The sequence below is a fragment of the Candidatus Pelagadaptatus aseana genome (assembly GCF_040362265.1).
GTDB lineage: Bacteria > Pseudomonadota > Gammaproteobacteria > Pseudomonadales > Cellvibrionaceae > Pelagadaptatus > Pelagadaptatus aseana.
Map to the genome: position 1 here is coordinate 433,455 of NZ_BAABNJ010000001.1, position 98,064 is coordinate 531,518.

114 protein-coding genes and 1 pseudogene (1 of these 115 cut by a window edge) are annotated in these 98,064 nt (G+C 53.0%); 31 read left to right on the forward strand and 84 right to left on the reverse strand.

The annotated features are described in order from the left end of the window. On the forward strand, nt 1–372 hold the 3' end of the coding sequence (gene hemW / locus ACPXV9_RS02010; protein ID WP_423894119.1) for a radical SAM family heme chaperone HemW. 828 nt of this gene lie to the left of the window's left edge; 372 of the gene's 1,200 nt are visible here — the last part of the coding sequence; the start codon falls outside the window, past its left edge; the stop codon is at nt 370–372. Between the two features lie 143 nt (nt 373–515). Continuing rightward, the gene (locus ACPXV9_RS02015) at nt 516–2,951 is read left to right on the forward strand and encodes a response regulator (protein ID WP_423894121.1); all 2,436 of its coding nucleotides are present in this window, start codon (nt 516–518) and stop codon (nt 2,949–2,951) included. A 364-nt stretch (nt 2,952–3,315) separates the two neighbouring features. Here the strand turns inward: ACPXV9_RS02015 and rho are convergent, their stop codons facing one another. After that, the gene (gene rho, locus ACPXV9_RS02020) at nt 3,316–4,575 is read right to left on the reverse strand and encodes a transcription termination factor Rho (RefSeq protein WP_423894123.1); all 1,260 of its coding nucleotides are present in this window, start codon (nt 4,573–4,575) and stop codon (nt 3,316–3,318) included. A gap of 354 nt (nt 4,576–4,929) precedes the next feature. Beyond that, nucleotides 4,930–5,256, reverse strand: a complete 327-nt coding sequence (gene trxA, locus ACPXV9_RS02025) for a thioredoxin TrxA (RefSeq protein WP_423894125.1) — start codon at nt 5,254–5,256, stop codon at nt 4,930–4,932. Between the two features lie 197 nt (nt 5,257–5,453). Here trxA and ACPXV9_RS02030 point away from each other — a divergent pair, with 197 nt between their 5' ends. From ACPXV9_RS02030 to argA, 5 genes are all read left to right on the forward strand, one after another. Beyond that, the gene (locus ACPXV9_RS02030) at nt 5,454–7,565 is read left to right on the forward strand and encodes an FAD-dependent oxidoreductase (protein ID WP_423894127.1); all 2,112 of its coding nucleotides are present in this window, start codon (nt 5,454–5,456) and stop codon (nt 7,563–7,565) included. A 60-nt stretch (nt 7,566–7,625) separates the two neighbouring features. Further along, nucleotides 7,626–8,741: a methyltransferase domain-containing protein gene (locus tag ACPXV9_RS02035; RefSeq protein ID WP_423894128.1), complete on the forward strand. Its 1,116-nt coding sequence runs from the start codon at nt 7,626–7,628 to the stop codon at nt 8,739–8,741. A 38-nt stretch (nt 8,742–8,779) separates the two neighbouring features. Beyond that, nucleotides 8,780–9,565, forward strand: a complete 786-nt coding sequence (locus ACPXV9_RS02040) for a substrate-binding periplasmic protein (RefSeq protein ID WP_423894130.1) — start codon at nt 8,780–8,782, stop codon at nt 9,563–9,565. A gap of 44 nt (nt 9,566–9,609) precedes the next feature. Continuing rightward, nucleotides 9,610–10,752, forward strand: a complete 1,143-nt coding sequence (argE, locus tag ACPXV9_RS02045; protein ID WP_423894132.1) for an acetylornithine deacetylase — start codon at nt 9,610–9,612, stop codon at nt 10,750–10,752. Between the two features lie 152 nt (nt 10,753–10,904). Beyond that, the gene (gene argA / locus ACPXV9_RS02050; protein WP_423894134.1) at nt 10,905–12,215 is read left to right on the forward strand and encodes an amino-acid N-acetyltransferase; all 1,311 of its coding nucleotides are present in this window, start codon (nt 10,905–10,907) and stop codon (nt 12,213–12,215) included. 54 nt (nt 12,216–12,269) lie between these two features. Here the strand turns inward: argA and ACPXV9_RS02055 are convergent, their stop codons facing one another. Continuing rightward, on the reverse strand, nt 12,270–14,129 hold the full coding sequence (locus ACPXV9_RS02055) for an autotransporter domain-containing protein (protein WP_423894136.1): 1,860 nt from the start codon (nt 14,127–14,129) through the stop codon (nt 12,270–12,272). A 311-nt stretch (nt 14,130–14,440) separates the two neighbouring features. Here ACPXV9_RS02055 and ACPXV9_RS02060 point away from each other — a divergent pair, with 311 nt between their 5' ends. Next, nucleotides 14,441–14,635, forward strand: a complete 195-nt coding sequence (locus ACPXV9_RS02060) for a hypothetical protein (RefSeq protein WP_423894138.1) — start codon at nt 14,441–14,443, stop codon at nt 14,633–14,635. 243 nt (nt 14,636–14,878) lie between these two features. Beyond that, complete coding sequence (tal, locus tag ACPXV9_RS02065; protein ID WP_423894139.1) at nt 14,879–15,820, forward strand: transaldolase; 942 nt, start codon at nt 14,879–14,881, stop codon at nt 15,818–15,820. Between the two features lie 68 nt (nt 15,821–15,888). Here tal and ACPXV9_RS02070 read toward each other — a convergent pair whose 3' ends face one another. From ACPXV9_RS02070 to ACPXV9_RS02080, 3 genes are all read right to left on the reverse strand, one after another. After that, the gene (locus ACPXV9_RS02070) at nt 15,889–16,746 is read right to left on the reverse strand and encodes a DMT family transporter (RefSeq protein WP_423894141.1); all 858 of its coding nucleotides are present in this window, start codon (nt 16,744–16,746) and stop codon (nt 15,889–15,891) included. 4 nt (nt 16,747–16,750) lie between these two features. Next, nucleotides 16,751–17,596, reverse strand: coding sequence for a sulfurtransferase (locus ACPXV9_RS02075; RefSeq protein ID WP_423894143.1), 846 nt, complete (start codon nt 17,594–17,596; stop codon nt 16,751–16,753). A gap of 79 nt (nt 17,597–17,675) precedes the next feature. Further along, nucleotides 17,676–18,752 (reverse strand): alpha/beta fold hydrolase, encoded by a 1,077-nt coding sequence (locus ACPXV9_RS02080; RefSeq protein WP_423894145.1) that lies wholly within the window; start codon nt 18,750–18,752, stop codon nt 17,676–17,678. A gap of 116 nt (nt 18,753–18,868) precedes the next feature. Between ACPXV9_RS02080 and ACPXV9_RS02085 the strand changes: the two genes are divergently transcribed. Beyond that, a complete protein-coding gene (locus ACPXV9_RS02085; protein ID WP_423894147.1) occupies nt 18,869–19,873 on the forward strand; it encodes an AraC family transcriptional regulator ligand-binding domain-containing protein in 1,005 nt (334 codons plus the stop codon). Nucleotides 19,874–19,970: 97 nt separating this feature from the next. On the opposite strand, the gene ACPXV9_RS02090 is transcribed toward ACPXV9_RS02085, so the two are convergent. Next, nucleotides 19,971–20,243 carry a TMEM165/GDT1 family protein gene (locus ACPXV9_RS02090; protein WP_423894149.1) on the reverse strand — a complete coding sequence of 91 codons (273 nt, stop codon included), beginning with the start codon at nt 20,241–20,243 and terminating at the stop codon, nt 19,971–19,973. Between the two features lie 108 nt (nt 20,244–20,351). Between ACPXV9_RS02090 and ACPXV9_RS02095 the strand changes: the two genes are divergently transcribed. Further along, nucleotides 20,352–22,073 (forward strand): amidohydrolase, encoded by a 1,722-nt coding sequence (locus ACPXV9_RS02095; protein ID WP_423894151.1) that lies wholly within the window; start codon nt 20,352–20,354, stop codon nt 22,071–22,073. Nucleotides 22,074–22,190: 117 nt separating this feature from the next. Here the strand turns inward: ACPXV9_RS02095 and ACPXV9_RS02100 are convergent, their stop codons facing one another. The 5 genes from ACPXV9_RS02100 to ACPXV9_RS02120 form a co-directional block, all read right to left on the reverse strand. Next, nucleotides 22,191–22,634, reverse strand: coding sequence for a YtoQ family protein (locus ACPXV9_RS02100; protein WP_423894152.1), 444 nt, complete (start codon nt 22,632–22,634; stop codon nt 22,191–22,193). Between the two features lie 18 nt (nt 22,635–22,652). Continuing rightward, nucleotides 22,653–23,621, reverse strand: a complete 969-nt coding sequence (locus ACPXV9_RS02105; protein ID WP_423894154.1) for a DUF3179 domain-containing protein — start codon at nt 23,619–23,621, stop codon at nt 22,653–22,655. 70 nt (nt 23,622–23,691) lie between these two features. After that, complete coding sequence (gene dtd, locus ACPXV9_RS02110) at nt 23,692–24,129, reverse strand: D-aminoacyl-tRNA deacylase (protein ID WP_423894156.1); 438 nt, start codon at nt 24,127–24,129, stop codon at nt 23,692–23,694. A gap of 79 nt (nt 24,130–24,208) precedes the next feature. Then, nucleotides 24,209–25,180 (reverse strand): prolyl aminopeptidase, encoded by a 972-nt coding sequence (gene pip / locus ACPXV9_RS02115; RefSeq protein WP_423894157.1) that lies wholly within the window; start codon nt 25,178–25,180, stop codon nt 24,209–24,211. Between the two features lie 41 nt (nt 25,181–25,221). Next, complete coding sequence (locus tag ACPXV9_RS02120) at nt 25,222–25,761, reverse strand: hypothetical protein (RefSeq protein ID WP_423894158.1); 540 nt, start codon at nt 25,759–25,761, stop codon at nt 25,222–25,224. 116 nt (nt 25,762–25,877) lie between these two features. Here ACPXV9_RS02120 and ACPXV9_RS02125 point away from each other — a divergent pair, with 116 nt between their 5' ends. From ACPXV9_RS02125 to ACPXV9_RS02140, 4 genes are all read left to right on the forward strand, one after another. Next, a complete protein-coding gene (locus ACPXV9_RS02125) occupies nt 25,878–26,444 on the forward strand; it encodes a DNA-3-methyladenine glycosylase I (protein WP_423894160.1) in 567 nt (188 codons plus the stop codon). Nucleotides 26,445–26,474: 30 nt separating this feature from the next. Continuing rightward, nucleotides 26,475–27,788 carry an acetyl-CoA hydrolase/transferase family protein gene (locus tag ACPXV9_RS02130; protein WP_423894161.1) on the forward strand — a complete coding sequence of 438 codons (1,314 nt, stop codon included), beginning with the start codon at nt 26,475–26,477 and terminating at the stop codon, nt 27,786–27,788. 129 nt (nt 27,789–27,917) lie between these two features. Then, nucleotides 27,918–29,372: a protein adenylyltransferase SelO gene (locus ACPXV9_RS02135; protein ID WP_423894162.1), complete on the forward strand. Its 1,455-nt coding sequence runs from the start codon at nt 27,918–27,920 to the stop codon at nt 29,370–29,372. 105 nt (nt 29,373–29,477) lie between these two features. After that, nucleotides 29,478–29,969: a hypothetical protein gene (locus ACPXV9_RS02140; RefSeq protein WP_423894164.1), complete on the forward strand. Its 492-nt coding sequence runs from the start codon at nt 29,478–29,480 to the stop codon at nt 29,967–29,969. A gap of 36 nt (nt 29,970–30,005) precedes the next feature. Here ACPXV9_RS02140 and ACPXV9_RS02145 read toward each other — a convergent pair whose 3' ends face one another. After that, nucleotides 30,006–30,242: a TIGR02647 family protein gene (locus tag ACPXV9_RS02145; RefSeq protein ID WP_423894166.1), complete on the reverse strand. Its 237-nt coding sequence runs from the start codon at nt 30,240–30,242 to the stop codon at nt 30,006–30,008. A 418-nt stretch (nt 30,243–30,660) separates the two neighbouring features. Here ACPXV9_RS02145 and ACPXV9_RS02150 point away from each other — a divergent pair, with 418 nt between their 5' ends. Further along, nucleotides 30,661–31,965, forward strand: a complete 1,305-nt coding sequence (locus ACPXV9_RS02150) for an NAD(P)/FAD-dependent oxidoreductase (protein WP_423894168.1) — start codon at nt 30,661–30,663, stop codon at nt 31,963–31,965. A gap of 36 nt (nt 31,966–32,001) precedes the next feature. Here the strand turns inward: ACPXV9_RS02150 and ACPXV9_RS02155 are convergent, their stop codons facing one another. The 5 genes from ACPXV9_RS02155 to glmS are packed head-to-tail and all read right to left on the reverse strand — an operon-like array spanning nt 32,002 to nt 37,016. Then, nucleotides 32,002–32,415 carry a BLUF domain-containing protein gene (locus ACPXV9_RS02155; protein WP_423894169.1) on the reverse strand — a complete coding sequence of 138 codons (414 nt, stop codon included), beginning with the start codon at nt 32,413–32,415 and terminating at the stop codon, nt 32,002–32,004. 26 nt (nt 32,416–32,441) lie between these two features. Next, on the reverse strand, nt 32,442–34,010 hold the full coding sequence (locus ACPXV9_RS02160; RefSeq protein WP_423894171.1) for an AMP-binding protein: 1,569 nt from the start codon (nt 34,008–34,010) through the stop codon (nt 32,442–32,444). Continuing rightward, a complete protein-coding gene (locus ACPXV9_RS02165) occupies nt 34,001–35,200 on the reverse strand; it encodes a glutamate mutase L (protein WP_423894172.1) in 1,200 nt (399 codons plus the stop codon). Before ACPXV9_RS02165 ends, ACPXV9_RS02160 begins: the two co-directional genes overlap by 10 nt. Next, entirely contained in the window at nt 35,200–36,564 is a 1,365-nt protein-coding gene (locus tag ACPXV9_RS02170; RefSeq protein ID WP_423894174.1) for a methylaspartate mutase, read from the reverse strand. The genes ACPXV9_RS02165 and ACPXV9_RS02170 overlap by 1 nt, the downstream gene beginning before the upstream one ends. Continuing rightward, complete coding sequence (gene glmS, locus ACPXV9_RS02175; protein WP_423894176.1) at nt 36,561–37,016, reverse strand: methylaspartate mutase subunit S; 456 nt, start codon at nt 37,014–37,016, stop codon at nt 36,561–36,563. Before glmS ends, ACPXV9_RS02170 begins: the two co-directional genes overlap by 4 nt. Before the next feature lie 142 nt (nt 37,017–37,158). Between glmS and rraA the strand changes: the two genes are divergently transcribed. Then, nucleotides 37,159–37,638, forward strand: coding sequence for a ribonuclease E activity regulator RraA (gene rraA, locus ACPXV9_RS02180; RefSeq protein WP_423894178.1), 480 nt, complete (start codon nt 37,159–37,161; stop codon nt 37,636–37,638). 104 nt (nt 37,639–37,742) lie between these two features. Here rraA and ACPXV9_RS02185 read toward each other — a convergent pair whose 3' ends face one another. From ACPXV9_RS02185 to ACPXV9_RS02225, 9 genes are all read right to left on the reverse strand, one after another. Beyond that, nucleotides 37,743–38,930, reverse strand: coding sequence for an amino acid aminotransferase (locus ACPXV9_RS02185; RefSeq protein WP_423894179.1), 1,188 nt, complete (start codon nt 38,928–38,930; stop codon nt 37,743–37,745). A 202-nt stretch (nt 38,931–39,132) separates the two neighbouring features. Continuing rightward, complete coding sequence (locus tag ACPXV9_RS02190; protein WP_423894180.1) at nt 39,133–39,669, reverse strand: N-acetyltransferase family protein; 537 nt, start codon at nt 39,667–39,669, stop codon at nt 39,133–39,135. A gap of 57 nt (nt 39,670–39,726) precedes the next feature. Further along, entirely contained in the window at nt 39,727–40,401 is a 675-nt protein-coding gene (locus ACPXV9_RS02195; protein ID WP_423894181.1) for a haloacid dehalogenase type II, read from the reverse strand. 29 nt (nt 40,402–40,430) lie between these two features. Further along, nucleotides 40,431–41,012, reverse strand: coding sequence for a DUF4136 domain-containing protein (locus ACPXV9_RS02200; protein ID WP_423894183.1), 582 nt, complete (start codon nt 41,010–41,012; stop codon nt 40,431–40,433). 27 nt (nt 41,013–41,039) lie between these two features. Continuing rightward, a complete protein-coding gene (locus ACPXV9_RS02205; protein ID WP_423894185.1) occupies nt 41,040–41,450 on the reverse strand; it encodes a PaaI family thioesterase in 411 nt (136 codons plus the stop codon). A 21-nt stretch (nt 41,451–41,471) separates the two neighbouring features. Then, nucleotides 41,472–41,882: a hypothetical protein gene (locus ACPXV9_RS02210; RefSeq protein ID WP_423894187.1), complete on the reverse strand. Its 411-nt coding sequence runs from the start codon at nt 41,880–41,882 to the stop codon at nt 41,472–41,474. Between the two features lie 16 nt (nt 41,883–41,898). Continuing rightward, nucleotides 41,899–42,591: a 2-phosphosulfolactate phosphatase gene (locus ACPXV9_RS02215; RefSeq protein ID WP_423894188.1), complete on the reverse strand. Its 693-nt coding sequence runs from the start codon at nt 42,589–42,591 to the stop codon at nt 41,899–41,901. Continuing rightward, a complete protein-coding gene (locus ACPXV9_RS02220; RefSeq protein WP_423894190.1) occupies nt 42,588–44,414 on the reverse strand; it encodes an ABC transporter transmembrane domain-containing protein in 1,827 nt (608 codons plus the stop codon). Before ACPXV9_RS02220 ends, ACPXV9_RS02215 begins: the two co-directional genes overlap by 4 nt. A gap of 90 nt (nt 44,415–44,504) precedes the next feature. Continuing rightward, nucleotides 44,505–45,242, reverse strand: coding sequence for a Crp/Fnr family transcriptional regulator (locus tag ACPXV9_RS02225; protein WP_423894192.1), 738 nt, complete (start codon nt 45,240–45,242; stop codon nt 44,505–44,507). Between the two features lie 111 nt (nt 45,243–45,353). On the opposite strand from ACPXV9_RS02225, the gene ACPXV9_RS02230 reads away from it, so the two are divergent. Then, nucleotides 45,354–45,950, forward strand: coding sequence for an HD domain-containing protein (locus ACPXV9_RS02230; RefSeq protein WP_423894194.1), 597 nt, complete (start codon nt 45,354–45,356; stop codon nt 45,948–45,950). Nucleotides 45,951–45,958: 8 nt separating this feature from the next. Here the strand turns inward: ACPXV9_RS02230 and ACPXV9_RS02235 are convergent, their stop codons facing one another. The 27 genes from ACPXV9_RS02235 to ACPXV9_RS02365 form a co-directional block, all read right to left on the reverse strand. Next, nucleotides 45,959–46,405 carry an N-acetyltransferase family protein gene (locus tag ACPXV9_RS02235; RefSeq protein WP_423894196.1) on the reverse strand — a complete coding sequence of 149 codons (447 nt, stop codon included), beginning with the start codon at nt 46,403–46,405 and terminating at the stop codon, nt 45,959–45,961. A gap of 11 nt (nt 46,406–46,416) precedes the next feature. Beyond that, nucleotides 46,417–46,800, reverse strand: coding sequence for a GFA family protein (locus ACPXV9_RS02240; protein ID WP_423894197.1), 384 nt, complete (start codon nt 46,798–46,800; stop codon nt 46,417–46,419). A 10-nt stretch (nt 46,801–46,810) separates the two neighbouring features. Then, nucleotides 46,811–47,227: a GNAT family N-acetyltransferase gene (locus ACPXV9_RS02245; RefSeq protein ID WP_423894199.1), complete on the reverse strand. Its 417-nt coding sequence runs from the start codon at nt 47,225–47,227 to the stop codon at nt 46,811–46,813. 16 nt (nt 47,228–47,243) lie between these two features. Then, a complete protein-coding gene (locus ACPXV9_RS02250) occupies nt 47,244–47,693 on the reverse strand; it encodes a hypothetical protein (protein WP_423894201.1) in 450 nt (149 codons plus the stop codon). Nucleotides 47,694–47,798: 105 nt separating this feature from the next. Further along, a complete protein-coding gene (locus tag ACPXV9_RS02255; RefSeq protein ID WP_423894202.1) occupies nt 47,799–48,326 on the reverse strand; it encodes a DUF1569 domain-containing protein in 528 nt (175 codons plus the stop codon). Between the two features lie 37 nt (nt 48,327–48,363). Beyond that, nucleotides 48,364–48,831 (reverse strand): DUF1499 domain-containing protein, encoded by a 468-nt coding sequence (locus ACPXV9_RS02260; protein ID WP_423894204.1) that lies wholly within the window; start codon nt 48,829–48,831, stop codon nt 48,364–48,366. Beyond that, complete coding sequence (locus ACPXV9_RS02265) at nt 48,828–49,253, reverse strand: DUF6010 family protein (protein WP_423894206.1); 426 nt, start codon at nt 49,251–49,253, stop codon at nt 48,828–48,830. Before ACPXV9_RS02265 ends, ACPXV9_RS02260 begins: the two co-directional genes overlap by 4 nt. A gap of 36 nt (nt 49,254–49,289) precedes the next feature. Further along, a complete protein-coding gene (locus ACPXV9_RS02270; protein ID WP_423894208.1) occupies nt 49,290–49,850 on the reverse strand; it encodes a hypothetical protein in 561 nt (186 codons plus the stop codon). Nucleotides 49,851–49,882: 32 nt separating this feature from the next. Further along, nucleotides 49,883–50,185 (reverse strand): 4a-hydroxytetrahydrobiopterin dehydratase, encoded by a 303-nt coding sequence (locus ACPXV9_RS02275; RefSeq protein WP_423894209.1) that lies wholly within the window; start codon nt 50,183–50,185, stop codon nt 49,883–49,885. Between the two features lie 59 nt (nt 50,186–50,244). Beyond that, entirely contained in the window at nt 50,245–51,294 is a 1,050-nt protein-coding gene (locus tag ACPXV9_RS02280; protein WP_423894211.1) for an NAD(P)H-dependent flavin oxidoreductase, read from the reverse strand. 22 nt (nt 51,295–51,316) lie between these two features. Further along, complete coding sequence (locus tag ACPXV9_RS02285) at nt 51,317–51,475, reverse strand: YqaE/Pmp3 family membrane protein (protein ID WP_423894213.1); 159 nt, start codon at nt 51,473–51,475, stop codon at nt 51,317–51,319. 15 nt (nt 51,476–51,490) lie between these two features. Next, nucleotides 51,491–51,799, reverse strand: coding sequence for a hypothetical protein (locus tag ACPXV9_RS02290; RefSeq protein ID WP_423894215.1), 309 nt, complete (start codon nt 51,797–51,799; stop codon nt 51,491–51,493). An 81-nt stretch (nt 51,800–51,880) separates the two neighbouring features. Continuing rightward, entirely contained in the window at nt 51,881–52,204 is a 324-nt protein-coding gene (locus ACPXV9_RS02295; RefSeq protein WP_423894216.1) for a DUF1330 domain-containing protein, read from the reverse strand. 22 nt (nt 52,205–52,226) lie between these two features. After that, on the reverse strand, nt 52,227–52,679 hold the full coding sequence (locus ACPXV9_RS02300; protein WP_423894218.1) for an ABA4-like family protein: 453 nt from the start codon (nt 52,677–52,679) through the stop codon (nt 52,227–52,229). Between the two features lie 114 nt (nt 52,680–52,793). Next, nucleotides 52,794–53,606, reverse strand: coding sequence for an MBL fold metallo-hydrolase (locus tag ACPXV9_RS02305; RefSeq protein WP_423894220.1), 813 nt, complete (start codon nt 53,604–53,606; stop codon nt 52,794–52,796). Continuing rightward, nucleotides 53,603–54,007, reverse strand: coding sequence for a hypothetical protein (locus ACPXV9_RS02310; RefSeq protein ID WP_423894221.1), 405 nt, complete (start codon nt 54,005–54,007; stop codon nt 53,603–53,605). The genes ACPXV9_RS02305 and ACPXV9_RS02310 overlap by 4 nt, the downstream gene beginning before the upstream one ends. Further along, nucleotides 53,997–54,380 carry an STAS/SEC14 domain-containing protein gene (locus ACPXV9_RS02315; RefSeq protein WP_423894223.1) on the reverse strand — a complete coding sequence of 128 codons (384 nt, stop codon included), beginning with the start codon at nt 54,378–54,380 and terminating at the stop codon, nt 53,997–53,999. The genes ACPXV9_RS02310 and ACPXV9_RS02315 overlap by 11 nt, the downstream gene beginning before the upstream one ends. 63 nt (nt 54,381–54,443) lie before the next feature. Then, on the reverse strand, nt 54,444–54,728 hold the full coding sequence (locus tag ACPXV9_RS02320; protein ID WP_423894225.1) for a hypothetical protein: 285 nt from the start codon (nt 54,726–54,728) through the stop codon (nt 54,444–54,446). 9 nt (nt 54,729–54,737) lie between these two features. Continuing rightward, nucleotides 54,738–55,106 (reverse strand): GFA family protein, encoded by a 369-nt coding sequence (locus ACPXV9_RS02325; protein WP_423894227.1) that lies wholly within the window; start codon nt 55,104–55,106, stop codon nt 54,738–54,740. A gap of 76 nt (nt 55,107–55,182) precedes the next feature. Then, on the reverse strand, nt 55,183–55,434 hold the full coding sequence (locus ACPXV9_RS02330; protein WP_423894229.1) for a hypothetical protein: 252 nt from the start codon (nt 55,432–55,434) through the stop codon (nt 55,183–55,185). A gap of 21 nt (nt 55,435–55,455) precedes the next feature. Continuing rightward, the gene (locus ACPXV9_RS02335; RefSeq protein ID WP_423894231.1) at nt 55,456–56,016 is read right to left on the reverse strand and encodes an NnrU family protein; all 561 of its coding nucleotides are present in this window, start codon (nt 56,014–56,016) and stop codon (nt 55,456–55,458) included. Between the two features lie 12 nt (nt 56,017–56,028). Further along, nucleotides 56,029–56,379 carry a hypothetical protein gene (locus ACPXV9_RS02340; RefSeq protein WP_423894233.1) on the reverse strand — a complete coding sequence of 117 codons (351 nt, stop codon included), beginning with the start codon at nt 56,377–56,379 and terminating at the stop codon, nt 56,029–56,031. A 35-nt stretch (nt 56,380–56,414) separates the two neighbouring features. Beyond that, on the reverse strand, nt 56,415–56,864 hold the full coding sequence (locus ACPXV9_RS02345) for an N-acetyltransferase family protein (RefSeq protein WP_423894235.1): 450 nt from the start codon (nt 56,862–56,864) through the stop codon (nt 56,415–56,417). A 62-nt stretch (nt 56,865–56,926) separates the two neighbouring features. Then, nucleotides 56,927–57,223 (reverse strand): hypothetical protein, encoded by a 297-nt coding sequence (locus tag ACPXV9_RS02350; RefSeq protein ID WP_423894237.1) that lies wholly within the window; start codon nt 57,221–57,223, stop codon nt 56,927–56,929. A gap of 275 nt (nt 57,224–57,498) precedes the next feature. Further along, nucleotides 57,499–58,503, reverse strand: coding sequence for a 2-dehydropantoate 2-reductase (locus ACPXV9_RS02355; RefSeq protein ID WP_423894239.1), 1,005 nt, complete (start codon nt 58,501–58,503; stop codon nt 57,499–57,501). A 24-nt stretch (nt 58,504–58,527) separates the two neighbouring features. Continuing rightward, entirely contained in the window at nt 58,528–58,827 is a 300-nt protein-coding gene (locus ACPXV9_RS02360) for a putative quinol monooxygenase (protein WP_423894241.1), read from the reverse strand. 51 nt (nt 58,828–58,878) lie between these two features. Continuing rightward, on the reverse strand, nt 58,879–60,054 hold the full coding sequence (locus ACPXV9_RS02365; RefSeq protein ID WP_423894243.1) for a phytanoyl-CoA dioxygenase family protein: 1,176 nt from the start codon (nt 60,052–60,054) through the stop codon (nt 58,879–58,881). A 118-nt stretch (nt 60,055–60,172) separates the two neighbouring features. Here ACPXV9_RS02365 and ACPXV9_RS02370 point away from each other — a divergent pair, with 118 nt between their 5' ends. Continuing rightward, entirely contained in the window at nt 60,173–60,859 is a 687-nt protein-coding gene (locus ACPXV9_RS02370) for a TetR/AcrR family transcriptional regulator (protein WP_423894244.1), read from the forward strand. A 43-nt stretch (nt 60,860–60,902) separates the two neighbouring features. Here the strand turns inward: ACPXV9_RS02370 and ACPXV9_RS02375 are convergent, their stop codons facing one another. From ACPXV9_RS02375 to ACPXV9_RS02465, 19 genes are all read right to left on the reverse strand, one after another. Further along, the gene (locus ACPXV9_RS02375; protein WP_423894246.1) at nt 60,903–61,373 is read right to left on the reverse strand and encodes a hypothetical protein; all 471 of its coding nucleotides are present in this window, start codon (nt 61,371–61,373) and stop codon (nt 60,903–60,905) included. A 110-nt stretch (nt 61,374–61,483) separates the two neighbouring features. Beyond that, the gene (locus ACPXV9_RS02380) at nt 61,484–61,825 is read right to left on the reverse strand and encodes a hypothetical protein (RefSeq protein ID WP_423894248.1); all 342 of its coding nucleotides are present in this window, start codon (nt 61,823–61,825) and stop codon (nt 61,484–61,486) included. A 149-nt stretch (nt 61,826–61,974) separates the two neighbouring features. After that, nucleotides 61,975–62,586, reverse strand: coding sequence for a hypothetical protein (locus tag ACPXV9_RS02385; protein ID WP_423894250.1), 612 nt, complete (start codon nt 62,584–62,586; stop codon nt 61,975–61,977). A 114-nt stretch (nt 62,587–62,700) separates the two neighbouring features. Continuing rightward, nucleotides 62,701–63,150, reverse strand: a complete 450-nt coding sequence (locus ACPXV9_RS02390) for a hypothetical protein (protein ID WP_423894252.1) — start codon at nt 63,148–63,150, stop codon at nt 62,701–62,703. A gap of 112 nt (nt 63,151–63,262) precedes the next feature. Continuing rightward, on the reverse strand, nt 63,263–63,676 hold the full coding sequence (locus ACPXV9_RS02395) for a hypothetical protein (protein WP_423894254.1): 414 nt from the start codon (nt 63,674–63,676) through the stop codon (nt 63,263–63,265). 121 nt (nt 63,677–63,797) lie between these two features. Further along, nucleotides 63,798–64,064: a hypothetical protein gene (locus tag ACPXV9_RS02400; RefSeq protein WP_423894256.1), complete on the reverse strand. Its 267-nt coding sequence runs from the start codon at nt 64,062–64,064 to the stop codon at nt 63,798–63,800. A gap of 300 nt (nt 64,065–64,364) precedes the next feature. Continuing rightward, complete coding sequence (locus ACPXV9_RS02405; RefSeq protein ID WP_423894258.1) at nt 64,365–64,772, reverse strand: PaaI family thioesterase; 408 nt, start codon at nt 64,770–64,772, stop codon at nt 64,365–64,367. Nucleotides 64,773–64,882: 110 nt separating this feature from the next. Next, on the reverse strand, nt 64,883–65,317 hold the full coding sequence (locus ACPXV9_RS02410; protein ID WP_423894260.1) for a DUF6010 family protein: 435 nt from the start codon (nt 65,315–65,317) through the stop codon (nt 64,883–64,885). A gap of 69 nt (nt 65,318–65,386) precedes the next feature. Next, complete coding sequence (locus ACPXV9_RS02415) at nt 65,387–65,770, reverse strand: DUF6713 family protein (protein ID WP_423894261.1); 384 nt, start codon at nt 65,768–65,770, stop codon at nt 65,387–65,389. 23 nt (nt 65,771–65,793) lie between these two features. Continuing rightward, nucleotides 65,794–66,009 carry a TIGR02450 family Trp-rich protein gene (locus tag ACPXV9_RS02420; RefSeq protein WP_423894263.1) on the reverse strand — a complete coding sequence of 72 codons (216 nt, stop codon included), beginning with the start codon at nt 66,007–66,009 and terminating at the stop codon, nt 65,794–65,796. A gap of 93 nt (nt 66,010–66,102) precedes the next feature. After that, nucleotides 66,103–66,741 carry a GyrI-like domain-containing protein gene (locus ACPXV9_RS02425; protein ID WP_423894264.1) on the reverse strand — a complete coding sequence of 213 codons (639 nt, stop codon included), beginning with the start codon at nt 66,739–66,741 and terminating at the stop codon, nt 66,103–66,105. Nucleotides 66,742–66,861: 120 nt separating this feature from the next. Next, nucleotides 66,862–67,242, reverse strand: coding sequence for a tautomerase family protein (locus ACPXV9_RS02430; RefSeq protein ID WP_423894266.1), 381 nt, complete (start codon nt 67,240–67,242; stop codon nt 66,862–66,864). A 1-nt stretch (nt 67,243) separates the two neighbouring features. Beyond that, nucleotides 67,244–67,705 carry a hypothetical protein gene (locus tag ACPXV9_RS02435; RefSeq protein ID WP_423894267.1) on the reverse strand — a complete coding sequence of 154 codons (462 nt, stop codon included), beginning with the start codon at nt 67,703–67,705 and terminating at the stop codon, nt 67,244–67,246. A 136-nt stretch (nt 67,706–67,841) separates the two neighbouring features. After that, nucleotides 67,842–68,285: a hypothetical protein gene (locus tag ACPXV9_RS02440; protein ID WP_423894269.1), complete on the reverse strand. Its 444-nt coding sequence runs from the start codon at nt 68,283–68,285 to the stop codon at nt 67,842–67,844. A 1,080-nt stretch (nt 68,286–69,365) separates the two neighbouring features. Next, complete coding sequence (locus ACPXV9_RS02445) at nt 69,366–69,782, reverse strand: hypothetical protein (RefSeq protein ID WP_423894271.1); 417 nt, start codon at nt 69,780–69,782, stop codon at nt 69,366–69,368. A gap of 114 nt (nt 69,783–69,896) precedes the next feature. Next, nucleotides 69,897–70,247: a hypothetical protein gene (locus tag ACPXV9_RS02450; protein ID WP_423894272.1), complete on the reverse strand. Its 351-nt coding sequence runs from the start codon at nt 70,245–70,247 to the stop codon at nt 69,897–69,899. Nucleotides 70,248–70,743: 496 nt separating this feature from the next. Beyond that, a complete protein-coding gene (locus tag ACPXV9_RS02455; RefSeq protein WP_423894274.1) occupies nt 70,744–71,091 on the reverse strand; it encodes a hypothetical protein in 348 nt (115 codons plus the stop codon). A 99-nt stretch (nt 71,092–71,190) separates the two neighbouring features. Continuing rightward, a complete protein-coding gene (locus ACPXV9_RS02460; protein WP_423894276.1) occupies nt 71,191–71,616 on the reverse strand; it encodes a hypothetical protein in 426 nt (141 codons plus the stop codon). A gap of 499 nt (nt 71,617–72,115) precedes the next feature. Continuing rightward, on the reverse strand, nt 72,116–72,415 hold the full coding sequence (locus ACPXV9_RS02465; RefSeq protein ID WP_423894277.1) for a type II secretion system protein: 300 nt from the start codon (nt 72,413–72,415) through the stop codon (nt 72,116–72,118). Nucleotides 72,416–72,739: 324 nt separating this feature from the next. Here ACPXV9_RS02465 and ACPXV9_RS02470 point away from each other — a divergent pair, with 324 nt between their 5' ends. Together ACPXV9_RS02470 and ilvD are read left to right on the forward strand one after the other, a co-directional pair. Beyond that, the gene (locus tag ACPXV9_RS02470) at nt 72,740–73,726 is read left to right on the forward strand and encodes an integron integrase (RefSeq protein WP_423894278.1); all 987 of its coding nucleotides are present in this window, start codon (nt 72,740–72,742) and stop codon (nt 73,724–73,726) included. A gap of 175 nt (nt 73,727–73,901) precedes the next feature. Beyond that, nucleotides 73,902–75,740: a dihydroxy-acid dehydratase gene (gene ilvD, locus ACPXV9_RS02475; protein WP_423894280.1), complete on the forward strand. Its 1,839-nt coding sequence runs from the start codon at nt 73,902–73,904 to the stop codon at nt 75,738–75,740. 39 nt (nt 75,741–75,779) lie between these two features. Here the strand turns inward: ilvD and ubiD are convergent, their stop codons facing one another. Further along, nucleotides 75,780–77,267, reverse strand: a complete 1,488-nt coding sequence (ubiD, locus tag ACPXV9_RS02480; protein ID WP_423894281.1) for a 4-hydroxy-3-polyprenylbenzoate decarboxylase — start codon at nt 77,265–77,267, stop codon at nt 75,780–75,782. 107 nt (nt 77,268–77,374) lie between these two features. On the opposite strand from ubiD, the gene ACPXV9_RS02485 reads away from it, so the two are divergent. Then, nucleotides 77,375–78,385 carry a mechanosensitive ion channel family protein gene (locus ACPXV9_RS02485; protein WP_423894282.1) on the forward strand — a complete coding sequence of 337 codons (1,011 nt, stop codon included), beginning with the start codon at nt 77,375–77,377 and terminating at the stop codon, nt 78,383–78,385. Between the two features lie 184 nt (nt 78,386–78,569). On the opposite strand, the gene ACPXV9_RS02490 is transcribed toward ACPXV9_RS02485, so the two are convergent. The 7 genes and pseudogenes from ACPXV9_RS02490 to ACPXV9_RS02520 all read right to left on the reverse strand — a co-directional run bounded on the left by ACPXV9_RS02490 (nt 78,570) and on the right by ACPXV9_RS02520 (nt 84,708). Continuing rightward, nucleotides 78,570–79,787, reverse strand: a complete 1,218-nt coding sequence (locus tag ACPXV9_RS02490; RefSeq protein WP_423894283.1) for a heme biosynthesis protein HemY — start codon at nt 79,785–79,787, stop codon at nt 78,570–78,572. A gap of 2 nt (nt 79,788–79,789) precedes the next feature. Further along, a complete protein-coding gene (locus tag ACPXV9_RS02495) occupies nt 79,790–81,058 on the reverse strand; it encodes a uroporphyrinogen-III C-methyltransferase (protein WP_423894284.1) in 1,269 nt (422 codons plus the stop codon). After that, complete coding sequence (locus ACPXV9_RS02500) at nt 81,055–81,870, reverse strand: uroporphyrinogen-III synthase (RefSeq protein WP_423894286.1); 816 nt, start codon at nt 81,868–81,870, stop codon at nt 81,055–81,057. Before ACPXV9_RS02500 ends, ACPXV9_RS02495 begins: the two co-directional genes overlap by 4 nt. After that, nucleotides 81,860–82,789 carry a hydroxymethylbilane synthase gene (gene hemC, locus ACPXV9_RS02505; protein ID WP_423894288.1) on the reverse strand — a complete coding sequence of 310 codons (930 nt, stop codon included), beginning with the start codon at nt 82,787–82,789 and terminating at the stop codon, nt 81,860–81,862. The genes ACPXV9_RS02500 and hemC overlap by 11 nt, the downstream gene beginning before the upstream one ends. A 69-nt stretch (nt 82,790–82,858) precedes the next feature. Next, nucleotides 82,859–83,287 carry a LytR/AlgR family response regulator transcription factor gene (locus ACPXV9_RS02510; protein ID WP_423894320.1) on the reverse strand — a complete coding sequence of 143 codons (429 nt, stop codon included), beginning with the start codon at nt 83,285–83,287 and terminating at the stop codon, nt 82,859–82,861. Further along, nucleotides 83,270–83,488 (reverse strand): annotated as a pseudogene (locus tag ACPXV9_RS02515) (LytR/AlgR family response regulator transcription factor); the annotation flags it as partial. The gene ACPXV9_RS02510 and the pseudogene ACPXV9_RS02515, both read right to left, overlap by 18 nt. 107 nt (nt 83,489–83,595) lie before the next feature. Continuing rightward, on the reverse strand, nt 83,596–84,708 hold the full coding sequence (locus tag ACPXV9_RS02520) for a sensor histidine kinase (protein WP_423894290.1): 1,113 nt from the start codon (nt 84,706–84,708) through the stop codon (nt 83,596–83,598). A 101-nt stretch (nt 84,709–84,809) separates the two neighbouring features. Between ACPXV9_RS02520 and argH the strand changes: the two genes are divergently transcribed. From argH to xerC, 8 genes are all read left to right on the forward strand, one after another. Continuing rightward, on the forward strand, nt 84,810–86,207 hold the full coding sequence (gene argH, locus ACPXV9_RS02525; RefSeq protein ID WP_423894291.1) for an argininosuccinate lyase: 1,398 nt from the start codon (nt 84,810–84,812) through the stop codon (nt 86,205–86,207). 190 nt (nt 86,208–86,397) lie between these two features. After that, the gene (locus ACPXV9_RS02530) at nt 86,398–88,107 is read left to right on the forward strand and encodes a response regulator (protein WP_423894292.1); all 1,710 of its coding nucleotides are present in this window, start codon (nt 86,398–86,400) and stop codon (nt 88,105–88,107) included. Nucleotides 88,108–88,175: 68 nt separating this feature from the next. Further along, the gene (locus tag ACPXV9_RS02535; RefSeq protein WP_423894294.1) at nt 88,176–90,992 is read left to right on the forward strand and encodes a class I adenylate cyclase; all 2,817 of its coding nucleotides are present in this window, start codon (nt 88,176–88,178) and stop codon (nt 90,990–90,992) included. An 84-nt stretch (nt 90,993–91,076) separates the two neighbouring features. Then, a complete protein-coding gene (gene lptM, locus ACPXV9_RS02540) occupies nt 91,077–91,199 on the forward strand; it encodes an LPS translocon maturation chaperone LptM (protein ID WP_423894296.1) in 123 nt (40 codons plus the stop codon). A 68-nt stretch (nt 91,200–91,267) separates the two neighbouring features. Continuing rightward, the gene (gene lysA / locus ACPXV9_RS02545) at nt 91,268–92,518 is read left to right on the forward strand and encodes a diaminopimelate decarboxylase (RefSeq protein WP_423894298.1); all 1,251 of its coding nucleotides are present in this window, start codon (nt 91,268–91,270) and stop codon (nt 92,516–92,518) included. A 15-nt stretch (nt 92,519–92,533) separates the two neighbouring features. Continuing rightward, nucleotides 92,534–93,364, forward strand: a complete 831-nt coding sequence (dapF, locus tag ACPXV9_RS02550) for a diaminopimelate epimerase (protein WP_423894300.1) — start codon at nt 92,534–92,536, stop codon at nt 93,362–93,364. A gap of 58 nt (nt 93,365–93,422) precedes the next feature. After that, nucleotides 93,423–94,115, forward strand: a complete 693-nt coding sequence (locus ACPXV9_RS02555; protein WP_423894301.1) for a DUF484 family protein — start codon at nt 93,423–93,425, stop codon at nt 94,113–94,115. Between the two features lie 13 nt (nt 94,116–94,128). Next, entirely contained in the window at nt 94,129–95,037 is a 909-nt protein-coding gene (gene xerC / locus ACPXV9_RS02560; protein WP_423894302.1) for a tyrosine recombinase XerC, read from the forward strand. A gap of 19 nt (nt 95,038–95,056) precedes the next feature. Here the strand turns inward: xerC and ACPXV9_RS02565 are convergent, their stop codons facing one another. Further along, nucleotides 95,057–95,257 carry a hypothetical protein gene (locus ACPXV9_RS02565; RefSeq protein ID WP_423894303.1) on the reverse strand — a complete coding sequence of 67 codons (201 nt, stop codon included), beginning with the start codon at nt 95,255–95,257 and terminating at the stop codon, nt 95,057–95,059. Between the two features lie 193 nt (nt 95,258–95,450). Between ACPXV9_RS02565 and ACPXV9_RS02570 the strand changes: the two genes are divergently transcribed. Further along, a complete protein-coding gene (locus ACPXV9_RS02570) occupies nt 95,451–96,104 on the forward strand; it encodes a DUF523 domain-containing protein (RefSeq protein ID WP_423894305.1) in 654 nt (217 codons plus the stop codon). A gap of 74 nt (nt 96,105–96,178) precedes the next feature. Here the strand turns inward: ACPXV9_RS02570 and ACPXV9_RS02575 are convergent, their stop codons facing one another. Together ACPXV9_RS02575 and ACPXV9_RS02580 are read right to left on the reverse strand one after the other, a co-directional pair. After that, entirely contained in the window at nt 96,179–96,517 is a 339-nt protein-coding gene (locus tag ACPXV9_RS02575; RefSeq protein WP_423894307.1) for a P-II family nitrogen regulator, read from the reverse strand. 267 nt (nt 96,518–96,784) lie between these two features. Beyond that, nucleotides 96,785–98,053 (reverse strand): ammonium transporter, encoded by a 1,269-nt coding sequence (locus tag ACPXV9_RS02580; protein WP_423894322.1) that lies wholly within the window; start codon nt 98,051–98,053, stop codon nt 96,785–96,787. Between the last annotated feature and the right edge of the window lie 11 nt (nt 98,054–98,064).

Genomic DNA, 98,064 nt, shown 5'->3' on the forward strand with positions numbered 1-98,064 from the left:
CTCGGGCTTGGCGCCGGTGCCCACGGCAAGATCACTGACGCCAATCACCATCGAATTGAACGCCGCTGGAAGACCCGCCAACCCAATTACTACCTCGATCCTGAGCGGGACTTTTGTGCCGGCGTTCGCGTTATCGATAGTGATGACCTTCCTTTGGAATTTATGATGAACGCACTGAGACTGGTCAAAGGGGTAGAGACCAGTCTGTTTCGCCAACGCACCGGCTTGTCACCGGAGGTGCTGCAACCGGCCCTGCAAAAGCTGCAGCAGCAAGAATTGCTCAGTTCCTCAGGTGAGAGGTTGCAAACCACCAGTTTGGGAATGCGTTACCTGAATGCGGCCGTCGGCGAATTTATGCGGGAAAATCAGTAGATAAAGTTAACCAAAATAGCCTGTGAGGATCACGCAAACCCTCAAAACCACTGCTACACTAGAGTAAAATTCCAAGCTGCGCCTGCTGTATTGAAACAACATCAGCAAGGGGCACCGTTAAAAACTCTCCATATTGGATATTCATGCAGAGCTTCAACTACTACGGTCGCAAAAACCCAATCGCTACCAAACTGATGGTACTGATCCTTTTCTCCAGTACCATGTTTGCCATTCTGGCTATTGTCTGGCAGCTCTATAATAGTTATCAGTACGACATCTCCCAACTGGAAAAACGTCTCGACCAGGTCCGCATCAGTACCCTGCCCAGTATCACCAAAAGCCTCTGGGGTTTCGATGAAGAACAACTCAACATCCAGATTCAGAGTGTGCTGGAGGTGGACGACGTAATTCAGGTGACCGTGGACTGGAAAGACTGGAACAATCAGGAACAGGCCATGATGGCCAGTGCTCTTGATCGCGATCAGGAGGCCATGGAAAACAGCTTCTGGTTCAAAATCCTGCCATTAAAAGAAACCCTGATTCGCGAATACCCACTGATCTATGCCACCGAGAGCGAAGCCAATCAGAATCTGGGCAAGCTCGTCGTCACAGCCAGCCTCGACAGCCTGTATCAGCGCCCGACCGAAAACGCGCGCTTTTTTGGTGGCATGCAATCGACCATCATTCTGACCATCGCCGTGTTTATTCTGTTGCTGGTGCGTAACCTGCTGACCCGCCACATGGAAACCATCGCCACCTATGCCCGGGAATTGAATCTGGACAAGATGGGCATGGAATTGAGCCTCAAACGCAACAAGTCACCGGACAGCGCCCCGGACGAACTGGACAACGTGGTTAACGCCATCAACCAGATGCGCGAATCGCTGCTGTCGGATATTGAACAGCGCCACCAGATGGAACTGGCCCTGCTGGCCGAGCAGGAAGAAAAACTCAAATCCCAACGCCAGCAAACCGAAGCCGAAGAAGCCAGCCGCGCCAAGAGCCAGTTCCTGGCCACCATGAGTCATGAGATTCGAACGCCCATGAACGGCGTGATTGGCATGGTTGAACTGTTGCGCGATACACCCCTGAGTGACAATCAGAAGCACTACCTGGATGTGATCCATCGCTCCGGTGAAACCCTGATCACCATCATTAATGACATTCTCGACTACTCGAAAATTGAAGCCGGCAAGATGGAGCTGGAAGAGGCCGAGTTTAACCTCGAAGAGCTGATCGAAGACTGTACCCAATTGTTTGGCGCCACCGCCAACAAACGTCATATCGAGCTGGTCGGCAGCGTCAGTCCCACCACACCGCTGCACGTCAAAGGCGATCCGACCCGGTTGCGTCAGATCCTGATCAATCTACTGGGCAATGCCTTCAAGTTCACCGAGGCCGGCTGCATTTCCTTGCAGGCACGACGCGAACCGGATTCCGACATCGAAAATCCACTGATCCGTTTCTCAGTCACTGATACCGGCATTGGCATTTCCGAAGACGCCCAGGGCAAACTGTTCCAATCTTTCAGTCAGGCCGACAGCTCCACCACACGCAAATACGGCGGCACCGGTCTGGGGCTGGCCATCTGTAAGCGTCTGGCTGAAGTCATGGGCGGCACCATTGGTGTCGACAGCATCGAAGGTGAGGGATCAACCTTCTGGTTTACTACACAACTGCAGATCGCCGCGACACCTGAGAGCGAGCCAAGCCGCACCATTGCCGATCTGGCTGGTAAAAATATCCTGATTGTCGAAGACAATGAAACCCTCACCGAGATTCTGACCTATCACTGCATCAGCTGGGGTATGAAACCGGCGGTTGCCCGCTCCACCAAGGAGACTCTGGAACTGCTCGCCGCCCGCCATAAGGACAATCAGCCCGCCTTTGATTTTATCTCGCTGGATTACTTCCTGCCCGACGGCAACGGTCTGGCCCTGGCCCGCAAAGTTATTGAGCTCTACCCCAATGACAAGGGCCGCTACTTTATGCTGACCGCCTCCAACGAACAGTTTGATCTGGAAGAGCTGAAACAGAGCCACATCAGAACCGTGCTGCACAAGCCGGTCTCACCGAAAAAGATCAAACACGAGCTTGCCGTTATGCTCGGCGCCATCGAAGACGATCACAGCGAAGTCGACTATATTCCCAAGCCCGCCCAGACCGACTTCAGCCACCTCAATGTACTGGTAGCCGAAGACAACTCGGTTAACCGTATGGTTATCAAAGGCCTACTGGGCAAACTCAATATCACCCCGACACTGGCCGAGGATGGTCGCGAAGCCCTGAATGCAGTAACCGGTGCCGAGAAATCCTTTGATCTGATTCTGATGGATTGCGAAATGCCGGAAATGGATGGCTTTGAGGCCACTCGCTGCATCCGCAAGCACGAACGCATCAACGATCTGACGGCAACTCCCATTGTCGCCCTGACCGCTCACGCCATGGAAGAGCATCGCGAGGCCGTGTTCGCCTGCGGCATGAACCACTTCCTGTGCAAACCCATCACCCTCAATGAGCTGCGTGATGCGTTTGATAAGCTGGGGCTGTACAAGTCACCCGAGAGGGCCATGCAGTAAAAACTCTGCCATTCTGACAAAGTCGCTCACGGCATCCATGTAAATCGCCGCTATCGGCGTCCTGCCTGTCGCGGCATACGACCGCCATGGATGGCGGAAGTGCAGATTTGGCAGGAGCACATATCTGCCATTACATCCATGTAAATCGCCGCTATCGGCGTCCTGCCTGTCGCGGCATACATTACATCCATGTAAATAAACAAAGGGGAAAGACTTTTGGTCTTTCCCCTTTTTGGTTACCACATTGTGTGTGGAATTTTGAAACTGACAGCGCTAACGCTGTCATCCTGAGCATTAGCGAAGGATCTCTAGAAACCCGGGAGATCCCTCACATCCGTTCGGGATGACATTGACTGTGCCAATATTATTTGCGCTTCATCGACAGGAAGAACTCATCGTTGGTCTTATGATCCTTGAGCTTGTCGATCAGGAACTCGGTACCAGCCACGTCTTCCATATCATTGAGCAGCTTGCGCAGAATCCAGACACGCTGCAACTCGTCTTCGCGCATCAACAGGTCTTCACGACGTGTGCCTGAGTGGCGAACATTGATGGCAGGGTAAACACGCTTCTCGGAAATCTTGCGATCCAGTCGCAATTCCTGGTTACCCGTACCCTTAAACTCTTCAAAGATCACTTCGTCCATCTTCGAACCGGTATCCACCAGTGCGGTGGCAACAATAGACAAGCTGCCACCTTCCTCAATATTTCGGGCAGCACCGAAGAAACGCTTGGGGCGCTCCAGAGCGTGCGCATCCACACCACCGGTCAGCACCTTACCGGAAGACGGCACGATGGTGTTGTAAGCACGGGCCAAACGGGTAATGGAGTCCAACAGAATCACCACGTCTTTTTTGTGCTCAACCAGACGCTTGGCCTTCTCGATCACCATCTCGGCAACCTGAACGTGGCGGGTAGGGGGCTCGTCAAAAGTAGAAGCCACCACTTCGCCGCGCACGGAACGCTGCATTTCGGTTACTTCCTCAGGACGCTCATCGATCAGCAGTACGATCAGGTGGCACTCGGGATTATTGCGGGTGATGGCCTGGGCGATATTCTGCATCATGATGGTTTTACCGGCTTTGGGCGGCGCCACAATCAGGCCACGCTGACCCTTGCCGATGGGGGCAATCAGGTCGATGATACGACCGGTCAAATCTTCAGTGGAACCGTTTCCGGCCTCCAGCACCAGACGCTGATTGGGAAACAGTGGCGTCAGGTTTTCAAACAGAATCTTGTTCTTGGCATTTTCCGGCTTATCGAAGTTGATATTGCCAACTTTCAGCAGGGCAAAGTAACGCTCGCCTTCTTTGGGGGGGCGGATCTTACCGGAGATGGTGTCACCGGTACGCAGGTTAAAGCGACGAATTTGACTGGGGGACACGTAGATGTCATCCGGTCCCGCCAGATAAGAGCCCTCGGCAGAGCGCAGAAACCCGAAACCGTCCTGCAAAATCTCCAGAACACCATCACCGTAGATGTCCTCACCACTTTTGGCGTGGCGCTTGAGGATATTAAAGATAATGTCCTGTTTGCGGTTACGGGCCAGATTATCCAGTCCCATTTCTTTGGCAATGGTAATCAGTTCTTCAATGGGTTTCTTTTTAAGGTCGGTGAGATTCATAAGCGCTTGGCGGTTTGGTTGACAAGAAAAGAACTTGTTTTGGGTTGATTAAGGTCGAATGACAAACGATCAAACAGTATTGAGTGGTTGATTATTGTTCAACATTACACATCTTTTTGCTGGACCACTGAAAACATCGGGCAATCAGGCCAAATATTTGGAAAAGGAAACGCAGGGAGCAACAAATAGATAATGAAAAAATTATTGAGGATCTTCGGCGGGCGCGCCCTAAACAGATTGGCTTGCGTATGAAAAGTTGCGGAAGAACCAGAGATGCAGAAAGTATAGCGACAAATTACCTTGCTGCAAAGAATTTGGCCGCTTTCGTCGAAACCAAAGCGGCCAGCATTCGTCTTACAGTGCGCCGTCGATAAACTCGACCAGCTGTGCCTTGGACAGGGCACCCACTTTCGTGGCTTCGGCATTACCGCCTTTGAAAATAATCAAAGTCGGGATACCGCGAATATTGAACTTACCTGGAGTTTGCTGATTGGCGTCAACGTCCATTTTGCAAATCTTGATTTTGTCGCCGTACTCGCCGGACAGCTCGTCCAGTACAGGGGCAATCATTTTGCAAGGGCCACACCACTCAGCCCAAAAGTCAACCAGGACAGGTCCTTCTGCGCTCAATACCTCAGCATCAAAGCTGGCATCGGTTACGTGAACGATGCTGTCACTCATAATATTTCTCCAAGTTTTCAGGGAATGGGGGGAAACTTTCACCCCGAATGCGGGCCATATAAGAGCAAGCAGAAACTCGCTGGCCACAAAACCATGGGATGATAAAGACTGTGTGCCAAACACTCAAGGTTTTAGATTGCATATAATCCGATATTCGGGCGTATAAAGACTATAAATAGAACTTATAAAGGACAATCATGAAAAAAATCCTTATTTTGCTGCTGATCGCCGCTGTTGTAGCCGCTTACTACTGGCTGGGAGGCGATATCACCCAACTGGGTCACTGGTTCCGCGAGCAGATTGATGAGCAACCGGTTGTCGCCGGCCTGCTGTATTTCTTTATCTACGTCATAGTCACCGCCTTTTCCCTGCCCATCGCCGCACTCATGACCCTGCTCGGTGGCGCCCTGTTTGGTCTCGGATGGGGATTGTTGATCATCTCTTTTGCCAGCACCATTGGCGCCACACTGGCCTTCCTGCTGGCGCGGACACTGTTGCGAGACTGGGTTCAGGAGCGCTTCTCCCGGGAATTAAAAACCATCAATGACGGCGTAGCAAAGCAGGGGGCCTATTACCTGTTCACGCTGCGCCTGATCCCGGCGGTACCATTCTTTGTCATCAATCTGGCGTTTGCCCTGACCCCGATGAAGACCTGGACATTCTACTGGGTCAGTCAATTGGGCATGTTGGCCGGCACCGCAGTTTATGTGAATGCCGGCGCCGAACTGGGCGCCATCGAATCTCTGAGCGCCAGTGGCATACTGACACCGGGGCTGGTCGGCGCATTTATCCTATTGGCGCTGCTGCCCTATGTGTTGCGCTCAGTGGTCAGCCGCTATGAGGCCTATAAAATATACCGGCCCTTCACCAAGCCTAAGCAGTTTGATACCAATCTGGTGGTCATCGGGGCAGGCGCAGCCGGTCTGGTAAGCGCTTATATCGCCGCAGCGGTCAAAGCCAAAGTCACTCTGATAGAGCGTGAGCAGATGGGCGGTGACTGCCTCAACACCGGCTGCGTGCCCAGCAAAGCACTGATCAGTGCGGCGAAACTGTCAAAAGGCCTGCAACAGGCCAGTGATCTTGGTGCGCCCAAACCCATCGCGGGCCTCGACTTTGGCCAGGTGATGGGCAAGGTACACCGGGCAATCGACGCCATTGAGCCCCATGATTCGGTCGAGCGCTACACCGACCTCGGGGTTGATTGCGTGCAGGGCGATGCCCGCATTGTCTCCCCCTGGGAAGTGGAGGTTAATGGCAAGACCATCGCCACCCGCAATATCATTCTCGCAGCCGGAGCAGCTCCCAGAGTGCCGGACATTGATGGTATCCGTGATGTGGATTATGTCACCAGCGAAGATCTGTGGCAGATCAAACAGCAACCCAAGCGCCTGCTGGTTATGGGCGGCGGTCCAATCGGTTGTGAGCTGGCACAGGCCTTTGCCCGCCTTGGCAGTGACGTCACCCTGATTGGTCGAGCCAGACAATTACTGCCCCGGGAAGAACCCGCAGCGGGCCAACTGATTAACGAACAGCTCACGGCAGACGGCGTCACCGTCATTACCGGCGCAACCATTGAACGTTTCAGCCAAAGCGATTCCGATGGCACCGCGCATTGGCAGCTGGCTGATGGCAGCACCGGTGAAACCGGTTTTGACAAGCTGCTGGTTGCCGTGGGACGAGAGGCCCGCAGTCAGCAATTTTGCGATTTCAAACTGCCACTGACGGATGCCGGCACCCTGCAGGTCAATGAATATCTGCAAACGCCTTACCCCAATATCTACGCCTGCGGCGATATTGTCGGCCCTTACCAATTTACTCACGTAGCAGCTCATCAGGCCTGGTATGCCGCGGTAAACAGCCTGTTCGGGCGGTTTAAGAAATTCAAAGTTGACTATCGGGTGATCCCGAGAGTGACCTTTACCAGCCCGGAGGTTGCCAGTGTTGGCATCACCGAGCAGCAGGCGCAGGATCAGGAAATCAAATACAGTGTCACCCAATACGATCTCAGCGATCTGGATCGAGCCATCACCGACGGTTGCGCTCAAGGCTTTGTCAAAGTCATCACACCTGAAGGCTCAGATAAAATCCTCGGAGTGACTGTGGTTGCCGAACACGCCGGGGAAATGTTGCCCGAGTGGGTGCTGGCCATGAAACACGGCTTGGGCCTGAACAAAATTCTCGGTACCATCCATGCTTACCCCACCTTTAACGAGGCCAACAAGTTTTTGGCTGGCGAGTGGAAAAAAGCCCACAAACCCGAGGGACTGCTGCGCTGGGTAGAACGCTACCATCAGTGGCAAAGAGGCTGAATTTTTCCAGAAACAGGCATCCTGCCTGTTTCCCGGGAAACGCTAGAAATAAGGAATGATATGACCGTTGAAAACCTGGTAAGTGAACGTTACGCCGAAGGCGCCAAAGCCAAACAGGAAGCACTCTGCTGTCCGGTGGATTACGACACCTCTCTGTTAAAATTACTGCCTCAGGAAATCATCGACCGCGACTATGGTTGCGGTGATCCATCGCGCTATGTACGTGAAGGCGATACCGTACTCGATCTCGGTAGCGGCGGGGGCAAGATCTGCTATATGGCGGCACAGCTGGTCGGCAAGGATGGCTTTGTCATCGGCGTCGACATGACCGACGATATGCTCGAGCTGGCGCGTTCACACCAACCGGAAATGGCCGCAAAACTCGGCGGCGATCGCGTCAGTTTTCGCAAAGGTTTTATCCAGGATCTGGCGCTCGATGTGGACGCCATGAATCAGTTTCTGGCGGACAACCCGGTTACCGACGTGGATTCCATGCTGGCATTGGAAAACTGGAAAACCCAGCAGCGTATCAACCAGCCTCTGGTTGCTGACAACAGCGTCGATCTGGTGGTCTCCAACTGCGTGCTCAATCTGGTGGCGCAACAAGATCGCGTGCAGATGCTGTCTGAAATTTTCCGCACTCTCAAGCCCGGTGGTCGCGTCGCCATTTCCGATATTGTCTGCGACGAGCTGGTACCGGCACATCTGCAAGCCGATGCCGAACTCTGGAGCGGCTGCATCTCCGGCGCCTTCCACGAACAGGAATTTATGCAGGCCTTTATCGACGCCGGCTTTGTCGGCGTGCGCTACGACAAATGGGAAGCCGAACCCTGGCAGGTAGTAGAGGGCATCGAGTTTCGCTCTGTGACTCTGACCGCCATCAAGCCCAGCCGCGACAATCTCTACGATGCCGGTCAGGCTCTGCTTTATCGCGGACCGTTCCAGCAAGTGGAAGACGATCTGGGCAACACTTTTGTCCGGGGCCAGCGCACCGCCGTATCCAAACGCACCTATGACCTGCTCACCAGCGAAGATTATCAGTCCGAGTTTGTGGGTATGTCGCCGGCCGAAGAACAGAACCTGGGTTGCTTCTGCAAACCCGCCGGCACCCTGAGACCGGCCACGGAAACCAAGGGTGGCAGCCACACCGGCGAAAGCGGCTCTGGTTGTTGTTAGCATCCATTGACGACAATCATTTTCCAGACACCGCTACTATGAAATTATTAACCACACAGCTGCTCAGATTGGTAACGGGCTTGCTAACACTGTCGATCTGTCTACCTCTGACGGCCGATCCGATTGCCACGCCTACCATCACGCCCGTCAAATTTGCCACTACCACGGTGAAGCCATGGGGGATCCGCAGTGCCGGTGTCAATCAGGGCCTGCTGATCTCGGTACTGGGAGAACTGGAAAAGGTCACCGGTATCCCGGTTGCCAATCAAATGCAACCTTACCCCAGAGTGGTACATTCACTTCACAGCGGTCAGGTGGACATGGCCTTCCTGTTTGACAGTGACGAGTCAAAACAAGTGGCTATTCACATTGGTCATCTGGTGGACACCCGGATGATCGCCATCGGCAGAAGCGATGGCACCCAGCTCAATTCACTGGAAGATTTTACCGATAAAACCGTCGCCCTTATCCGGGGCGGCAAGTACAGCCCCTCCTTTAACAAAGCCACCCATTTCAAGCGAACTTACGTATCCAATATGGAGCAGGGCATTGCCATGCTGCTGAGCGCGCGAATTGATGTCATGGTGGGCAGCGATCAGGCCATTTTCTGGAGCATGCAAAAAATGAATGTGGGCCCCAGACGACTGAAAAAACTGTTTGTCATGAATGGCACATCCGGCAGCCTGTACATGTCCAAAAATTCCAATCGTCAGGATCTGATTCCAGTGTACAAACAAGCCCTTGCGACACTCCACGCCAACGGCACCATCGACCGCATCTTTGATGCCAAATATGAATGGGCCAACGCGGATGATTTGCCCTGACGATCCATCTGGTTGCCAATCCACAAACTGCTATAGTTAGCCCCATGCACATTCCCGATCTTCAAACCCAACTGCAACAGCTGGTTGCCGCCCCCTCGGTCAGCAGTCACAGTGCCCGCTGGGACATGAGCAACAAACCCGTCATTGAGCTGTTGGAACAGTGGCTCAGTGAACTTGGCTTTACCACCGAGGTGCTGCAGGTTGGCGACAGCGAAAAATACAATTTGGTGGCGACGCTGGGCAGTGGCCCCGGCGGACTGGTGCTGGCCGGGCACACCGACACCGTGCCCTTCGATGACCAACTGTGGCAATCGGATCCATTCAAGCTGACCGAGCGCGACAACCGCTGGTACGGCTTGGGCAGCACCGACATGAAAGGCTTTTTTCCAGTGGCCATTGAAGCCGCCAAAAGCTTTGTTGGCACCCCACTGCAACAACCGCTGATTATTCTCGCCACCGCCGACGAAGAGAGCTCCATGAGTGGCGCCCGCGCTCTGGCAGAATCCGGTTACCCCAAGGCCCGCTACGCGGTGATCGGCGAGCCGACAGGACTGAAACCAATCCGGATGCACAAGGGCATGATGATGGAAGCGGTTGAAATCGAGGGCCACTCCGGTCACTCATCCAACCCGGCTCTGGGCAATAACGCCATGGAATCCATGCATCAGGTCATTCAGGGATTGATGGATTTTCGTCAACAACTGGGAAAACAGTATCAAAATCCGCTGTTTACCGTACCGACGCCCACGCTCAACCTCGGCTGCATTCATGGCGGTGACAACCCCAATCGCATCTGCGGCCACTGTGAATTGCAGTTTGATCTTCGCGCCCTGCCCGGTATGGATAACGATGAACTGCGCGCGCGTATCGACCGCCAATTGCAGCAGATTGCCGAGCAGAATCAGGTTCAGATCAAACGCAAAACCCTGTTCGGTGGCGTACCCGCGTTTGAACAGGAAGGGCAGTCGGAACTGGTGAAAACCGCAGAGCGATTGACCGGCCACGACGCCGAGTGCGTCGCCTTTGCTACCGAAGCGCCGTTCCTGCAACAACTGGGCATGGAAACCATTGTCATGGGCCCCGGCTCCATTGATCAGGCCCATCAACCGGATGAATTTATTCCGCTGGACCAGATCAGACCGGCGGTGGAAATTCTTAAACAGTTGATCCAAAAATTTTGCTTATAATAGGCATGTGTCATTCTGGCGATCAGGGGGAGGAAGAATCTCCAAGAGATCCTTCAGATTCATTTATTACGATGGACGGCATGTATGTCTTAAATGCAGGAGCAATTTAAGACCAGATGACATCAATATCATACAAACCTTTGGGGAATACTTTGAGCGCCACCAGCCAGGACTACGTCAAGTGGTTCCGTCATTCGTCGCCCTACATCAACGCCCACCGCGGTAAAACCTTTGTGGTGATGCTGCCCGGCGCCGCCATGCTGGACGATAATTTTGCCAACATCATTCACGATCTGGCGCTGCTCCACACGCTCGGCATCAAACTGGTGCTGGTCCATGGCGCCCGTCCGCAAATCGACGCCCAACTGGCCAGTCAGGGCAGCGAATCCGTATTTGAAAACCACCTGCGGGTGACAGACCAGCAGGATATTCAGGCCATCATTCAAGCCATTGCCAGCGCTCGTTGCCAAATTGAATCGGCACTGTCCACCGGGCTGCCGAATTCACCGATGCACGGCGTGGCGATACGCACAGTGTCCGGCAATTACGTCACCGCCAGACCCTGGGGTGTGGTCAATGGTGTTGATCTGCAACACACCGGCAAGGTTCGCAAAGTCGATGTCGAGGCCTTGAACATCGCACTGAACAATAACGCCATCACGCTGCTGTCACCTCAGGGTTATTCTCCCACCGGTGAAATTTTCAATCTGTCGTTTGCCGACGTCGCCACAGCCGTGGTCACTCAATTGCAGGCCGACAAACTGATTGCCTACACCTCGGAAGATGGCTATCGCAATCAGGACGGCGAACTGCTGCGGCAGATGACGCTGGCCGAGTGCGCCTGCGAACTGGAAAAACTGGAGGCGGGCAATGACCACTCCCAATCCCTGCTGGCCTGTTATAACGCCTGTCAGCAGGGCGTCCCGCGCGCGCAGATGATCAGCTACAAACAAGATGGCGCACTACTGCGGGAACTGTTTACCCGCGAGGGATCTGGCACTCTGGTGCACAGCGACACATACGAGACCGTGCGCAAAGCCAGCATTGATGATGTCGGTGGAATTCTTGAACTGATTACGCCTCTGGAGCAGCAGGGCGCACTGGTGCGTCGCTCGCGCGAGTTACTCGAGAGCGAAATCGACCGGTTTAACATCATGGAAATGGACGGCACCATTGTCGCCTGCATGGCGCTTTACCCACACGGTGAGATCGCCGAACTGGCCTGTGTCGCTACCCACCCCGACTACCAGAAGGGCGGCCGTGCCGCCGCGCTGCTGAGCGCAACCGAACAACAGGCTCGCGAACAACATATTGATGAAATTTTTGTGCTGACTACTCAGACCGCTCACTGGTTTATTGAACAGGGATTTGTCGCAGCACAACTGGAACGCTTGCCTGAAAGCAAAAAATCTCTTTATAACTTTCAGCGCAACTCCAAGATTTTTATCAAAAAGCTGACCTAAAAAAACGCCCCTTGATCATAACAACCAAGGGGCGCTGTTCTCGCTCTAAAGTATTTAGAACGCTGCCGAATAGGTCACGCTAAAACGACCTGACTCATCCGCCTGACCACTGTAGTGATAATTCATTCTCACCTCACCGGCACTGAGCTTATAGCTGCCACTGATATTGGCTGTAACAAAGTCACTACCATCAACATAAGCACCCGGTAACTCATAGGAACGGAACCCAAGATTGGTGTTGGTAACTTCCACATCACGGAACCCCTCTTCCTCCTCTTCGGTGGAGTGAAACACTTCCGCATTCAGAGTCAGTCGCTCAGACATACGGGCATTAGCCATCAGACCAATTCGGAACTGGTTGCTGTTGGCTGTCTGATCCGCCCATTCGTAGTTGGAAATTTCACCACCCGTCTCACGGTAACTGCTCACCTTGGAGTGAATGGTTTGCACACCCACAATCGGACCAAAATTGTACTTGGCGGAATCACCCAGAAGATCGTAACCGGCCAGCACATCAAGACTCATCGCCAGACCGGTGGTATCACCTTCGGCGGTGTAGGTTTGAGTACCGAACACAAAATCACGCTGCAAATCAGAATAATCCATGGTCGTGATACCGATGGTTCCATCAACAAACCAGGAACCGGCGCGGTAACCATAGAGCACATTCAAACCGTAACTGTTGGCTTCAAAATCGGCGCCGGATACGTCCAGCTCGTTATAACCTGTGGTCAGAGCCACGCCAAACAATTCCTTGTCGCTAAAGCGATGAATCAAACCCACGGTAGCAGAATAATTATCCAGCTCAGGAGATACATTGCCTTCCTGTTCGCTGTTAGCCACAGCTCCGGAAACAAACCAGCCGTTTTGCACACCACCCCAACGGGACTGGCGCATCTCACTCTGTACCGTCTGGATTTGACCCCGCGCAGCATCCAATCCCATTTGCGGTAACAGACCCACTTTCTGCGGCGCCAGAATAATATCCAGCAAATAATCTGAGGCCAGCGCGTGGGTTTTGCCGGTGGGGTGAAGCGCGTCATTAAAAATCAATCGGTCTGGATCCGGAGCCGAGCCATCAATACCGTAAATTTCATGCTCATAGCAGGTTGCAGAGGCACCAGTACCCGCCTGACCATTGTCGTAACAGGTGTATGCCTGATCAAATGTACCGCCCGCTACCGCCGCATCAAAACCACTGGCAAAACCCAGACTGTCGGCTTCGCGAACAATCAGATTGACCAGACCGGCAAAATCCACCGGAATCACATTGGCACCGCTACTCGGCATAAATAACGCCAAAGCATCGTTGTACCCCAACGAAGCCTGACTGGCCGCGGCCACTGTGCCGGGCGCACCCAACTCGGCCAATTGTATCTGCGGTATAAAACCCAGATCGGGCACCGTCGCAACCATGATGTATTTGGCTCCGGCCGCATTCAATGCCGTAACCGCCGCGACAGTATTTTGAGCCGACGCCTGAACCGCGGCTGCACCACCACCCAGCCAGCTGCCAGCCAGATCGTTACCACCACCATCAATCAGATAAAGTGCATTGGGATTGGCCCGAGGATTATCAAACAGGTAGGGATTAAAATTACCACCACCTGTGGTTACCGTATTGGCGGCGTCCTGATCGGCTACACCACCGGCAATTGAGTCGAGAATATCGGTAGTCTGATAGCCGCCTACCGCATAGTTGCTGCCGCCGTTGGCCAGCGTTTCCAGATCAAAACCCAGCGATTCGGCAAACAGTTCAGAAGCAATAACACCACCGGCGTTGGTTGCGTAGGAGAGGTTTCCGTTGTCCAGCAAACTGTCACCAAATACGATCAGGTCATTGAACGGCTGTTCGGATTGAACACTCATGGAGGTAGCCAGCGCCATCGCGGCCACCAGAGCTTTACGTCTCATCTTATTATCCTTATAGTTTTTGTTGTTATGACTAAATTTAAAAAAGCAGTCATTTTTATCATCATGACCAAGGCATAACAACCAGTCATAAAATAAAACAAAAAAATTGTCCGCCTGACCAAAAAGCGCAACACCGCCGCAAATCGCTTACAAAATAGTCACCAAAAAAACCATGAACGATTGTTCATCGACAGACGTATCTCCAAAGACAATCAATGCCGCTGAGCGATACCCGCCGATGAACGATGGCATTACAATGAGCGCGCCAAAAGTCGCAGCGCCACAGCACAAAAATAAGAAAGGGGATTAAGGTGGAAAAACACAGACAACGGCTGACAGAGTTGCGCCATCTGATCATTTTGCAGGGCTATCAGGGCTGCGGTTACCCGAGTGAGGAATGGTTTGAAATGGCCGAAGCCCGGCTGTTCATACCCATCGACCAGTTGGATCAGGCCGCCTGTGAAACTGAAATCAACCAACTGCAGCAACGGCTGGCCGGTACATAACAGAGGCCAACAGCAGGTCCACTCGGCATCCTGCATCACCTTTGGGAAACCACCTTCCACTAACACGTAGGTGGACTCTGTTACCCGGCCTGTAAAAATTTATCCCGTGTCTCTGTCGTCACTGAACTGGCCTTTCGACCGGAATAGGATGTCCGATCCAGAGCCAGAACCATGCAGTGTCTCTGGAAACACGGCCATTTAACGTGTTGAATAGAGGCATCCCTTACTATCAGAGATGCTCCCATGAACCAGACACCCACCAAACTGGAACAATTGCGCCAGATGACCGACGTGGTTGCCGATACCGGCGACATCGAAGCCATCGCCCGCTATCAGCCACTAGACGCCACCACCAACCCGTCGCTGCTGCTGAAAGCCGCACAGATGCCACAGTACCAACCACTGCTGCAACAGGCGATGGAGAAATCCTCTGGTGACGTTCAATTGGCGGGTGATTACCTGGCCGTGGCCATCGGTTGTGAAATCATCAAACTGGTACCCGGACGGGTTTCCACCGAAGTGGATGCGCGCCTGTCCTTCGACACTCAGGCCACCATCAACAAAGCCAAACAACTGATTGATCTCTATGAACAGGCTGGCGTCGACCGGTCGCGCATTCTGATCAAGATTGCTTCTACCTGGGAAGGCATTCGCGCGGCACAGGTGCTGGAACAAGAGGGGATCAACTGCAACCTGACGCTGCTGTTCAGCTTTGCTCAGGCAGCCGCCTGCGCTGAGGCCAGGGTTACCCTGATCTCACCCTTTGTGGGTCGAATCCTCGACTGGTACAAAGCCAGCACCGGGCAACAGAACTATGCACCATTGGAAGATCCCGGCGTGATGTCGGTGACGCGCATCTACAACTACTACAAACAACATGGCTACAATACCATTGTTATGGGCGCCAGCTTCCGCAACACCGGCGAGATTGAGGGGCTGGCCGGTTGCGACCGACTGACCATCAGCCCGCAATTGTTGCAAGCGCTGTCCGAGGATCGCGGCCAACTGCAACAGCAACTCTCTGTCACAACAGCAACCAGTGAGGAGCCGAAGATTGTGTTTGATGAGGCCCGTTTTCGCTTTGCCATGAACGACGACGCCATGGCCACGGAAAAGCTGGCAGAGGGCATTCGCAATTTTGTCAAAGATCAGATTAAGCTCGAAGAATTGTTGGCCACCCTCTAAGTTCTGGAGATGTCATCCCGAACCAATGTGAGGGATCTCTAAACTGCGTATCGAGATGACACGATGCCTTAACGTCGCCCAAACACATTAATCAGCGCACCGACAATAATCAGCCCGCCACCCGCCAGGGTGGTCAGGGCCGGTACATCATCAAAAAACACCCAGCCCAACAATACTGCAAACACCACCTGCGCATAGGAATAGGCCGTGGCCTTGCCCGCGGTTTCAGTTTGCATGGCCTTGGTCAATCCCACCTGACCGATCTGAGTAAACACCCCCACCAGTATCAACAACATCAGGGCTTGCCCATTGGGCATGACAAAATCGTCACCCAGCAACAACAGTGAAAGGGGCAGGGCAACCAGCGGAAAATAGAAAATAATCACCGAGCTGTCTTCACTCTGGCTCAACTTGCGCACAATCACATAGGCCACCGCGCTGCCAAAGGCGCCCAGTAAACCTGCCATAACACTGGGCCATGGCAATGGTGAAAGCGAAGACGCGCCAAACACCACCTCCGGTTGCACCATCAGCACCAACCCCGCCAGTGACAAGGCCACACACAGCGCCGTCGACAAATGCACTTGTTCCTTTAACAGCACCAACGCCAGCAGCGCCGTAAACACCGGATGCAGGTATTGCAGAACCGTGGACTCCGCCAACGGCAGAGTGGTAACCGAGTAGTACACGGCCATTAATGCCAGGGTGCCAACCAACCCGCGGGCAAACAACAGCAACTTGTTATGCCCCCAGAGGGACAATCCTTTGCGGCGAATATCCACGTAACTGATCAGCAGCGACACCAGCGCGCGCGCCGCAACAATTTCAAATACCGGAATGCCGTAGCGACTGACCAGTTTGACGCACAGAGCCATCAGCGCAAACCCCAGCGCCGACAACAGCATATAGCGGGCGCTCAGAGGCAACCTATTATTCGATGGGAAGCTCAGCACGGCTGCCCCATTCCGCCCAGGAGCCATCGTAAAGACGCAGATCCTGATAACCGGCAACCACCGAGGCCAGCAAAATAATGCAAGCGGTCATACCCGAACCACAACTGAAGATCATGGCCGACGACCGGTTACCCAGTAATTGCTGAAAAAGTGTTTGCAGTTCAGCAGTCGGCTTGTAACAAAACCCGTCCAGCACAAGGGCAAAAGGCAAATTCAATGACTCGGGAATATGACCACTGCGCAACCCGGGGCGGGGCTCCGGAGCTGTCCCCTGAAATCGCGGAGCGCCCCGGGCATCAATCACGGTAAAAGTTTGCCCGGCAATATTGTCGAGTACCTGAGCCGCATCGCAAATGGTCATAGAGCGCCGATCCGTAACGGCCACCGCAGCAGAAGTATCCGACTGTGCATAGTCAGCAACCGTTTCACGATGTTCGCTCAACCATTTAGGCAAACCGCCATCAAGCACCCGAACCCGCTCAAACCCCATGGTTTGTAACAGCCACCAGGCACGCGGTGCGGAATAAATGCCCTGATTGTCATAGATGATGATCTGGCTATTCTGGGACAAGCCCAGAGATTGGGCGGCATCGGAAAATTGCTGTGGCGTCGGCAGCGCATGCACCTGATCAGAATCCAGATCGACAAACTCATTTTCCAGATCAAAGCGGCGAGCACCGGGAATCACCTGCAGCGTGTCATACAACAACGGTTCTTTGCCAATAACCTTTGCAACACTGGCATCGAGCACTATCAGATCGTCACGGGAGAGGTTATCCGCCAACCAGGCTGTGGTAACCAAGGGGGAATCGGTCTGCAACATAAAAAGTCTGGGCCCTGAACGGAATGAGTGTTCTAGTGTAATCCACCCACTCCTTGCAGGGCACCAGCAAGAGAAATTTTTACAGCCCGGCGGCGGACACAATACCCGAGGCAATGGCTTGCGGCTCGTGCTCCTCAACAAAATGACCACGATTTTCAAAGCAGGTGATATACCCCTGCAACTGCGGCAGGGCGTCGAGCCACTGCTGTTGGACCTGGGTCTTGGCACAGGGATCGAACAACCCAAAGAAGCCCCGCACCGGAATGTTCTGCCCCTTAGGCCCCCAGCAAGCCCCTATCTTCGCCTGCATATTGCGATAGAACTCGCGATTGTCCTGCCAGCCTTCACGATCATCGAAGTAGCGATAACCGTGACCCCATACCCGAGTCTGTTTGACGTTGCGCATCGAACTGCGGGCATTGGCTTCGGTGCGAAACATCCGGCGATACATTTTTTCCTCTTCATTGAGCTGGCCAGTCAGTGATCGCAGCGCAAATTTCAATCCATGCAGGGCAAACCCTGGTTTGCTTGCCGGTGAAAACATCACCATCGGCGGCACATGCTTCCACACTCGCCAGGGCAGATAGGTACCCAGACGATTCCAGGCCAAGGGGCCGGGGAAGGGGAAATTGGTGTAGGTATCGCCCTCGGCGGGCATGGGAAAAATGGTGGTATTCATCAACACCAGACTGCTGACCCGCTGCGGTGAATCAATAAAGGCACCGACGCCGATGGCGCCACCCCAGTCGTGGATCACCAGCGTCACGTCCGTGACATTGAGGTGTGCAATCAACTGCTTGAGGTTGTTGGTGTGATGATAATCCACCATTTCAAAACTGGCCTGATCCGACAGACCAAAACCTATATGATCCATGGCGATGATGCGCAGGGTTTTATCGGTTTGCGCGATCACCTGCTCCATGGTCTGACGATAGGTGTATGAACACTCGGGGTTACCGTGCACAAAAAACAACGTGGCCTCGGGCTCACCATCTCCTACAGTAACGTCGTAAAAAAACAGTTTCTTACCGGCATCAACCCCCTCGCGCAATACCAACCACTGCCCCGTGGCACCGGCCGGTAAATAATCTTCCGGCACGTAATTGAGAGGGGTATTGCCCTTGCTGTAGACGACCTTTGACTGGGATTTGGACATAGGGGACTCCGGTGGTAATGAATCAATGGGTCTATTGTCACCTTCTAGCCAACCGGCTCACAGTGCTATGCTAGCCAACAGGGTGTCATTAACTGCCAAGAGCCTCATTTTTTATCATGCCCAATATCTCCAATTTCTTCGCCCGCACCATTGCCAGAGAGTTGCAGCTCAGTCCTGAGCAATGGTCTGAATACACCGGCGATACCCGCCAGAACAGGGAGACTGTGCTGACCCAGCAGCGCATGCCGCTGCAGGACTTTGTCACCCTGTTGAGCAACGCCCTCGCGATCAGTCGGGATCCGGGATTGGGGCTGCGCTTCGGCCGCCACTCCAATCTGCTGGCACTGGGGGAGAGTGGACTGGCTGGGCTGGCCGCCCCCAATCTGCTCGAGGCGCTGCGCGCCCTGTGTGATTTCAGCCGGTTGCAGGCCGACTATATGACTATGGACATCAAAGTGGGTTTAAAACAACTGAGCTTCAGGGTGCGCGAGCACGAAGCCATTGGCATTACCCGCCGCACCCAGCACGAGGTCATGATGCTGACGCTGCAGAACATCCTGGAGATGGTACTGGGCCGCCCCTTTACCGAAGGCACGTTTTATTTTTCTTACCCGCAACCGCCATACTGCGATCGCTACCGTGAGGCCTACCACAGCCCCTGCGTGTTTGACGCCGATGAAACCGGCGTTGATCTGGACAGAAGCCTGATTGATTTCCCGTCACCCTTCTACGATCCGGTACTCTGGGAGCAAGGGCGCAGCCGCTGTATCGCCCTGATGCAGGAGCTCAACAACAGCCAAAGCCAACTGCACAGCCATCATATTCTGATGACCCTGCGATCCCAGACCCCGCCACTACCCAGCCTCAAGACCATCGCCCACAAGATGCATTTGTCAGAGCGCACCCTGATTCGCCGCCTCAGTGAAGAGGGACACACCTACCGGCAACTGCAAACCAAAGTACTGCAGGAATGGGCCCACCACTACTTGCGTGAAACCGACCTCAGTGTCGACGCCATCGCACTGCAACTGGGTTATCAGGACAGCGCCAATTTTCGTCGGGCCTTCAGGAACTGGCAGGGATGCTCACCCAGTGAATATCGGGCTGCCGATCAGAGTTAATCCCTGATCTCAAGGGCCTGACCATGCAAAGCAGCAGGTAACTCTACTTTCAGAATACAAACACATTGCTCAACCATGCCCTGATTTTACAAGCGCGTCAGGCGTTGTAGAGGGTAAAGACGCCAATGCCGATAAAGCCAACGCCGGCGATGTAGTGCAGGTACTTTTCATTGATGTACTCCGACAGCAAACTGCCCGCCAGCACACCGATCGCAGAAGCCACGATCAGCGCGGCCGAAGCGGCCACAAAGACCGTCCACTTGCTCACTTCCTTGTCGGCCGCAAACAGCATGGTCGCCAACTGAGTTTTATCCCCCAGCTCGGCAATAAACACTGCGGCAAAAATTGTCAGAAATATTTTCCAGTCCATATACTTTCACTCTATAACAACGGCAATGGCAGAAGGGGCCATTGCATAGCATTGCCACGCCGGAAACAATACCCAACAGGGCTTAGCTACAACAATAAAGAAGCTGATATGAAAAAAACTTTGATAGTGCTGTCTACCCTTGTCGTCATGGCCGGTTTGCTGATTCATCAATACCTGCGACCGGCCAGCGCCCCTGCGAGCCAAATCTTTATCAACGCGACGGTGTTGACCATGGATTCGGACAACACCACCGCCGAGGCCGTTGCCCTGGAAGGCAATAAAATTGTCGCCATCGGCAGCAATCAGGAAATTTCCCAACGGATCCGCAGCGACAGTCTGGTTTACGACCTGCAGGGCAAAACCCTGATGCCCGGCTTTATCGATGCCCACGGTCACTTTCCTGCCTCCGGGTTGTTTGCAGTGCACGCCGACCTGCGCAGTCCGCCCATGGGCCAGATCACCAGCCTCAATCAATTGCAGCAAATCCTGAGCAACAAACTCACCACCAAAGCCCCCGGCGAATGGGTTGTGGGTACCGGCTACGACGACACCCTGCTGGCCGAGCGACGCCACCCGACACGGCAGGATCTGGATGCCGTCTCCAGTGAGCACCCCATTTTTATTGTGCACACCTCACTGCATATGGGCGTTGCCAATACCCTGGCCCTGGAAACCCTTGGCATAACCCGCGACACGCCCAACCCGGTTGGCGGGGTCATTGCCAAAGACCCTGACACCGGCGAGCTCACCGGATTGCTGGAAGAAACCGCCATCAACGCCACGATGCAACAGGCCATGGATTTTTCCCTGAGCGAGCTGCGGTTGCTGCTGACCACCGCCATCGATGAATACGCCGCAGCCGGTGTCACTCTGGCCCAGAACGGTGGCGCGCCATCCACCATGCTCAAGGGCGTCAGCCTTGTCTCAAAGCTCAACCTGATTCCCTTCCGGCTGGAACTGTGGCCTATGCTCAACAAACAAGATCCGGACCAGTTTCAGGCGCTGATGCAGGGAGACTTCAGCGGCGGCGATTATGAAAGTGATCTGAGCCGCGTTAACCGGGTCAAGGTCATCGCCGATGGCAGCATTCAGGGCTACACCGGTTATCTGTCAAAGCCCTACCACACCCACTTTCGCAACAATCCCTACTATCGGGGCTATCCGACCCAACCCCGCGATGAACTGGTGAAACAGGTCAGCGCGCTGCATCAACAGGGCTACCGCATTGCGATTCACGGCAATGGCGACGCCGCCATCGACGACATCATTTACGCATTTGCCAAGGCACTGGAACAGCGTCCCGATCCGGACCCCCGCTTTATTGTGATTCACTCACAGATGGCGCGCGAAGATCAGCTGTTAAAGATGAAACAACTGGGCATTACCCCCAGCTTTTTCTCGGCCCATACCTACTACTGGGGTGACCGACATCGGGATTTCTTTATGGGTCCCATCCGGGCTGCCCGTATGAGCCCGACCAAATCCGCCGAGAATCTGGGATTGCCGTATTCGGTGCACATGGATACCCCGGTAGCGCCAATGGAACCTCTGACGCTGGTCTGGAGCACCGTCAATCGGGTATCCACCAGCGGCCGAGTCATCGGCAAGGAACAGCGCGTGTCAGCGCAGCAGGCATTGCGCGCCGTCACCATCGATGCCGCCTATCAGATTTTTCGCGACCACGAACTCGGCTCCATTGAGGTGGGCAAACTGGCGGATCTGGTGGTGCTGAGTCAAAACCCCATGGCCGTGGATCCCATGGCAATAAAAGATATTGAAGTGACCCAAACCATCGTCAACGGCGTGACAATTTTTTCCAACGAGTCTTAACAGCGGATCTTCACGAACGGGGCTTTTGGTTCGGGTATTTAGGGTCGGGCATTTAGGAGCAGGTGTTTAGGGACGGGCTGATCGCCCGGCCAGAGGGAGGCCGGGCAGGGCACAGGGTTATTTGGATTCAACGGTATAGCGCAACAGCTCAATCACCTGATCGGTGTTTTGCGCCCAGGCCATGGCAGAGCCGTCCACTTCCTTGAGCGGGTGGATGATGCTGTCATCGTGCAGGGTAATGTAGGGCTTGTTCAACGCCGCACAAAAGCCGGCATCAAACGCCGCATTCCACTGCTTGTACTTATCACCAAATCGGATCACTGCCATATCGCACTTCTCGATCAGGTTTTTAATGCGCATGGCATTCACCTTGGCTGACTTGTGGTCGCGCCAGAAGTTGTTGCTCTCATCCCCCAGCACGTCACCGGCGGCATCGCTGGAATCGTGATCGGTATTGGCGGAAACAAAGGTGATGGGTAAGCCCAACTTGTCTGCGCCGGCCATGATTTCATCACGCCAGTTGGTGTGGATTTCACCGGAGAGGTATACGGTCCAGTTCATAGTGATTCCTTACTGCAATTATTTTGTACTGACAAAGACGTCGGTTTGCGGGTTAAAGCTGTACCAGGCAAACCAGTAACTGTAGGTTTCGGCCAGAGTATTGCCGTCACTGTCGGTGGCGTAGGCACTGGCCGCTTCCTGATTCCAGTGGATCGTCACGGCTTCGCCACCGATGTTATCGGCAAAACTTTTCTCACCCTGCTTGCTCAGTTCCTGATAGGGGTAGGCCTTGCTGACACCGTTCAGTGTCAGGCCCAGTATCGGCTCATGAGCCTTGTAGGTGTTGGGAGAAATATGACGGCGCGGGAAATGGATCATCCCCACCTGCTGGTAAAAGTCGTAGGGGTCTGAGCCGTAATCACGCAGGTGGCCGGTGTCGGTACTCAGTACCTCCGACTGCGGATGGCGCGCCAGCCAGTCGGCCCAGGTAGTATGAATTACGGGCATCAGGGTTAAACGCTCTCCCTGCAATTCCCCTGAAATCGCCTCGCCCATAATTTGCGACCAGAGCGATTCGGTGTTGCGATCGTACAGCAGCACGTTGTTGTCGTAGATCAGGCCGGATACGCCGAAGGTGAGGGCCAAGCCCTTAGTTTCAGCGGCGAACACCATACCGGAGCCGCACAGCGGGCAGTAGGTTACCGAGAAGGCCGTGTCATCAATCTTGTCATTGACCACTTCGTGCCAATTCAGAATCCGCACGGGGTAGGCGCGCGCTGTATCGCCAATCACCACCCCCAGAATTTTATCCTCGGGGGACAGAAACGCGGCATCAGCGGGTGCCACAAATTTCGGCGCATCCAGGGCTGGGATGCCATCACGGGGCGGACCGCCTTCAAAAATATCAACCTGCTCGACGCTGATGTTGCGCAAATCAAAGCCGTTCAGGCTTTCCATCTCGCTCAACCCCGGCTCACTGGCCTGCAGGGGCGCACTGGCAACGATCAACATCAGGGAGGCAATTGCAAAACGTATAACTTGGTTCATGTAACACTCACAAAGAATTATTTGTTATTGGAATGATTTGTGTGAATAACTTCTGACAAGCAACTGGGCTTCAGGTTTCCAGCAGAAACGTTACCGGGCCGTCATTGAGCAGTTGCACTTTCATATCGGCCCCAAAACGGCCGGTGGCCACATCGGGGTGTTGCTCTCTGGCCTGAGCCACAAATTGCTCATAGAGCGCCTCGGCCTGATCGGGAGCGGCGGCGGTGGAAAAACCCGGGCGCAGGCCCTTTTTGGTTTCCGCGGCCAGAGTAAACTGGGAAACCACCAGCAAACCACCATTGATGTCAGCGACACTGAGATTCATCTTGCCGTCATCGTCAGAAAAAATCCGGTAGTTGAGGACCTTGTGTAACATCTTGTTCAAGGCGTCCTGACCGTCCCCCTTTTCGACGCCCAGCAGCAATAAAATGCCCTGACCAATCTCACCTGTGACTTCGCCATCCACTGTGACGCTGGCACCACTCACGCGCTGAATCAAACCCCGCACAACAACTCCCAATTACAATTGATACGGTCTCAGACCTGCCCCGGATTAAGCCAGCTCTCAGATTAAGCCAAGCTCAGGATCAAGCTAAGCCAGAACCACCGGCGGCAAAGCGACGCGCCATAGCGCGGGTAGCGCGAACCAGAGCGTCAACCGTACCCGGCTCGCGGGAAGCGTGACCGGCATCGCGAATAATATGCAGCTCTGAATCGTGCCAGACGTGGTGCAGGGCCTGAGCATTTTCAAGGGTGCACACCATATCATAACGGCCGTGAACAATAATCCCCGGGATACCATCCAAACGGGCGGCCTGCTCAATAATCTGGTTTTCCTCGATAAAGGAATCGTGCTGAAAAAAGTGCGCCTCTATCCGTGCCATCGCCAGCGCGTGATGAGGGTCGGCAAAAGCTTCAATCACATCCGGATTGGGTCGCAGGGTGGCGCAGCGCGCCTCCCAGACCGACCAGGCCTTGGCGCACGACATCCGTTCCAACTCGTTATCCCCGGTTAATCGCCGGTAGTAGGCATCGACAAAATTGTCCCGCTCGGCTTCGGGAATGGGCTTGATATAGTCCTCCCAGTAATCGGGAAAGACCTGACTGGCACCGTACTGGTAAAACCACTCGATATCCCGCTGCCGGCACAGAAAAATACCGCGCAGGATCAACCCCAACACCTTGTCCGGACAGGCCTGAGCATAGAGCAGACTGAGCGTGGAACCCCAGGAACCGCCAAACAGCAACCAGCTATCAATCCCCAGATGCTCGCGGATGGTTTCGATATCGGCAATCAGGGCCTGAGTGTGGTTTTGCTCCAGACTGGCGTGTGGCTGAGAGCGACCCGAGCCTCGCTGATCAAATAAAATGATGCGGTACACTTCCGGATCAAAAAAGCGTCGATCCTCCTTACTGCAGCCACCACCCGGACCGCCATGAACAAACAGCACCGGCAAGCCATCGGGTTTGCCACACTCCTCAAGGTACAACTGATGATCGCCACCCACTGGCAGCATTTGGGTGCGATAGGGTTTGATGGCGGGGTAGAGCATATGCACAACACTGTCCTCTCTCGGGCATGGCGCAGTGATGGCGGGATCTAGTAGAAAACACCACCGCGCATTATCTGGACACTGGCCTTGGATTGCGGATCGTAGACACTGTGCAGCCAGGTGGACTCACTGGTGATATGCCAGAGGATCGGCCGGGACTCCTGACGCAACTGATTGTAGTCTTCCACGGTAATCAACAGGTAGTCGTTGTTGGCTTCGTAGTAGGCGTCGATCCCGGTGTATTCCGGCAAACTATCGGTGGTGCGTGTCACCGCACTGCCGATGACCTTATCCACAAAAAACTGCACCAGATGATTCAACTCCGGTTCGCGGATCAGGTAGAGCATGTGCTTGATAAATTCACCCTGGTAGGCGTAGATCTCTGCCCCCTGCTCGGAGGTCACCTTAATGGAAACCAGCGCCTGACTGCAGGGCGCACCGGACACCTGCACACTCAAGGTATCGCGACTGTCCTTCGAAACATAGGCCACGGTCTTTGAGGCGGCCACATCACAGGGTTCTGGCTCGGCCACACTGTGAGCAGCAAACACAAACCCGATGATAACCAGTGCAACTTTCAACGCCATAGTCTGCCTTTCAACCCTGTCCTTATCCGCCTGCTTCCGGAACCTGTAGCCAAGCCCTCTCTACCGTTTTTGATCCATTTTCGGCATCATCTGAGTGTAGACCAAAGGAGCCTGCCATGACAGACCAACGCTGCCCCTGGTGCCTCGGTGATCCGCTCTATGAGGATTACCACGACAACGAATGGGGCACCCCCTGTTTTGACGATGCCAAACTGTTTGAATTCTTACTACTGGAAGGCGCCCAGGCCGGTCTGGCCTGGATCACCGTATTGCGCAAGCGCGAACATTATCGCGAGGCCTATGACGGCTTTGATCCAAACCGGATCGCCCGTTACGACGACAGTAAAATTGCCGAGCTGCTGCAGAACCCCGGCATCATTCGCAACAAGCTGAAGGTCAACAGTGCAGTACAGAACGCCCGGGCCTATCTGAACGTGCTGGACCGACACGACAGTTTTTCCGACTACCTCTGGCAATTTGTCGATGGCCAACCGATCCAGAATCATTTCACCACAATGAAACAAGTGCCTGCGACCACTCCGATTTCCGATACCATGAGCAAAACACTGAAAAAAGCCGGCTTTAATTTTGTCGGCTCCACCATCTGTTACGCCTATATGCAGGCGACCGGCATGGTCAACGACCATCTGACGAGCTGCCTCCGTCATCAACAGCTATGCTGAAGATTCAGGCCATCAAACTAAGAGAACATCATGGAACCCAGCGCCCTTTACCAACAAAAACTGATGTCGAGCGACACGGCCGCCGACTGCCTTGACGATGGCAGCAACCTGATTCTCGGTATGGGCGTCGCCATGCCCCCGGGCCTGATGCAGGGCGTCAGCAAGGCACTGCATGACGACCGCCTCAAACAACTCAACCTCTATTACATGCACGGCACCGAGGCACTGAAGGAATCGCTGCTGCGACCGGAACTGGCAGAGAAAGTAAAAGCCCGGCCATTGTTTATGAGCCGTCACGACCGCGAAGCCATGAAGCTCTATGAAAAGAGCAACAGCCTGGAATTTATTCCCTGCGCCCTGCATCAGGCCGGACGCTTGCTGACGGAACAGATCGAACCCCACTGTTTTATGGTGACGGTATCGCCCATGGACCGGCACGGCTATTTCAGTCTCGGTACCAACGGCGATTACGGCGCCAGTGTTATTCGCAAAGCGCAAAAGGTGATTGTCGAGGTCAATCACAACATGCCGCGTACCTTCGGTGAATTGTCGGTACACATTTCCGAAGTTGACGGCATTATTGAAAACGACCAACCGCTGATCGAAGTCCCGGTGCGGGAACCTTCGGAAAACGACAAGCGCATTGCCAGAACCATTGTCGAGTTCATCAACGATGGCGACACCCTGCAAATGGGCGTCGGCGGCGTGCCCAATGCGGTACTGGGGTTTCTGCAAAATCACCAGAATCTGGGCTTGCACTCGGAACTGTTCAGTCCCGCGATGGTGGATCTGATCAAATCCGGAGCCCTCAATGGCCGTCTGAAAAGCTGGATGCAACATCGCCACGTGTTTACTCTGGCGCTCGGCGACCAGGCCATGTACGACTTTATGGACGACAACCCCTCCATCGTTGGCTACCCGGCCTCATGGGTAAACAACCCCAGCATCATCCGCAAAAACAACCAGATGGTCTCCGTGAACGGCGCCATCCAGATTGACCTCACCGGCCAGATCAACGCCGAACACCTCGGCGGCCAACCCTTTTCCGGCACCGGCGGTCAGCTGGACTTTGTCCGCGGCGCCTACGCCTCACCCGGCGGCCGATCGTTTATTGCGCTGCACTCAACCGCCAAGAAGGGGACAGTCAGCCGCATTGTGCCGCAACTCAGTGGCGGCACCGTTACCGACACCCGCATGGACACCCACTATGTTGTGACCGAGTACGGTTGTGTTAACCTCAAAGGCCTGTCGATACCGCAACGGGCTCGCGCCCTGATCAGCATTGCCGACCCGAAGTTCCAGCAAGAATTGGAGCATATCGCTGGCGCGGCGGGATTAATCTGAACCCGTCACACTGACACCCTGAAAACAAATGTCATCCCGAGAGAAGCTGTCAACCCGAGCAAAAAAACTGTCATCCCGAACGCAGGCGAGGGATCTCTCGCTAACGCTCAAGATGACATGGACCACGTAATGAAATTTTCCAACTCCTATATCGAACTGGGTGAAGCCTTTTATCAACAGTGTTCGCCCACCCCTGTGGCCAACCCCGAACTGTTTTTATGGAACGCGGCCCTGGCCGAGCAGATGGCCATACCGCAAGAGCTGCAAAAGGATCACGCGGCACTGGCCCAATATTTTTCCGGCAATCAACTGTTGGCCGGTTCACAACCCATTGCCACGGCCTATGCCGGTCATCAGTTTGGCAACTTTAATCCGCAGCTGGGTGATGGCCGTGCCCACCTGCTGGGTGAGCTGCTTGATCAACAGGGAAAACGCTGGGACCTGCAATTAAAAGGGTCCGGCACCAGCCGCTTCTCCCGGGGTGGTGACGGTCGCTGTGCCATCGGCCCGGCGGTGCGCGAATTCATTATGAGCGAGGCCATGCAGGCCCTTGGTGTGCCAACCACCCGGTGTCTCGCGGTAACAACCACCGGCGAAGCGGTGTATCGGGAGCAAGCCAAACCCGGCGCCGTGGTGACCCGGATGGCATCCAGCCATTTACGGGTTGGCACCTTTCAATTTTTTGCCTCACGGGGCGATATCGAATCGCTGCAGGCCCTGTGTGAATTTGCCATTGTGCGCCATTTTGACGACATCGATGGCCACGCCAGCGAGCGCTATATCCAGCTGCTGGATCGTGTCATCGACAAGCAGATCCAATTGGTGGTCGAATGGATGCGCGTGGGTTTTATTCACGGCGTGATGAACACCGACAACACCTCTATCTGTGGTGAGACCATCGACTTTGGTCCCTGCGCCATGATGGGCATCTACAACCCGGCCACCGCCTACAGCTCCATCGACACTCAGGGCCGCTACGCCTTTGGCAACCAACCCGCTATTGCCCAGTGGAATATGGCGCGCTTTGCCGAAAGCCTGCTGCCACTGATCGACGAACAGGATCAGGCCAGCATCGACCAGTTAGTGGCACTGATTCAAAATTTTCCCGAGCGCTATCAAACCGCTTACTGGCACAGAATGGCCGATAAGTTCGGGTTACTGACAGCTGAAACAGATGACCGGGAACTGATGACGGCTATCCTGGAAAAAATGGCGTCGCTGCAATTGGATTACACCATCAGTTTCAACCTGTTGAGCCAATCTCTTACAGACGAACAGAGCCGAGCTAACATAGCGACAGCACTGGGCCCAGACTATGACCGCTGGCGTCAACGCCTCGATAATCAAGCAGGTACCACTGAGGCGGCCGAGCAAACCATGCGTGCAAGTAACCCGCTGGTTATTCCTCGCAACCATTATATTGAAGCGGTATTAGCCAGCTGCGAGCAAAGCGGCGACGCCGCCGCGGCACTGGAGATACTCGACGTCGTGCGCCACCCCTACAGCGCAGTGGCGGCCACGGCAAAATACCAGCAACCGCCCGAAGATAATGACCGCGGCTACCAAACCTTTTGCGGAACCTGACGGACCCGCATCACTGCAAACTACTGAATGAGGCCCATAATGGGATCCGTAATTTTATTAATTGCCGGCTTACTCTTTATTGCTGTATCCGTTATCGGGAAAAAAATGGACGAGAATTTCTTGCGGGATTCTTTTACCACTGACGGCACAGTAGTAGACATCATGGAGCAGCTGCAAAAAACTTCAAACTCTGCCCATCTAGTGCTACGCCCGGTGATTGATTACAAGCTCGATAAAATCTACAGATTCACGGCAGAAGTTGATGCGCGCCGCTACCGGATTAAAACCGGTGACAGCTTGCAAATTCTGGTCAGCCGGGACAACCACAAAGTCGCCAAACTGAAACAGGGGCGAAAAGAATCCACGTTGCTGCTCAACATTTTTTTGCTTCTCGGCATCATTGCCTGCCTGCTTTCCGCCCATTTATTCCAGCCCAGCGAACTCAGTATTAAGTGGCTGCAAGACCCATTCAGCCTGGCACTGGTGGGCGGCGCTCTGATCTTTGCTTACATTAAAGTCTACCCGGCATTACAAATATTGCTGAGTCATGGGTTGAAACACTCAGAGAATGCCCGCGAAGTTGAGGAGAGCCTTTAAGGTCCCGCCTCCAGAAGCCGACGTCGAGGAATCACATCAGGTTTGCAAAATCCGCTGGGCCATTTGTAAATGCTCAACCGCTTCCCGCCCCAGACTGGTGAGATACCCACCATCGACCTGATCCACCAGTTTCTTATCGTATAAACGCTTGGCAGCCGCCACTATCGCAGGTGAAGCACTGTGGCTGTGAACCTTGATGCCTCCCTGAGAAGAACCTGAATCGTAATTTAACAACAGCTCGATTTCCTGAATCGTTTCTTCATTTAACTTCATCAATAGTGCCCTCGGTGAACCTTTAAAAAGCCGGGTTTATTACCTAGCCTTTAGACGATAGTTCAAATCTCGCCAGATGCCACGCCCCGGTGAAAGCCTTTGATGTTGTAAGTGCCTCACTGTTGATTGCCCTAACTGAATAGCATCAGGGATTGGCAAGACCATAAGAATTGGTTAGCCTTGTTTTCATCAATGTTCACAACACCTACTTCCTCTATGGACCAACCCGCCACCCTGTTTATCGCCTGGAGTCATTGGGCATGCACATCCGCTGCATGGCAGGATTACTTTCGTGGCGAGGACGAAGATCATCGGCACACCTCAAGCTGAATATTTCATTACTTTTTATAATTCCTTTTTAAGGCTCTTATTTTTAAGGCTTCTAGCTGCCTGCCTGTACACAACCTTGAGGTGATCCATGTTCGGATTAAAACAACCCACAGAAACCCGTGAGCACACGGGTTCTTACTATGCTGCCAGTGCCAACTGGCAAACCAATTACCCAACCCTGCAGGGTATCCACAACACCGATGTGGCCATTGTCGGCGGCGGCTTTACCGGCGTAAATACCGCTCTGGAGCTGGCCGAGCGAGGCTTTCAGGTAACCCTGATTGAAGCCAATAAAATCAGCTGGGGTGCCACCGGTCGCAACGGCGGACAAATCATTGGCGGCATCGGCCACAGTCTCAATCGCTTTGAAAAATACGTCGGGCAGCAGGGTTTGCGGGCCATCTATGATATGGGCGTGGAGTGCACCAACATCATTCGTGAACGCGTCGCCCGCTATGACATCGATTGCGATCTGACCTGGGGCTACTGTGATGTGGCACTCAAACCCAGACACTTGCGTGAGTTCGAAGCCGAAAAATCCTATCAGGAGCGCATGGGGTATCCCCACCCACTTGAACTGCTCGACCGCGACCAAATTCAACAAGAGGTCAACTCCCCCATCTATCTGGGTGGTCTGCTCAATCGTCAGGGTAACGGCCACTGCCATGTGCTGAATCTGTGTCTTGGCGAAGCCCGGGCAGCAGAAACTTTGGGCGCTAAAATTTTTGAAAACAGCCGGGTCACCCGATTGGTTGAGGGCACGCACCCCGAAGTCCATACCGACAGCGGCATCGTCAAAGCCAAGCATGTAGTGCTGTGTGGTAATGCCTATCTGGGCGATCTGGTGCCAACCATGTCCGCCCGCATCATGCCTTCCAACAGCTCGGTGATCACCACTGAACCACTGAGTGCCGCCCAGGCCAAATCCATCATGCCCGGTAACCGAGCTGTGTGCGATCCACGCACAGCGCTGGACTATTTTCGCTTAACCGCCGATAACCGTCTGTTGTTTGGCGGACTGTCTAACTACACAGGCCGGGAACCCAGCGATTTATTCGGTGTTATGCGCGGCAAACTGGAGAAGGTTTTTCCGCAATTGGCCGGAGTTAAGCTCGAGCACGGCTGGAGCGGACAGATGGGCATTGGCATCAATCGCATGCCACAACTGGGAAGGCTTAACGGCAATGTTTACTACATCCAAGCTTATTCGGGTCATGGCGTGGCACCCACCCATATGATGGCGCGCATCACCGCTGAAATGATTGCCGGACAAGCCGAACGCTTTGATGTCTTTGCCAAGATTCCACACTGGCCCTTCCCGGGTGGCAAGTGGCTGCGGACACCGAGCTTTGCCCTGGCGATGCTGTATTACAAAATACGTGACGAGTTGTAGCGATTAGAAATGTATTGGTTGATCTGGTCGGACTTGTCAAAAATCGTTTTTAAGTTTTGAAAAGTCCATCAGTAAATTCAGGCACTGTTCCGGCTCAAGAGTGTATGGGTTAAAGCTCTGGCCAACAGTGTATCGATCAATAATTTTCTGGTGCCGATCCATATAGAGGACAACACCCATATCCCAATTGCTGAACATCCGTGAATCGCAAGGCCCTTGATGCAGCACTTGAACATTGTGATGACGGCCATCATGTTTGATCATATCAAACAGATTTTCGATATCCGTCTGCTCGCCTTCAATGCACTGAATGAAAAATCTGGAGCTTCCACACAGAAATCCCGTCACTTTACAATCGTGATTTTTCACCCGGGACCTGGCGACAATATCCTCCACCTCCGTGATGGTGAGGTTCGGGGCTGGTGTGCTGACGTACAGGATCCGATGCATCAAGGGTCTACTTTGCTCAGTGCGGCTTATGACTCAGCCAGCTCTCGCTTGAGCGCTTCTTTATCGATTCGGTTTTTGTCACTTTGCACCAAAGGCAAAGACTTCTTATAAACCACCCGGGCAGGAATCATATAAGACGCCAGATGCTCTTTGAGCTCAAACAGAATTTCTTTTTCAGACAACTCACTCGCCGCGGAATAGACCATCACAATCTCTTCCTCGATTTTTTCATTCTCCATACCGAAGACCGCGCATTGATCAATCTGCGGTAAATTCTTCGCCACCACTGATTCCACTTCGTAAGGCGAAACGCGGAAGCCGCGGGTCTTGATCATATCGTCGTGACGAGAGACGAAATAATAGTAACCCTCTTCGTCTTTATAAACATAGTCACCAGTGGCTACCACAATTTCATCGGTCAACTGGCCTTCCAGGTCGATCACGTCTTTAAGAATCTGTACCGACTTAAAACGCTGAGCATTTTCTTCCGGACCATTCCAGAAGCCGCGATAAATATAACCACCGCGATGAATCAGCTCGCCCACCTCACGCACGCCACACTCTTTGCCATCCTCGTTAATGACATAGAGCTCGACATCCGGAATCGGCTTGCCAATGGAATCCGGGCGAATCTGTACCTGTGACGGATCGAGATAGGTCGAGCGGAACGCCTCGGTCAAACCGTGCATGGAATAGAAATCGGCGTTGCGGAAATTGTTTTTGCAATCGCTGATCATTTTTTCTGTAACGTTACCGCCGGAGGACGTAATGGTTTTAACCCCGTCGAGCAATTCGGCACTGGGCAGATGGGTGACACCGTCAAACATCTGGGAAATATTGACCGGCATCAGCGGCAGCACTGTGACCTTGTCATTGATGACATGATTGAAGAAATCGTCCGGCAAAATAAAACGGTGCAATGCCAGAGTCGCTTTCTTGTAGAGTGTGCAGAAGATCTGATTGAGACCATAGTCCAGATTAAAAATCAGCAACCCGGAAATCACATCGTCTTCCTGCAAATCCAGATACTGGGAAACCACTCGCGCCGAATCGATCAGGTTGCGGTGAGAAATCACAATGCCCTTGGGCGTACCCGTCAAACCAAAGGAGTAGGTAATGGCCGCGTTATTGTGACCATTGACATCACACTGATATGGGCGGTTGTAGTATTTGTGAATCTCGGTAAACGATGGCACATCGTTGCCAACGGTTTCGTAGGAAATAATCTGCCCGGAGAAATCAATTTCTTCGATACTCTCCAGCTTCACCCGATCGGTGATGATGCACTGAATGCCACAGTCGTTAATGATGTACTGTACCTGCTCGGGTCGCAGCAGCCGAGTCATGGGCACCAACACATAATCGGTGGAGAGGATGGCCAGAATCGCCACCACCTGCTCAATGCTCTTGTGGGAATAGATACCTATGCGGGCACCCTTGGGCAAATCCAGCTCGGAGAGATACAGCGCCACCTGATTGACCTGAGTAAACAGCTCCCCATAGGTGACACTCTGCTCGTTAAAGATCAGCGCGGTTTTGTCCGGGTGGGTCTCAACTGCACTTTCAAGAAGGGTTCGAATACAGTTTATTGACATAGTTCTTTTTCCTTAGCACCAAGGGTCCAGATATCGTAGTTGACGTCGAGAATGGCCGCCGGTCGATGATCCGAGGTCAGAATCTTTTTATAGAAGAAAGCGATGATGTCTTCCACTTCTTCCTGAGTTAATACCTTGGTCACACCACCGGTCAGGACAATCGAATTAACACCCAGCAGACGCAAATTGATGTAGGCCTTGCGATAGTGGGACATCTTGCACAACACCAGGAAAATCGCCAATTGCATCAGAATGCGGGTGGCCTTATCACTCTGCTCTTCAAAAATGTTCTCGGTGACTTTCAGGTGCATCAGCAGCTCGTAGACAAACTCGTTATTTTTCGCGGAAAAAATTAACGACTGCTTGGATTTGTACACGCCGAGCTTTTTAAATACCAGTCTATCGTATTCATTCTCGGTCACCAGATTTTCATCCACCAGATCCTTGGAGTAGTGAATATCGGTAGTGGCACCACCAATATCCAACAGGATAAACGGATTGGCCACGGAGAACTTGGCATCGATCAAAGGCAAGGCCTTGTTGACGATATAGGGCGTTGAAAAAATCTGATTGCTGGTAATGCCATAGAGATTCTTGATGTCCTCTTTGCCCATGATGTCCTGCTGATACAGATTGGTGAGATACTCTTTCAGGTGCTCCTCGACAATGTGCAGGCGGTCATCAATGATGTTTGGCAACACCACCAGATCTTTAATATTGTCATTAAGCGCCGGCACTTCTTTTTCACTGCCAACATAAACAATGTTGTTGTAGCTCAACTGCTCCAGATAGCGAAACAGGGGCTCACCAAACACACCTGCATGGCTATCAATGCCACCGACAACGATCACCACATCGATCAAATCGCTGGGGACCGAATAGCTTTCAATATCCTGATACAAAACGGTATCAATGATGTTAATGCCAGAGTTAAAGGCAATATTGGTGGCGTACTTCAACGAGAAAGAATTGGTCACGCCGATAATCAGCGTACTCAAACCGCCATTGGCAGAAGAACAGATATGCACATCGTCTTTGCCAAAGCGCTCAATGGTGGAACCGCACTTGGTCATCAGATCGTCGAGAATGTCTTTATTGAAATCCCGCGAATGCTGCTCAATATGATTCGGCGTACTGACTTTGAAATAGGTACTGCCGACATCCACAAATAACTTTTCTGGCTGACTCATTACTGCATGATTCCTATATCGTGGATGATGTCGTTAACAATACTGGTCTGATCTTTGGAGAGATCACACTGCGCTCGTTCATAGTCATAACAACGATCGGGAATTGGCACATTGCCGCGCTTGATAATACGAATATTTTTCTGATCATCGCGGATGGTAATCATCTCATTGTGATTGATGATGTGCGGCGAGAAGGGCACATCAATCACACCATTTTTGATGGAGTTGAACACCTTGCGCCAAAGGGTGTCGGCCGAGTCGTTAAACACCGCTTCCATAATGGCTTTGACTTCCAGCGTCAGAATTTCTTCTTCCTCTTCGTCCACCACATTGGGCAAGCCATTCAAAATACGCAGGGTGTATTGGGTATCGGCAACAGTTTTAGCATTGGCTTCCTTGGTCGGAATACCGGAGGCTTCCTCGCGGGTCTTGGTAATGATCTTATCGGCACCCACCATGGAGGCAATCACGGTGGCCATATTGATCAGCTGCTCGGCAAAATTCTGATTGGTGGGGAAGGCACCCATCCACTGGTGATACACCAAATGAATATCGGCATCGGCGCAGTCGATTTGCTCGGCGTAGTAGCGCGCCAGTTTTTTCAGTACCGCACCGGTCACAATATCCTGGGACATGGAACCCTGCTGGGCAAAAGACACCGAGAAAGATTTTACGCCTTCCTCCAGCGCCAGCAGCATTTCCAGCAACTGAATCACAATGGTGATCGACGGCGGCACCAGCGTGGCCGTCAACGGACCGAAAGATTCGCGATTGATGGGCTCGTTCAGGGCCGAGTAGTTGGCACAGACACGCTCCACATACTTCCAATACAGAAACGCCTTATCCAGCGGAAAGTTTTTGGAGTAGGGCAACAGGTAAGTAATCGGCCCGCCTTCAATTTCAAAAATGCCCGAGGCAATCGCGGTTTCGATCAGCAGTCGCGCATCCGGGGTGCCATGTCGCAGGCTGACCGGGCGATCAAAGTGGGTGATCATCTTGCGCGTGGTGCGATAGCCGTGGTTCACCAGCGGGTAACCGTTAAGCATATCCACATCATTTTCTTCACTCAGGCGCAGCATCTTCTGCGCGGTACCGTAATCGTTAAGACGGGTATTGGAATCGATGGTCAGCGGCAAAATATCGACGTTGGCGTCGGTAAAAAATTCATACAGGGCAAATTGTTTTTTGTAGGTCGGAAAACCACCACGGGGTTGCACCAGCATCTTGTCTTTATTTCTAAAGCGATGAGAAATAAACAGATTCTTGCTGGCGTTTTTGACGAAGTCTTCCACCTCGGCAAAGTCAAAAGTGTCTACGAATTCATTACTGAGAATGATTTCCCGCTCTTCCTGTAACAAACTCATGATGCACTGCTCTCTTCGGTCTTGGTCAACTTGCTCGGCGCAATTCCGCCGCGCTCTTCAATAAAATCTTCAAGCATATCCAGGCCAGTATTGAGATCAATCTGATGACACACCAGATCAAAACCGTAATTCTTATAGCGTGGCACAATATCCTCGGCCTTGCCGCTGCCCACCACCAGATTGCCGCCGATCATCATGATCAGATCGTCCAATCCTTTATAGCGGGATTTCAATGCTTTGACTTCGCGCCCCCAGCCCTCGGCCTCACCGTTCAGTGACGAGATCATCAACACCTCGGCACCGGTTTCCACCGCCGCATCAAAGAATTCCTCAAGGTAGGTATTCACCCCAAGGTTGAACACTTCGAAGCCTCTCGCCTTCAGCGACAGATCGATCAGTCGATTGGCCACCACGTGGATATCATTACCCACGACGCCCGTTACTACTTTCATAAATGCTATGCCCTATTGCGCCTTTAACTGCGCGCTTATAACTGTGCTAAGATGCTTCGCATCCAGCGCAGGTGACGCCAACTTTTCTGGCGCCTGTTTTTTTACTGCTCGCCGATTACATTCAGACCAACAGAGATTTTTCATGACCGTTTATACCGCCGACATCTGTGACGAACACTACGACAAAGTTTCCCTGCTGCAACCGCACTACCAGAATTACGGTGGCGCCGAAAACTGTCAGGGTGAAGTGGTCACCATCAAGCTCGACAAGAACAACTCCGACCTGATCAGTTTGCTCCGTGACGAAGACGGCACCGGCAAGGTCGTCGTGGTTGATGTCGATCAGGCTTACTACGCCGTAGTCGGTGAAAACCTGATGAAGTTTGCCCGCGACAATCACTACGCTGGCATTGTCATCAACGGCTACGTTCGCGACACCGCTCAGATCAAAGACATCCCGGTGGCGCTCTACGCTCTGGGTACCTGCTCGCGCAAATCCATCCCGGTCACTCAGGGTGAACGCGACATCCCCCTGTCGTTCGGCGGCGTCGACTTCAAGCCCGGCGACTACCTCTATGCCGATACCGACGGCATTATTGTGACCGCCGAGAAAATCGTTTAAACAAGATCCTTAAGATCTCGCTCAACAAAAAGCCCGTAGCAGTCATCTTCTACGGGCTTTTTCTTTGCTGTCATCGCTACGCGACTCGCAATGACGTTATTGTTTTAAAGCACCGACGCAATCGACTTGGCCAGATAATCCACATTGTCCGGTGAGATGCCCGCCACGCTGATGCGGCTGGAGCCTACGATGTAGATGCTGTGCTCATCCTGCAGACGCTGAACCTGCTCTGGATTAATACCCAGAAACGAGAACATGCCATTCTGACGGGTGATAAAACTGAAGTCCTGGGTCACGCCGTTTTCGGCCAGTTTGTTCACCAGCAACTGACGCATGCCATTGATGCGATCGCGCATTTCTTGCAACTCGCCATACCACTGCTGGGTCAGCTCGTCGGAGTTCAGTACGGTTTCAACAATCGCCGCACCGTGTGCCGGCGGCATGGAGTAGTTGACGCGCACGACGGCGGGCACAATGGAGCCGATAATGTCTGCCTGCTCGGCGCTTTTACCGATCACAGAGACGGCACCGATGCGCTCGCGATAGAGACCGAAATTCTTGGAGCAGGAGCTGCAGATAATCAGCTCATCGAGCGTGTCGGCCATCAGACGCAAACCATAGGCGTCTTCTTCCAGACCTTCACCAAACCCCTGATAGGCCATATCGATGACGGGCAGGAAGCCAATCTCTTTGGCCAGCTCCGCCACCTGCTGCCATTGTTCGCGGCTCAGGTCCATGCCACTGGGGTTGTGACAACAGGCGTGCAGCAACACCGCTTCGTCGGCCGGCACCTGCTTGAGAGCCTCGATCATGGCGTCGAAGTCCAGACACTTGTTCTCGTAGTCGTAATAGGGGTAGCTCTTAACCTGCAATCCCGCAGCGGTAAATACACCCTGATGATTGGCCCAGGTGGGGTTGCTCACCCAGATGGTAGCGCCCGGCTTGCAGGTCTTGATGAATTCACCCGCGATGCGCAGAGCACCGGTACCACCCGGGGTGGACAGCGTGCGAATGCGGTTCTCGGCAATCACCTTGTGATCGCCCAGCATCAGAGTGTTCATGGCGGTGTTGAAAGCCGCGGAGCCAGCAGAACCGAGGTAGGCCTTGCTTTCTTCATTGTCGACGCGAAACTGTTCGGCGGCTTTTACACAGGCCAGAACCGGGGTTTTGCCGTGCTCATCCTTGTAAATACCGGCACCCAGATCAATTTTATTGGGGTTGCTGTCGGCGGCAAATTTGACCGACAAACCCAGAATCGGGTCGGCAGGTCGCGGCTGTAACTCTGAAAACATAATGACTGGCTACCTTCTTTTTGTGGCCGGCCGTCTCGATAATCACGGCCAGCCTGTAGAAAAAGACTGATTGTACGGGCCTCACAGACCCGCAGGGGTCGCGATTATACCCTAAATTAAGGGGCGTCAAGTAGTTTTTTTGCGGCCAAAAGCAGGGTAAACAATCAAAAGTAAACGGGCCTGCGGGTAATGGCCAGATGCATCAATCCCGCAGCGACAGACGCAGTTCAACCACACCCCGGTCTCGGCTCTGGGTATAGGGCAAACCAAAGCCTGTCAGCACCCGCAGCATCTTGCGGTTTTCGGCCAGCACCGACACTTCAAATTCATCTATATCGGCCTGACGGGCTATGGCCACCAGATGCTTGAGCATGAGCTTGCCAATGCCCAGCCCCTGATGAGGATCATCAACGGCAAAGGCCAGCTCGGCAATCACCTTGGGCTCGCGCTGACAGACCACATAGCGCGAGGCAGCCACCACCTCGCCCTGATCTTCGCCTTCACAAATCACCCCGGTAAGCCCCACATGGTCGACGAAGTCTACCTCGGTAAAAAATTTCAGTTCCTGCGGGGTAAGATCGTGTTTGACGCGAAAAAAACGCAAATAAGAGGAGCGATCGCTCAGGTGGTGTGCCGCCTCCTGCATGCCGGCTTTATCTTCAGGCAGGACAGCGCGGATCAGCAGCTTACTGCCGTCTTTCAGGGTTTCACAGGCTTGGTAGTGAGCGATATCGTCCATGTCGACTCCAGTATCAGTATCATAGAGACTTACGCAAGCGCACCTGAACGGGATGAATCATTCCGTTACGGCAATCACCTGATCAACAATAGCACCCATGCTCGCAGCTGCAATGTCGGGCCGTTTGAACAGCGGATTGTAGGGGGCGCCCGAGCGATCCAGATACGCGGCCTGCATGCCGGCATTGATGGCGCCATGGGTATCCCAGTCATGACAGGCCACTAACCGCAGCTGCGCCTCTGGCTCTTGCAGTTCACGGGCAGCGAACTGGTAGGCTCGTGGATCGGGCTTAAAGGTTGCGGCACCTTCCACCGAAATCACCCGATCAAAATAATCCGCCAACCCGGCATTGCCAATTTGCGCCGCAATCAGTGCCTCCGATGAATTGGAAAAAGCCACGGTGCGAAAACCGGCATCGCGCAATCTCGCCAGCGCCGGCTTGATGTCCGGATGCGCTGGCAAACTGGCAAAGCCCCCGAGAATGTCTTCAAGATGTGCTGCCGCCAGATTGATTCCAAGACGTGCCGCCAGGGATTGCAGTGCAACGCGTGACAGTTCGCGAAAATTGGTTTGCACACCGGTGATGGCACAAACCGTTGAGCTGTGCAGCAGCATGGCAAACCACTGGCCGGTAACCTGCTCGGAGCCGAACGCATCCCGAAATTTGGGTTTTAACACACTCAGATCCAGCACCGTCTCATTGATATCAAACAGTAGGGTCTTGCCGTTCACATCGCCTCCCTCAGAAGATGTCGCGGTTGTTAAGGTTGAGCCCCGGGAGGATAGTCCGCCAGAATTTCTGCGACAATTTTGTCGAAAGCCTCCTGCTGCTTGCTCTGATCTTTGTAGCTCTTCACAGGTTTGACTCCAACGCCTCGCCACACCAGCTCTTTCTTCGCCGGCGCAACCAGGTCGATCACCAGAGTACCTTCATCGTAATAACTGACGTGAGTGGTGGTGTCATGAATGCCCCACCAGGGATCGTACCAGCCCGGATAGTAACCCCGACGTGGATAGAGGTGAGGTTGCGGATTGGGCACCTCGTGCACCTGCATTTTCTCTTTGACACCGGCGTGCATCACGATCACCAGATCGGCATCAGCGTCAGCGGTTTTTACCAGCCCTTTGGCGGCCATGGCTTTGTCCACAGATGCCATCAAGCGCTTTTTCACCAGCGTGTTGGATTTCAACACATCGTTTGGGTGCAGCTCAGACTCGCTGGCCCAGCGGTAACTGCTGGCAGCGGAAAAATCATAATGTGGATCAAAATCCGTTTTGACATCGAGGCTGGAACAGCCCGCCAAAAACGCAACCAGCAACAGAGAAAACAAATACCGTTTCATGTGTTAACCACTCCCATCGTTAGACCATTATTTCGGATACAGAATCATCTGGGTGCAGCGAAACAGCGCCAGTACTTTGTCCGTTTGCTGGCACGACACCGTGGCATCCCACACCTGAGTCGTGCGGCCTTTATGCACCGGTTTGGCCACACACTGGATCGTGCCCTCGCGCACCGTGCCCAAATGATTCGACTTCAGCTCCACCGTGGTAAACCCGGCGGCACCTTCTGGCAAGAGGGCAATGCAGCCGTTGCCACAGGCAGTATCAGCCAGAGACACCACACTGCCGGCGTGAAGAAAGCCATTGGGCGCCAGATGGTGGGGTGACACCGCCATCTCCGCCACCACGCCACTGTCACCGACTTCCGTGGTGGTAATGCCCAGAAAACCCGGAAATTTATCGGCACAGGCATCATTCAAATATTGAGCGTCTGTCATATTATTCGTTCCCGTTATTTTTCAATTCTTTTCGCTGACATCTTGAATACCAAAGCGGTAAAGCCCCAGCGTAATCAACAAGGTGGCAAGCACCGATGACCAACCCACAAATTGAATCGTCATCCCCCAGTTTTGCCATTCACCGGTCAGACCGTAATAAAGCAAATAGGCACAGCCGCCGCCGTTGCTGACCAGACCCACATAAATAGGCCCCATAATTTTTTCACCCTGAAGGGCCGCCCTCAGACCTGTGTAATAACCCACGCACAATGCCAGATAGGCCCACCCCAGCATCCGCACAAACATGTAACTCGGATATTCCGGAAAACCCGCCGATAACAGCAGTTGCTGAGGAAACAAAATCAATGGCACACACCAGAATAAAACCGTTGCCGCAATTTTAAATTGATAGACTCTGGCCAAATTTTTCATATGGATACCACCCAATTCACAGCGTCGGAATTTTTTCCAGATAGGGAAAAGCCCCATTGCGGTTTAACCGCAACGCAAAATCAAATTGATCGGCCTGACAGCACAACTCAAAATCGGCCATCGGGCTCCAGGGTTGCTCGGGATCTTTAAAACGATCGGCACAGGGGTCGTTGTAGAGGGTGTCGCGCAGGCTGTCTGTATCAAAGGGTTTGTCCAATAACAGCGCCTCAAGGTATTCAGCGCAGAGATCGTCCTCACCGGTCCGGGTCGTGGCGGTCCAGCCCATGCGCACCAGACTCACCTCCGCTGGCTGGCAGCGACGGATATAGTCTGCCGTGGCTTTGGCATTCACCAGTGCACCGGTCAGGATTTCGTCGGCATCTTTGGCATTGACCATACCCTGAGTACCGGAGTGGGTGGTCTGCACTAGAGTTTTGCCGCGCACATCGGCCGCAACTATTTCTGTTGGTGAATTACCGAAATCAAATCCCGGCAACTTCTGACCATGACGCTCCCCGACCCGCAACACCTCCGGGTTGTCCGGTTGATAACCCAGTGCCGATTCCAGTGAACCCGCCGGAATGATTTTTTCGGCACCGCCCTCAAAGGCGTAACAGGCAGTGGTAAACGCGCGAAACACATCAATGATCACCGTGATGCCACGCGCCGATTTGGCACCTTCAACAAAATCCAATTTGGTTATTTTCATATCACGTCATCCACCTTGACCATGGCTTCCGCGGCGCCATCCTGAAACTGTAAATCCGCCAGCCGACGATACAACGGCGAAGACTGCAGCAATTCAACATGGCGGCCCTGGGCCACCAGCTTGCCGTGATCCATCACCGCAATATTATCGGCATGCAGAATGGTGGCCAGACGATGGGCAATGATGATGGTGGTGCGATTTTCCATCAACGTCTCCAGCGCCTGTTGCACGTGGTACTCACTCTCGGCGTCCAGCGCGCTGGTGGCTTCATCCAGCAGCAGAATTTTCGGATCTTTGAGAATCGCCCGGGCAATGGCCAGACGCTGCTTCTGGCCACCGGACAAGCGCGTGCCCTGCTCCCCCAGATGGCTGTTGTAACCGTCCGGCAGTTTGGCAATAACATCGTGGGCGTGGGCAGCCTTGGCCGCAGCAATCACTTCGGCATCGGTGGCATCAGGCTTGCCGTAGCGGATGTTGTACCAGACATCGGCGGTAAACAGCGCTGGCTGTTGTGGCACCACCGCCAACTGCTGGCGCAAAGACTGGGTATTGAGGTCGCGGATGTCGGTGCCGCCAATGGTAATGTGGCCGGCATCCGGATCGTAAAACCGCTGCAGCAATTCAAACACCGTGGATTTGCCGGCGCCGCTGGGGCCCACCAACGCCAGACTCTGTCCGGCTGGCACTTCCAGATTGAGCTGCGTCAGCGCCTTCAGTTCAGGCCGTGACGGGTAAGCAAACTCGATGCCGTCAAACCGCAACAGCGGGCCTTTGAAACTCCTGGCTTCAGAATAAGCCTGCCCCTGCTCCACCGGGATCAGGGATTCGACATTGAGCAGATCCATTAACCGCTCAGTGGCACCGGTGGCTCGCTGCAACTCGCCGTAGACTTCTGAAATGGTCGCCACCGAGCCGGCCATGATCACGGCGTAAAACACAAAGGCGGCCAGATCACCGCCGCTCATGCGGCCGGCCAGCATGTCGTTACCGCCCACCCAGATCAGCCCGGTGATGGCGCTGAAGATCAGCAAGATAACCGTGGCGATCAACATGGCGCGCTGTTTCACCCGGCGCTTGGCAACGTTAAAAGCCACTTCAACTTCGGCATCAAAAGCCTGCTTTTCATGGGCTTCGCGGGTATAGCTCTGCACGGTTTTGATGTTTTGAATAATCTCGCCGGCGTAGCTGCCAACGTCGGCAATGGAATCCTGACTGGCCCGCGACAGTTTGCGCACCCGGCGACCATAGAGCACTATCGGCAACAGCACCAGTGGCACCCCGATCAGCACCATCAGGCTCAATTTCAGATTGGTCACCACCAGCAGGATAAGGGCCCCGATAAAGGTCAGCGCACTGCGCAGCGCCATGGAAAACGACGAGCCAATGATGTTCTGCAGCAAAGTGGTATCGGTGGTCAGCCGCGACATGATCTCGCCACTGCGATTGGTTTCAAAGTAACTGGGGTGCAGGGTCACCAGATGACCAAACACCGCTGAGCGCAGATCCGCCGTGACCCGCTCCCCCAGCCAGGACACCAGATAAAAGCGCACATAGGTACCCAGCGCCATCAGAAACGACAGGCCAATCACCACCAGCACCGCCTGGGTCAGCGCCTCGGTGGATTGGGCGACAAAGCCCTCATCAATCAGCAATCGCACCCCCTGACCAATCGACAGGGTAATCCCCGCGGTCAAGACCAGAGCAATACCCGCCGCCACCAGCGTGCCGCGATAGGGTTTCATAAACTGCCAAAGCTGCAGCAATACCGTGAGACTTTTGGGGGAGGGTGAATCCGGGGAATCCGATGGATCTGACTGGGGCATGCCGTGTCCGCGCGTTGGTTATCAGTGGGATTAAAGCCTCATGATGAACCATTTCCCGGCAACCCGCCCGGGATTTTGTGTAAAGCTATGCTAATGGCCATCGCCCGGAGTCAGGCCCTGAGGCGCTCCCTCAATCACCCCATTGGAAAGACGCTGCAAAGCCGCCACATCGGTTAACCGAATGTGGCTGCGGGACAACTCGATACAGCCTTCGGCCTGCCAGCTTTTCAGGATCCGGTTGATGCGCTGACGCGACACCCCCACCATACAGGCCAGATCCTCCTGGGAACAACTTAGCCCCGGACAACTGACTTCGGGATTGGCCAAGCGCACATTGTCGTATTGGATCTGCAGCACCTTGGCCAGTCGTTGAGCGGCATCCAGCGCCAGCGCATCGCTACCGTACTCATAGGAGACCCGGGTGCGATGGCACAGCTCGCTGATAAAAAACCGGGCTCGCCCCAGATCGTTGCCCAACAAGGCTTCAAACGCCGGCTGTGGAATGTGGAAATATTCAAGATCGGTACTGGCGCGCATGGTAAAGCTGCGGGGATTGAGATCCAGCGCCGACACCTCACCAAACCAGCCACTGCGCACCCGATAGACAATCAGCTGCTCGCGACCATCCGCCAGATTCTTGACCGCGTGCACCTGCCCCTGCAGCAGGCAGTAAACGCCATCCACCGCTTCATCCTGGCGAAACACACAGCCACCGGCAGGCAGCTGACGAACCCTACCCACCTGCACAATCTCACGGCGATAGTCGATATCCAGCGCCGCAAAACCGGGGTTGCGCGACAGGGCTTGCAAAAGAGTGTCGTTGTCCATTGTCCGCCATTGAACCAGCAGTAATCGGGCCGCTCTGTCACCAAGTTGACAGAACACCCCGAATTTCTAATCTACAGTTACAGTCCACTATAACAACAAACCGAGGTTGTCATGACACAGAAACAACGCGCGACCTTTCGTTCAATGACGGAAGGCACTCAGGAAGACTACGCCGCCATTGCAACATCCATGATGGGGCATATCACCGATCTGCCGGATCGCATCATGGACCATATGCGCCTGCTGAGTGGCGATTACGGTGGCTTCAATATCGACCGTCTGGAACATTGCCTGCAATCGGCCACCCGTGCCTACCGTGACGGCAAAGACGAAGAGTATGTGGTTTGCGCGCTGCTGCACGACATCGGTGACACACTGGGACCCGCCAACCACGCCGATGTTGCAGCGGTATTGCTGGAGCCCTTCGTATCGGAAAAGAACCACTGGATTATCAAACACCACGGCATTTTTCAGGGCTATTATTTTTTCCATCATCTGGGCATGGATCGCAACATGCGCGACCAATACAAGGATCACCCCTACTATCAGGCCTGCGCGGAATTCTGTCACCGTTACGATCAGAATTGCTTTGATGAAAATTATGAGAGTGAGCCGCTGGAATTTTTTGAACCGATGATTCGCAACGTCTTTGCCAGCGTCAAAAAATCCCTCTACGCCGAAGCGACCGAACAGCAGGCCGCTTCCTGATCAACCGCTTACAGTGTCAATGAATAGCTGTGAAAATCCTGATTGGTTTTTTCATAGCCAAGCTTTTCATACAGACGCTGACCCGGCTTATTGTCAAACGCCGTCAGCAAATCGATGCGCTTGGCACCCTGTGATCGGGCATAATCCGATGCCCGATTCATCAGCTTCTCACCCACACCGGCCTGCCTTCCGCCCGCGTCCACATAGAGATCGTAGAGAATAAAAATCTTGATCGCATCCACCGAACAGAACGACGGATAGAGCTGGGTAAAGCCAATCAGCTCATCGCCTTGCTCGGCCACAAAAATAGTGGATTCCTGATTACCAATACGCTCACCAATAAATCGTTTTGCCAAATCAAGATCCGCCTCGCAATCATAAAATTGCCGGTAGAGATCAAACAGTCGGGCCACATCATCAATGTGCGCCGCGCCGGCTTGAACAATGTTGATCATCGCTGACTCCTTTATTCCGCGCTACTTTTGTGCGCCAGAGTGTGGGCGTGTTGCTCCCAGTTCTGGCCATCAAACTCCACAACCCGGATGTCCTTGGGCCGGGTGTCGAGACAATTGACATTGATGTCCATCCCGTCGGGATTGGAGCGGGGCACATAAAAGGGTTTGATGCCGCAGGTATTACAAAAGTAGTGTTTGGCCACCCCGGTATTAAAGGTGTAGGTGCTCAAGGCATCCTGCCCTGTTAATAATTTGAAACGCTGCAATGGCACGATCAAATGCAGAAAGCCGGATTTTTTGCAGATGGAACAATTGCAATTTTCCACTTCCACAGTTTCCGGCGCTTCCACTTCAAAGGTCACCGCCTTGCAGTGACAACTGCCTTGATAAATCATCAGGCCTCCATTAATCGGCTATGGTGGCATCGGGCTGCAGCATCCAGCAACGGGGATTATGATCGTAACCGATTCGCTCATAGTATTGATTGGCCGCCGGCGCCGCCAGTAGGATCAATTTACACTGCGAACCCAGCTGTTGCTGTGTTAAGCGCTGCAGTTGTTTGCCAATACCGCGGCTCTGATAACTCTGATCCACCGCCAGATCCGATAGATAACAGGCGTAGTGAAAATCCGTGACACTGCGGGCAATCCCCACCAGCTGCTCACCGTCCCAGGCCGTTATCATCAGATTGCTGTTGGCCACCATCCCGGCCATGCACTCGCGGTCATCAATCGGACGCCGCTCTGCCAGAGTGGATCGCTGCAACAAATCAATAAAGGCATCGGCGGTGACAGCTTGATTGATTTTGTATTCGATAGTCACAGAATAATCTCCATGATTACAGGGAAAAATGCATGCCGCCCAGTACGATGGCCGTCGTGATCGACGCCACACAACCGATGCCCACACGTTCATGCAAACGATGAAAGTACAGATAGCGGGACTCATCCTGAACAGCGAACGCCTGATAGCGTCGGTAAACGGTATAGGCCGCCACACTGTTGAGCACAATCGCCGCGGCGCCCGCGTAGATTTTGTATTGCAACAAGGGCGTCGCGGCAACGTTTTGATACAGCAGAATACCGGTCGCCAGAGTGACAATGATCGCGGGAATCTCAACAAAGCGATCGATATTCCAGTGCAGTGTGGCAATGTAATTTTCAGCAACGCCGGCGTGTTTCTGGCCAAGTTCACACACCACTTCAATGGCAATGCAACCGGCCCAGATGCCCACTGCCAGCAGATGAAAAAATAAAATCGCTCCGTGGTATTCGCTCAAGTCATTCATAGTTGCCTGCTCAGGGCCTTTAAAGTTGTCCGCTCAAGACCTTGTATAGTTGTCCGCTCAAGGCTGTTTTTATTAATCGCTCAAGGCTGTCATCCTTAATGGGCGTCAGCCAAAGTTAATTTCCTGCAAGTGATTGTAAAAATGCATGGCATGGGCTTTTTCGTATTCGGCTTTGGTCAGCGGACCATAGGCAAAATGTGGCGCCAGTTCACCCTCGTATTGTTTGAAGCGAACCATGGATTGGCGAAAGCGCTGGTAGGCCGCCATCACATCCGTGTCTTGCGACAAGACGGGCGCCCCGGGAATGGCCTCGCTCAGGCCATGGGTCATTTCCCCCTTCTTGGCAAACGCAGAAAAAGCCAGCTTGCCCAGTGAGTTTTTGAACAAATCCGATTTGTGCAGAGGATAACCCGTCATTGAATACTCGACGCTCTGTGCACAGTGCATCAGGATCTGGTTCAGACGCCACTCACCGTGCGTGGTTACCGTGCCGGTCATCATCCGATCGAGCAAGACGATGGCGCGATCCATGGTCAATGACTCGGGATCACTGCCATCAAGCAGCCACAGATAGCCTCCGGTAGCGACAAGACCGGCAGAAGCCATTCCCGTTAACAACGTCCTGCGCTTCATCCCATCTCCCCATCTGTCATCGTTATCCGATACCACATTACTCTTTGCGCTTCAGTTTTTCACGGATGGCTTCAACCCGCTCGCGGTTAACACCAAAATCCGAGTGACCCAGTCTTGAGGCCGAGCGCACATGCGCAATGATCAACGCCGATTGCTCACTGGGTGACAGGTAAAATTCAACATCATCAACAAACCCGAAAAACAGCGAGGTAAATTCGGCGCGGATATAGCTGTCTTCGGACTCGATGATCTCTGCACGCTCCATGCTGTTGATTGCCACCACCAGCTGATCTCTGGCATCCGCCAGCTCGCCACTGAAAACAACCGGCTCGATAAAGTGGTCGCTGCCCTGTGCCTGACTGTTGACGCAATTGGGCTTGTCCGGACAGGGCTTTAACAGACCGCCATCCACACCGAGCATGGGTCTGGTTCCCGCGCAGCCGGCCAAAACCAGCACCGCGGCAACGGTCATCGCTTTTAACAGTAAGGTGTTTGTATTTTTCATGCGCTCTCCAGTTTAGTCAGACGTTTTTCCAATTCAATGCGATAGACAATATACAGGGCCGCCGCCAAATCAAACGACACACAGGCAATGGCATACCAATCGGGCACCACATGGGCACCCGGCCCCAGCATGTGCAACATCACATCCCACAGCGGATGCAGCAACCAGCCAAGCGACAGCCACAGTGCCGAGTGGCGCAGCGCCAGCCAGTAGAACAGACCGTACAGCGCCACCCCCATCACCTCAATCACAAGCCATTCGGTATTGCCCCACAGCAGCGCAAAGCCGATATAAATAAGCGCCGCAATAATCAGGCTGCGGCCCATCAACTTAACCATGGTTTTGAAACGCAGCCGCTGCGCAAACAGCAGCAAAGGCGCCACAAACAGCAACCCCAGTACAAACCATAAGGTGAAATACATGCTCTCTCCTGACTGTTTATTATGGTTGTATCACAGCTACCACTTGACGATGCCTCTGGTCACTTGAATTCCCCCGACCAGAGTCGAACCACCGTAGTCTTTGGCCAAACGCAGCAGGGTCTTGTGAAAGCCCTCATTGGCAAATGCCGCCTCGACCTGCTTGATGGCGGCCCGACTCAAACCTTTGCGGATGATGCCCATCGACGCGTCAATCCAATCCGCTTTGCGACAGGCTTCAATCACTGCCTGATGCGGTCCTTTATAGGGCCTGATCTTATGATGCCAGTGAATCGCCCCCCGCAGAGCATCCGGGTCCAACCCCCAACCGTATTTTTCGTTATCGGCCAGAGCCACTGCCTCTGAGGGTTCCAGATAGGCCAGCTCGTGATCGGTCCATAAACCCAGATCATGATAGACAAAGGCGGTTTCCACCAACGGCTCATACCGACTGTGATTGCCAAGAAAATGCATGGCATAGGTCACGGTTCGGTAGACGTGATTGCGGTAACCGGGGAAGTCATTACCAATCTGTTGCCGATAAGGCGCAAGCAGTTCATCTATACGGGGACGATCAAGCTTAATTTCAATCTCTGCCATGACGTCTGACTCCTCAGCAATCTATAACCTTTTTACTGGGCGGCGAACCGATCCATCACATTGGCCAGATCGGCGTCCTTGTATGAAATGCCCGAGACTTCATGGGTGGTCAGCTGCACTCGGACCTTGCTGTAGACATTAAACCATTCAGGATGATGGTCCACCTTCTCAATGTACAGCGCACACCGGGTCATAAAACCGAACGCCTGATTGAAATCAGCGAACTTGTAATCGGTGGTGAGTTTGCCGTCCTGCAAATCCCAGTTGCCACCGCGGTGATTCAACTCTGAAATAAGACTGGCAATTTGAGTCTGATCGTACGCTTCAAGCTGCATGGTGATTCTCCGCTGTGTGTTGAGCCCGGAGCCCTGTGCACTGGCGCAGCAGGGTCTCTCTATGACTCAGGCCAAAGTTGATGGGTCAGCTGCCCGGCCGATATCGGTTGGCAACCGGAGGTATTGGTGCCACTCCACAGTGGTGAAAAATCCCCCCGCCCCTGTGACTCCGCCCGGGCCCGCAATGGACCAATGGCGACCGCCGCGTAGGGGAAGGCCGGCGCCTTGTCGGAAACGCAGTCGAGATCGCGCATCAAGCGATTGCTGATGCCGCGCGCCAGCCGACCGGAAAACAGATTGGTCAATGCGGTGGTTGCAGTGCCTGCCTTTAGTGCCTGGTGAAGAGCCTCCCGGTGAACCGCACTGGTTTTGGCCTCATCGCACAACAGATAGGCCGTGCCCACCTGAACCGCTGCAACCCCGAGGGCCAGCATGGCCTCAACGTCATCAGCCGCCGCGATGCCGCCCGCCGCTACCACCGGTACCTGCAGTGTACGTTTGAGCGCCCGGACCAGTTCAATGGTACCGAGCTGGGAGCCGGGATCGTCGGTCAGGAACATGGCGCGATGACCGCCGGCTTCGACGCCCTGAGCAATCACCACATCGGCACCGTGGCGCTCCAGCCACAGACCTTCCTCCACTGTGGTGGCCGACGATAGAATCAGCGAGCCCCATGACTTGATTCTAGCAACCTGCTGCGCCGACGGCAGACCGAAGTGAAAACTGATGACCGGTGGCTTATAGGCCTCCAGGCGATCCGCCACGGCATCGTCGTAGGGCAAGCGCAAACCGCTGACCGTTTCCGGCGGCTGTACGTCCAGCTCATCATAATACCCCTCAAGACACTGCTGCCATTGGCTCAGGACCTGTGGCGTCATAGCGGGCATGGTGTGACAGAAGAAATTGAGGTTGTAGGGTTTATCGCTGTGACGGGTAAACTGCTGAATCTCGGCGACAACCTGATCGGCATTGAGCATGCCGCAGGGGATCGAACCCAGGCCGCCGGCTTCCGATACCGCCACCGCCAACTGCCAATTCTGGGAGCCCGCCATGGGGGCCTGAATAATGGGCCTGACGATACCCAGCCGTTGACACAGTTGCGTCGCCATCATCTCATCCTTGAGTCGATCATTACTTCATGGTCACCCACAGGGCGTGCACCACACCGGGCAGGAAAAACACCAGACACAACACAATATTGATGATCAGATGCTTGCCCGCGCCTTCTTTCAGAAACACGGCAATGGGGGGTAAAAACAGGGCCAGCAGGATCATTACGATCTTATTCATGGTCATTCCTTTTTATTATTGTTGAAACACAAGACTATCAATGTAGTCACACCACTGGCTGGAAGCCAGATCCGGCAGCGATGGATTGCCCCGGATGCCCAGTTTGAACTCAATCACAGAACGCCATTCCAGCGAACCGGGGTCGGGGCCATGACCGTGACCATCACCAGTGGCAACGCGAGCCTCAACCAGGTCATACCATAATGGCGAGCAGGCTTGCGGTCGTCCAGCCTTGCCATCACCCACTGCACACGCCGCGACCATGACGGTGATGCCAATCAACGTCACAGCAGCAAGTCCGGTGGTGCGAAACAGGTGATTCATTCAAGCGGTTTGAACAGTTTGCGGCAAGGACTCAAACCCTAACACAAGACCCGGGGAATTGTATTAACGGCCAATGACAACTCAGCGACTGGCATTCCAGTCATAGGGCTTGCAGCGAATCAGCAGGCTGTTATCGATGGCCTCCTCGCGCAGATGCAGAATTTTCTGATATTCCGGACTGCCGATCATGGTTTTAAAGGCGTCCATGCTGGGGTAGCGCACCATAAAGAAAACGTCCGGATCAAAGTCACCGATCAGGCTTTGCTCCGGGGCGTAATTTTCCTGCACCTCGGCACCGGCCTTTGCCAGTAATGGCCGTGCCGCGGCGCCGTATTCCAGATATTTTTCTGCACCGCCGTCTTTTTTCAGCCAGAGGGCATTGAGCATATAGATGGGTTCATCCATGGTGAGAGTTCCAGTTCATTCATTAAAAGTTGAGGGTGAACAGCGCCTCGCCGGTCATCAAAAATTTCAAAATAAAATAACTCAACAACCCCGCCGGCCCGAACATCAGCGTCAGAAACAGGGTTGGAATCAGGTGCCAATGGTTGATGTCGACGCGCGCGGCATCCACCGCAATAAACAAACCAATCATCAAATCAAATGCCAGATAGTGAACCCAACCGGCCAGCACCACCCGGGGAGATTTGAACAGAGACATCACGCCTTTCAACGACCAGAAGCTGCCTCTCACCGGCTCGCCCTGATCGAGCTTGCGGGCAAAGAAAATTAGGTAGGTATAGACCACACACAGCAGCAGGACGATGGTCATAATCACCATCTCAACGCCATAGGGCCACAGCGGCAGCGATGCCAGCACAACCCAGCCCAGCAGGGCGGTGTAGTTTGAAACTTTGAACAGGTTAGCAAGGGTCTTCATCGACGGTTTCTCCTTTTTGCAAAATTATTATGGATACCGGAGAAAACCATAAGTACTTTTTATCTCAGCCTTTATGACCTATGGCATGAGCAAACCCGGAGCGCATCAACCCGACTAATCCAGCCTCAACGCCTCGCCGGGTTGCAGAATCTCGCAGCGGATTCCCAGCGATTCCACATCGCGCTTAAATTGAAGATCGTCGGCCGGATTGAGGCGCCGGGAAAACAGCCCCGGGCAATTGTAGTGACAGGGAATCACCACTTCAGGCTGCAGCACCTTCACCGCCTGCAGCGCCTCATCCTCGCTCATGGTGTTGTGCGCCAGTCGCCCGCCAATGGGGATCATCAGCACATCGGCGCCCGCGTATGGCTGCCACTCGGATTCAAGCAACTCGGGCTCAAGCAACAAGGTGTCGCCCAGATTGACCAGCCTTTTATGATTCACCGCAATATCAAACCCCATGGCGCCCCAACCGATGCGCTCGCCCGGACCGGTTTTAACGGTATGGGTAAATGGGCCCAGCTGCAGTTGCAAATCCCCGTGCACGGCCGCCAGCCCTGTGAGCTGCAGACCCTCCACCGCAACGGTTTGATTAACCGACAGGCCATGAACCCGATCCAATGCCGTATTAAAAACCACCCCTTTGGATCGTGGCCCCAGAGCCAACTGCCGGCCACCCACATCACGCAACATGCTGTTATGAAAAATCACCGGCGCAGCGGCCGCCCCCGCAACCCGATCGACGTGCCAGTAGTGATCGGGATCGCCGTGAGTCACCAGAATGTGGCTGATGCCGGGCCAAAGATGCTTGGGAATCAATGGAGAAAATCGAAACCAGTAAAAAAACAGGGCACCGGGGTCTATGGCTATGCGGTACTCACCTGTCTCGATCAGAAAAGCGTTGTAACCAAAATAACGGAGCTTCATTCCGGCTCGGCCACCACCAGAGTTTCACGCTCCATCTGCCGGGCCACATAGGGGAACTGAATCCAGAACGAAAAATAAAAAAACGTCAGGTACCAGTAGGGGATCACAAAGTAGATGCCGATGCCTTTGTAAACAGCCAGCAGCAAATAATCGTACACAAACAGCGGCACCGTCAGATACAGAGCCAGCCAGCGGGCGTTAACCCGATGGTTACCGTCATCCCAATAGTGATTCAGGCTGAAGCGAGCCACCGGAAAGTACAAAGCGGTCACCACCGGTACCACCACCAACTTGGCCCACAGTGGCCACTGCTGGTAGTACTCGGGCAGGCCGATCAGATAAAAGGTCAGCCAGGTGATAAAACTGTACGCCAGCAATTGCAGATGTTTTTTAACGGTCACGCAACCAATCCAGAGCCTCATCGAGACTGTCAAAATATTTTATCTCGCCGCTGATAAACCAGGAGCCCAATTTGGCCGAGAGCTTCTGCCAGTTCTTATTGCCATAGAAGGCAATCTTTTCAAACTCGCTGCCGTGCTTTAGCCCCAACTTGAAATCGTCCCAGGCCGCTCTGGCCTCCCAGCCTTCGAGCTCCGTGCCATCAAACAGGGCTTTGACTTTGGGCTGTTTGACCTGTCCCAGCGCCGAATCGATCATGGGCGTGATGGTTTCATAATCTGCGTGGGTCAGTTTTCCCTGAGCCTTGAAGGTCAGAAAAAAGTGATCATCGATCCGGTCGATACCGATGGCCAGCCCGTGGCGCTGATAACTCATAGTGGCACCTCTGCGTCTGTTGTCCGTCTCAAAATATAGCAGAGGCTCTCCGACCCGGGGTGATCAACGCGCCTTATCAGAGCGGGCTTTTTTGCGAAAATACAACACACTGGCCAATAGCGACACCAGCAACAACAGCGGGTACAGCAACAGCAAATCAACCCGAATATTGCACTCACCGGTGCACAGCACCCGCGCCTGCATCAAACTCTCATAGGCGGCGTAACCAACCCATAACACACCGGCGAGCAACGACGGCGGCGACTTCATTCGGGCGTACATACGCAGGTACAACGCCGCCACTAAAAGAGCGCCAAGCGGAAAGGTAATCAACAGGCTCAACAACACCGTAACCGCTTATAAAGACGCGCCATCGAACACCTCAAAGGGCAGATGGGTGGTGTCGATGCCATCTACGCAGCCGAGATTGACCCGGTAGTGGCCGGGTTTGCGCAACGTTTGATGAAAGGGGTAAATGCCACAGACTTTACAGAAATGATGCTTGGCGACTTGCCCACCAAATTCATAAGTGGCCAATGCGTTATTCTTAACCTCGATGTTCAGCTCCTCGGGAGCCAGCACAAAGGCGGTCATAACCGCACCCTTGCGCCGGCACAACGAACAGTTGCAACGCAAACCCGATGCAATCGGCTCGGATGCAAATTCAAAACGCACGGCACCACAGTGACAGCCACCTCGATATTGCACTTCAACCTCCTTTTTCATCGTTCTGGCCCAACTATCTGGCAGCAACTATCTGGCACCATGCAGCTGAGTCTAATCTGCATCTAAGGCGGGTTGGTTAACCGCCGCCGTCTCCTCCGCCGCAACCACCATCACCATTACCACCGTCGCCCCAAAAGCCACCGCCTGAACCGCCACCGGGACCACCGCCTTTGCCACCGATGACAGCCGCCAGTTTGACGATGGTCGTGATCAGAAAAACTACAGTCAGCAGAGGCCAGACCATATTGTGCAAGGCAGACTCTGACGCTAGATCCGTAAAGTGCCAACTGACACCCAGACCACCCAATGCAATCACCCAGGATTTCATAACCCGACTCACTCCGGCAGTTTATCTGACCGGCACACCGGCAATGTATGGGTGTGCCCAGACCACAGCGGCCAGAATGATCAGGCTGATCACTACGCCGATAATCTCTTTCGACCAACTTGGGGCCTCGGGTTTCAGCCACTGACCATCACGACGATTGATAAAGATCATCTCGACAATGGCCCAACTGCCAAGACCGCCAAACAGAATCAGTGAACGGGAATCGCCATTCAACAACAGGTGCGCCAGCGCCCAGAGTGTCAGCCCGGTTAACTGCGGATGACGAACAACGCGCTTGATGCGCGTCGGGTAATTGGCCGCCCCCATCAAGATGAAAGCCACTACCACCAACGCCAGCGCCAACGACTGCAGCAATGGCGGCAGGGTATAGAGGTAGGTGGGCGCAGTGGCTCGCCAACCCAGCACCATCAACACCACCGATCCCAGAATCAGCAACGCAAACAGGCCCTTATAGGCATTGAGCCCCAGTCGCCCGATCAGGGCGGCGCGCAAAGGTGCCCCGGCAGCAGGGAGCAGATGAACCATCGACCAGATTAACAGCCCACAAATTAACAGCGCCATAATGACTCCCCGCTAGGTTAGGTTGATCAAGAGCATGACAAACATGACCGCCACAACACCGTTGGTCAAGCCAAATTCGAGAAACAGTTTGCGATCTATGCGCCCGGTCAGTTTCAGATACAGGCAGGTAATAAATGCCCAGGCTTTCAGTGCCGCGCCAAACCAGAGAAACGGATCAATAAACTGCGGATGTGCGAACAAATACAGATAGAGTGCACCGAACACCGTCGCTACGCCCATCACAAACAACTTGAGCTGCCGATGTTCTGCGGCGGCCTGTTCACCCAACCTGAAAAACTCAAACGCCAGCTTGGCCGCACCTGAAAAATTCAGTGCCGCGCCAATCAATAAGATGTACAGCATCACGCCCCCTCCAATGGTTGCAACTCTGTCCTGATTTATTCAACGGCCATCTGGTAGGTAACCCATTGGGTCTTGTTGGCCACCTTGTCGTAAACACCACGGCCGCGATAATTGTCATCCGCCGTGATCCAGCGAACAAATGGCCAACCCCTGTCATCGGCCTGCTGCTGCAGCGCCGCAAACAGGGCATCGACAACACCGCTGCCCCGATGCTCAGGACTAACGTACAGGTCATCCAGAAAACCCACCGTGGCACCACGCAGCGGTGACGGCATTGCGCGAAAATGCATCAAACCCAGTAGCAACCCGGAATCAGTTTTTGCCACCTGACAATAAAAGGCGTTGCCCTGATCAAAAATCCAGCCCCACACCCTGTCAAGAATCTGCTGATCCATCGGCATCTCGTAAAAGTCAGCGTATGCCCGGTAAAGCTGCTGCCACTGCGACCGATCATCCTCTGTCAGTGGCTCAACGGTAATATCCATATGTCTCCCAATGCCTGAACAGGCGCTGTAATTTAGAAGCGGCAGAATCTGTTGCCGGATGATCAGATATCCAGATCAAAACCACCGTCTTTGTCTTTTGCCACTCTGGCCAAAAATCGGAACAGACGGAGCACCAACTCAATGGGAAGCTCAATCACGACCTCAAGTACATCCAGATACCAGTGGTCGTCGTTTCTCTGACCTTTTTTCTTGCTCGGCCAAACGAGATAGGCCAGCACAAAAAACACAACGCTGCCGCCAGCAAACACCCAACTGAAACCTGCGGTGAAGATTTCAAATAGCAACAGCAGGGCGATCATAAACAGTACGCAACTGGATAGCTCGCGGAATGTATTCATATAATTTTCCCGATCCCGGCTGGGTGATACACGTCATGTGCAAACAAATCATCCTGAATATTGCGATGACAAAAAGGACATGAAAAAACAACTTTATGACCCTGATTAAAATCATCTACTGTAGCAGCTACCGCAAATATTCAATGTCTTTATTATCGCTTGAGCTTACAGGATGTATCTGCGGTTGCAACGGCCAGCGCCAACCGGCCGATGGGAGAGAGAAGGGCAAGCGAGGAACAAGCCCATACAGCTATTATCAGCGATACCCGATCGCGTTACCCCTCGGATATTCTGGATAACAATTCATCGGCCGACATGCCACCGGCAATCTCTTTGGCCTCCAACCCGTGAATCATTCGCGTAATCGTGGCATTGGCCGGCGCCTCCATGCCCACGCTTTCAGCCAGCCGCACAACCGCACCGTTTAAAAACTCGATCTCGGTTTTTCGGCCGAACTGAATATCCTCCCACATGGAAGACCTGGCCTGAGGATCAATGGTTAACATTTTCTTGGCCAGAATCCTGAACACAAAATCAGGCAACTTTAAAAGTTTTGGCAACTGCGCCGGTTTTATCCCCGTCAACTGAGCGAGGCGAATGCCCTTGCTGGAACAGGCCATTAACAGCTCCTCCTGACAGGCCGCCAGAACCCGTCGATAACCCCGCTGAGACAGCTCGGTTTTCAATGGCTGATCCGACAAGGCATTAATGGCGTTGTTCAAATTCAGCAGCAACTTACCCCAGATAACCGCCTCCATATCCGGCGCACGCTCACAGGGCACGCCATAATCCTGAAACGCCTGTTGCACCGGCTGCAAGACATCCACATCCGGCAGGTACAGAGTGCCTTCGGTGGCGCGATGGAAATTGGCCTTGCTGTCCTGAATCACATTGAAGGGTACGATTCCCAGCGCAATCAATGAGCCGGACAATTTACCGAGCAACGGCGCCTCGGCGTTAACGCCATTTTGCAAACAGACGACCAGTGAATTGTCCTTGCAGTATGTCTGCAGCTCGTCTGCCGCAGCCGGCATGGCGGTGCATTTTAAGGTCACCAAAACAACATCCGCCTGCCGTAACACCTCAGCGTCGGTAGAAAATTCAACATCACGGATTCGCTCCGACCGGCCTTGATAATCACTGATGCCAATACCGCCATGGTCATCAATGGCTTTGGCTATTCGCTCGCGCCCGAGAAGAACCACATCAAGCCCTTGCCGGGAGAGTATCGCCCCGATATAACAACCAATCGAACCCGCACCGTAAACCACAATTTTCATACTGACACTCGCATTAAAAAATGTTCAACAAAGTTTTGTCAGATTAGTGCGCTCTGGCAGACCTGCCAACTTGTCCGACAAATATTCAATAATCGATTGATGCCAGGGTGAGGTATCGTGGACTTTGTAATCGTCCTCACTTCTGAATTCTGACACAAACACGACATTGGCATCGCTGTCGCTGTCCTGATAAAAATTCATATAGACGCAACCCGGTTCATTCTGGGTTTGCTGCACAAACTCTTTGATCACCGGGATGGCATCTTGCAGCCAGTGCGCCTGTAGATTGAGTCGCGTGATACTGTGAACGGCTTGCTGGGCCATGGTTAACTCTCCTTGGCAGATGTCAGAACATCTGCGAAATATGAATGTCGATCAGATGCTTAAATCCATCAGGTTATAATCCTTAAAGGCGCTTTGGATTTCCGGGGACCAGTTTGTTTGAATGCCTTTATCCGACAGCGGCTTATAGTCATAGGGGGTTTCGTCAGGGTAGCGCTGGCTTCGCGCATCAATGGCATAGCCAATCATCTTGGCTCGCTCTTCAATAAACTTGTCATCGTAGACCACCGCCTCAGAGTGAATCCCGGCACCTTTAACATTTAAGACAGATGAGCGGGGATGAAAACCAAAGTTAACGGTAATGCGACGCTCGAACCCGGTGTTGGCGAATGAACCATGAACCAACTGGCGATTGCAGATCACCACATCACCGGGGTTGCAGACGATGGGCACCGCCTCGGGCAACCGTTCACTGCCGGCCTCGGCAACCATCTTTTTAATGTCGATATGGCCCTGCTTGTGGGTGCCGGGTACAACCCACACGCCATTGACGGCGGTGCTGCCAAAAGCCTGCGCCATAAAATTGAAGCCGTGAATGTTTTCGTTAAAGTCCGGACTGTGCCAGTGCGTATCACCGTCCTGATGCCAGGACACCGCAGCGCCCAAACCCGGCTCTTTGATAAACAGCGATTCATTGAACGGAGCAAAGTCATCGCCGTTAACCGATGCCGCCACCTTCAATAACTCGGGATGGCCGTAAGCGCGCAAACAGGCCTCGGAAAATTGCAGCGATCCCAAGAGCACAAAGGGCGCTTCCTTCGGCGCATCGGCCGCCGCTTTGGGTTCGTAGAGTTTGATCTGATGCCGGCCATTGGCCAAATCGGTACCGCCCAACGGGTCCCCCAGGGGCTTGGCCCACAACAGATTAAGACCCTTACAGTCTGCGCCCAACGCCGGCTCGCCATTGGCGTTGACCTTGGAGCCGTTCTCGATGGGGAACGTCTCCTTCATACGGTTCAAGTCGTTAGATATATCCTCAATTTCATCTGCGTGCATCACCCCCTCGAAAATATAAAACCCATATTTTGAATAGGCTTCGAGAATGTCCGGCGTAAGGCGATCGTTTGCATCCAACGTTAACGGCCCGCGATTATCCAGCGCCAGTGCCTTGCGGTTACCTTCTATCAAGTAGGTCCTCATGGCCTCGGCATCTTCACCATAATGTGCTGCACACGCTTCTATTGATTTATTGATATCTGTAGCATTCATTGATCACCTCCGCAGTTGATCCAGTAGATTTAATGCATGATTAAATCTTATGCTCAGACACTCGGACAATCAATAGATTTAATGTATAGTAAAATCTACTAAGTGTTAAGGTTTGTAAATGACGGACAAGAAACCACAACGGGGAGTAGAGGCCCGCACTCAGAATAAAATCAAACGCCGCGAGAACATTCTGAAGCAGGCCCGCACCATGATTGCAGAGGAGGGCTACAACGCCTTCACCCTGGCAAAACTGGCCAAGCAATCCAAGGTGTCCCTGCCGACCATCCACAATTTGATCGGCAATAAAACCGAGGTCTTACGGGAGTTGGTTCAGGATCTGGTTAACCGCTCAGACTTTGATGCGCAAATGCATTGGTCGAGCGATCCCGTCCAGACCATAGACGCCATCGAAGCCTATATGGACTCACTGATCGCCCTGTACGCCGATGATGAGGCGTTTTACAAAACCGCCTTTGTCTTGAGCGAGCGGGAGAAAGTGTTTGAGCAGCAACTGTCAGAAGGGGTGTTCAGCCAGTTTGATCGCTCTCTGGGGTTCGTTCATCAATTTGTTCTGGATGGCCAAACCCGGGGGGATTTGAACGGTAACATTGACGCCCGTCTGGTATCCGACCGGCTGTTTGCCAATCAGCGTCTGGCCAGACACGACTGGGTGAATGACTTTATCGATCTGGCGCAATACCGGGTGCAAGTCCTCACCGGTATGTACATGACTCTGGCGGCCGATGCCTCTGAGGCTTTTCACCCATTGTTAATCGCCAAAATCAATCAGCTGCTGCACGAGTAACCCCCATGCAGCAGCGCGGAATCGGGTAAACCGGCTCGCGGTATTACTTACCCGCTTTGCCTGCCTCCAGAATCGGCAGCCCCGCTTCCGTAGGAATGTAAATGCGCTCGCCCTTGCCATCCTGCAGACCCTTGATCCACACATAGCGCAGGTATTGCTCGTTATCCTTTAAGGATTCACCAATAATCCGGTTGGCCTCAGCGGCCGCTTTGGCCCGCTCAATATCAGCTGCACCTTCCGCTTTAGCCTTCACCAGCTTGGCCTTACCCTCGGCTTCCGCCAGAGTAACTTTGGCTTTGGCCTGCATCAGTGAAGCCTGCTCCCGGGCTTTGGCCTCCTCAATCAGGATTTGCTTGCTCCATTCGGCTTCCTTCAGCGCCGCAATGCCATCCAGCTCCAGTTTGTACACTTTGTATTTAGGCCAGGCCCAAAACGCCAGAAGGATCAGCAGAATAAAAACGGCCCCCAAAACGGCCAAGGTTCCAAGCGCCAGCGCATCCCGGTTTTGATACATGCATTTCTCCCGTTTTATTGTTCTATTTTGGATTTATTGATAAACAATTATTTTGAAACAATTGGTAAATGATTAGCCCGCGTTTTAACAAACGATTGTTAATGCTCCGATCACGAGCTGAGATGCTGCAGCTCCAATATAACAAACCCGGCGGCGGCTGAAACACCAACGCCACAACCGAGCCCCAGCGATATCAAGTGCATGTGCCACCGCTGAAACACCGAAGCGCCATAGAAGGACGGAACCAGACAAGCCGACGACAACGCCATCATGGCCGTAAACAGCGCAACGATAAATTGCAGCTGGGTGCCATCGCCATAAAGGTGCAATACCACCAACACCAGAATCGCCGACAAGGAGATAAAAACAAGTTCTGCGCAGTGCCAGACACGCTTCCACTGTCTGTCTTCGGTTTGTTTGTACCAATTAATTTTTTCAGACAGTGATGTCATTGTGCCTCCAGATTTAACGAGCCCAAATCAACTATGACACACAATAACATGTCAGCATAAAGTCAGCCGTAATAGACCATAAAACCACAGGCTTTATGGTCCGTCTCAGAATACTTCCTTCCGAAATTACTTAAGCCTCTTTACAGGCATTACCTTGCAAGGGACAAAGTGCTCTCTTTATAGGAGAAAAACCCATCGTTTTTCATATCCGACAAAACTTTTTTATACATATTTTTTCTGACTTCCGGCACAACTGAGAAGTTATTAGCCGGGAAAGCAAATATCATGGGCAACCACTGCACCAATGTCGCTGAATCTGTCAGTTCATAAGTCTTTTTAAGACCATCTTTTCGTTCAACATTGGCAACCAGATTAAAGTTGTCTTTGGCCCATGATGGAATTGTGTAAAGGCTTAAACCCGTGATGAATGCCGGTATTAATGCGGCTGGGTTTCCGCTATTGGTTACTGTGACATCTATAGTGATATCCGCTGATTCATCATTTCTTGAAATTCTTCCAAAGTAATCAGAGGATTGTAGAACTGAAAGCAGCTCCCCTTCAATGATGCTTTGCCCGGCTTCTGACAACCGTTTAGAGGTAGATAAGCCGCCCTTTGCCACGGATGAATAAGACAGATTAGGTTTTGCTTCACCGTTATTTTCATAGGGGGATAAGGTGGTTTTCTGTACATTTCCGCCATCGAATACAGCACAACCAGAAACCGTAAAAATAATAAACATTGCAGTCAGGATTTTATTCATAATTCTCTCCATATTTTTGTGTGACTGAAATTTGTCACGTTGAGGTTACGGAAAACAAACCATAAGTTTGCTTCCCCGTTAAAAGTGCGTAGCGCCCATAGGCATAACACCAATTTATTGGGCATATTTGCGGTAGACAAGCCCACCTGAAACAAGCACGGGAATGAATGCGGCAACCAAACCAATCACAAGTGAACTTTGATGCCCCATAAAACCAATTGCGACCACCAGGGTGAAAGGGAAGATGCCAATAACACTGATGATTTTTAAGTTCATGGATTGGGTATCCTCACTGGTTCTAGCAGACACCCAGCCCGCAATAAATGCCGACAACACTGCTACCGCAGACCCGATGCAGGCATACATGGGAATATCCCCAAAGAACCACCCTTGAAAAATATTCAAGGCATACAGTGAAATCGCCAGAATAAATGTAGGGGCTGCAAAAGCCTTCCCCAGTGCTGCCGGGCTCTGCGGCACCTTATCCTTGAACGCAAAAAAATAATATTTTTCTAAAATTATTATGATTCCAGCTAGGATAACCAGCTTAACAATTACATCCATTGATCAATCTTGTCCTCCATATTCAATGCTGCCAAATAAGCGGCTGAAGCATTGCGCAGGCCTACAGAGCCATACGCGTAATCGCATCATACGACTGCACTTGTTAAAGATTTCACTTGAAGATAACGTCGTTGGGTACTATCTGCCAAAGCTCAGTATGGAAGTTGAAATTAGTCACCACTTCCTCATTATTTCGTTTGTAATAGGTAGCAACACCGAAAAGAGGTGAATGCTCATAATTCATTACGTAATACACCAATCGAACTTTATTTGTGAGTGGCTTTTCATACATAACCTCGAAGCCCTGATAAGCTCCATAATAGGCTTCAATCTGACGAATGGTATTGGATTGGGTAAGAACACTTTTTTCACCCTCTAAAGGGGAGCCTTTTAAAAGCGCGGGTATAAATGCCTCCGCTCCGCCGGCGAGGTAAGCTTTGGAAGCTCTCTCTAGAGGCTGCCCGGCGTCGTCAGCAAAAGATATTTGTGAGAGGATCAATAGAGTTATGCCGATTATTTTATTCATTTCATCTCCTTTGGTTAAATTATCGTGGTTTGTTCAGACTGAATCCAGCGAGTTGTAGTTGCGAAACTGCGGAAGAGCTGCTCCAGCCATTTTCAATTTTTATAGCCATTACAGTCGCTCGTTATAAATTGTCCTTTCCGATTTGCCGAAAGAAAGTCACAAACTCTTTTATTGAATAACCCAAACAGAATACATAACCTACGATCCAAGCCATCATGTTGTACCAGTAATTTGTGAGCTCATTATCCCTATGATGACTATCATGATTTCTGCGACCAAACTCTTGCACCTCACCAGCGATATACCCCTCCAGAATAAAGAATAGAGGTACAAAAGAGAGAAAAAAGATGATGGCCGCACTGGCTAGTGTTTTTATATTTTTATCCACTGTTTAGTCCTGTAACGCTTAATTGGTAACGTTTTTTTGAGGTCAAGCAAATACCCACCTGAACTTGACTTGACGATTTCTCATAACAAATCAATGCGAATAGCGGATACATAGCTTACTGAGATTTTGCGCGGTGCTCGTAGAACGAGCGAGAAGGGCTGGATACTGATTCGGAACCTTCCAATGGTTACCACGTTGTCTCTGTCCTTGAAAGGTAAACTCTACTATTCAATGGCAGGAATGGCCATGCCTAAATTTTTTATTTACTACGTCCGTATTTCTTTCAAACTCCGGAAACGGTTATGCACTGACAACATTAAAAACCGCACTCGCTCTGGCAATGCGCTTTGAATCCACAAAGAAATAGCTATTTGCAAAGGCCATATTTCTACCCACCTTTTGTACATCCACCGTTATTTCGATCCAGTCACCCAACTTTGCCGCGCCTGCGTAATCGATATTGAGACTGGCCGTAACCATCGGTACAGGCTCTTTGCCTTGAAAGGCTGCGTTATAACCCAGTGCGATATCCGCAAGACTGCTGAACACACCACCATGGACCAGATCCCGGGCATTGCAGTGTTTCTTCTCTGCCCGAAGCCCGATGATCAGACCCGTGTCCGTTTTCTTATTGTAGATTGGCCCAAGCAGATCAAGAAAAGGGCTGCTTCTAAATATCGGCTCAAAGCCATCAGGGATTGCGCTCATAGTGTTTAATCCTTGGTTACCCATCGCCGCCAGAAGACAAAAAACCTAACGAAGCGAAGCTGTAATGTAAGACGTTCAGCGTCGAAAGCAAAATTTGAATGATTGATTGATCAGCTACTGGATTCTGAATCATGCCCTGCCTTGATCGGTGCATTCGTCAGCCCTTTACCACTCAGAGCCAGATAGATAACCCACCCCCCCAAAATGATGTCAACGCTGGCACAAAATGCTAGCCACCATATCGGCACACCAGAGTTATGGATCAGTAGATGGTGCACCACATCAAATAATCCATGCGCCAAAATACCGATACCCAAAAGCAAAGGGAAGCGAAGAGCACCCAGGAAAGCCAAGAATGAAAAAATGGACGCAGCCACAATTTCTTCCATGATTGCTTCCCCTGCCATAACCGCAAACAGTACGTAATAGGTGGCTATAACAATCAAAATGACTGCGTGATAGCTTCTGTCTTGATCAAAACGAGTAACTCTTCCTGTGACACATAGAGCTACTGCTAATAAAGCACCAATCATAATGGGCAGCATTTTATTGTCCTTGTTGTAATTGCTTGACGTTTTCGCATCAACCCCGTAGGGCCATTACCGAGCGCCTTGTTATGGAACAGTTTTTTGCTGTTTCCAATTGAGCATCAGAAAAATCAAACCGAAAACAGCAGCACTAAAAATATATAAATTTGATAGCAGGCCACTGAAGAAATAATGACTATGGCCGGATAGTGCCAGATGTAGAACACTGTGAACAACCAGAAATATACAAACGCCAACTCTGAATCGAGTTTGAATCATCGATTTTTTATGATGCCCCAGATAAAAGAAAAGAAAGAACAAAGGGAAATGCAGTGCGACAAATAAAACATCACCCACGTCTTGGGATAGCTCAAAGAAATGAAACAGTAACTTCCACTCCTGATTTAAAACCGCATCCAGCTCATGGGTAAAAAGAGCAGAAACACCTAAGTAATAAAATAATGTCTTCATATCTTATAACGAACGCACAACCATTATTTCCAACCTTGGAGCCAGACGGCATCATTTTTAAGAATCTTCCAATCAATTTCTTGGGATCGTTTCGAAAATATCGCTTCTATTAAACAACGGACAACTTCGCCTTCTTCATCGAATTCAACTTCGGTGACCACAAAGTGCTTTTCTTTATTAAGCGGTTGAACAGCTGACCATTTACTATTGAGAAGTTTTTTCGGATTGATTCTATTCAAAACGGCTCCACTCACTTATTTTGTAACTAACGGCTGGCTAAATTGCGCGGCTTTTGGCACAAAAGACATGACACTTTTGACAGTCCGTTGCTGCTACTTGTTATGCGTGTTTTCCACTTGAAATCTTAATGTTGTTTTAAGCTTTCCGGTTTCTGTTTTTCTAAAATCTGACAAGTATATTTCTCTATGTTTTTTACACTTTCTTGCTAAGCCATTTTCTGCACAATAGTGTTCCATTTCCTCAAATGATTTAGGCTCATCATCAAAACTCCCCTTATGCAACATTTGTACACACAGGCCATCATTTATGGACTTGAACTTAACTTGGCGAATAAGTTCATTCTTCTTTTTGGCTAAAGCTCTTTCCAAGGATTGATTGGCGAAATCTTCAGTTACAAACTCTGGTTGCCTAATCATTAGGGAGTATACAAGCGAATCTTTGTCTAGCTTACCGTTATAGTTTTGTTTCGCTTCTTCAGATATGTCCCATACACCTTCAAGAGGATAAACCGTATACTCAAAATAGTTTGAAGGTGAAAATCCCGATTTGTGAGACATTCTTACTGTGTATGCTACGGAATATAGGGCCTCTATATATTGACTAAACGAGTCATCATTTGGGTTGCCTTGACCGTCAATAGCAAAGTAATTAAATGAAGGAACATCTACAATCTCGGGTGTTGCTTTAGGGATGTATATAGATTTTTCCTTTTTTCTCCATTCATATTTCATGAACCATCCTCGATTACGCATAACGCCCGTAGCATGGGCAAAGTTGAAGCGCAGCGAAACTTTATCCTGCTTGCCTGCGCTTGTTATGTAGCACTTGAATCGAAAAACTGCACGAACCAATTATTTATTTTGTAGCCAATCATTTTCAGACCCAGGTTCAGGCAAAATCTTGCCGCCCTCCATAACCCAACTCGCTCTCACACCCACTAACTCAATACCAATTTTATCAATAGGCAGTTTCGAAGCTGAGGCGATATTTGTGTGCAAAGATTTTTGTAGTTTCTCTACTAATTCAGCGCTCCTATTGCCACCAGATCGAACACCACCAATGACCGCCAAATTCCAACTATTTTTTAAAGAATAGCCATCCATAAAAACAACATTTACAAATTCGGGGGGAGCGTCGGTAACCTCACAATGAGTGTCAGTAATTGTAGTAGATACAGCCTCTCTGATTTCCTGGGATAGAGGTTTACGGCATGAAACAGTATATAAAGGCACTTCAGCTCCCTACATTTGGACTAAAAATCAACAGCCCGCGGGTCATTTTCGAACGAAGTAGACTAACAAGCATATGGCGGGAAAATTGAATACGGCCCATCAATGACAAGCGACGCTGATTAGCAGCCATATATTCAGAGAACACAGTTTCATCAAAAACTGAAATCATCAATCTTTCTAATGTAATGCCTGTAATTTCTGACCAGTCTGCTGCGCACTCAGATAGCATGTTTTCTCGTACATCTTGGTCGAGATCATCTTGAGCCTCAATAACAACAAGTGAAACACATGGTTGTTCGTAACTGGTAAAACCTTGAGCTGTAGGAAGTTCGCACCAAACTATTGTAAGGCTTTCAGATTCTGAAAGATGCTTTGCATAATTTGACCGCAATGCCGACTCTAAAGATTTCTTGTGCACGTCGCTAACCTGTTCAGGGTTAACGGTACATAAAATCTTTCTCATTAATGTCTCCTTACTATTTTTTGCTAGTGATTCTCAACGCTACTAACGCCGAGGTTTGCGGCAGCCAAAGCGTAGCTTTGGCTGTCCGGTGGAGGTGCGCAGCGCCGGAACGCACAACACCGATTTGTTAAGAGCACTACCACACATATAGATCACCATCTCTAAGCGAATATTTCATCTTCACCATCGGGAGTGCGCTTTTATGACTACCTGGAAGGATATTTCCATCTTTGTCGTAAGTAACTGTATGACAGTTCTCATGAAAGACTGCTTTAGGTTGTCTGGATTCAGGCTCTTGGAGTCGTTGAATTACACAACCCGGCAATCCGTTAGAGAACTTTGCCCATATATCCCAGACTTCGAATTCTAGCTCCGATTTCCTTGTAATCAGAACTACCGTTCCAGCTGCTTCCACCGTAATTTCGTTACCAATTTCTAATCCGTCAATTAGCACTCTATTCGAAGAGTCTGCTTTGGCCTTTTCACTAGGATTGAGTGATGAAATAAATGGAGTGATCACCGCTATGACGCCAAGGATGCATAAGGAAATAACTATTTTCGAGAGTACTGACTTTCTCATAGCTCTTAACGCTCCGCTAAACGGCGAGCGAAGCAACGCGTAGCGAGTCCAGTGGAGGCCGCGTTTTTCTGCGGCCGGAACGTGTTTAAGCGGCTTGTTATAGGGCTACCGAACATAGTCTAGAGGTGCCGCCGTTTTTATATATGCCCTAGCTATGACACCCGCCAACAGAACAACGAAAGCAGGCCAAACCACCCCAAACTGGTTAATAAACCAGAAGACCAAAATTACCATGGCCGCGTATAAAGCCAACTCCATTGCCAACATATGAATAAAGCTATTTGACTGGTGCAACATCACAACCGCCTGACAATTAGAGCAAGTTGCAATCACGGCAGGGATACACAGATATTGCGCAACCAACTTATGCCTAGATACGCACTTCTCTTTGCAGTGTGGGCACTCTCTCATTTCTGACCTGACCTATAACGCTTGGCACAGAGGCGCGGCGTTCTATGCCGCGTCCTTCTGCTGCCATTTGTTATGGGCAGCACCGGACTTCCTTTGTGCACTTTACTTAACGGTGGCACACCCAAATGAATGCGGACACCGGATTAATTGTTTTCTGAGAACTGGCGCGGTGCTCGAAGAGCGAACGGTAAGGGATAGAAACTGACTCGGCACCTTCCGTTGGTCACCACGTTGTCTCGGTATTGGTTGGTTAACTTTACTTTCAGTTGGCACGAATGACCATGCCCAAATTTACTGCCTGACTCGCTAGTGATTATTTAAAACACCATGAGCCGATAACGCCTTGCTAAGGGGCAAATTGCCGGAGCGAAGCGCAGGTAATTTGTCCCGCTTGAGCAACTTGTTAAATGCTGACTCACGCTCATAGCTGATTCAAGTAATACTTGCCCCGTTTAAAGCCCTTTATGCGGAAGAACAACCAGCCCATACCGGTGACAACCGCAAAAGGTACAAAGATATACATGCTAATTGGACGCTCGATGAGCCCAGTTAAACTGATACCCAATAAGATCACTCCTGACCAGAAAGTAGATACCAGCAGTACCTCGGCACTGAATGAAATCCAAAATTGTAATCCGATCTGATTTCTCATGGGCATTTAACGCCAAGCTAAGCGGCGCCGTTTACGGCGTCCTTGCTTGAGCGCCTTGTTAAATGTGAGCTTACTACCAGTGCAAGTATAAGCGGCAGGGCTGTTGAGTAGATCATTGTGAACCAAGCTGATGCATCGGAAAGGATATTTTTAATATCGTGGACTTCTGGGCGCACTACATACCAATAGAAGATGCTAGAGAATGAGCATGCTAAGCCCCAGAGTTTTAGCTTTTGCTTGACAATGAGGAAGCCAAACACGGTGCACGCTATGGCTGAGACTGCAAAAACAAAAATATTCATAACCGTGCGATCCACGATATGGCTGGAATAGCCCACCTCGGTAATGAATAGATACAAAGCCAAGTACGAAACAGCTGGATATAAAGGGCTAGCTAAAATGGCTAGCGAAGATGATGAAAGTTCTTTTCGCACGTTCTATCTCGTTGTGTACATTTAACGCCCGGCTTAGGGGCGGATTTGTAGCAGCGAAGCTGCGGAAAAGCCGTCCCAGCCATGCGCCCTTTGCATGGCGACTACAGCCACTTGTTATGTGTTGTTGAACAGTACTAATAAAAGTGGGGCAGCCAATAACCCAGACAAGATTGGTAAAAGGATTATTATAGCCACGTTAATTTTCCACTGAATATTAAGCACACTGCGAACATAAAAGTACGAAACGAATATCACCGCTAAGGAGCCAAAACTAGAATTAGTAAGCGTTGAAGCAACTAGCTGAACAAAAATTTGAATAGATGCTAGCGATAGCCCGAACTTACTGGCTCTCCAAGCCAAGTGTTCTTTAACACCTAACTTTTTTAAAAGAAAGTAAGAAAGCGTACAGAATGATCCCAAAAATATGATCATTCCTAAAACGCCAACCAAAATTCCAGAGGTCACTCAAATCTCCCTTTACACATAACGCCGAGCACAGCGGCGGACAAACCAACGGTTTGGCCGTCCAGCGCAACTTGTTGCGCGATGCTGATGCGACTTGTTAGGGCCAGCACCAAACTGCCGATGTGCGATGTATTTTGTGGTGGCACGCACCAATGAATGCGGGACACCGGATTATTGTTTTACTGAGATTTTGAGTGGTGCTCGAAGAGCGAACGGGAAGGATTTGAAACTGACTCGGAACCTTCCGTTGGTTACCACGTTGTCTCGGTGTTGGTAGCTTAACCTTACTACCCGATGGCACTGATTACCAATGCCCAATTTTACTGCTAACTCGCTAGTGAAACTATAAAACTACAAGAGGCCATAACGCCGCCATTTGCGGCAGGCTTGAGTGGAGGACTTTTGTGCGACACTGGCGAAGCCACGCACAAAAGGCCGTAGCGAAAGACTGTCCAGCCCCAGCGTCTTTTTGCTGGGGCGATGCAAGATGGCCTTGTTATGTTTTAAGTTTTGCACCGCAACCGCCGCAGTTTTTCCCAATGAAGCTTTTAACCATAATAGGGTATTTATTGATTTCGATTACCGAATATAGCCCCTGACCACAATTTGGACAGCGAGGTGAAAACCACCTCAAGACCATGAACATAAGCAAGCTTAGGCTAGCTATAAATATATAGAACTCTAGGCTGCCCCACTTAATTAGCTCTTCTGTTGCTTCAAATGCGAAAACTACAAAAACAAGATAGCCGATCTCTACAAGCCAAAACAGAGCTATCTTATTGCTTAACTTCTTAAATTCTTCGGTACAGTCTTTAGTCATATGAGAACATAACGTTGCGCTCATGGGCAAAAAACACTTGGCGACTTTGTTGGGAGCGAAGCGATACAAGAAAGGTGCCAAGTGTTTTTTGTCCTATGCAGCGCCTTGTTATACGACTATTATTCATGGTGCAATCTCAGGCAACATTAATGTAATAAGCTTGATTTTATTAGAATTAAATTCATATTCAATATGGAGGCTATAGCTGTCTAAATCATAACGAAGCCATTTCCCAGTATTGCCAAAAATTTCACTCTCGTCGGGCCCACCGGTTGTAGTTGGATTACCCAAAATAGATACTATTTGCTCTTGCGTAGAATTGATACCAAAGCCAAACAACTTTGAAAAATTAACGACATCATATAGAAAAACTGTTTCAACTATATCATTTTTTCCTAATGATATTTCCCATGCCCCAGACTCACTTGATACACAGTATTCTTGATCTTCACCTTCTTCAAGATGTTCATAAACAGCTTCGATTCCCGAGTGCGAAATCGAATCTGCTATTTCAGAAAAGCATTTTCCTAATATTAATCTAGGGTCCATAAAAGTTCTCTTTCACGTATAACGCCCCGGTAAGGGGCAACCGAAACGCAGTGTAGGTTGTCCCGCGCAGGCCGCGCCATTTGCGGCCGGAGTGAACTTGACCGGTTTGTTAGGTGACTTGCAGGACCTGCTACTTTTTATAGGCATAATAGGTTTTAACTGAAGCTCTATCGCCATTCTTTACTCTCACCCTTAGCATGCCATCATCGACATATATGTTGCCGCACTCACAACTGTGACACCCACATTTTTCGATAAGAATATTACATATCGGGCATTCAAGGTAATGACCAGACCAACCTTTTTCAGTAGGGCCAAATGAGCAAAACTCTACTTTGAAATTCTTACCTAGATCTTCAAGTGTCGTGCTTGCTGGGAATTTCATTTGCTCACCTAACGCCTTGCTAAGGGGCGGCCGAAACAACGTGTAGGCCGTCCCGCGGAGGCCGCGTATTTCGCGGCCGGAGTGAACTTGAGCAACTTGTTATGCATTATTGCACTAACTAAAAACATAACCCAACCCCATAACTAGGAGTACAGCCCACAATGCGGCCTGAAAATATAGGAAGACCGTTGAAATAGAATTTGACTCAGAGTCACCGAACAAAGCTTTTTTGATGTTGCTATATATCCCAACAGGAAAAATAAACAAAGCAGCATAGAACAAGTAAGGCTGATCTTTGCTTAAAAGATGAATATACCAATCAGGCTCTGTGAACCGTGCGTAAATTAAAATCAGCATGCCAACTATGCATAGAGAGATAGCAAGCTCGATTATTGTAAATCCGTTCTTTCTCATGATGCATAACGCTTATTAGCCCTCCATGGAGTGCTATTTCCTGGAGGCCTATTTTTTATTGGAAGGGAAAAAGAACAGAAAGACCGCGGGCGAGAAACACTCCGCATATAAATAAGACAACCCTGTCCTGATATCCCTGATTTAGCCAAACCTTAACCCCTTTACCAAAGCCCTGACAAGCCCTTGTCGCAAAGCTTGCAAGCACTCACATTTTTGATTTCCCAAAATAACCCGTCCAGAGACAGACTTCATACCTACAGCGGGTACCGCTACCAACCCATCAAATCTACTGTTTGTACTTTCCGCTTTGTATGGCACTACTTCATGAAAGACATCCCCATACCCGTTCGCTCAGAAAAGAGTCCCTTTCTGCAGGGAGTTCGTACCCATATACGTGCCAAAGGGATGGCGTATAAAACCGAGCAAACCTACATCCACTGGATCAAGCGCTTTATCTTTTTTAATGGCAAGCGTCACCCGGCTGAAATGGGCAATGAAGAAGCCACCGCATTTTTAACCCATCTTGCCGTTAAAGAGAACGTGGCCATCAACACCCAAAAAACAGCGCTGAATGCCATAGCCTTTCTCTACCGGGATATCATCAAACAACCACTGGAAAATATTAATCACACGCACGCCAGTGTGCCCCGCCAGATCCCGGTTATTTTTACGCACAGGGAAGCGATGCAAATCATCGATGGCATGCCCGGCGACAGTCAATTAATTTGCGCACTTCTGTACGGCAGCGGCTTGCGAATTTCTGAGGCCATTCGGCTGCGAGTAAAAGATGTGGATTTTGATATGAACGTGCTGAATATTCTGCGCAGCAAGAACAATAAAAACCGGGTCACGGTTTTGCCACAGCAGTTGATTCCCCGTCTGCAACGGCAGATTACCTGGGTGGCAGCCATCCATAAAAAAGATCTGGCCGATGGCTTTGGTGAAGTGTTTATGCCCGATGCTTTGTTAAAAAAATACCCCACCGATGCCCGCCGGCTTGGCTGGCAGTATTTGTTCCCGTCACAAAAACTGTCGGTGGATCCACGCAGCGGCGTGATGCGCCGCCATCACATTCTCGACAGCAGCGTGCAGAAGCAGATGCGCAAGGTGGTGCGCGAACTGAACATCCTGAAAAAGTGCGGCCCCCATACCTTTCGCCACAGTTTTGCCACGCGCCTGCTGGAGCGAGGTCATGATCTGCGAACCATTCAGGAGCTGCTGGGGCACTCGGATGTGAAGACCACCGAAATTTATACCCATGTGGTGAAGCAGGGCGGCAAGGGGGTATTAAGCCCGCTGGATCAGCATTAATACCCCTTGTCGGTCGGCGTCTGAGCATTATCGGACGCGCGGGTTAGTTCGTTTTTTATTGATGAATGCTCCCGAATAATCGTTGTATGGCACAAGCCCCGGCCCTTGATTTCTGCTAAACTCACCCGCCTGAATTTTAACCACCCTGATTTCGCTTTTGGCAACGAGGTTTACCATGCCTGTTTATCGCTCCAAGACTTCCACCGCTGGCCGCAATATGGCCGGCGCCCGCGCCCTGTGGCGCGCCACGGGAATGAAAGACGACGACTTTCACAAGCCCATTATCGCTGTGGCCAACTCCTTTACCCAGTTTGTACCGGGGCATGTGCACCTGAAGGACATGGGTCAGTTGGTGGCGCGCGAGATCGAGAAAGCCGGTGGCGTAGCCAAAGAATTCAACACCATTGCCGTGGATGACGGCATTGCCATGGGGCATGACGGCATGCTGTATTCGCTGCCTTCGCGCGACATCATCGCCGACTCAGTGGAGTACATGGTCAACGCCCACTGCGCCGACGCCATTGTCTGTATTTCCAACTGCGACAAGATCACTCCGGGGATGCTGATGGCCTCCATGCGCCTGAATATTCCGGTGATCTTTGTCACCGGCGGCCCCATGGAAGCCGGCAAGACCAAGCTGGCCGAACACAAGCTGGATCTGGTGGACGCCATGGTCATCGCCGCAGACGACAAGGCCAGCGACGAAGAAGTCGAGCAGATCGAGCGCAGCGCCTGCCCCACCTGTGGCTCCTGCTCCGGCATGTTTACCGCCAACTCCATGAACTGTCTGGCCGAGGCACTGGGTCTGGCGCTGCCGGGTAACGGCACCGTGGTGGCCACCCACGCCGACCGCGAAGACCTGTTCCTGCGCGCCGGCCGCACCATTGTTGATCTGGCCAAGCGCTACTACGAGCAGGACGACGAGTCAGTGCTGCCGCGCTCCATCGGTTCCTATAAAGCTTTTGAAAACATTGTGGCACTGGATATCGCTATGGGCGGTTCCACCAACACCATTCTGCACTTGCTGGCCATTGCCCAGGAAGCCGAGCTGGACTTCACCATGAAGGACATCGATCGCCTGTCCAAGGAGATCCCGCAGCTGTGTAAAGTGGCTCCCAACACTCCGGAATACCACATCGAAGACGTGCACCGCGCCGGTGGCATCATGGCCATTCTGGGTGAACTGGATCGCGCCGGCCGCCTCAACACCGACGTTCCGACCGTCCACAGCGCCACCATGAAAGACGCTCTGGACGAGTGGGACATCATGCGCAGCCCGTCTCCGGAAGTAATGAAGTTCTACAAGGCTGGCCCCGCTGGCATTCCGACCCAGACCGCCTTCAGCCAAAGCACCCGCTGGCCGACGCTGGATGCCGATCGCAAGAACGGCTGCATTCGCTCGCTGGAGCATGCCTTCAGTCTGGAAGGCGGCCTGGCGGTGCTGTACGGCAACATCGCGCTGGACGGCTGTGTGGTGAAAACCGCCGGCGTGGATGAATCCATTCTGGTGTTTGAAGGCACCGCCCACGTCACTGAATCCCAGGACGAAGCGGTACAGAATATCCTCGATGACAAGGTCAAAGAGGGCGACGTGGTGATTGTTCGCTACGAGGGTCCGCGCGGTGGTCCGGGTATGCAGGAGATGTTGTACCCGACCTCTTACATCAAGTCCAAGGGTTTGGGCAAAGCCTGTGCCCTGCTGACCGATGGCCGTTTCTCCGGCGGTACTTCCGGCCTGTCCATTGGCCACGTATCACCAGAGGCCGCCGCAGGTGGCGCCATTGGTCTGGTGCGCGATGGCGATCGCATCAAGATCGACATCCCCAACCGCACCATCAATGTGCTGGTGGGTGATGAAGAGCTGGCCGAGCGTCGCGTCGAGCAGGACAAGCTGGGCTGGAAGCCAGCCAAAGAGCGTCCGCGTAAAGTGAGTGCGGCGTTGAAGGCCTATGCGTTGCTGGCCACCAGTGCCGATAAGGGTGCGGTCCGGGATTTGGCCAAGCTGGAAGACTAAAACCCGAGCCACTCTGGTGTAAAAAGAAAAAGGAGCTGATTACAGCTCCTTTTTTTGTGGCAACTCAATCCCAAGACTGGCCCACTTTTCATCCACCTTTTTGATCACCTCGGGGTCCTGCACAATTGGCTCACCCCACTCGCGATCGGTTTCACCGGGCCACTTGTTGGTTGCGTCCATGCCCATCTTGGAGCCCAGACCGGAGACCGGCGAGGCAAAATCCAGATAGTCGATCGGGGTGTTCTCCACCATCACGGTATCGCGCACCGGATCCATGCGCGTGGTGATGGCCCAGATCACATCGTTCCAGTCGCGGGCGTTGATGTCGTCGTCGCAGACGATCACAAACTTGGTGTACATAAACTGGCGCAGGAACGACCAGACACCCATCATCACCCGCTTGGCGTGACCGGGGTACTGCTTCTTCATGGTCACCACCGCCATGCGGTAGGAGCAGCCCTCAGGTGGCAGATAGAAGTCCACCACTTCCGGAAACTGCTTTTGCAGAATCGGCACAAACACTTCGTTGAGCGCCACACCCAGTACCGCCGGCTCATCCGGTGGGCGGCCGGTGTAGGTGCTGTGATAAATCGGGTCGCGGCGGTGGGTGATTTTTTCCACGGTAAACACCGGGAACTGATCCACCTCGTTGTAGTAGCCGGTGTGGTCGCCGTAGGGGCCTTCGTCGGCCATCTCGTCGGGGTAAATAAAGCCTTCCAGGACAATCTCGGCGGAGGCAGGCACCTGCAAATCGTTGCTCAGGCTTTTCGCCACTTCGGTTTTTTCACCGCGCAGCAAACCGGCAAAGGCGTATTCGCTTAAGGTATCGGGCACCGGCGTCACCGCGCCGAGAATGGTGGCGGGATCGGCACCCAGCGCCACCGAAACCGGGTAGGGTTTACCGGGGTGCTGTTGTTGCCACTCGCGAAAATCCAGCGCGCCACCACGGTGGGACAACCAGCGCATGATCAGCTTGTTCTTGGCGATCTTCTGCATGCGGTAGATGCCGAGATTCTGCCGCTCTTTGTTCGGCCCGCGGGTAATCACCAGCGGCCAGGTAACCAGAGGTGCGGCATCGCCAGGCCAGCAGGTCTGGATCGGCAATTTATCAAGGTCAATCCGATCTTGTTCCAGCACCACCTGCTGACAGGCCGGGCGCGAAATAAGTTTCGGCCCCATGTTCAATACCTGCTTGAAGATCGGCAGTTTTTGCAGGGCATCGCGAAAACCGCGCGGGGGATCAGGCTCTTTCAGAAAGGCCATCAGTTGGCCGATCTCGCGAAACTTTTCTTTGGATTCTTCGCCCATGCCCAGCGCCACGCGCTGGGTACTGCCAAACAGGTTGGCCAGCACCGGCATGTCGTGGCCGATGACATTTTCAAACAGCAGGGCGGGGCCGCCGGCTCGCAGGGTGCGGTCACAGATTTCCGTCATTTCCAGATTGGCATCGACGGGTACGGTCACGCGCTTGAGTTCACCGCGTTCTTCCAGCAGCTTGATAAAGTCGCGCAGGTCTTTATATTTCATGAGAGTCTTATTCGTTAACAAATATGGGCGCGACTACCGAAGCGTGCGCTATAAAAAGAAGGCTATTGTAGCCCAGCTAAAAACCACAAGGGGAGATTTATACGGCCATGGAAGACATCTGGAGCACTTTGCAGTCCTGGTTGATTCCGCTGCTGCCGGCACTGGGGATTGTGGCCGCCACGGTGGTGGTATTCAGTTTGTTGTCGCGCAAGCCGGCGGTACAGACTCAGGGGCACCGTTTCCGCGGCCAGTTGTGGGGACTGTTTGTGGTATTGGCCTCGTTGATCGGCATCATCCTGACTCTGCCTCTGGAAAGTGATACCCGCGGCCAGTTATTAACCCTGTTGGGTTTGCTGCTCACCGCCATTATTACCCTGTCATCCCCCACCATTGCCGCCAACGCCATGGCCGGGTTTATGCTGCGCTCGCAGAAAAGTTTTACCCCCGGTGATTTTATTCAGGTGGGCGATCACTTTGGCCGCGTCACCGAGCAGGATTTGTTTCACACCGAAATCCAAACCATTGATCGCGACTTGCTGACACTGCCCAATCTGTATCTGTCGTCCAACCCGTTCAAGGTGGTGCACGCCAGTGGCACCATCATTTCCGCGGAAGTGTCGCTGGGTTACGACGTCGACAATCATCTGGTGGAGGGCTTGTTGATACAGGCGGCGGCCGAAACCGAACTGGCCGATCCCTTTGTGCAGATTGTCGAGCTGGGAGATTTTTCCGTGGTGTATCGCGTCAGCGGCTTTCTCGAAAACGTCAAACAGATGCTGTCGGTGCGCTCGCAATTGCGCCGCAATATGATGGATTGTTTGCACAATCAGAACATTGAAATTGCGTCACCATCGATCATGAATCAGCGGCCGTTGACGGCGCCGATCATCCCAGAGCGCTCGTTTGTATTGGCGGGCGATTCGGACAACAACCCCGAAGCCCGGGTGTTCGACAAAGCCGAACAGGCGCAGCAGATTATCGAATTGGAAAACCACTACAACGAATTAAAAGCCGAGCTGGAGTCGCCCGATATGGCGGACGACATCCGCGAGAAAAAAGTGCGGCGTCTGAAAGCGATCAAACGCGCACTAAAAAGTCTGGAACAGAAAAGCGATTAATAACTTTTTAAAAAGTTATTAATCGTCCTGATGAGCAACGCGAAGAAGGACCTCAGGAATATCACAACAAGCCCCAGAAGATCCTTCGTCATTGCCACTCCTCAGGATGACACTGTTTAGAATCACTGCCACTTCTGACAAACTGTCATCCTGATGAGCAACGCGAAGAAGGATCTCTGATTAATTAAGCTTCCGGCAACGGCAAATCCGGCAGCATACCGGTAAAGTGCAACAGTCCCTGCTGGTAGTACTCGGTACTCTGTTCGTGCTCACCCAGATGAGCCAGCAATCTGGCCAGCTCGGCGTAGGCCGCCGCGGAGCCGTGAATTTTTAAACTGCTGGAAAAGTAATCCCGCGCCTTGCCCCACAATTGATTGCGCATGGCCAAACGTCCCAGCGTCAGCAACAGGCTGGCGTTGCCCGGACGTTCTTTCAGCCAGCTTTCCGCCTGCAGTAACTGTCGGCTCGGGTCCGCGCCCGCCACCAAACCATAGTGTTCCACCAAACGGTTATCCCAGTTTTTCTGCAAATTTTTGCGCAGCAAAACTTCCGCTTCGTTGCTTTCACCCAGGCTCAGCAAGTTGTTGGTGTACTCGAGAATGATGTCGACATTCAGCTGCGCCATGTAAGGCAGACGCTGCCAGCGGCCGTGCAGATTTTCCAGCGGTTTGTCGCTGGCCGCTGCGGCTTTTAACTGGGCCACATGGAGTGTTTTTTTCATATGACGCAGTTCGTCACCCTGAACAATTTTGTAGCGCTCCAGCAGCGGAATAATTTTTTCGAGGGCATCCCAGTCATGCAATTCGGTGTAGACCTGACGCTGTAAATCCAGCACCACCGGATGGCGTGGCGCCAACTTGCGGGCGCGCTCGAGACTGGCCGCACACTGCTCGAATTTTCTTGCCGCCAGTTGGTGGCGCGCCTGCGTCAGGGTCACCGCCAGCTCGGCACCGGTCTGGGTTTTATCCGCCTTGGCCAACAGATCATTGGCCTTCTTTTCATCGCCCAATTCAAAGGCACAGGTAGAGGCGGCAATGTAATTGAGCAGTGGCTCGTCAACTTTGCTGGCGCTGCGAGTCAGTTGCTTAAGGGCCACCTTCCAGTTGCCTTCGATGTAGTTGATCATGCCCTCGGACACTTGCCGGCGGGCGCGACTTTCGGAGCCAAACAGGGCCAGATTGACGGAGCGTTTGAGCAAACTCCAGCTGCCGCCGGTGAGACGATACAACAGCCACAACAGCGCCAGTCCGGCCAGCAATAATCCCAGTGCCAGCCACAGCGACATTTCCACCGAGGTATTGCCCACCACCAGCATCAGATAGCTGGGCTGGGTCATCAACCAGTGGAAACCCAGAGCACCACCGAACAGAACAACGACAAACAGAAACAGATAGCGCTTCATGATTACACCTCTTCCGCGGTCAGCGCGTCGGTTCCGAGCGAATCCAATTTGTGTTGCCTTGAAATAAACTCGCGCAGTGCCGTCAGGGAAGCGCTGATGCTTGGCAGCTGCACTTTAACGTCCATCTGTGCCAGCGAGTGCACTTCATCGGCCAGCAACAGCCCCTTGTCCTGAGTGGCAAAATACTTGCGCAGCAGCGCTTCGGTTTCCGCCAGACTGTGCTGATACACCTGTGTGTTCTCACGCAGCATGGCGAGTTGTGCCTGCTCCAGTGTGAGGCGAATGTTCTGGCGCAGATAGGCCGAGCTTTCCGGCGGCAGGACCGGCACGATGGTCTGATCGTGATGGCGCACGCGAATGTACTTGCCCACCACGGCCATGGCTTCCCAGAAGTTGGTTTTGATTCGGGTCCAGACTCCCTGATCCAGTTGCTGTTCGCTTTCTGCCACCATGGCTTCGGCGACAGGCACCGGCTGTTCTTTAACACTCAGATCACCGGGCAGATCCGACAGAGCTTCAATCTGTTCCGAGAGTGCCGCCAATTGCAGGTAGAGACCACTGCGATCGACACCGGGGGCCAGTTTCAACGCCGCCATATCGCGCGCCAGTTGTTGCCGCACGGGGAACAATTCGTCGTTGTCCAGATCTTTAAGAATCTGATCCGCCGCCTGCAGCAGCGCCAGCGCACCCTCGGTGCCGCGCTCCATCAACATGCGCTGATTGGCCAGACGCAACAGGTACTCAGCTTCGGCCAGCAGCCAGTCATCGCGGTTGGTGCTTTCCAAACTGCGCAGGCGCTTGCTGTTGTGTTCCAGGCGTTTGTCGATGCCGGCAATCGCCGCTCGCCAGCTGGACTGATCGCGGGCTTCCTCCAGCAACTGCTGCATCTCAATCATGCGTGCCTGCTGACCCTCAAGATTTTTTTGCAGGCTGGTCTGGGTTGCCACCAGTGTGCGCTGTTGCATCCAGCCCCAGTAGCCCATACCCGCCACAGTAATCAGCACCAGCAGCATCAATATCAGCAGCAGCGGGGAACTCTTGCGCGGTGCCGTCGCTACCGGCGGGGCAAGCTTGGCCGGCTGGCTGGCTGATTCGGCCGCGGCCGGCTTATCCTCGGTAGGCTGATCTGCTGCAACGGGTTTATCCTCCGCCACACTGGCCTCGGTTGCATTCGCCCCGGTCTCTTCGGTCTTGATCTCTTCAGGCTTGGTCTCTTCGACCTTGGAGGAAGGGGGATTAGAGGAAGGAGGATTGGAAGACTCAGTGCTCATAGCGTTTCCTGATGTTGATGCCATTCAATCAATGCCCGGGCCATTTCGGCATCCGTGGCATTGATCGCACAAATGATGTTGGTGAATTGTAATGATTGGGCTAACTTTAGCACGCGCTCACCGGGAACCAATACGGGCAACTGGCGCCACCCTGTGCGCTGGGTCTGCTGGATCACCCGATCCCAGTTCTGCAGGCTTTCGCCACTGTGAAGAGCGACTATGTCGGTGGCCTGACCCCAGTCGCTGCTGGCCAACTCAGTGGCGGTCTCAACCGGCAACTGGCGCTGATAGAGCTCACAGTAATCCACCTCGGCGCCCCGCTGGCGCAACGCGTCGGCCAGCAGCGGCCGACCGCCCTGACCACGGAAAATCAAAACCCGCTGACCTTGCAACTGTTGCAAACCGGGCAGCGCCAGCAGCGCTTCCGAGTTCATGGCCACGCCGGCCTCACTGGCATTGATACCATGGGCCGCCAAACGCTGGGCCGTGGCCGAGCCCACCGCGTAACTGTGGCACGACTCCGGCAGTTGCGGCCAGTCTTGTTGCAACCAGTGGCAGCCGTAATCCACGGCATTCTGACTGACAAAAATAAGATGATGGTAGTGATTCAGCTGGCCAAGGCGCTGCTCAATGGCCGCAACCGCCGTGCGGTGTTCTGGGAGGGTTTCGGTGAAGGGCACCACCTCCATCAGGGTCGCCCGATGGGTGGCGGCCCCCAGCTCGGTAAGCTGCTGTCGCCATTTTTGAGCCTGTCGTTGCGGGCGCGTAATCAGCACCCTCAGGCCGGACAGAGGCGCGTCGTTACTGACCATAGACGTCTTTGAGGATGGCGTCGGCACCGGCATCCAGCAGACGCTCGGCCAATGCCACCCCCAGCTGTTCGGCATCTGCCGCCGGGCCGGTGATCTGGTCTTCCAGCATGTGCTGACCATCGGGGCTGCCCACCAGACCGCGCAACCACAACTGATCGTTGTCCTGACGCAGGGCAAAACAGCCAATCGGTACCTGACAGCCGCCTTCAAGACGGCGGTTCATGGCCCGCTCGGCCAGCACTCTGGGGGCGGTATCGTCACAGTGCAGCGGCTTCAATAAAGCCATGATGTCGGTATCGGCCAGACGAGTCTCGATACCCACGGCCCCCTGACCACCGGCCGGCAGACTCACTTCCGGCTCAATAAACTGACGAATGCGCTGTTCGAAGCCGAGACGAATCAGACCCGCGGCAGCGAGAATAATGGCGTCGTATTCGCCATCGTCGAGTTTTTGCAAACGGGTGTTGACGTTGCCGCGCAGAAACTTGATCTGCAAATGCGGGTAACGGGCCAGCAGCTGACACTGACGGCGCAGACTGGAGGTACCCACTACCGCGCCCTCGGGCAGGGCGTCGAGCGATTCGAAGGTGTTGGAGACAAACGCATCGCGCGGATCTTCCCGCGGGCAGATTACCGCCAGCCCCAGCCCTTCGGGAAATTCCATGGGCACATCCTTCATCGAGTGCACGGCAATATCCGCGTCACCTTCAAGCATGGCGTGCTCCAGTTCTTTGACAAACAACCCCTTGCCGCCCACCTTGGCCAGCGGCACGTCGAGAATCTTGTCTCCGCGACTGGTCATGGGCACCAGCTCGACCGTGAGATCCGGGTGATGGGCTTCCAGTTCCGCTTTAACGTATTCGGCCTGCCACAGGGCGAGGGCACTTTTGCGGGTGGCGATACGGAGGGTTTTGCTCATGGGGTGTCGACTTCCAATCGTTGAATACTTGGGCGGCGCATCATAGCAGTTGCCCGGCTTAATTGCTCCCTAGAGACTGGTCAGCAGATCCTTCAAACCACCGACGTGACGGCGACTGACAACGGGGCGCAGCTCGGTACCAGTCAGCTTCACTTCAAACTGCCCTTCGATGTTTTTCTCCATCGCCTCGATTCGGCTGACCGCCACCAGAGCGTTGCGATGAATCCGCACAAAGCGATTGCCAAATTCGGTTTCCAGATCCTTCAGAGTATCGTCGACCAGGGTCTCACCGTCCTCGTGGTAGACGGTGACGTACTTGTGGTCGGCGGCAAAGTAAAAAATCTTGTCGAGATCAATCAACTCCACGCCACGCCGGGTCTTGGCGCTGATGTGGCCACGGCCCTCGAGCTTCTGATCGCTCTCGGCCAGCAGTGCACGCTGAGCCTTGTTGAGGCTGCTGACTTTATCCAGTGAGGCAAACAGGTCGTCCTTGCGCACCGGCTTGAGCAGGTAGTCTTTGGCGTTGACGGAGAAGGCTTCAAGGGCGTGCTGGTCATAAGCGGTACAGAAGATAATGGCCGGGGGATCATCCAGATTGGCCAGCTGCTGTGCCAACTCGATACCACTCTCGCCGGGCATGCTGATATCCAGCAGGATGATGTCCGGGTCGTGTTGCATTACGGCATCCATGGCCTGTGACGCATTGGCCGCCTAAGCCACCAGCCGATAGGCATCGTTGCTGTCGAGCATGCGAGCCAGTCGGTCACGGGCGAGTGTTTCGTCGTCCACTATCAGAACATCCATTGTCAGTTCCTCGATTCACTTCCGTTCAAGACGGGAAAAGGATAACAAATCTCCACCCGATATTGATCACCCTGCTCCCGCGTGATGAAGCTGGCAGCGCTGCCAAAGTGTGCCTGCAACCGATGCTGAATATTTTCCAGAGCCATGCGGTTACCCTGGCGGTGGGGAAGCCGGGTATTGTCCTCAGCGGGGACGGGGTTGCTGACGTCGATGCACAGCTGACTGCCTTTGCGGGTCAGCCTGAGATTGATTTCACCGCCGTCAGGTAGCGGTTGAATGCCGTGATGCACAGCGTTTTCAAGCAGTGGCTGCAACATCAGGCTGGGTATTTTGATCTCACTGAGGTGCGCTTGCACCTGGTCGTCGATCTGCCAGTGAACTTGCAGCCGCTGTCCCAACCGGCGCTGCTCAATGCCCACGTACTGGCGACACAGGGACAACTCCTGCTGCAGGGAAATCAATCCCGGCTCGGACAGGCTGGCACGGAACAGGCTGGCGAGATCCTCCACCATGGACTCCGCCACCTCCGGATCCGTTTCGATCAGACTGGCAATGCTGTTGAGGCTGTTAAACAGAAAGTGAGGCTGGATGCGCGATTGCAGCGCCTGAATGCGGGCCTGCAGCTCCGCCTTTTGCTGGTTGTGCAATTGTTGCTGCAGATAGAGAAAACGCAACACCACCCCGGCAAAAATGGCGGCCAGCACCAGATGATCGAGCAACACCATGGCCGCCGGCCACTCGCGCATCATGGCAAAGTGTCCCACCGCCGAGCACAGGCCAGTGACCAGCATCACCACGCCAAAACTGCTCAGACCCGCGACCCAGGGCTGCACCTGCGCCAGCCAGGGGCGCAGCGGACACAGCAGCGCGGCACTGAGCAATACCACCCACTGAATCATAAAAGAACGCAACCCGAATCCGGACCAGTCCATAGTCGACAATCCAGAGGCCACCAGCGACATGGATAACGCCAGCAGCTCGCCCAACAGCACCAGCAAAAACAGGGCCTGCAGGGTGCAAAGATTGGGAATAAACGGGCGCTGTGCCGTCTGCTGTTCGCCGCTGTTAATGATGGTGGCCTCCGCCATGGGCTTGTCGGGTTGGGGTATTGTCATTATTAGGCCATGACCGTCGGCGCACCGCAATGACGCGACCGGGCCGGGCAGGTATAATGTCGCCCCTTTGTTTATCACCATCACGCGACAGGCGAGCATTTATGAGTCAAGACGACAAAACCAATCAACAGTGGGGCGGCCGTTTCAGCGAGGCCACCGATGCCTTTGTTCAACGTTTTACCGCATCCATCCAGTTTGACCAGCGTCTGTATCGCCATGATATTGCCGGCTCCATCGCCCACGCCACCATGCTGGAAACCGCGGGCGTATTGACCGCTGAAGAACGCGACAAGATCATCAACGGCCTGAAGGAAGTTCAGAGCGACATCGAATCCGGCAAAATAGAGTGGTCCATTCCGCTGGAAGACGTGCACATGAACGTCGAGTCGGCGCTGACTGATAAGATCGGCATCACCGGCAAGAAGCTGCACACCGGTCGCTCGCGCAACGATCAGGTGGCCACCGATATCCGCCTGTGGCTGCGCGACGAGATCGACAGCATCAGCGCCGAAATGACCCGCCTGCAAGAGGGCCTGATCCAGCTGGCCGCAGGCGAAGCCGATACCATCATGCCGGGCTTTACTCATCTGCAAACCGCCCAGCCAGTAACCTTCGGCCACCATCTGCTGGCCTGGAATGAAATGCTGGAGCGGGATTTCAGCCGTCTGCAGGGCTGCCGTAAGCGCATGAACCAGTCACCACTGGGCGCCGCCGCTCTGGCCGGCACCACCTACCCGATCAACCGCGATATGACCGCCGAGCTGCTGGGCTTTAACCGCCCCACCGCCAACAGCCTGGATTCGGTTTCCGATCGCGATTTCGCCATCGAATTCTGCGCCTTCGCCAGCATCTTGCTGACCCACATGTCGCGCATGAGCGAAGAGCTGGTGCTGTGGACCTCCGCCCAGTTCGACTTTATCAACCTGCCCGATCGCTTCTGCACCGGCTCCAGCATCATGCCCCAGAAGAAAAACCCCGACGTACCCGAGCTGGTGCGCGGCAAGACCGGTCGTGTTAATGGCCACCTGATCAGCCTGCTGACCCTGATGAAATCCCAGCCGCTGGCCTATAACAAGGACAATCAGGAAGACAAAGAACCGCTGTTCGACGCCGTCGACACCGTCAAAGACTGTCTGCGTGCCTTTGCCGATATGATTCCGGCCATTGAGTCGAAAAAAGACAGCATGCTGGAAGCGGCCCGCCGCGGTTTCTCTACCGCCACCGATCTGGCCGACTACTTGGTGCGCAAAGGTATCCCGTTCCGCGATTCCCACGAGATTGTGGGCAAATCCGTGGCCTATGGTCTGGAAACCGGCAAGGATCTGTCTGAGATGACACTGGCAGAGCTGCAGCAATTCAGTGATGAAATCACTGACGACGTCTTTGCCGTACTAACCTTGGAAGGCTCCGTCGCTGCCCGCAACCACATCGGCGGCACGGCGCCAGAGCAGGTGCGCCAGGCCGCACAGAAAGCCCTGACGCTGGTCCAATCTCGCTAGGATCAGCCATGCGGCGTCGGTCCAGCGACAGGCGCCGCACACTTTTCAACCAGTCTGTTAGTTTTCTCCTCACCCGAATGGGTGATTTTTTCCACTTTTGGGTTAAAAACCGCGCCACATTAATGAAAGTGCAGTAACTCTCTACTAGGCTTAGTGGATTACTCACACTCTTGAGCGCGCACTGGTGCCCATGGAAAACAACAACGACAATCAATCATCAGTTGAAGAGCTTCAGGCCCGTCTGGACAAGCTTCAGCAGCTGTATGAAGCCAATTTGCTGGAGCTGCGCGAAGCTCGCCAGCAGACGATTGCCGCCAACCAGACCCGCGCCGAATTCCTGACTCGGATGAGCCACGAAATCCGCACCCCCATGAACGCCATCATCGGCATGGGCCATCTGCTCAAGGACACCTCGCTCAACCGCAAGCAAAAAGACTACCTCAATAACATCAATATTTCGGCCGAGAACCTGCTGCAAATCATTGATGAGGTGCTGGACTTCTCCAAACTGGAATCCGGCAAGTACCTGCTGGAAAACAACCACTTCGATCTCGACTGCGTGTTCGAACAGCTTTCGAGCGATTTCGAGGAACGCGCCAACGACAAAAACATCGAGCTGATTTTCGACGTTTCCCGCCGCGTACCCCGCTTTATCAAGGGCGACTCCCGCCGCCTGCACCAAATCCTGCACAATCTGGTGGACAATGCCGTGAAGTTTACCCACGGCGGCGAAGTCACCATTGAAACCCGCAAGGTGAAGCAAACCGGTCAGAACATTGAGCTGGAGTTTGCCGTCCATGACACCGGTATCGGCATCCCCGCAGATCAACAGGCCAACCTGTTCGAACCCTTTGTTCAGGCCGACTGCTCTACCTCGCGCAGTGCCGGAGGCACCGGTCTGGGCCTGACCATCTGCAAATATCTGGTGGGGCAGATGGGTGGCCGGATTGAAATGGAGAGCGAAGCCGGCAAGGGCAGCCATTTCTGTTTTACCGCGGTCTTTAATGCCAGCCAGCTGGGTGAGCGAACCCTGCACCCGGAGCCCCAGCGCTACAACAATTTACGCACCCTGATTGTCGACGATCACCCGGCGTCCCTGACGGTTCTGAAAAATACCGCCGAGGCCTTGCAACTGAACGTCGATACAGCCAGCAACGCCGAGGAAGCCCTGCAGAAAATTCGGACCAGAGCCCAGGACCCTGACAGCGCTTACAGTTTGGTTTTGATGGACTACAAGATGCCTGGCACCAATGGTCTGGAGGCCTGCCTACAGATCAAAACCGATGACGGTATCATCACCAAGCCCAAGTGCATTCTGATCTCCAGCTACTCCCACGATGAGATAACCGAAGAATACCCACTGGTGCGCACCGACGGCTTTATTCGCAAACCCGTAACCCCCTCACGCATCTTTGATGTCATCGCGCTGGCCTTTGGCGAGAGCCTATTTAACGAAGCCCCGGAGCAAATCCCCGAGGAAGAACAGAACCGTATTCTGGCCGATGCTCATGTGCTGCTGGCCGAAGACAACATCGTTAATCAGAAAGTGGCCATCGCATTTTTGAAGAAAAAGAATATTCAGGTTACTCTCGCCAATAATGGTGTGGAAGCCTTCGACCTGCTGAACCAGCACAACGAGCGCCACTTCGACGCCATTCTTATGGATATGGAAATGCCTCGAATGGACGGCTATCAGGCCACGCGCCTGATTCGAGAGGGTAATCACGATCGGGAAATCCCCATCATCGCCATGACGGCCCATGCACTGCAGGGCGATCGTGAACTGTGTTTGCAGGCGGGTATGGACGACTACCTGACCAAGCCGGTTAACCCCAAGCTGCTGTATCAGACCATTGCCAAGCACATCGTGCACCGGACCACGATTCAAACCAGAAAGTGACTCTACTCGAAGCACTCTGTGAGGATTGACCGGGCACGCGGCAACCGAGCCCGAAGATTCGACGCAGAATGACCGAGACCAAACCCTACAGCATTGATCGCTCGCTGCTGGCGACCATCAAAAAGCGCTTCCTGCGATTCAACCAGCAACGGCTGGAGCGCACCCTGAGCAATCTGGCGCCACGCCAACAATTGTTTCTGGAAGTGATACCACTGCTGTTTCACACCAACCATCCGGTATTGCCCGGCTACGTCAGCAATGATGCCTGCTGCGGAGTAACCAATTTCACCCCCGACAGGGCGCTGTTAAAAACCGCCAAGCAGGTCTCCAAGAGTTTCCGCTATAAAAAACTGGTTAACCGCAACAGCGCCATCGATGCCATTTTCCTGATGGGCAGTATCGGCACCATTGGTCAGAGTCGCAGCAGCGATCTGGACTTCTGGATCTGTCACGACCCGGATCTGAACCCGACACAACTGCAGCAATTGCAGCAACGCTGTGAGGGGATTGAAGCCTGGGGCAAAACCCTCGGATTGAGCGTCTGCTTTTTTCCGATGAATGCCCGGGATTTCGCCGCGGGCAAGGTCGCCGCCCTGTCCGATGACGCCAGTGGCAGCACTCAACACAAGTTGTTGCTCGACGAATTCTATCGCACCGCCATACACATTGCCGGACAGTACCCGCTGTGGTGGTTTGTGCACCCCGATCATGAAATCCACTACGCGGAGTACAGTCGGGAACTGGTCACCAAGCGGTTTCTGCGGGAGACCGACGTCATTGATCTGGGTGGACTGGATCAGATTCCTCCGGAAGAATTCATCAGCGCCGCCATCTGGCAACTCTATAAAGCGATTCAGTCACCTTATAAATCACTGTTGAAACTGCTGCTACTGGGCTCTTATGTGCGCCGCCAGAGCGACGATGAAATCCTCTCCATCGCCCTGAAAAAATCCATTTACAACAATCAGGTGGCCGCCGATAAGCTGGACCCATACCTACTGTTGTTTGCCTCCCTCAGTAACCATCTGCAGCGTGAAGGCCTGGGCCAGAGGCTGGAGTTGATGCGCCGCAGCTTCTATTTCAAAGTCAATAAACCCCTGTCAAAAACACCCCGGATATCTCCGGCATCCTGGCAGCGAGAGCTGTTGAGCGATCTGGTCAGTGACTGGGGCTGGGATCGCAACAAAATCGCCTATCTGGATGCCCACCACAACTGGAATGCCGCCCAGGTAATGGCGGAAAAACAACTGCTGATTGCCGAACTGCTCAATGGCTATCAACTGCTGACGGAATACGCCCGGAGTCACCCGGCGCGTGAGGGCAACCAACTGAATCACGATGTAGCGATTCTGGGCCGCAAACTCTACGCCGCGTTTGAGCGCAAAAGCGGTAAAATTGAACGAATCAATCCCGGCATCTCTCGCGACATAGCCGAAGAATACCTGACGTTTTACCAACACCAGCGACAGTCTTCGGAGTGGCATGTTGCCACCAGTCGCAAGCACGAAGCGTTGTACCCGGCTGAGCGCCTGCACAGTTGCCCATCTCTGATCGAGCTGATCACCTGGTGTTACTGCAATCGCATTCTGACATCCCACACCAGTGCCATCGTCAAAGTCGGGGAAAACAATGATCAGGAGCGTCCCATTCAGCCGCTGTTTCAGGCACTGGCCAAGTGGCTCCCCGAGACGCCGTCCGAGCCCTTCACACCGGATTTTAGTCAGCGGCCGCGGCCAGTCAGCTTGCTGGTGGTGATCAATGAAATGGTGATCGACGACGATGCGCCTCTGCGCTCGGAATACCCGGCCGCCAACCCGCTGTCTGCGGGAGACGAGCACATCAATCTGGTGCAGGACATTCACCTGTTGTGCCACAACAGCTGGGGGGAAATTATTGTCAGCAGCCACGAGCAGCGGCCACTCGAAGGCTTTATCCGCCACCTGCTCAGTCTGTTTGCACACGCCGATGGCCTCAATGGCTGCGCCATAGAATTTCACTGCCAGCGGGGCAACCACACCACGTCCCTGAAACTGCGCCTGGAGCAGATTCTGCGTCAACTCGAAGGGGCATTGATGCAGCAGCCAAACCATCAGGCTGGACTATTTGTGGTAGCTCTGAGGAACGAGCTGCTGTGTATTGAAAAACGGGGCGCCCAGATCCAGACGGAACTGCTCTATGACGAAGAGGCCCTGCTGGATAAACTGTCATTGCCCCGACAATATCCCATGGCCATTCATATTGATCCGCTGTCATTGAAATCCGCCGCTGTTGCGGCCATCTTCCGCGAGCAGATCAATCAGGCGATTCAGGTGTTCTACCTGGTCCAGGATGCCCATGCCGAGGTTTTTATTCTGGATGAACGCAATACCCTGACCCGCTACCAGACCCCGTTCAAGGACGAGCAGTCGCTGTTGCGACCGTTGCACCGATTTATCCGCTCAACCATCAACCGGCTGCAATTAAGCTGTGACGATATCGACAGCTTTGGCATCTATCCGGTTGAGTTCTTTGAACTGCAGCCCCAACCCGGTGGTCACTGTAATGCCCAACGCACTCATGTCACCACCGAGCTGCAGAACCTGAAATTTTTCAACATGCAGGCCATTGCCGAATCCGGTACCTGCACTCTGGATAATTTTTCCATTTACTGTGATCAACAGCACTTTCATCCCGCCCGCTGTGACGGGCAGCTGTACCGCCAGGTGGCCCGTCAGGTGCTGTCACTAAGACACAACAGCGAGCGCTACCCCTGCTATCTGACAGACCTCGATCTGGGCGACAGCCCGCAATCACTGGTGGGAGACAAGCCATTGCAGACTGCACATTTTGTTATGGTCAAAAACAGGCTGGAACATCGCCTGAACCAGGCTCTGCAGGAAATCTGAGGCTGACCGGATCAAGTGACAGCGGATGGCGGTAACCGGTATACTGCGGGACTTTTATCACTACTATTTCAAGCTGGAGTTGCCATGCGTCGCCTGTCCGCCATTTCCCTGTCTCTGCTGTTGCTAATGGGCCTCAGCGCCTGTGGTCAAAAAGGGCCGCTGACTCTGCCTCCGGAACCCAAAGCCGAGCAGCTTCAGGCACAGTAACCCTCTGCACCCTGAACAATCGCACCCGGAACAACCGCACCCAGCAACCCGCTTAATTGAGCAACACCATGTCAGATTTTTTCCAACGCGACGGCCAACTCTTTGTTGAAGAGCTGCCCCTGCAACCCTTGGCCGAGCAGTTCGGCACCCCACTGTATGCCTACAGCCGTGAGGCTTTCAGTCGTCATTATCTGGACTACGCCAATGCTCTGGGTGACCACCCGGGCATGATCTGCTATGCCGTCAAAGCCAACTCCAACATCGCCATTCTCAATGTCCTGGCCCAACTGGGCGCGGGCTTTGATATCGTCTCCGAAGGCGAATTGGAACGCGTCCTGCTTGCTGGCGGTGATCCGTCTCGCGTGGTGTTTTCCGGCGTGGGCAAAACGCCCGCTGAAATGCGTCGCGCGCTGGAAGTGGGGGTTCACTGCTTTAACGTCGAATCCGAAGCGGAACTGGAAGTGCTGGCCGCAGTGGCCGCCGAACAGGGTACCGCGGCCAATATTTCGCTGCGGGTTAACCCGGATGTGGATGCCAATACCCACCCCTATATCTCTACCGGGCTGAAAGAGAACAAGTTCGGCATTGATATTTTGGAAGCTCCCCGTGTCTATGCCCGCGCGGCAGAACTGGCCGCCCTCAACGTGGTGGGCATTGATTGCCATATCGGCTCCCAGCTCACGGAGCTGGCGCCGTTTCTCGACGCGCTTGATCGGGTACTGGCTCTGGTGGATCAACTGGCAGAGCAGGACATCCACATTCACCATCTGGATCTGGGCGGCGGACTGGGTGTGACCTATCGCGACGAACAACCTCCGGCCGTGGCGGAATTTATGGACGCCATCAAAACCCGCCTGGGCGATCGCCAGCTGCAATTGATTTTTGAGCCGGGCCGCTCGATTGCCGCCAATGCCGGCGTGCTGGTGACCAAAGTGGAATACCTGAAGCCAACCGAACACAAAAACTTTGCCATCATCGATGCCGCCATGAATGACAACATTCGCCCATCGCTGTATCAGGCCTGGCAAAATGTGATTCCTGTCAACGCCCGTGAAGGCGAAGCAAAGAGCTGGGATCTGGTGGGCCCGGTGTGTGAAACCGGTGACTTCCTGGCCAAGGATCGTCAACTCAATCTGGAAGCAGGTGACCTGCTGGCATTGATGTCTTCCGGTGCCTATGGTTTTACCATGAGCTCCAATTACAACAGTCGTCCTCGCGCGGCCGAAATCATGGTCGATGGCGATCAGGTATATTTGATTCGCGCTCGCGAGAGCCTGGCCGACTTAACCCGGGGCGAAGCCCTGATACCCAACTCCTGAACAAGGCGGAATACGGTGCGCTTTCGATTCACCAAAATGCACGGCCTGGGTAACGATTTTATTGTTATCGATGCCATCAGCCAGAAGGTCAACCTGTCGGAAAGTCAGGTGAGAAAGTTGTCTGACCGCCGCTTTGGCATTGGTTGTGATCAAATCCTGCTGGTGGAAGTCCCCTCCAGTCCCGAGGTGGACTTTCGCTATCGGATTTTCAATGCCGACGGCTCTGAAGTGGAAAACTGTGGCAATGGTGCTCGCTGTTTTGCCAAGTTTGTTACCGATCGCAAATTGACCGGCAAGCGCAATATCGTGGTGGAAACCGCCGCCGGTATCATGACCCTCAAGCTGCAGGATAACGATCAGGTTACCGTGGACATGGGTGAGCCAGTGCTCGAACCTGCCGCCATTCCATTTCTAGCCGAAACCCGTGCAGTCACCTATCCGCTGCAACTGAACGAGCAGACAATCGAGATTGGGGCAGTATCCATGGGTAACCCTCATGCGGTAACGCTGGTGGATGACACCCAAACCGCTCCGGTGGAAACCTGGGGGCCACAGGTGGAAAGCCATCCGGATTTCCCGCAGCGGGTCAATGCCGGGTTTATGCAAATCCTGTCTCGCACCGAAGTCAATCTGCGCGTCTTTGAGCGGGGCGCAGGTGAAACCCTGGCCTGCGGTACCGGTGCCTGTGCCGCTGTAGTGGCGGGGCGCTTACGCAACCTGTTAGACTCCAGAGTAACTGTCAATCTGCCCGGTGGCAGCCTGACCATAGAGTGGCAAGGTGAAGGTCACCCGGTGCTGATGACCGGGCCCGCGACCAACGTATTTCACGGTCAAGCCAGAGCCTGACCTACGGTGCAACGGCCGAATAACCAAAGCAATAATTCCAGACACTAAGAAACCGATTATGAGCGATACCCCGGTACTTGATACAGACACAGCGGTTACAGAAGCACAGGTTGTGGAATACCTCCGCAGAAATTCCGATTTTTTTGTCTCTCAGCCGGGGCTGCTGGCTGATCTGAGCCTGCCCCACGAAAGTGGCAAGGCCATTTCTCTGGTAGAGCGTCAGGTATCGGTATTGCGTGAGCGCAATATGGAAATGCGCCACCGCCTCAACAAGCTATTGGACAATGCCCGGGACAACGACCGCCTGTTCGACAAAACCAAAAAGCTGATTCTGGCGCTGCTGGAAGGTAAGAATCTGACGGACACCGTTAACGCCCTGTTTCAGAGTTTTGAAAAAGACTTTGGCATTCACTACACCACCTTACTGCTGTTTGGCGATAGTGAGACTCTGCCACCCAGCCGCGCCCGCGTAGTCACTATGCACGATGCCCGCGACGCCATCGGCAACCTGATCAAAAGCAATCGCGCCCTGTGTGGCGCCTTCAGCGACACCGAAACCCACTACCTGTTTCCGGAGTTCAGTCGCCACATCGGTTCGGTGGCCATGGTGCCGCTGATTTATGGCAATACCTTCGGCATGCTGGCCATTGCCAACCGCGACCCCAATTACTACCGCTCCAGCATGGGCACCCTGTTTCTGAGCTATATTGGCGAAGTATTGAACCGGGTTTTACCCCGTCATCTGCCCTGATAGAGGACATTGAATGTCGATGGCCGCACCACAACTCCCCGAGGCCATCGCAGCTTATCTGCAGTACCTGCAGGTAGAGCGGCAGTACTCACCGCACACCCAAAGTAACTACCAGCGCGATCTCGCCCACCTGCAAAACTTCTGTGAAAAACAGCAGCTGATATTGGTCAGCGACATTCAGGGCCATCATATGCGTCAGCTGCTGAGCCAGCTGCACCGTCGGGGACTGGCGCCAACCAGCCTGCAGCGCTGGCTGTCATCCATGCGTTCGTTTTTCAAGTTCTGCCTTAAGCAACGGCTTTGCCGCGCCGATCCGACCACAGGTCTGCGCGCTCCCAAGGCACAGAAACGCCTCCCCAAAACACTCGATGCCGATCAGATTAATCAATTTATGGAGATTCAGGGAGATGATTTTATCTCTCTGAGGGATCGGGCCATGCTGGAGCTGTTTTATTCCAGCGGTTTGCGTCTGGCGGAGCTTGCCGCAGCCAACTGGGGAGATCTGGATATGGCCGAGGGCAGCCTGCGGGTAACCGGTAAAGGCAATCGCGAGAGGGAGGTTCCGGTGGGCCGTTATGCCATGACGGCACTCAAAGCCTGGCGGACTGAAACCGGAGGGGAGTCAACGGATGCCATTTTTGTCAGTAAGCAGGGCAGTCGACTGGGTCACCGGGCGATTCAGAGCCGATTGAAAAAGCTGGGTGTCCAGCAGGGTACCGATCAACCGGTGCACCCACATATGCTGCGCCATTCTTTTGCCAGCCACATGCTCGAATCCAGCGGTGATTTACGGGGCGTACAGGAATTACTGGGCCACGCCAACCTGTCGACAACCCAGGTTTATACCCATCTGGATTTCCAGCATCTGGCCAAAATTTACGACAGCGCACACCCCAGAGCACAGAAGAAAAAAGACTCCTGAACCGGCTAATACGCCAGCTTTAAATGGGCCTGCTGGTGTAGTTGTTGCCCGGTCGCTGGGGCGGGTCGCCGCTGATATTTTTTTCAATCTGCTGGATTTTGCCACCCCCGGCCAGAAACGCTTCTACCTCGGATTGCAATTTATCACGCACCTTCTGCCGGCAATCCACACTCAGGTGCTCGGCGCCCACTTCTTTGGCATCAAACTGCTCGTCACTCATGACTGTACCCTCACGGTTTATGGCCGGCACCCTATTAATGCCCGACCCACAAGACCCTTCACGAAAGTCGAAATATCGGTATGCTGTTCGGAGCTATTTATAGTCCAAAGACAATTTAAATCGCTACCACAAACGGGGCTTTTTTTAGTTTTTTTGGCTCTAAATTTTCAGTACTTATCCTTGTTGGTTATTAATGAAAACGGATCTGTCAAACATCCTGCCCGAGGGCACAGACCTTAAACGCATCTGTGACGGAAAACCGCGGGTGATCATCAGCAGCTGCCTGCTAGGGCAGACTGTGCGCTACGACGGCGGCCACAAGCTGCTGCCCACCATAGGCCAATTTCTGTCACCATGGCTGGAGATTGTCGGACACTGCCCAGAGGTTGCCGCGGGACTGGGCACTCCCAGGCCACCAATCCAACTGATACAGACCGAGAGGGGTTTAACAGTCCGGCAAGTTAGCCCACCTTACACAGACGTTACTGATGTCCTGCGGCAGGCCAATATGGATTGGCAACAGCGACAGCATCGGTCACCGGTTGCCGCCATTCTCAAAGCCCGCTCGCCCAGCTGCGGCACTGGCTCTTCGCCTCTGCACAATGATCGGGGTGAGGAATTACCAGACATGGGCAGCGGCATCTTCTCTGCCCATCTTCAGCAGCACTTCCCAGACGCCCTGATTCTGGACGAATCCTCGGTTGCCAGTCGAGTCCAGTGTCAGAAATTGATTGTTGGCTGTTATCTGCAACAGGCTGCTAACCACGGCCAACCGGTGGCGGACTCATTAAAACAGCACCTCAAATGGCAAGACGCCACCGGATTGCAGGGCTTTTTCAAAGCTTGAAGCGCTACTGCTTTTGCAACAGGCACAAAAAAGGGAGCCATCGGCTCCCTTGCAAGATCCATCGTTCAATTGACTCAGACGGCATCACCACCGGTTTCACCGGTACGGATACGAATGATCTCATCCAGTGTGGTAATGAAGATTTTGCCATCACCGATTTTTCCGGTCTGTGCCGCTTTGGTGATTGCCTCTACCGCCTGCTCAACCATGGGCTCATCCACGGCCAGCTCCAGCTTAACTTTTGGCAAGAAGTCGACCACATACTCGGCACCGCGGTACAACTCAGTGTGGCCCTTCTGACGGCCAAAACCCTTCACTTCGGTTACGGTCATGCCCTGAACACCCACGTCGAACAGTGCAGTGCGAACATCATCCAGTTTAAACGGCTTAATGATGGCGGTGATCAACTTCATTGATTTATCCCTTTGGTCTTGTTCTATGTTTTTTAAGAGGTCGTTGTTGCGAGATTCGGTGACTGCACCAGAATGGAACAAACCGAATAATGTTGCGTACCTTACACCCTTGGCAAATGAAAATCACCCTTTTGAGCCGGGCAATTAGGCAAAGTTGTTCGCGTTTTTTACCTATATCAAAAACCACTGCTTAACGACACTCAACACTGTGGCCCACAACGAAAAAACCCGGCACTGGGCCGGGTTTTCTGAGTCAGACAACAAGTCTTACTTGTTGGTGAACTCTGGGTAGGCTTCCATACCACACTCGGCACGGTCAACACCTTCGTACTCTTCTTCTTCAGAGACACGGATACCCATGATCATCTTCAGCAAGCCCCAGACAATCAGACTGGCTACGAAGGTCCAAACGAAGATCACCAGAGTACCTACCAGCTGACCCATGAAGGTCGCATCGGCGTCGGACAGCAGTACCGCGAAGATACCCCAGATACCTACAACACCGTGCACAGAGATGGCACCGACAGGATCGTCCAGCTTCAGCTTGTCCATCATTACGATAGAGAAGACAACAATCACACCACCGATTGCACCAATGATGGTAGCCATCAGAGGAGTAGGATCAGCAGGCTCAGCAGTAATGGCAACCAGACCAGCCAGAGCGCCGTTCAGAGCCATGGTCAGGTCAGCTTTGCCGAACATAACGCGGGCAACGATCAGGGCAGCGATCAGACCACCGGCAGCTGCAGCGTTGGTGTTCAAGAATACGTTAGCCACTTCGTTAGCTACACCGATACCACCCAGTTTCAGAGTAGAACCGCCGTTGAAACCGAACCAGCCCATCCACAGGATGAAAGTACCCAGAGTAGCCATTGGCAGGTTAGCACCAGGGATAGCGTTTACCGCACCGTTAGCACCGTACTTGCCTTTACGGGCACCCAGCAGGATAACACCAGCCAGAGCAGCAGCGGCACCAGCCATGTGAACAATACCGGAACCAGCGTAGTCAGAGTAGTTCAGCTCACCGATGAATGGCACAGCAACACCGCCCCAAGTCCAGCTACCTTGAATTGGGTAGATGAAACCGGTCATCACTACAGCAAAGGCCAGGAAAGCCCACAGCTTCATACGCTCGGCAACCGCACCGGATACGATGGACATACAAGCGCCAGCGAACACAACCTGGAAGAAGAAGTCGGAAGCACCGGAGTACTCGGCCATTTCACCAAAGCCGGCTTCTTTAGATGCTGTCAGAATGCCTTCAACCGCGGCATCGTCCATTTGTGCAACAGTAGTCACACCGGACAGGAAGTAACCGCCGTCGTACATGAAGTGGTAACCACAGATCAGGTACATGGTGCTTGCTACGGCAAACAGGGCGATGTTTTTAGTCAGAATTTCAGTTGTATTTTTGGAGCGAACCAGGCCCGCCTCCAGCATGGCGAAACCAGCCGCCATCCACATTACCAGTGCGCCACATACCAGGAAGTAAAAGGTATCCATGGCGTACTGCAATTCGAAAATATTATTTTCCATTGCTGTTCTCC

Coding starts and splice junctions, on each gene's coding strand:
- ACPXV9_RS02015 (WP_423894121.1), top strand. CDS start 516: ATGCAGAGCTTCAACTACTACGGTCGCAAAAACCCAATCGCTACCAAA.
- rho (WP_423894123.1), bottom strand. CDS start 4,575: ATGAATCTCACCGACCTTAAAAAGAAACCCATTGAAGAACTGATTACC.
- trxA (WP_423894125.1), bottom strand. CDS start 5,256: ATGAGTGACAGCATCGTTCACGTAACCGATGCCAGCTTTGATGCTGAG.
- ACPXV9_RS02030 (WP_423894127.1), top strand. CDS start 5,454: ATGAAAAAAATCCTTATTTTGCTGCTGATCGCCGCTGTTGTAGCCGCT.
- ACPXV9_RS02035 (WP_423894128.1), top strand. CDS start 7,626: ATGACCGTTGAAAACCTGGTAAGTGAACGTTACGCCGAAGGCGCCAAA.
- ACPXV9_RS02040 (WP_423894130.1), top strand. CDS start 8,780: ATGAAATTATTAACCACACAGCTGCTCAGATTGGTAACGGGCTTGCTA.
- argE (WP_423894132.1), top strand. CDS start 9,610: ATGCACATTCCCGATCTTCAAACCCAACTGCAACAGCTGGTTGCCGCC.
- ACPXV9_RS02055 (WP_423894136.1), bottom strand. CDS start 14,129: ATGAGACGTAAAGCTCTGGTGGCCGCGATGGCGCTGGCTACCTCCATG.
- tal (WP_423894139.1), top strand. CDS start 14,879: ATGAACCAGACACCCACCAAACTGGAACAATTGCGCCAGATGACCGAC.
- ACPXV9_RS02075 (WP_423894143.1), bottom strand. CDS start 17,596: ATGTTGCAGACCGATTCCCCCTTGGTTACCACAGCCTGGTTGGCGGAT.
- ACPXV9_RS02080 (WP_423894145.1), bottom strand. CDS start 18,752: ATGTCCAAATCCCAGTCAAAGGTCGTCTACAGCAAGGGCAATACCCCT.
- ACPXV9_RS02085 (WP_423894147.1), top strand. CDS start 18,869: ATGCCCAATATCTCCAATTTCTTCGCCCGCACCATTGCCAGAGAGTTG.
- ACPXV9_RS02090 (WP_423894149.1), bottom strand. CDS start 20,243: ATGGACTGGAAAATATTTCTGACAATTTTTGCCGCAGTGTTTATTGCC.
- ACPXV9_RS02095 (WP_423894151.1), top strand. CDS start 20,352: ATGAAAAAAACTTTGATAGTGCTGTCTACCCTTGTCGTCATGGCCGGT.
- ACPXV9_RS02100 (WP_423894152.1), bottom strand. CDS start 22,634: ATGAACTGGACCGTATACCTCTCCGGTGAAATCCACACCAACTGGCGT.
- ACPXV9_RS02105 (WP_423894154.1), bottom strand. CDS start 23,621: ATGAACCAAGTTATACGTTTTGCAATTGCCTCCCTGATGTTGATCGTT.
- ACPXV9_RS02120 (WP_423894158.1), bottom strand. CDS start 25,761: ATGGCGTTGAAAGTTGCACTGGTTATCATCGGGTTTGTGTTTGCTGCT.
- ACPXV9_RS02125 (WP_423894160.1), top strand. CDS start 25,878: ATGACAGACCAACGCTGCCCCTGGTGCCTCGGTGATCCGCTCTATGAG.
- ACPXV9_RS02130 (WP_423894161.1), top strand. CDS start 26,475: ATGGAACCCAGCGCCCTTTACCAACAAAAACTGATGTCGAGCGACACG.
- ACPXV9_RS02135 (WP_423894162.1), top strand. CDS start 27,918: ATGAAATTTTCCAACTCCTATATCGAACTGGGTGAAGCCTTTTATCAA.
- ACPXV9_RS02140 (WP_423894164.1), top strand. CDS start 29,478: ATGGACGAGAATTTCTTGCGGGATTCTTTTACCACTGACGGCACAGTA.
- ACPXV9_RS02145 (WP_423894166.1), bottom strand. CDS start 30,242: ATGAAGTTAAATGAAGAAACGATTCAGGAAATCGAGCTGTTGTTAAAT.
- ACPXV9_RS02150 (WP_423894168.1), top strand. CDS start 30,661: ATGTTCGGATTAAAACAACCCACAGAAACCCGTGAGCACACGGGTTCT.
- ACPXV9_RS02155 (WP_423894169.1), bottom strand. CDS start 32,415: ATGCATCGGATCCTGTACGTCAGCACACCAGCCCCGAACCTCACCATC.
- ACPXV9_RS02160 (WP_423894171.1), bottom strand. CDS start 34,010: ATGTCAATAAACTGTATTCGAACCCTTCTTGAAAGTGCAGTTGAGACC.
- ACPXV9_RS02165 (WP_423894172.1), bottom strand. CDS start 35,200: ATGAGTCAGCCAGAAAAGTTATTTGTGGATGTCGGCAGTACCTATTTC.
- ACPXV9_RS02170 (WP_423894174.1), bottom strand. CDS start 36,564: ATGAGTTTGTTACAGGAAGAGCGGGAAATCATTCTCAGTAATGAATTC.
- glmS (WP_423894176.1), bottom strand. CDS start 37,016: ATGAAAGTAGTAACGGGCGTCGTGGGTAATGATATCCACGTGGTGGCC.
- rraA (WP_423894178.1), top strand. CDS start 37,159: ATGACCGTTTATACCGCCGACATCTGTGACGAACACTACGACAAAGTT.
- ACPXV9_RS02185 (WP_423894179.1), bottom strand. CDS start 38,930: ATGTTTTCAGAGTTACAGCCGCGACCTGCCGACCCGATTCTGGGTTTG.
- ACPXV9_RS02190 (WP_423894180.1), bottom strand. CDS start 39,669: ATGGACGATATCGCTCACTACCAAGCCTGTGAAACCCTGAAAGACGGC.
- ACPXV9_RS02200 (WP_423894183.1), bottom strand. CDS start 41,012: ATGAAACGGTATTTGTTTTCTCTGTTGCTGGTTGCGTTTTTGGCGGGC.
- ACPXV9_RS02205 (WP_423894185.1), bottom strand. CDS start 41,450: ATGACAGACGCTCAATATTTGAATGATGCCTGTGCCGATAAATTTCCG.
- ACPXV9_RS02210 (WP_423894187.1), bottom strand. CDS start 41,882: ATGAAAAATTTGGCCAGAGTCTATCAATTTAAAATTGCGGCAACGGTT.
- ACPXV9_RS02215 (WP_423894188.1), bottom strand. CDS start 42,591: ATGAAAATAACCAAATTGGATTTTGTTGAAGGTGCCAAATCGGCGCGT.
- ACPXV9_RS02220 (WP_423894190.1), bottom strand. CDS start 44,414: ATGCCCCAGTCAGATCCATCGGATTCCCCGGATTCACCCTCCCCCAAA.
- ACPXV9_RS02225 (WP_423894192.1), bottom strand. CDS start 45,242: ATGGACAACGACACTCTTTTGCAAGCCCTGTCGCGCAACCCCGGTTTT.
- ACPXV9_RS02230 (WP_423894194.1), top strand. CDS start 45,354: ATGACACAGAAACAACGCGCGACCTTTCGTTCAATGACGGAAGGCACT.
- ACPXV9_RS02235 (WP_423894196.1), bottom strand. CDS start 46,405: ATGATCAACATTGTTCAAGCCGGCGCGGCGCACATTGATGATGTGGCC.
- ACPXV9_RS02240 (WP_423894197.1), bottom strand. CDS start 46,800: ATGATTTATCAAGGCAGTTGTCACTGCAAGGCGGTGACCTTTGAAGTG.
- ACPXV9_RS02250 (WP_423894201.1), bottom strand. CDS start 47,693: ATGAATGACTTGAGCGAATACCACGGAGCGATTTTATTTTTTCATCTG.
- ACPXV9_RS02255 (WP_423894202.1), bottom strand. CDS start 48,326: ATGAAGCGCAGGACGTTGTTAACGGGAATGGCTTCTGCCGGTCTTGTC.
- ACPXV9_RS02260 (WP_423894204.1), bottom strand. CDS start 48,831: ATGAAAAATACAAACACCTTACTGTTAAAAGCGATGACCGTTGCCGCG.
- ACPXV9_RS02265 (WP_423894206.1), bottom strand. CDS start 49,253: ATGTATTTCACCTTATGGTTTGTACTGGGGTTGCTGTTTGTGGCGCCT.
- ACPXV9_RS02270 (WP_423894208.1), bottom strand. CDS start 49,850: ATGGCAGAGATTGAAATTAAGCTTGATCGTCCCCGTATAGATGAACTG.
- ACPXV9_RS02275 (WP_423894209.1), bottom strand. CDS start 50,185: ATGCAGCTTGAAGCGTACGATCAGACTCAAATTGCCAGTCTTATTTCA.
- ACPXV9_RS02280 (WP_423894211.1), bottom strand. CDS start 51,294: ATGGCGACGCAACTGTGTCAACGGCTGGGTATCGTCAGGCCCATTATT.
- ACPXV9_RS02285 (WP_423894213.1), bottom strand. CDS start 51,475: ATGAATAAGATCGTAATGATCCTGCTGGCCCTGTTTTTACCCCCCATT.
- ACPXV9_RS02290 (WP_423894215.1), bottom strand. CDS start 51,799: ATGAATCACCTGTTTCGCACCACCGGACTTGCTGCTGTGACGTTGATT.
- ACPXV9_RS02295 (WP_423894216.1), bottom strand. CDS start 52,204: ATGGATGAACCCATCTATATGCTCAATGCCCTCTGGCTGAAAAAAGAC.
- ACPXV9_RS02300 (WP_423894218.1), bottom strand. CDS start 52,679: ATGAAGACCCTTGCTAACCTGTTCAAAGTTTCAAACTACACCGCCCTG.
- ACPXV9_RS02305 (WP_423894220.1), bottom strand. CDS start 53,606: ATGAAGCTCCGTTATTTTGGTTACAACGCTTTTCTGATCGAGACAGGT.
- ACPXV9_RS02315 (WP_423894223.1), bottom strand. CDS start 54,380: ATGAGTTATCAGCGCCACGGGCTGGCCATCGGTATCGACCGGATCGAT.
- ACPXV9_RS02325 (WP_423894227.1), bottom strand. CDS start 55,106: ATGAAAAAGGAGGTTGAAGTGCAATATCGAGGTGGCTGTCACTGTGGT.
- ACPXV9_RS02330 (WP_423894229.1), bottom strand. CDS start 55,434: ATGAAATCCTGGGTGATTGCATTGGGTGGTCTGGGTGTCAGTTGGCAC.
- ACPXV9_RS02335 (WP_423894231.1), bottom strand. CDS start 56,016: ATGGCGCTGTTAATTTGTGGGCTGTTAATCTGGTCGATGGTTCATCTG.
- ACPXV9_RS02340 (WP_423894233.1), bottom strand. CDS start 56,379: ATGCTGTACATCTTATTGATTGGCGCGGCACTGAATTTTTCAGGTGCG.
- ACPXV9_RS02345 (WP_423894235.1), bottom strand. CDS start 56,864: ATGGATATTACCGTTGAGCCACTGACAGAGGATGATCGGTCGCAGTGG.
- ACPXV9_RS02350 (WP_423894237.1), bottom strand. CDS start 57,223: ATGAATACATTCCGCGAGCTATCCAGTTGCGTACTGTTTATGATCGCC.
- ACPXV9_RS02355 (WP_423894239.1), bottom strand. CDS start 58,503: ATGAAAATTGTGGTTTACGGTGCGGGTTCGATTGGTTGTTATATCGGG.
- ACPXV9_RS02360 (WP_423894241.1), bottom strand. CDS start 58,827: ATGGCCCAGCAAGCCGTTCACAGTATCACGCGACTCAATCTACAGGCG.
- ACPXV9_RS02365 (WP_423894243.1), bottom strand. CDS start 60,054: ATGAATGCTACAGATATCAATAAATCAATAGAAGCGTGTGCAGCACAT.
- ACPXV9_RS02370 (WP_423894244.1), top strand. CDS start 60,173: ATGACGGACAAGAAACCACAACGGGGAGTAGAGGCCCGCACTCAGAAT.
- ACPXV9_RS02375 (WP_423894246.1), bottom strand. CDS start 61,373: ATGTATCAAAACCGGGATGCGCTGGCGCTTGGAACCTTGGCCGTTTTG.
- ACPXV9_RS02380 (WP_423894248.1), bottom strand. CDS start 61,825: ATGACATCACTGTCTGAAAAAATTAATTGGTACAAACAAACCGAAGAC.
- ACPXV9_RS02385 (WP_423894250.1), bottom strand. CDS start 62,586: ATGAATAAAATCCTGACTGCAATGTTTATTATTTTTACGGTTTCTGGT.
- ACPXV9_RS02390 (WP_423894252.1), bottom strand. CDS start 63,150: ATGGATGTAATTGTTAAGCTGGTTATCCTAGCTGGAATCATAATAATT.
- ACPXV9_RS02395 (WP_423894254.1), bottom strand. CDS start 63,676: ATGAATAAAATAATCGGCATAACTCTATTGATCCTCTCACAAATATCT.
- ACPXV9_RS02405 (WP_423894258.1), bottom strand. CDS start 64,772: ATGAGCGCAATCCCTGATGGCTTTGAGCCGATATTTAGAAGCAGCCCT.
- ACPXV9_RS02410 (WP_423894260.1), bottom strand. CDS start 65,317: ATGCTGCCCATTATGATTGGTGCTTTATTAGCAGTAGCTCTATGTGTC.
- ACPXV9_RS02415 (WP_423894261.1), bottom strand. CDS start 65,770: ATGAAGACATTATTTTATTACTTAGGTGTTTCTGCTCTTTTTACCCAT.
- ACPXV9_RS02425 (WP_423894264.1), bottom strand. CDS start 66,741: ATGAAATATGAATGGAGAAAAAAGGAAAAATCTATATACATCCCTAAA.
- ACPXV9_RS02435 (WP_423894267.1), bottom strand. CDS start 67,705: ATGAGAAAGATTTTATGTACCGTTAACCCTGAACAGGTTAGCGACGTG.
- ACPXV9_RS02440 (WP_423894269.1), bottom strand. CDS start 68,285: ATGAGAAAGTCAGTACTCTCGAAAATAGTTATTTCCTTATGCATCCTT.
- ACPXV9_RS02455 (WP_423894274.1), bottom strand. CDS start 71,091: ATGAGCGCAACGTTATGTTCTCATATGACTAAAGACTGTACCGAAGAA.
- ACPXV9_RS02460 (WP_423894276.1), bottom strand. CDS start 71,616: ATGGACCCTAGATTAATATTAGGAAAATGCTTTTCTGAAATAGCAGAT.
- ACPXV9_RS02465 (WP_423894277.1), bottom strand. CDS start 72,415: ATGAGAAAGAACGGATTTACAATAATCGAGCTTGCTATCTCTCTATGC.
- ACPXV9_RS02470 (WP_423894278.1), top strand. CDS start 72,740: ATGAAAGACATCCCCATACCCGTTCGCTCAGAAAAGAGTCCCTTTCTG.
- ilvD (WP_423894280.1), top strand. CDS start 73,902: ATGCCTGTTTATCGCTCCAAGACTTCCACCGCTGGCCGCAATATGGCC.
- ubiD (WP_423894281.1), bottom strand. CDS start 77,267: ATGAAATATAAAGACCTGCGCGACTTTATCAAGCTGCTGGAAGAACGC.
- ACPXV9_RS02485 (WP_423894282.1), top strand. CDS start 77,375: ATGGAAGACATCTGGAGCACTTTGCAGTCCTGGTTGATTCCGCTGCTG.
- ACPXV9_RS02490 (WP_423894283.1), bottom strand. CDS start 79,787: ATGAAGCGCTATCTGTTTCTGTTTGTCGTTGTTCTGTTCGGTGGTGCT.
- ACPXV9_RS02495 (WP_423894284.1), bottom strand. CDS start 81,058: ATGAGCACTGAGTCTTCCAATCCTCCTTCCTCTAATCCCCCTTCCTCC.
- ACPXV9_RS02500 (WP_423894286.1), bottom strand. CDS start 81,870: ATGGTCAGTAACGACGCGCCTCTGTCCGGCCTGAGGGTGCTGATTACG.
- hemC (WP_423894288.1), bottom strand. CDS start 82,789: ATGAGCAAAACCCTCCGTATCGCCACCCGCAAAAGTGCCCTCGCCCTG.
- ACPXV9_RS02520 (WP_423894290.1), bottom strand. CDS start 84,708: ATGACAATACCCCAACCCGACAAGCCCATGGCGGAGGCCACCATCATT.
- argH (WP_423894291.1), top strand. CDS start 84,810: ATGAGTCAAGACGACAAAACCAATCAACAGTGGGGCGGCCGTTTCAGC.
- ACPXV9_RS02530 (WP_423894292.1), top strand. CDS start 86,398: ATGGAAAACAACAACGACAATCAATCATCAGTTGAAGAGCTTCAGGCC.
- ACPXV9_RS02535 (WP_423894294.1), top strand. CDS start 88,176: ATGACCGAGACCAAACCCTACAGCATTGATCGCTCGCTGCTGGCGACC.
- lptM (WP_423894296.1), top strand. CDS start 91,077: ATGCGTCGCCTGTCCGCCATTTCCCTGTCTCTGCTGTTGCTAATGGGC.
- lysA (WP_423894298.1), top strand. CDS start 91,268: ATGTCAGATTTTTTCCAACGCGACGGCCAACTCTTTGTTGAAGAGCTG.
- ACPXV9_RS02555 (WP_423894301.1), top strand. CDS start 93,423: ATGAGCGATACCCCGGTACTTGATACAGACACAGCGGTTACAGAAGCA.
- xerC (WP_423894302.1), top strand. CDS start 94,129: ATGTCGATGGCCGCACCACAACTCCCCGAGGCCATCGCAGCTTATCTG.
- ACPXV9_RS02565 (WP_423894303.1), bottom strand. CDS start 95,257: ATGAGTGACGAGCAGTTTGATGCCAAAGAAGTGGGCGCCGAGCACCTG.
- ACPXV9_RS02570 (WP_423894305.1), top strand. CDS start 95,451: ATGAAAACGGATCTGTCAAACATCCTGCCCGAGGGCACAGACCTTAAA.
- ACPXV9_RS02575 (WP_423894307.1), bottom strand. CDS start 96,517: ATGAAGTTGATCACCGCCATCATTAAGCCGTTTAAACTGGATGATGTT.
- ACPXV9_RS02580 (WP_423894322.1), bottom strand. CDS start 98,053: ATGGAAAATAATATTTTCGAATTGCAGTACGCCATGGATACCTTTTAC.